This is a genomic window from Amycolatopsis sp. NPDC051045 (genome assembly GCF_040682955.1).
GTDB lineage: Bacteria > Actinomycetota > Actinomycetes > Mycobacteriales > Pseudonocardiaceae > Amycolatopsis.
Genome location: NZ_JBFBCC010000016.1, coordinates 1 through 110,577, shown reverse-complemented (window position 1 = coordinate 110,577; position 110,577 = coordinate 1). Strand labels below are relative to the sequence as shown.

107 protein-coding genes and 1 pseudogene (1 of these 108 only partly in view) are annotated in these 110,577 nt (G+C 71.8%); 50 read left to right on the top strand and 58 right to left on the bottom strand.

Annotated features, from left to right (window positions below):
• Both AB0M80_RS32000 and AB0M80_RS31995 read right to left on the bottom strand, forming a co-directional pair.
• Positions 1 to 817, bottom strand: partial view of an aldo/keto reductase gene (locus AB0M80_RS32000; RefSeq protein WP_364572391.1) — the 5' portion only. 182 nt of this gene lie to the left of the window's left edge; the window shows 817 of its 999 coding nt (coding positions 1–817); the start codon lies at positions 815 to 817; the stop codon falls past the left edge of the window.
• Positions 818 to 849: 32 nt separating this feature from the next.
• The gene (locus AB0M80_RS31995) at positions 850 to 2,043 is read right to left on the bottom strand and encodes an AGE family epimerase/isomerase (protein ID WP_364572389.1); all 1,194 of its coding nucleotides are present in this window, start codon (positions 2,041 to 2,043) and stop codon (positions 850 to 852) included.
• 168 nt (positions 2,044 to 2,211) lie between these two features.
• Between AB0M80_RS31995 and AB0M80_RS31990 the strand changes: the two genes are divergently transcribed.
• Positions 2,212 to 3,330, top strand: coding sequence for a lytic polysaccharide monooxygenase (locus tag AB0M80_RS31990; RefSeq protein WP_364572387.1), 1,119 nt, complete (start codon positions 2,212 to 2,214; stop codon positions 3,328 to 3,330).
• 89 nt (positions 3,331 to 3,419) lie between these two features.
• Here AB0M80_RS31990 and AB0M80_RS31985 read toward each other — a convergent pair whose 3' ends face one another.
• On the bottom strand, positions 3,420 to 4,370 hold the full coding sequence (locus AB0M80_RS31985; protein WP_364572385.1) for a LacI family DNA-binding transcriptional regulator: 951 nt from the start codon (positions 4,368 to 4,370) through the stop codon (positions 3,420 to 3,422).
• 167 nt (positions 4,371 to 4,537) lie between these two features.
• Here AB0M80_RS31985 and AB0M80_RS31980 point away from each other — a divergent pair, with 167 nt between their 5' ends.
• On the top strand, positions 4,538 to 5,809 hold the full coding sequence (locus AB0M80_RS31980) for an ABC transporter substrate-binding protein (protein WP_364572383.1): 1,272 nt from the start codon (positions 4,538 to 4,540) through the stop codon (positions 5,807 to 5,809).
• A gap of 48 nt (positions 5,810 to 5,857) precedes the next feature.
• Complete coding sequence (locus AB0M80_RS31975; RefSeq protein ID WP_364572381.1) at positions 5,858 to 6,394, top strand: GNAT family N-acetyltransferase; 537 nt, start codon at positions 5,858 to 5,860, stop codon at positions 6,392 to 6,394.
• Positions 6,395 to 6,563: 169 nt separating this feature from the next.
• On the opposite strand, the gene AB0M80_RS31970 is transcribed toward AB0M80_RS31975, so the two are convergent.
• The 4 genes from AB0M80_RS31970 to AB0M80_RS31955 all read right to left on the bottom strand — a co-directional run bounded on the left by AB0M80_RS31970 (position 6,564) and on the right by AB0M80_RS31955 (position 14,312).
• Complete coding sequence (locus AB0M80_RS31970; RefSeq protein WP_364572379.1) at positions 6,564 to 8,387, bottom strand: glycoside hydrolase family 6 protein; 1,824 nt, start codon at positions 8,385 to 8,387, stop codon at positions 6,564 to 6,566.
• Between the two features lie 47 nt (positions 8,388 to 8,434).
• Positions 8,435 to 9,964, bottom strand: coding sequence for a cellulase family glycosylhydrolase (locus AB0M80_RS31965; RefSeq protein WP_364572377.1), 1,530 nt, complete (start codon positions 9,962 to 9,964; stop codon positions 8,435 to 8,437).
• 10 nt (positions 9,965 to 9,974) lie between these two features.
• Positions 9,975 to 12,893, bottom strand: coding sequence for a glycoside hydrolase family 48 protein (locus AB0M80_RS31960; protein WP_364572375.1), 2,919 nt, complete (start codon positions 12,891 to 12,893; stop codon positions 9,975 to 9,977).
• 423 nt (positions 12,894 to 13,316) lie between these two features.
• Positions 13,317 to 14,312 carry a LacI family DNA-binding transcriptional regulator gene (locus AB0M80_RS31955; RefSeq protein ID WP_364572612.1) on the bottom strand — a complete coding sequence of 332 codons (996 nt, stop codon included), beginning with the start codon at positions 14,310 to 14,312 and terminating at the stop codon, positions 13,317 to 13,319.
• 250 nt (positions 14,313 to 14,562) lie between these two features.
• On the opposite strand from AB0M80_RS31955, the gene AB0M80_RS31950 reads away from it, so the two are divergent.
• The 6 genes from AB0M80_RS31950 (at position 14,563) to AB0M80_RS31925 (ending at position 21,422) form a co-directional block, all read left to right on the top strand.
• Complete coding sequence (locus AB0M80_RS31950; RefSeq protein WP_364572373.1) at positions 14,563 to 15,867, top strand: extracellular solute-binding protein; 1,305 nt, start codon at positions 14,563 to 14,565, stop codon at positions 15,865 to 15,867.
• 4 nt (positions 15,868 to 15,871) lie between these two features.
• Positions 15,872 to 16,861, top strand: coding sequence for a sugar ABC transporter permease (locus AB0M80_RS31945; protein WP_364572371.1), 990 nt, complete (start codon positions 15,872 to 15,874; stop codon positions 16,859 to 16,861).
• Positions 16,858 to 17,715: a carbohydrate ABC transporter permease gene (locus tag AB0M80_RS31940; protein ID WP_364572369.1), complete on the top strand. Its 858-nt coding sequence runs from the start codon at positions 16,858 to 16,860 to the stop codon at positions 17,713 to 17,715. Before AB0M80_RS31945 ends, AB0M80_RS31940 begins: the two co-directional genes overlap by 4 nt.
• Positions 17,716 to 17,759: 44 nt before the next feature.
• On the top strand, positions 17,760 to 19,124 hold the full coding sequence (locus tag AB0M80_RS31935; protein ID WP_364572367.1) for a GH1 family beta-glucosidase: 1,365 nt from the start codon (positions 17,760 to 17,762) through the stop codon (positions 19,122 to 19,124).
• Between the two features lie 159 nt (positions 19,125 to 19,283).
• Complete coding sequence (locus AB0M80_RS31930) at positions 19,284 to 21,050, top strand: IlvD/Edd family dehydratase (protein ID WP_364572365.1); 1,767 nt, start codon at positions 19,284 to 19,286, stop codon at positions 21,048 to 21,050.
• A 63-nt stretch (positions 21,051 to 21,113) separates the two neighbouring features.
• Positions 21,114 to 21,422 (top strand): DUF3040 domain-containing protein, encoded by a 309-nt coding sequence (locus tag AB0M80_RS31925; RefSeq protein ID WP_364572363.1) that lies wholly within the window; start codon positions 21,114 to 21,116, stop codon positions 21,420 to 21,422.
• Between the two features lie 98 nt (positions 21,423 to 21,520).
• Here the strand turns inward: AB0M80_RS31925 and AB0M80_RS31920 are convergent, their stop codons facing one another.
• On the bottom strand, positions 21,521 to 21,937 hold the full coding sequence (locus AB0M80_RS31920) for a CBS domain-containing protein (protein WP_364572361.1): 417 nt from the start codon (positions 21,935 to 21,937) through the stop codon (positions 21,521 to 21,523).
• Between the two features lie 90 nt (positions 21,938 to 22,027).
• On the opposite strand from AB0M80_RS31920, the gene AB0M80_RS31915 reads away from it, so the two are divergent.
• A complete protein-coding gene (locus tag AB0M80_RS31915) occupies positions 22,028 to 22,660 on the top strand; it encodes a UdgX family uracil-DNA binding protein (protein WP_364572359.1) in 633 nt (210 codons plus the stop codon).
• Here AB0M80_RS31915 and ligD read toward each other — a convergent pair.
• The 4 genes and pseudogenes from ligD to AB0M80_RS31895 form a co-directional block, all read right to left on the bottom strand.
• Positions 22,653 to 23,522, bottom strand: a complete 870-nt coding sequence (gene ligD / locus AB0M80_RS31910) for a non-homologous end-joining DNA ligase (RefSeq protein ID WP_364572357.1) — start codon at positions 23,520 to 23,522, stop codon at positions 22,653 to 22,655. The two genes, AB0M80_RS31915 and ligD, sit on opposite strands and share 8 nt — an antisense overlap.
• A pseudogene (locus tag AB0M80_RS31905) lies at positions 23,519 to 24,291 on the bottom strand (ATP-dependent DNA ligase). The gene ligD and the pseudogene AB0M80_RS31905 overlap by 4 nt, the downstream one beginning before the upstream one ends.
• Entirely contained in the window at positions 24,288 to 25,232 is a 945-nt protein-coding gene (locus tag AB0M80_RS31900) for a Ku protein (RefSeq protein ID WP_364572356.1), read from the bottom strand. Before AB0M80_RS31900 ends, AB0M80_RS31905 begins: the two are co-directional and overlap by 4 nt.
• 19 nt (positions 25,233 to 25,251) lie before the next feature.
• On the bottom strand, positions 25,252 to 25,449 hold the full coding sequence (locus tag AB0M80_RS31895; protein WP_364572354.1) for a hypothetical protein: 198 nt from the start codon (positions 25,447 to 25,449) through the stop codon (positions 25,252 to 25,254).
• 188 nt (positions 25,450 to 25,637) lie between these two features.
• On the opposite strand from AB0M80_RS31895, the gene AB0M80_RS31890 reads away from it, so the two are divergent.
• Positions 25,638 to 25,850: a hypothetical protein gene (locus AB0M80_RS31890; RefSeq protein ID WP_364572352.1), complete on the top strand. Its 213-nt coding sequence runs from the start codon at positions 25,638 to 25,640 to the stop codon at positions 25,848 to 25,850.
• Between the two features lie 13 nt (positions 25,851 to 25,863).
• On the opposite strand, the gene AB0M80_RS31885 is transcribed toward AB0M80_RS31890, so the two are convergent.
• The gene (locus tag AB0M80_RS31885) at positions 25,864 to 26,595 is read right to left on the bottom strand and encodes a GAF and ANTAR domain-containing protein (RefSeq protein WP_364572350.1); all 732 of its coding nucleotides are present in this window, start codon (positions 26,593 to 26,595) and stop codon (positions 25,864 to 25,866) included.
• A 289-nt stretch (positions 26,596 to 26,884) separates the two neighbouring features.
• Here AB0M80_RS31885 and AB0M80_RS31880 point away from each other — a divergent pair, with 289 nt between their 5' ends.
• The gene (locus AB0M80_RS31880) at positions 26,885 to 27,250 is read left to right on the top strand and encodes an STAS domain-containing protein (RefSeq protein WP_364572348.1); all 366 of its coding nucleotides are present in this window, start codon (positions 26,885 to 26,887) and stop codon (positions 27,248 to 27,250) included.
• A 16-nt stretch (positions 27,251 to 27,266) separates the two neighbouring features.
• Here the strand turns inward: AB0M80_RS31880 and AB0M80_RS31875 are convergent, their stop codons facing one another.
• Complete coding sequence (locus AB0M80_RS31875; protein WP_364572346.1) at positions 27,267 to 28,229, bottom strand: LLM class F420-dependent oxidoreductase; 963 nt, start codon at positions 28,227 to 28,229, stop codon at positions 27,267 to 27,269.
• Positions 28,230 to 28,349: 120 nt separating this feature from the next.
• Between AB0M80_RS31875 and AB0M80_RS31870 the strand changes: the two genes are divergently transcribed.
• From AB0M80_RS31870 to AB0M80_RS31860, 3 genes are all read left to right on the top strand, one after another.
• Positions 28,350 to 28,679 (top strand): plasmid stabilization protein, encoded by a 330-nt coding sequence (locus AB0M80_RS31870; protein ID WP_364572344.1) that lies wholly within the window; start codon positions 28,350 to 28,352, stop codon positions 28,677 to 28,679.
• A gap of 62 nt (positions 28,680 to 28,741) precedes the next feature.
• Entirely contained in the window at positions 28,742 to 29,191 is a 450-nt protein-coding gene (locus tag AB0M80_RS31865; RefSeq protein WP_364572342.1) for an anti-sigma factor, read from the top strand.
• Entirely contained in the window at positions 29,188 to 29,979 is a 792-nt protein-coding gene (locus tag AB0M80_RS31860; RefSeq protein WP_364572340.1) for a SigB/SigF/SigG family RNA polymerase sigma factor, read from the top strand. Before AB0M80_RS31865 ends, AB0M80_RS31860 begins: the two co-directional genes overlap by 4 nt.
• Before the next feature lie 47 nt (positions 29,980 to 30,026).
• On the opposite strand, the gene AB0M80_RS31855 is transcribed toward AB0M80_RS31860, so the two are convergent.
• Positions 30,027 to 31,544, bottom strand: a complete 1,518-nt coding sequence (locus AB0M80_RS31855; protein WP_364572338.1) for a CYTH and CHAD domain-containing protein — start codon at positions 31,542 to 31,544, stop codon at positions 30,027 to 30,029.
• A gap of 125 nt (positions 31,545 to 31,669) precedes the next feature.
• On the opposite strand from AB0M80_RS31855, the gene AB0M80_RS31850 reads away from it, so the two are divergent.
• Both AB0M80_RS31850 and AB0M80_RS31845 read left to right on the top strand, forming a co-directional pair.
• The gene (locus AB0M80_RS31850; RefSeq protein ID WP_364572336.1) at positions 31,670 to 32,185 is read left to right on the top strand and encodes a hemerythrin domain-containing protein; all 516 of its coding nucleotides are present in this window, start codon (positions 31,670 to 31,672) and stop codon (positions 32,183 to 32,185) included.
• 39 nt (positions 32,186 to 32,224) lie between these two features.
• Entirely contained in the window at positions 32,225 to 33,028 is an 804-nt protein-coding gene (locus AB0M80_RS31845) for a GAF and ANTAR domain-containing protein (RefSeq protein ID WP_364572335.1), read from the top strand.
• 82 nt (positions 33,029 to 33,110) lie between these two features.
• Here the strand turns inward: AB0M80_RS31845 and AB0M80_RS31840 are convergent, their stop codons facing one another.
• From AB0M80_RS31840 to AB0M80_RS31830, 3 genes are all read right to left on the bottom strand, one after another.
• A complete protein-coding gene (locus AB0M80_RS31840; protein ID WP_364572333.1) occupies positions 33,111 to 33,578 on the bottom strand; it encodes a hypothetical protein in 468 nt (155 codons plus the stop codon).
• 69 nt (positions 33,579 to 33,647) lie between these two features.
• Complete coding sequence (locus tag AB0M80_RS31835) at positions 33,648 to 34,487, bottom strand: aldo/keto reductase (protein ID WP_364572332.1); 840 nt, start codon at positions 34,485 to 34,487, stop codon at positions 33,648 to 33,650.
• Positions 34,488 to 34,585: 98 nt separating this feature from the next.
• Positions 34,586 to 35,047, bottom strand: coding sequence for an SRPBCC family protein (locus AB0M80_RS31830; protein ID WP_364572330.1), 462 nt, complete (start codon positions 35,045 to 35,047; stop codon positions 34,586 to 34,588).
• A 119-nt stretch (positions 35,048 to 35,166) separates the two neighbouring features.
• On the opposite strand from AB0M80_RS31830, the gene AB0M80_RS31825 reads away from it, so the two are divergent.
• Genes AB0M80_RS31825 through AB0M80_RS31815 form a run of 3 tightly spaced genes read left to right on the top strand, consistent with a single transcriptional unit; the run spans position 35,167 to position 36,145 of the window.
• A complete protein-coding gene (locus tag AB0M80_RS31825) occupies positions 35,167 to 35,580 on the top strand; it encodes a phage holin family protein (protein ID WP_364572328.1) in 414 nt (137 codons plus the stop codon).
• Complete coding sequence (locus AB0M80_RS31820; protein ID WP_364572326.1) at positions 35,577 to 35,882, top strand: DUF3618 domain-containing protein; 306 nt, start codon at positions 35,577 to 35,579, stop codon at positions 35,880 to 35,882. Before AB0M80_RS31825 ends, AB0M80_RS31820 begins: the two co-directional genes overlap by 4 nt.
• Positions 35,879 to 36,145 carry a DUF4235 domain-containing protein gene (locus AB0M80_RS31815; protein ID WP_364572324.1) on the top strand — a complete coding sequence of 89 codons (267 nt, stop codon included), beginning with the start codon at positions 35,879 to 35,881 and terminating at the stop codon, positions 36,143 to 36,145. Before AB0M80_RS31820 ends, AB0M80_RS31815 begins: the two co-directional genes overlap by 4 nt.
• 58 nt (positions 36,146 to 36,203) lie before the next feature.
• Here AB0M80_RS31815 and AB0M80_RS31810 read toward each other — a convergent pair whose 3' ends face one another.
• A complete protein-coding gene (locus AB0M80_RS31810; RefSeq protein WP_364572322.1) occupies positions 36,204 to 36,596 on the bottom strand; it encodes an STAS domain-containing protein in 393 nt (130 codons plus the stop codon).
• Between the two features lie 170 nt (positions 36,597 to 36,766).
• On the opposite strand from AB0M80_RS31810, the gene AB0M80_RS31805 reads away from it, so the two are divergent.
• Together AB0M80_RS31805 and AB0M80_RS31800 are read left to right on the top strand one after the other, a co-directional pair.
• Positions 36,767 to 38,056 carry an NAD(P)/FAD-dependent oxidoreductase gene (locus AB0M80_RS31805; protein ID WP_364572320.1) on the top strand — a complete coding sequence of 430 codons (1,290 nt, stop codon included), beginning with the start codon at positions 36,767 to 36,769 and terminating at the stop codon, positions 38,054 to 38,056.
• An 11-nt stretch (positions 38,057 to 38,067) separates the two neighbouring features.
• Positions 38,068 to 38,619, top strand: a complete 552-nt coding sequence (locus tag AB0M80_RS31800) for a hypothetical protein (RefSeq protein ID WP_364572319.1) — start codon at positions 38,068 to 38,070, stop codon at positions 38,617 to 38,619.
• Here AB0M80_RS31800 and AB0M80_RS31795 read toward each other — a convergent pair.
• Complete coding sequence (locus tag AB0M80_RS31795) at positions 38,616 to 39,503, bottom strand: LysR family transcriptional regulator (protein WP_364572317.1); 888 nt, start codon at positions 39,501 to 39,503, stop codon at positions 38,616 to 38,618. The two genes, AB0M80_RS31800 and AB0M80_RS31795, sit on opposite strands and share 4 nt — an antisense overlap.
• An 81-nt stretch (positions 39,504 to 39,584) precedes the next feature.
• Between AB0M80_RS31795 and AB0M80_RS31790 the strand changes: the two genes are divergently transcribed.
• From AB0M80_RS31790 to AB0M80_RS31780, 3 genes are read left to right on the top strand one after another with little or no spacing between them, the layout of a single operon-like run.
• Positions 39,585 to 40,913 (top strand): diaminopimelate decarboxylase, encoded by a 1,329-nt coding sequence (locus AB0M80_RS31790; RefSeq protein WP_364572315.1) that lies wholly within the window; start codon positions 39,585 to 39,587, stop codon positions 40,911 to 40,913.
• A 41-nt stretch (positions 40,914 to 40,954) separates the two neighbouring features.
• Positions 40,955 to 42,448 carry a glycosyltransferase family 39 protein gene (locus tag AB0M80_RS31785; RefSeq protein WP_364572313.1) on the top strand — a complete coding sequence of 498 codons (1,494 nt, stop codon included), beginning with the start codon at positions 40,955 to 40,957 and terminating at the stop codon, positions 42,446 to 42,448.
• Between the two features lie 32 nt (positions 42,449 to 42,480).
• The gene (locus AB0M80_RS31780) at positions 42,481 to 43,665 is read left to right on the top strand and encodes a 4-hydroxybenzoate 3-monooxygenase (protein ID WP_364572311.1); all 1,185 of its coding nucleotides are present in this window, start codon (positions 42,481 to 42,483) and stop codon (positions 43,663 to 43,665) included.
• A gap of 23 nt (positions 43,666 to 43,688) precedes the next feature.
• On the opposite strand, the gene AB0M80_RS31775 is transcribed toward AB0M80_RS31780, so the two are convergent.
• Positions 43,689 to 46,040: an alpha-L-fucosidase gene (locus AB0M80_RS31775; protein WP_364572309.1), complete on the bottom strand. Its 2,352-nt coding sequence runs from the start codon at positions 46,038 to 46,040 to the stop codon at positions 43,689 to 43,691.
• A 235-nt stretch (positions 46,041 to 46,275) separates the two neighbouring features.
• Between AB0M80_RS31775 and AB0M80_RS31770 the strand changes: the two genes are divergently transcribed.
• Together AB0M80_RS31770 and AB0M80_RS31765 are read left to right on the top strand one after the other, a co-directional pair.
• Positions 46,276 to 46,539 (top strand): hypothetical protein, encoded by a 264-nt coding sequence (locus tag AB0M80_RS31770; RefSeq protein WP_364572307.1) that lies wholly within the window; start codon positions 46,276 to 46,278, stop codon positions 46,537 to 46,539.
• 480 nt (positions 46,540 to 47,019) lie between these two features.
• Complete coding sequence (locus tag AB0M80_RS31765) at positions 47,020 to 48,255, top strand: SGNH/GDSL hydrolase family protein (protein ID WP_364572306.1); 1,236 nt, start codon at positions 47,020 to 47,022, stop codon at positions 48,253 to 48,255.
• Positions 48,256 to 48,271: 16 nt separating this feature from the next.
• Here AB0M80_RS31765 and AB0M80_RS31760 read toward each other — a convergent pair whose 3' ends face one another.
• The 10 genes from AB0M80_RS31760 to AB0M80_RS31715 form a co-directional block, all read right to left on the bottom strand.
• The gene (locus AB0M80_RS31760; RefSeq protein WP_364572304.1) at positions 48,272 to 48,820 is read right to left on the bottom strand and encodes a GNAT family N-acetyltransferase; all 549 of its coding nucleotides are present in this window, start codon (positions 48,818 to 48,820) and stop codon (positions 48,272 to 48,274) included.
• 53 nt (positions 48,821 to 48,873) lie between these two features.
• Complete coding sequence (locus AB0M80_RS31755) at positions 48,874 to 49,350, bottom strand: hypothetical protein (protein WP_364572302.1); 477 nt, start codon at positions 49,348 to 49,350, stop codon at positions 48,874 to 48,876.
• Between the two features lie 3 nt (positions 49,351 to 49,353).
• Positions 49,354 to 54,180, bottom strand: a complete 4,827-nt coding sequence (locus tag AB0M80_RS31750) for an RHS repeat-associated core domain-containing protein (RefSeq protein ID WP_364572300.1) — start codon at positions 54,178 to 54,180, stop codon at positions 49,354 to 49,356.
• The gene (locus tag AB0M80_RS31745; protein WP_364572299.1) at positions 54,174 to 54,722 is read right to left on the bottom strand and encodes a YbaB/EbfC family nucleoid-associated protein; all 549 of its coding nucleotides are present in this window, start codon (positions 54,720 to 54,722) and stop codon (positions 54,174 to 54,176) included. Before AB0M80_RS31745 ends, AB0M80_RS31750 begins: the two co-directional genes overlap by 7 nt.
• A complete protein-coding gene (locus AB0M80_RS31740) occupies positions 54,719 to 55,063 on the bottom strand; it encodes a type VII secretion target (protein ID WP_364572297.1) in 345 nt (114 codons plus the stop codon). Before AB0M80_RS31740 ends, AB0M80_RS31745 begins: the two co-directional genes overlap by 4 nt.
• Positions 55,064 to 55,067: 4 nt before the next feature.
• On the bottom strand, positions 55,068 to 57,053 hold the full coding sequence (locus AB0M80_RS31735; protein WP_364572295.1) for a hypothetical protein: 1,986 nt from the start codon (positions 57,051 to 57,053) through the stop codon (positions 55,068 to 55,070).
• Between the two features lie 8 nt (positions 57,054 to 57,061).
• On the bottom strand, positions 57,062 to 57,532 hold the full coding sequence (locus tag AB0M80_RS31730) for a hypothetical protein (protein WP_364572293.1): 471 nt from the start codon (positions 57,530 to 57,532) through the stop codon (positions 57,062 to 57,064).
• A gap of 19 nt (positions 57,533 to 57,551) precedes the next feature.
• Positions 57,552 to 58,394, bottom strand: a complete 843-nt coding sequence (locus AB0M80_RS31725) for an ESX secretion-associated protein EspG (RefSeq protein WP_364572291.1) — start codon at positions 58,392 to 58,394, stop codon at positions 57,552 to 57,554.
• 685 nt (positions 58,395 to 59,079) lie between these two features.
• Complete coding sequence (locus AB0M80_RS31720) at positions 59,080 to 60,309, bottom strand: DUF222 domain-containing protein (RefSeq protein ID WP_364572289.1); 1,230 nt, start codon at positions 60,307 to 60,309, stop codon at positions 59,080 to 59,082.
• A gap of 98 nt (positions 60,310 to 60,407) precedes the next feature.
• Positions 60,408 to 61,343, bottom strand: a complete 936-nt coding sequence (locus tag AB0M80_RS31715) for a WYL domain-containing protein (RefSeq protein ID WP_364572287.1) — start codon at positions 61,341 to 61,343, stop codon at positions 60,408 to 60,410.
• A gap of 62 nt (positions 61,344 to 61,405) precedes the next feature.
• Between AB0M80_RS31715 and AB0M80_RS31710 the strand changes: the two genes are divergently transcribed.
• Positions 61,406 to 62,536: an epoxide hydrolase family protein gene (locus tag AB0M80_RS31710; protein ID WP_364572286.1), complete on the top strand. Its 1,131-nt coding sequence runs from the start codon at positions 61,406 to 61,408 to the stop codon at positions 62,534 to 62,536.
• On the opposite strand, the gene AB0M80_RS31705 is transcribed toward AB0M80_RS31710, so the two are convergent.
• Both AB0M80_RS31705 and AB0M80_RS31700 read right to left on the bottom strand, forming a co-directional pair.
• Positions 62,533 to 63,054, bottom strand: a complete 522-nt coding sequence (locus tag AB0M80_RS31705) for a TetR family transcriptional regulator C-terminal domain-containing protein (protein WP_364572284.1) — start codon at positions 63,052 to 63,054, stop codon at positions 62,533 to 62,535. The genes AB0M80_RS31710 and AB0M80_RS31705 overlap by 4 nt on opposite strands.
• Positions 62,996 to 63,643: a GNAT family N-acetyltransferase gene (locus AB0M80_RS31700; RefSeq protein ID WP_364572282.1), complete on the bottom strand. Its 648-nt coding sequence runs from the start codon at positions 63,641 to 63,643 to the stop codon at positions 62,996 to 62,998. The genes AB0M80_RS31705 and AB0M80_RS31700 overlap by 59 nt, the downstream gene beginning before the upstream one ends.
• Before the next feature lie 137 nt (positions 63,644 to 63,780).
• Here AB0M80_RS31700 and AB0M80_RS31695 point away from each other — a divergent pair, with 137 nt between their 5' ends.
• Positions 63,781 to 64,380, top strand: a complete 600-nt coding sequence (locus AB0M80_RS31695; RefSeq protein WP_364572281.1) for a hypothetical protein — start codon at positions 63,781 to 63,783, stop codon at positions 64,378 to 64,380.
• Between the two features lie 70 nt (positions 64,381 to 64,450).
• Here the strand turns inward: AB0M80_RS31695 and groL are convergent, their stop codons facing one another.
• The 9 genes from groL to AB0M80_RS31650 form a co-directional block, all read right to left on the bottom strand.
• Entirely contained in the window at positions 64,451 to 66,142 is a 1,692-nt protein-coding gene (groL, locus tag AB0M80_RS31690; RefSeq protein WP_364572279.1) for a chaperonin GroEL, read from the bottom strand.
• Positions 66,143 to 66,153: 11 nt separating this feature from the next.
• On the bottom strand, positions 66,154 to 67,179 hold the full coding sequence (locus AB0M80_RS31685) for an NAD(P)-dependent alcohol dehydrogenase (protein WP_364572278.1): 1,026 nt from the start codon (positions 67,177 to 67,179) through the stop codon (positions 66,154 to 66,156).
• Positions 67,176 to 67,874, bottom strand: coding sequence for an iron-sulfur cluster assembly protein (locus AB0M80_RS31680; protein ID WP_364572276.1), 699 nt, complete (start codon positions 67,872 to 67,874; stop codon positions 67,176 to 67,178). The genes AB0M80_RS31685 and AB0M80_RS31680 overlap by 4 nt, the downstream gene beginning before the upstream one ends.
• On the bottom strand, positions 67,871 to 68,908 hold the full coding sequence (locus tag AB0M80_RS31675) for an amidohydrolase family protein (protein ID WP_364572274.1): 1,038 nt from the start codon (positions 68,906 to 68,908) through the stop codon (positions 67,871 to 67,873). Before AB0M80_RS31675 ends, AB0M80_RS31680 begins: the two co-directional genes overlap by 4 nt.
• A gap of 93 nt (positions 68,909 to 69,001) precedes the next feature.
• The gene (gene mimD / locus AB0M80_RS31670) at positions 69,002 to 69,373 is read right to left on the bottom strand and encodes a propane 2-monooxygenase effector subunit MimD (RefSeq protein ID WP_364572272.1); all 372 of its coding nucleotides are present in this window, start codon (positions 69,371 to 69,373) and stop codon (positions 69,002 to 69,004) included.
• Positions 69,370 to 70,539 (bottom strand): toluene hydroxylase, encoded by a 1,170-nt coding sequence (locus AB0M80_RS31665; protein WP_364572270.1) that lies wholly within the window; start codon positions 70,537 to 70,539, stop codon positions 69,370 to 69,372. The genes mimD and AB0M80_RS31665 overlap by 4 nt, the downstream gene beginning before the upstream one ends.
• A gap of 7 nt (positions 70,540 to 70,546) precedes the next feature.
• A complete protein-coding gene (locus AB0M80_RS31660; protein ID WP_364572268.1) occupies positions 70,547 to 71,614 on the bottom strand; it encodes a 2Fe-2S iron-sulfur cluster binding domain-containing protein in 1,068 nt (355 codons plus the stop codon).
• Positions 71,615 to 71,633: 19 nt separating this feature from the next.
• Complete coding sequence (locus AB0M80_RS31655; protein ID WP_364572267.1) at positions 71,634 to 73,283, bottom strand: methane monooxygenase; 1,650 nt, start codon at positions 73,281 to 73,283, stop codon at positions 71,634 to 71,636.
• Between the two features lie 100 nt (positions 73,284 to 73,383).
• A complete protein-coding gene (locus tag AB0M80_RS31650; protein WP_364572265.1) occupies positions 73,384 to 73,623 on the bottom strand; it encodes a hypothetical protein in 240 nt (79 codons plus the stop codon).
• Between the two features lie 137 nt (positions 73,624 to 73,760).
• Here AB0M80_RS31650 and AB0M80_RS31645 point away from each other — a divergent pair, with 137 nt between their 5' ends.
• Complete coding sequence (locus AB0M80_RS31645) at positions 73,761 to 75,554, top strand: helix-turn-helix domain-containing protein (protein ID WP_364572263.1); 1,794 nt, start codon at positions 73,761 to 73,763, stop codon at positions 75,552 to 75,554.
• A gap of 7 nt (positions 75,555 to 75,561) precedes the next feature.
• Here AB0M80_RS31645 and AB0M80_RS31640 read toward each other — a convergent pair whose 3' ends face one another.
• Positions 75,562 to 76,278 carry a DUF4142 domain-containing protein gene (locus tag AB0M80_RS31640; RefSeq protein ID WP_364572262.1) on the bottom strand — a complete coding sequence of 239 codons (717 nt, stop codon included), beginning with the start codon at positions 76,276 to 76,278 and terminating at the stop codon, positions 75,562 to 75,564.
• Between the two features lie 222 nt (positions 76,279 to 76,500).
• Between AB0M80_RS31640 and AB0M80_RS31635 the strand changes: the two genes are divergently transcribed.
• Positions 76,501 to 76,977 carry a MarR family transcriptional regulator gene (locus AB0M80_RS31635; protein WP_364572260.1) on the top strand — a complete coding sequence of 159 codons (477 nt, stop codon included), beginning with the start codon at positions 76,501 to 76,503 and terminating at the stop codon, positions 76,975 to 76,977.
• A gap of 98 nt (positions 76,978 to 77,075) precedes the next feature.
• Positions 77,076 to 77,510 carry a DUF5655 domain-containing protein gene (locus tag AB0M80_RS31630; RefSeq protein WP_364572258.1) on the top strand — a complete coding sequence of 145 codons (435 nt, stop codon included), beginning with the start codon at positions 77,076 to 77,078 and terminating at the stop codon, positions 77,508 to 77,510.
• Positions 77,511 to 77,522: 12 nt separating this feature from the next.
• Here AB0M80_RS31630 and AB0M80_RS31625 read toward each other — a convergent pair whose 3' ends face one another.
• Positions 77,523 to 78,788 (bottom strand): YncE family protein, encoded by a 1,266-nt coding sequence (locus tag AB0M80_RS31625; RefSeq protein WP_364572256.1) that lies wholly within the window; start codon positions 78,786 to 78,788, stop codon positions 77,523 to 77,525.
• 185 nt (positions 78,789 to 78,973) lie between these two features.
• Between AB0M80_RS31625 and AB0M80_RS31620 the strand changes: the two genes are divergently transcribed.
• Both AB0M80_RS31620 and AB0M80_RS31615 read left to right on the top strand, forming a co-directional pair.
• Positions 78,974 to 80,092: a helix-turn-helix domain-containing protein gene (locus tag AB0M80_RS31620; RefSeq protein ID WP_364572254.1), complete on the top strand. Its 1,119-nt coding sequence runs from the start codon at positions 78,974 to 78,976 to the stop codon at positions 80,090 to 80,092.
• Between the two features lie 10 nt (positions 80,093 to 80,102).
• Complete coding sequence (locus AB0M80_RS31615; protein WP_364572252.1) at positions 80,103 to 80,552, top strand: HIT family protein; 450 nt, start codon at positions 80,103 to 80,105, stop codon at positions 80,550 to 80,552.
• 31 nt (positions 80,553 to 80,583) lie between these two features.
• Here the strand turns inward: AB0M80_RS31615 and AB0M80_RS31610 are convergent, their stop codons facing one another.
• The 3 genes from AB0M80_RS31610 to AB0M80_RS31600 all read right to left on the bottom strand — a co-directional run bounded on the left by AB0M80_RS31610 (position 80,584) and on the right by AB0M80_RS31600 (position 86,102).
• Positions 80,584 to 81,798: an FAD-dependent monooxygenase gene (locus AB0M80_RS31610; RefSeq protein WP_364572250.1), complete on the bottom strand. Its 1,215-nt coding sequence runs from the start codon at positions 81,796 to 81,798 to the stop codon at positions 80,584 to 80,586.
• A gap of 31 nt (positions 81,799 to 81,829) precedes the next feature.
• Positions 81,830 to 84,835, bottom strand: coding sequence for a BTAD domain-containing putative transcriptional regulator (locus AB0M80_RS31605; RefSeq protein ID WP_364572248.1), 3,006 nt, complete (start codon positions 84,833 to 84,835; stop codon positions 81,830 to 81,832).
• 127 nt (positions 84,836 to 84,962) lie between these two features.
• Positions 84,963 to 86,102 (bottom strand): epoxide hydrolase family protein, encoded by a 1,140-nt coding sequence (locus AB0M80_RS31600; protein WP_364572610.1) that lies wholly within the window; start codon positions 86,100 to 86,102, stop codon positions 84,963 to 84,965.
• 53 nt (positions 86,103 to 86,155) lie between these two features.
• Here AB0M80_RS31600 and AB0M80_RS31595 point away from each other — a divergent pair, with 53 nt between their 5' ends.
• From AB0M80_RS31595 to AB0M80_RS31565, 7 genes are all read left to right on the top strand, one after another.
• Complete coding sequence (locus tag AB0M80_RS31595; RefSeq protein ID WP_364572246.1) at positions 86,156 to 87,118, top strand: YafY family protein; 963 nt, start codon at positions 86,156 to 86,158, stop codon at positions 87,116 to 87,118.
• 87 nt (positions 87,119 to 87,205) lie between these two features.
• A complete protein-coding gene (locus AB0M80_RS31590) occupies positions 87,206 to 88,423 on the top strand; it encodes an ROK family transcriptional regulator (RefSeq protein WP_364572244.1) in 1,218 nt (405 codons plus the stop codon).
• A gap of 130 nt (positions 88,424 to 88,553) precedes the next feature.
• Positions 88,554 to 89,573, top strand: coding sequence for an ABC transporter substrate-binding protein (locus AB0M80_RS31585; protein WP_364572242.1), 1,020 nt, complete (start codon positions 88,554 to 88,556; stop codon positions 89,571 to 89,573).
• Positions 89,570 to 90,343: an ABC transporter ATP-binding protein gene (locus tag AB0M80_RS31580; RefSeq protein WP_364572240.1), complete on the top strand. Its 774-nt coding sequence runs from the start codon at positions 89,570 to 89,572 to the stop codon at positions 90,341 to 90,343. Before AB0M80_RS31585 ends, AB0M80_RS31580 begins: the two co-directional genes overlap by 4 nt.
• Complete coding sequence (locus tag AB0M80_RS31575; RefSeq protein ID WP_364572238.1) at positions 90,340 to 91,188, top strand: ABC transporter permease; 849 nt, start codon at positions 90,340 to 90,342, stop codon at positions 91,186 to 91,188. Before AB0M80_RS31580 ends, AB0M80_RS31575 begins: the two co-directional genes overlap by 4 nt.
• Positions 91,185 to 92,498: an LLM class flavin-dependent oxidoreductase gene (locus AB0M80_RS31570; protein ID WP_364572236.1), complete on the top strand. Its 1,314-nt coding sequence runs from the start codon at positions 91,185 to 91,187 to the stop codon at positions 92,496 to 92,498. The genes AB0M80_RS31575 and AB0M80_RS31570 overlap by 4 nt, the downstream gene beginning before the upstream one ends.
• The gene (locus AB0M80_RS31565; RefSeq protein ID WP_364572234.1) at positions 92,495 to 93,391 is read left to right on the top strand and encodes a TauD/TfdA family dioxygenase; all 897 of its coding nucleotides are present in this window, start codon (positions 92,495 to 92,497) and stop codon (positions 93,389 to 93,391) included. The genes AB0M80_RS31570 and AB0M80_RS31565 overlap by 4 nt, the downstream gene beginning before the upstream one ends.
• 59 nt (positions 93,392 to 93,450) lie before the next feature.
• Here the strand turns inward: AB0M80_RS31565 and AB0M80_RS31560 are convergent, their stop codons facing one another.
• Positions 93,451 to 94,638, bottom strand: a complete 1,188-nt coding sequence (locus tag AB0M80_RS31560; RefSeq protein WP_364572232.1) for an amidohydrolase — start codon at positions 94,636 to 94,638, stop codon at positions 93,451 to 93,453.
• An 80-nt stretch (positions 94,639 to 94,718) separates the two neighbouring features.
• Between AB0M80_RS31560 and AB0M80_RS31555 the strand changes: the two genes are divergently transcribed.
• Positions 94,719 to 96,179, top strand: coding sequence for an ornithine decarboxylase (locus AB0M80_RS31555; protein ID WP_364572230.1), 1,461 nt, complete (start codon positions 94,719 to 94,721; stop codon positions 96,177 to 96,179).
• A 48-nt stretch (positions 96,180 to 96,227) separates the two neighbouring features.
• On the opposite strand, the gene AB0M80_RS31550 is transcribed toward AB0M80_RS31555, so the two are convergent.
• Both AB0M80_RS31550 and AB0M80_RS31545 read right to left on the bottom strand, forming a co-directional pair.
• Positions 96,228 to 96,707, bottom strand: coding sequence for a hemerythrin domain-containing protein (locus tag AB0M80_RS31550; RefSeq protein WP_364572228.1), 480 nt, complete (start codon positions 96,705 to 96,707; stop codon positions 96,228 to 96,230).
• An 8-nt stretch (positions 96,708 to 96,715) separates the two neighbouring features.
• Positions 96,716 to 97,081: a hypothetical protein gene (locus AB0M80_RS31545; RefSeq protein ID WP_364572226.1), complete on the bottom strand. Its 366-nt coding sequence runs from the start codon at positions 97,079 to 97,081 to the stop codon at positions 96,716 to 96,718.
• A gap of 96 nt (positions 97,082 to 97,177) precedes the next feature.
• Here AB0M80_RS31545 and AB0M80_RS31540 point away from each other — a divergent pair, with 96 nt between their 5' ends.
• Positions 97,178 to 98,272 (top strand): glutamate--cysteine ligase, encoded by a 1,095-nt coding sequence (locus AB0M80_RS31540; protein ID WP_364572224.1) that lies wholly within the window; start codon positions 97,178 to 97,180, stop codon positions 98,270 to 98,272.
• Here the strand turns inward: AB0M80_RS31540 and AB0M80_RS31535 are convergent.
• Positions 98,269 to 98,673 (bottom strand): STAS domain-containing protein, encoded by a 405-nt coding sequence (locus tag AB0M80_RS31535; protein ID WP_364572223.1) that lies wholly within the window; start codon positions 98,671 to 98,673, stop codon positions 98,269 to 98,271. The two genes, AB0M80_RS31540 and AB0M80_RS31535, sit on opposite strands and share 4 nt — an antisense overlap.
• 112 nt (positions 98,674 to 98,785) lie before the next feature.
• Here AB0M80_RS31535 and AB0M80_RS31530 point away from each other — a divergent pair, with 112 nt between their 5' ends.
• Positions 98,786 to 99,919 carry a glutamate--cysteine ligase gene (locus AB0M80_RS31530; RefSeq protein ID WP_364572221.1) on the top strand — a complete coding sequence of 378 codons (1,134 nt, stop codon included), beginning with the start codon at positions 98,786 to 98,788 and terminating at the stop codon, positions 99,917 to 99,919.
• An 8-nt stretch (positions 99,920 to 99,927) separates the two neighbouring features.
• Positions 99,928 to 100,923, top strand: a complete 996-nt coding sequence (locus AB0M80_RS31525; RefSeq protein WP_364572219.1) for an iron-containing redox enzyme family protein — start codon at positions 99,928 to 99,930, stop codon at positions 100,921 to 100,923.
• A gap of 57 nt (positions 100,924 to 100,980) precedes the next feature.
• Here the strand turns inward: AB0M80_RS31525 and AB0M80_RS31520 are convergent, their stop codons facing one another.
• Both AB0M80_RS31520 and AB0M80_RS31515 read right to left on the bottom strand, forming a co-directional pair.
• The gene (locus AB0M80_RS31520) at positions 100,981 to 101,199 is read right to left on the bottom strand and encodes a CDGSH iron-sulfur domain-containing protein (RefSeq protein ID WP_364572217.1); all 219 of its coding nucleotides are present in this window, start codon (positions 101,197 to 101,199) and stop codon (positions 100,981 to 100,983) included.
• Positions 101,186 to 101,905, bottom strand: coding sequence for a methyltransferase (locus AB0M80_RS31515; protein ID WP_364572215.1), 720 nt, complete (start codon positions 101,903 to 101,905; stop codon positions 101,186 to 101,188). The genes AB0M80_RS31520 and AB0M80_RS31515 overlap by 14 nt, the downstream gene beginning before the upstream one ends.
• 166 nt (positions 101,906 to 102,071) lie before the next feature.
• Between AB0M80_RS31515 and AB0M80_RS31510 the strand changes: the two genes are divergently transcribed.
• Positions 102,072 to 102,236, top strand: a complete 165-nt coding sequence (locus AB0M80_RS31510) for a hypothetical protein (protein WP_364572213.1) — start codon at positions 102,072 to 102,074, stop codon at positions 102,234 to 102,236.
• Between the two features lie 81 nt (positions 102,237 to 102,317).
• Here the strand turns inward: AB0M80_RS31510 and AB0M80_RS31505 are convergent, their stop codons facing one another.
• Complete coding sequence (locus AB0M80_RS31505; protein ID WP_364572211.1) at positions 102,318 to 103,592, bottom strand: ATP-grasp domain-containing protein; 1,275 nt, start codon at positions 103,590 to 103,592, stop codon at positions 102,318 to 102,320.
• Between the two features lie 83 nt (positions 103,593 to 103,675).
• Between AB0M80_RS31505 and AB0M80_RS31500 the strand changes: the two genes are divergently transcribed.
• Positions 103,676 to 105,178 (top strand): FAD-dependent oxidoreductase, encoded by a 1,503-nt coding sequence (locus tag AB0M80_RS31500; RefSeq protein ID WP_364572209.1) that lies wholly within the window; start codon positions 103,676 to 103,678, stop codon positions 105,176 to 105,178.
• 57 nt (positions 105,179 to 105,235) lie between these two features.
• Here the strand turns inward: AB0M80_RS31500 and AB0M80_RS31495 are convergent, their stop codons facing one another.
• Positions 105,236 to 105,760, bottom strand: a complete 525-nt coding sequence (locus AB0M80_RS31495; protein WP_364572207.1) for a DUF1360 domain-containing protein — start codon at positions 105,758 to 105,760, stop codon at positions 105,236 to 105,238.
• Positions 105,757 to 106,548 carry an SDR family NAD(P)-dependent oxidoreductase gene (locus AB0M80_RS31490; protein ID WP_364572205.1) on the bottom strand — a complete coding sequence of 264 codons (792 nt, stop codon included), beginning with the start codon at positions 106,546 to 106,548 and terminating at the stop codon, positions 105,757 to 105,759. Before AB0M80_RS31490 ends, AB0M80_RS31495 begins: the two co-directional genes overlap by 4 nt.
• A gap of 92 nt (positions 106,549 to 106,640) precedes the next feature.
• Here AB0M80_RS31490 and AB0M80_RS31485 point away from each other — a divergent pair, with 92 nt between their 5' ends.
• Positions 106,641 to 107,654, top strand: a complete 1,014-nt coding sequence (locus AB0M80_RS31485) for a DNA topoisomerase IB (RefSeq protein ID WP_364572203.1) — start codon at positions 106,641 to 106,643, stop codon at positions 107,652 to 107,654.
• 138 nt (positions 107,655 to 107,792) lie between these two features.
• The gene (locus AB0M80_RS31480; protein WP_364572201.1) at positions 107,793 to 108,131 is read left to right on the top strand and encodes a hypothetical protein; all 339 of its coding nucleotides are present in this window, start codon (positions 107,793 to 107,795) and stop codon (positions 108,129 to 108,131) included.
• Positions 108,132 to 108,513: 382 nt separating this feature from the next.
• Here the strand turns inward: AB0M80_RS31480 and AB0M80_RS31475 are convergent, their stop codons facing one another.
• Complete coding sequence (locus AB0M80_RS31475) at positions 108,514 to 108,894, bottom strand: VOC family protein (RefSeq protein ID WP_364572199.1); 381 nt, start codon at positions 108,892 to 108,894, stop codon at positions 108,514 to 108,516.
• Positions 108,895 to 108,898: 4 nt separating this feature from the next.
• The gene (locus AB0M80_RS31470; RefSeq protein ID WP_364572197.1) at positions 108,899 to 109,882 is read right to left on the bottom strand and encodes a YihY/virulence factor BrkB family protein; all 984 of its coding nucleotides are present in this window, start codon (positions 109,880 to 109,882) and stop codon (positions 108,899 to 108,901) included.
• Positions 109,883 to 109,964: 82 nt separating this feature from the next.
• Here AB0M80_RS31470 and AB0M80_RS31465 point away from each other — a divergent pair, with 82 nt between their 5' ends.
• Positions 109,965 to 110,432, top strand: coding sequence for an SRPBCC family protein (locus AB0M80_RS31465; protein WP_364572195.1), 468 nt, complete (start codon positions 109,965 to 109,967; stop codon positions 110,430 to 110,432).
• Positions 110,433 to 110,577 lie beyond the last annotated feature (145 nt).

Here is a 110,577-nt window from a genome sequence, read left to right as displayed (position 1 = left end):
GCTCGGCGACGTCGTTCAGCGCCCGGATGGTCGCCAGGGTTTCTTCGGTGAGCCGGTCGCCGGTGAGGAACGGGCTGGCACCGGCCGCGCGGGAGTCGGCCGGGATGCCGTCGAGGTAGCGGTCGGTCAGCAGGCCCTGGCTCAGCGGCGAGTACGCGATCGAGCCGACGCCGTGCGCGTCCAGGGTGTCCAGCAGGCCGTCTTCGACCCAGCGGTCCAGCATCGAGTACCGCGGCTGGTGGAGCAGCAGCGGCGTGCCCAGCTCCTTCGCCGCGGCGAGCGCGGCCTCGGTCTGCTCGGGCGAGTAGTTGGAGATGCCCGCGTACAGCGCCTTCCCCGAGCGGACGGCGGTGTCGAGTGCCCCCATCGTCTCCTCGATCGGGGTCTCGGGGTCCGGGCGGTGCGAGTAGAAGACGTCGAAGTGGTCCAGCCCGGTGCGCGCGAGGCTCTGGTCGAGGCTGGCCAGCAGGTTCTTGCGGGAACCCCACTCGCCGTACGGGCCGTCCCACATCAGGTAGCCCGCCTTGGACGACACCAGGATCTCGTCGCGGTACGGGCGGAAGTCGGCGGCGAAGTGCCGTCCGAAGTTCGCCTCGGCCGCGCCCGGCGGCGGGCCGTAGTTGTTGGCCAGGTCGAAGTGCGTCACCCCGAGGTCGAACGCCCGGCGCAGCACGGCGCGCTGGACGTCGAGGGCCTTGTCGTCCCCGAAGTTGTGCCACAGGCCGAGCGACACGGCGGGCAGCTTCAGCCCGCTGTGCCCGGCCCGCCGGTACGGCATGCCGGCGTACCGGTCTTCGGCCGCGACGAAAGGCGACATGGTTCTCCTTGTCGGAAGGGGGAAGCCGCAGTCTAACGGCGCCGCAGGAGCGCGCCGGCGAACGACGCCGCGGGCGGCAGCGCGGGCAGCAGCGTCGCCTGGTACGCGTGGTAGACGTCCGGTTTGCCGGCCCACACCGTCGCGGCGGGACGGTTGTCCGGGTCGAGTTCGTGGTGCCACGAGCCGTGTTCGCGGTCGACGAAACAGGCTTCGGCGTGCTCGCACCATTCCCCGAAGCGGGCGAGGTAGGCGGGGTCGCCGGTTTCCTGGTGCAACGTCCACGCGGCGGCGATCGCCTCGGTCACCACCCAGTGCAGCCGGGTGCGCACCACCGGCGTCCCGGCGAAGTCGGTGGTGTAGACGAAGCCCGGCCGCCCGTCGGCGGACCAGCCGTGCCGGACCGCGGTCTCGAACAGCGCGACCGCGTCGGGCACCAGCCACGGCGGCGCGGCGTCGCCGAGCGCCCGTCCGAGGTGGACGGCCAGCCGCGCCCACTCGAAGAGGTGCCCGACGGTCGCGCCGAACGGGCGGAAGGGGTGGGCGGGTTCGTCGCGGTTGTACTCCGGCCGCACGTGCCAGTCCGCGTCGAAGTGCTCCGGCAGCAGCCAGCCGTGCACGCGGGCTTCGCCGTGCACCAGACGCTCCACTATGGACAGTGCGCGGGTCGCCCACACCGGGTCACCGGTGACGTCGGCGGCGGCCAGGAACGCCTCGACGGTGTGCATGTTGGCGTTGGCGCCGCGGTAGTCCTCCAGGCGCGTCCAGCCGCGGTCCCAGACGTCGGCGACGAGGCCGGGCCCCGGTTCCCAGAACCGCCGCTCGACGACCTCCAGCGCCTCGGCCAGCAGCGGTTCCGCGCCTGCGGCACCGGCGGCGGTCGCGCTCGCGGCGGCCAGCACGACGAACGCGTGCTCGTAGGCCCGCTTGCCGGTCAGGACCGTCGAGGCGTACCAGCCGCCGTGCTCCGGGTCCCGCAACGGGCCGGTCAGCGCCGCGACGCCGTGGGCGACCTGCTCCCCCGCGTCCGCTCCCTGCAGGGCCGCCAGCGCGAAGACGTGCGTCATCCGGCAGGTGATCCAGGTCTCGACGGGCCGGTCGAGCACCGGCCGCCCGGCGTCGTCGAGCCAGGCGAACCCACCGCCCGGGTGCGCGGCGCGGCCGGCGAAACCGAGCAGCCGGGCGGGTTCGGCAGCCACCCAGGCGGGAACCGGAAACGGACTGTCCACTCTCTGCCTTTCTCCACGGGCCGGCCCGGTTCGACGGGCCCCCGCCAAGGTAGGCCAAGGCACCCGCGCCGGTCATCGCGGGCTGTTCCGGAAGTGACCGCCGCCGCGTATCCTGACCTTGAGAGCGCTCCCAGTCTTCGACGCACGCTACCCGACGAAGGGACTGACGTGACCAGGAGACGAAGTACGATCCTCGCCGCCGTCACTGTGCTGCTGGCGAGCCTGACCGCCATCCTGCTGAACACCGGCACGGCCGAGGCGCACGGCGCCATGATGAAACCGGGCAGCCGGACCTTCCTGTGCTGGCAGGACGGGCTCAGCTCGACCGGCGAAATCAAACCCCAGAACCCGGCCTGCGCGGCCGCGGTGGGCGTCAGCGGCGCCAACTCGCTGTACAACTGGTTCGGCGTCCTGCGCTCCGACGGCGCCGGGCGCACGCGCGGGTTCATCCCCGACGGGAAGCTGTGCTCGGGCGGGAACCCGAACTACGCGGGCTTCGACGGGGTCGGCTCGTGGCCGCTGACCCACCTCACCGCCGGAGCTCAGTTCGACTTCTCGTACAACGCCTGGGCCGCGCACCCGGGCTGGTTCTACACGTACGTGACGAAGGACGGCTGGAACCCGAACCAGCCGCTGACCTGGGACTCGCTGGAGGACCAGCCGTTCCTCACGGTGGACCACCCGCCGGTGACCGGCTCGGTGGGCACGGTGGAGGGCCAGTACAAGTGGAGCGGCGCACTGCCGACCAACAAGTCCGGTCGGCACATCATCTACTCGGTGTGGAAGCGCTCGGACAGCGCCGAGACGTTCTACGGCTGCTCGGACGTCACCTTCGACGGCGGGCACGGGGAAGTCACCGGCGTGAAGGATCCGGGCACCAACCCCACGACGCCGACCACGCCGACCACCCCCACGACGCCCACCACCCCGACCACCCCCACCACCCCGACGACGCCCACGACACCGACCACCCCCACGCCGCCGGGCTCGTGCATGGCGATGTACGCGATCACCAACACCTGGAGCGGCGGCTACCAGGCCACGGTGACGGTGATGAACCACGGCACGACGGCCTACACGAGCTGGCAGGCGGGGTGGACGCTGCCCGCGGGCCAGACCGTCGCCAGCGTGTGGAACGGCACGCTGAACCAGTCCGGCTCGACGGTCACGGTGCGCAACGCCGACTGGAACGGCCGGGTCGCCGCCGACGGCACGACCACCTTCGGGCTGGTCGTCAACTCGACAGGAGGCAATGCGGCGCCCTCGCCGACCTGCCAGGGCAGCTGAGACAGCGCCCGAGACAGCGCCTGAGCCGTCCCGAGTGGACAGTTCGGGAAGGCCACCTCGAGGGCCGTTGGCGTCCCTCGAGGTGGCCTTCACGCGTTCGCCGGGCCGGTACTGCCGCGGGTGATCAGCCGCGGCCGGGAGGCGCACACGTCGCCGGCGCTCCGCCCGGCCAGCACGTCGTGCAGGAGGGACGCCGCGAGCGAGCCGAGTTCGGCCAGCGGGCGCCGGATCGCCGTGAGCGCGGGGCGGACCAGCCGGCAGAGCGGGGTGTCGTCCCACGACACCACCGAGAGGTCCCGGGGCACCGCGAGGCCCAGTTCGCGCGCGGCGGCGAGCGCGGCGACCGCGAGGTCGTCGGTGTCGCACAACAGCGCGGTCGGCCGGGGGTGCGCGGCCAGCACCCGCCGGACGGCGTCGGCCGAGGGTTCGGGGTGGATCGTGCCCGGGTACGGGAGGCCGGTCGCCGCCGTGGTGAACGCCCGCTTCCGCGCCGCGGGGTCGGCGAACGCCGCCGCGCCCGCGATGCGGACCACCCGCCGGTGTCCCAGCGCGGCGAGGTACGCCAGCGCCTCGGCGGCTCCGGTGACGTCGTCCACCAGCACCGACGGGACGCCCGGCACCCCGCCCGGCCCGCCGAGCACCACCGCCGGCAGGCCGATCCGCACCAGCTCCGCCGCCCACGCCGGCTCGGTGAGCAGGACGCCGTCGACCTTGCGTTCGGCCCGCCAGCGGCGGTAGATCGCCAGCGCGGCGTCGTGGCCGGGAGCGACCTGCAGCAGCAGCTCGCCCTCGAACCCGTCGAGCAGGGCCGGCACGAACACCTCGAGCGACCGGTCGACCACCAGGCCGACCGCCCCGGTCCGGCCACCGGACAGCGCCCGCGCGGTGCTGCTGGGGGCCCACCCGAGCTCCCGGGCGATCTCGGTGATCCGCTGCCGGGTGGCTTCGGAGACGCCGGGGCGGCCGTTGAGGGCGTAGGAGACCGCACCCTTGGAGACGCCGGCCTCCTTCGCGATGTCGGTGATCGTCGGACGCTTCATCGCACCCCTTCGTTGCACCACGGGGACCGCAACCCGCGGTCCGTGTTCGCCCGGACACCCGCTGTCGCGCACCTTGACACCTGCCACACCGGGAAACAAGACTCGCGGTGGGAGCGCTCCCAGCCGCTGTGGTCCGGGAGCGGGTCGCGAACGGGGAGTGCGCGCACATGAGGCAGATCCGAAGACGGCTGGCCTTCGCCGTCAGCGTTGTCCTGCTCGTCCTGACCGGCGGGTGCGGACCCGGCACGCCGGAGGCCATCACGCTCACCGTGGCCACGTTCGGCGAGTTCGGCTACGAGGACCTCATCCCCGGCTACGAGTTCACCCACCCCGGGCTCACCATCCGCCAGGTCCGGACCGAACAGGGCGGGCCGTACCACCAGGAGCTGCTGACCAAGCTGCAGAACGGCCAGGGCCTCGCCGACGTCCAGGCCGTCGAGGAAGGTCACCTCGCCGACGTGCTCGCGCAGTCGGCGAAGTTCGCCGATCTGGCCGAGGTCGGGCCCCCCGACGTGAAACCCGGCCGGTGGCTGGAGTGGAAGTACGAAGCGGGCCGCAGCAAGGACGGCAAGCTCGTCGGCTACGGCACGGACATCGGCCCGCTGGCCATGTGCTACCGCAAGGACCTGCTGGAGGCGGCCGGGCTGCCCACCGATCCCGGTTCGGTGAAAACGATGTTCGCCACCTGGGACAGTTTCTTCCAGGCGGGCGAAAAGTACGTCAGACGCTCCCACGGCAAGGCGTGGTTCGACTCCGCGGCGCAGATCTTCAACGCCATGGTCAACCAGCTCCCGGTCGGCTACCTGGACCGCGAGGACCACTCGACGCTGGAGACGAACACCGGGCTGAAGGACGCCTGGGACCAGGTCGCCGGCGCGGTCGGGCAAGGGCAGTCGGCCGGCCTGACCGCGTTCGCCGACGACGGCAACAACGGGCTGCGCACCGGCGCGTTCGCGACGAAGGTCTGTCCGGCGTGGATGCTCGGCGTCATCGAACAACAGGCCGGGATCGGCAACGCCGGCAAGTGGGCGCTCACCGACGCCTTCCCGAACGGCGGCGGCAACTGGGGCGGTTCCTTCCTCACCGTCCCGGCCGCCAGCGGGCACCAGAAGGAGGCCGCGGCGCTCGCCGCCTGGCTGACCGCGCCGGAGCAGCAGCTGCACGCGTTCCGGGTGAGCGGGAACTTCCCGAGCCAGGTCGACGCCTTCACCTCCCCGGACCTGCTCAGCGAGATGAACGGCTACTTCGGCGGGGCGCTGAGCGGTCAGGTCTTCGTCGCCCAGGCCCGCAAGGTCGGGAAGCCGCAGTACAAGGGGCCGGGGGACGGCAAGATCCAGGAGACGGTGATCGCCCCCGCGCTCAAGTCGGTCGAACAGGGCGCCGACCCCGCCGCCGTCTGGGAGCAAGTGCTGATCGGGGTGCACCAGCTCGTCCGCTGACCGGAAATCCGCTCGTCGGAGCCCGCGAAACCGGGCAGGGTGGCGGGCATGCTCACTCCCCTGCCCCACCCGTGGCGGCACCACACGATCCGGCACCCGGGCCCCGCCGACCACCTCGCCGTGCTCGCCGTCCTCGACCGCTGGTGGGGTGGACTCGGCGGCGAGGCGGGCTCCCGCCAACGGGCGCTGCTGCTGCCGAAGCTGATGTTCCAGCACTTCACCGACAGCAGCTTCCTGGTCACCGCCGACGACCGGATCGTCGCGTTCCTGATCGGGTTCCTCTCGCCCTCGCGGCCGGCGGAGAGCTACATCCACTTCGTCGGGGTCGATCCCGCCGAACGCGGCCGCGGGCTGGGCGCGGCGCTGTACGAGCGCTTCTTCGCCTACAGCCGGGCACACGGGCGCTCGGTGGTACGGGCGATCACTTCGCCGGAGAACAAGGATTCGCACGCGTTCCACACCCGGATGGGGTTCGTCACCGAACCAGGGCCGAAGGAGTTCGAGGGGGTGCCGGTCCAGCCCGACTACGACGGGCCGGGTCTGGACCGGCTCAGCTTCCGCAAGGACCTCGGCCGGGCACGCTGAAGGTGCGCACGCCCGGCCGCGGCGGCGGGAGGAGGACTGCGGGCCACCCGGGCTTCGTTCGAAGCCCGCGTGGCCCGCAGCCGGGTTCTGCACGGCAGCGCTTTCCCTCGACGGGGAATGGAGCCCGGGCCGGGCGGCGGCTGCGCGGCACCGCCCGGCCCGGGGTCTGTCACTGCACCGGCGGGTAGGCGTTCTGGACCAGCTGCTCGAACTGGGCCTCGAACCACTTGCCGGACAGCGGGGCGTTCGGCAGGGCGCCGGTCAGGTTGCCGCCGTTGGCCTGCTCGGTGCCGTGGAAGGTCGGGTCGCACATCGGGTCCGCGCCCTTGCCTTCGTCGTTCGGGATCTGCTGGCTCGCACCGTCGGACTCACCCGGCGGCTTGACCCAGACGTAGGCGTCGAAGTGCGCCGCCGGGGCCGCCGTCGGCCGGACGCCCAGACCCGCACCGCTCTGGTTGCACCAGTTGCCGCGGTGCAGCCGCCGGTCGATCCGGCCCGAGTTCACGTAGGCGTCCACAGTGGACCCCGACGCGCCGCTGGGCCGGGCGGAGCCGCCCCAGCCGTTCCGCGAGGTGTCGACCAGCATGCCGATGCTGCTCGGCAGGCCCGCCGCCACGAACGCGTTGTACATCGCAGTGGCGAACGGAACCTCGGCGAAGTACGGGTTCCACTGGTAGAACGTCGCCGACTTCAGCTGCTGCCCGCCGACCGTCAGGTTCGGGTCGGGCAGGTTCGGCTCGGTGAGCGGGGTGTAGTTCGCCGTCGAGCTGATGAAGCCGTCGACGCTGTTCACCCCGGCCGTGGTGCCCTGCACCGTCTGCTTGACCAGGTTGACGAACGGACCGAAGTTGCTGTCCCAGCCCAGCCACGCCGAGTGCGCGATGTCCAGGTAGTTGTAGACGTTGGAAATCGCGTGCAGCTTGTTCAGCGCGTACTGGATGCCCTGCACGTACGCCCCGCTCGACTGCGCCTCCGCGCACGTGGCCATCGAGGTGTTCGTGATGAGGTTCGGCAGCGAGTCCGGTTCGACGACCGCCACGATCCGCAGCGGCGCGTACTTCGCGTCGGACAGGATCGAGGCGATCGGGTCGATGTACTCCGCCTTGTACCGGGCCAGCCCGTTCTGGGCGACCTTCAGCTCACCGTTGGACGCCAGCGCCGCGCAGTCGCGGTTGGGCAGGTCGTAGACGACGATCTGGATCGTCACCGGCGTGCCGCCGCTAGCCTGGGCCAGCGCCGCGTCGAGGTGCCCGCGCAGGCCGCGCGCGCTCGACGTGCCGGCGATCGCCGCGATCCGGTCCAGCCAGACCGCGGTCGAGGTGTTCGCCACCTTGGCCATCTGGGCGCCGAGCGTGCCGCCCTTGGCCGCGGCGGCCGCGCTCACCTGGCCCGACCAGTCCGGGTTCACGTACCCCTTCGACCCGACGTACGGGTTGTCCACGTGGGTCCCCGGCTGGGGCGTCGTGGTGACAGTGGTCGGGGTGGTGGGCGTGGTCGGTGTCGTCGGGGTGGTCGGCGTCGTGGTGACCGTCGTCGGCCCCGTCGGTGTCGTGGTCGTGGGCGTGCCGTCGCAGTGGGCACCGTTGAGCGAGAACGACGTCGGGATGTCGTTCGTGCCCGAGTACGAGCCGTTGAAGCCGAAGCCGACCGAGGCGTTCGAGCCGAGCGTCCCGCCCCACGACGGGTTCTTCGCGCTCACGTGCTTGCCGCTCTGGCTGAACGTGGCGCTCCACCCCTGCTGGACCTGCTGGTTGCCGCCGAAGTCCCATTCGACGTTCCAGGACGAAACGGCGTCACCCAGGTTGGTCACGGCGACGTTGGCGGTGAAGCCGGTGTCCCATTGGTTGACCGTGTAGGTGACCTTGCAGCCGGTGGCGGCGCCCGCCGGGCTGCCCCCGGCCACCAGCAGTCCCGCCGTGACCGCTGCCGCGGTCACCGAGGACGCCACGGCGAACCGTGACTTCCTCTTCGCGGACCAGAATTCACTCCTCATCGAGTGCGCTCCTCTGTCTTGAATAAATGGGGTGTTCCGTGGGTGGGTCAGGTGGTGCAGGCGGTCGCGCCGACGGCGAAGCCGCTCGGTGCGCCGGTCGAGGCGCCGGTCGCCTGGATGCCGATCGACACCGAAGCGCCGCCGGCCAGGTCGGGCGCCCAGGTGGGCGCCTTCGCGGTCGCCTGTTGCCCGGTCTGCGTGACCGTCGCGTTCCAGCCGCCGGTGATCTGCGTGCCGGTGGGCACGTTCCAGCCGAGCGCCCAGTTCTTCATCGCCGCCGTCGCTGTGTTCTTCAACGTCACGGTGGCGGTGAAGCCGCCTTGCCAGGTGTTGTCGACGTGGTAGGTGACCGCGCAGCCCGCCGGGGGCGGCGGGTCGGTCGTGCCGCCGCCGGAGCCCACCGGGGGGATCAGGTACGGCTGCAGGATCGCCTGCTTGGTCTGGTTGACCGTGGTCCAGTCGTCGTTGAGGATGCCGCCGGTGTCCCCGGAGTTCGGGTTCCACGACCAGTAGGTGAAGCTCATCCCGGACGTCCCGGTACCCGCGTACTTCATCAGCTCCTGCAGCCAGACCTTGTCGCGCGGGTCGGCGAGCGTGGAACCGAACTCGCCGAGCAGCACCGGCGCGATGTTCTGCTTGTGCAGGTAGCCGAAGAAGTGGTCCCACAGCGCGGGCAGGTTCGCCGGGAACGCCGGGTCGGAGAACCACTTCTGCGCGAACACCGACGTCGCGTATTCGTGCGCCGAGTACACCAGCTTGTCCGGCTTGGACAGCCGCACCGGGAACTGCTTCGCGCCGGAGAGGTTGCCGCCCCACCAGCCGCACTCCGGGGCGCCGGTGCCGCTGACGCAGTCGACGCCCTCGACGACGATCAGCCAGTCCGGGTTCGCCGCGAGCACGGCGTTGCCGGCCCGTTCGGCGGCGAGCCGCCAGTCGGTCGCGGTGTCACCGCAGCCCCAGCAGGCCCCGCCGCCACCCTGGATCGCGTGCGGCTCGTTGTGCAGGTCCGCGCCGATCACCGTGGTGTTGCCCTTGTAGTGCTGGGCCAGCATCGTCCAGTCGGAGATCCAGCGGCTCTCCGGGTACGCGCTGGTGTACCAGAGCGGGGACTGCGCCCCGGAGTCCGGCCGGTGCCGGTCCAGGAGCACGCGCATGCCCTTGGTGCCGGCGTACGCGACGATCTTGTCGAGCACCTGCAGGCCGGTCAGGCCCTGCAGGTCCGGGTTCTGCACGGCGTCGATGCTGACCGGCTTGGACCCGGCGTCGAACAGCTGGTTCGAGTACGGCAGCCGCAGCGTGTTGTACCCGAGGCCGGCCATCTGGTCGAGCATGTCCCGGTAGCTGCGGCTCCACAGCCCGTGCGGCGAGTAGTTGCCCGTCTCGGCGCCGAACCAGTTGATCCCGGTCATCCGCACCGGCGCACCGGCCGCGTCGACCAGCTGGGCACCGGCGGCGTGCCAGAACCCGGTGCCGGTACCGGCCGCCGCGGTGGTCTCCGGGGCCGCGGCGGCCGGGGACGCCGTGAGAACGGCGCCCCCGACCAGTGCGGCGACCACCAGTGAGAGCAGTCGCTTCATCGAGTGCCTCTCAGCCGAACAGGGCGACGTGGGCGGCGAACGCGGTGGCGATCTCCGACTGTGCCCAGAACCGGTGGTAGGTGAACGTCGGCGCGGCGCCGCCGTCCAGGTAGGCCTGGACCTTCGGCCACTGCGGGTCGCTCTTGTAGAACGAGCGGATCGACAGGAACGTGGAGTTCGCGTTGATCGGGTCGCCGTTCGGCATCGTGCCCGTCCAGCCCGAGGGCACGTACAGCCCCTGGTCCGTGGAGGCGTTGTACTTGTCGTCGAACCGGTCGTAGTCCGACCGGGTCTCCGGCACCGCGATGCCCTTGGCGTCCGTGTTCGCCGAAAGCGCGTTCAGCAGCTGTTCCCCGACCGTCTTGGCCTGGGCGTTGCTCGACCCCGACGCGTAGTACAGCAGCGTCTTGGCGAGCGAGGCCGCGACCCCGACGTCCTGGCTGTAGTTCTTCACCGAGACGTGCAGGCCGGTGTTCGAGCCGGGGCTGGTGGCGCTCCAGGTGTCCGGCGCGCCGCTCCAGGTCAGGTCGGACGGGATCTGGAAGCTCCCGCCGGCGCCGACCGTGGTGTTCGCGATCGCCCAGGGCACCCACTTGTCGAGGATCTTCTTCGCCCGGGGATCGTTGGTCGCCTGGTAGTACTCGGCGATCCGCTCCATGCCCCAGGTCTGGAAGCCGAACCACTGGTTGCTCGGCGGGTCGTGCCAGACCGGCTGCCAGTCGTAGTACATCCCGTAGAAGGTCGGCGTTCCCGCGGGCGGGGTGCCGTACTGGCCGTCCCAGCTGTTGGTCGCGCCGCCGGCGAGGCCGCCTTCGGACGACTGCAGCCACTGCAGGAACTCCATCTGCCGGCCGAGGCTGGTCGCCCAGTCACTCGCCCCGGTCGCCGAAGTGACCTTCAGCCCCGGATCGGCCGACAACGCATACGCGGCCAGGGGGTTCTGGTAACCCTGGTGCGCCGCGCCGTCACCGATCCGCCACGCCCAGGCGCTGGACGAATCCATCGAGCCGCCCCAGGCGTAGTACCACGAGATCAGGTAGTGCTCGCTGTCCTTGCCGGTGCCGGCCGGGCAGCTCGACGGGCCGACGCAGTTGCCGACCTTCTTGAAGTACTTGTCGAACAGCGAGTACCGCAGGTAGTCGCCCATCTTCGAGGCCTTCTTCAGCACGGCCGCGACGTCGGAGCTCTTGCCCTGCGCCTGGGCCCACTTCTCGGCCTGGAAGGCCACCTGCACGACCCGGGCGTCCGCGTCCGGCGCGTCGGTGTACTTCCACTGCTTCGCGTAGGACGAGTCGCCGGTGAACAGGTCGAGGTACCCGTTCTTGCCGCCGAACTTCAGGATGTCGCAGCTCGGCTGGGTGACCGTCTCCCAGACCGATTCCTGCGAGCCGCGCTGGAAGGTGTTGATGAACGCCGGCGCGGTGTTGGTGCCGTCCTCGCAGTGGCCGAACTTGTAGATGTTGTCCACGTCGAGCAGCCAGTGCATGCCGTAGACGTCCGGCGAGCCGTAGGCCGCCTTCAGCTCGGCCGCGATCGGGTCGGCGCCCACCGGGACACCGCTTTGCAGGGGCGACGGGTAGGACTTCGGGCTCGGGTACTCCGCCGCGTACGTCGCCGGCTTGCTCGCGTTGTACCCGGAGTTGCCCGGCTGGTCCGCCGCCGACGGGATCGCGTACGTCTCGATCGACGTCCACGCCTGGTTGAACGGGGCCCAGTCACCGGTCACCCGGCCGTAGGACGCTTCCAGCCACAGGTAGTAGCTGAACGCCTCCGACGTCGTCTCGTGCCCGTGGTCGGGCGCCTCGACGATCAGCGTCTCGATCGAGTGGTAGGGCACCAGGATGTTCCCGAACTTGCGGAAGTAGCCGTTGTTCGGGTCCTTGATCTTGTTGTACTGCGTGAGGAACGCGAGCTGGTAGTCCGAAGTGGACGAGGAGATCTCGTTGACCGCCACCGTGGCCGCGGTGTAACCACTGCTGCTCGCGGTGAAGGTCGCGCTGCCCAGCGCTCCCCCGTTGTCGGCACTGGCGACCGTCACGTTCTGCGGGACGTTCCAGTTCGCCGCCGTGAACGTGAGGCTCGCCGGAGTCGCCGTGAGATCGGTGCTCCCGGCCGTCCGCGCGACGGCGACGGTGACCGAGGCCGTCGGGGCGCCGGCCAGGGAGACCGCGAACGTCGTCGAGCCGCCCTGCTTGACCTGCGCGGTCGCCGGGGTGGCGACGATCGTCGGCCCGGAGAGGACCTTCACGCTGACCGGGCTGGACGTCGTGCTCGCGCCCTTGTTGTCGAACGCCTTGGCGCTGATCGAGTACGTCCCGGCCGGGACGTTGCCCCAGTTGCCCTCGAAGGGCGCGGCCGTGTCGGTGGCCAGCAGCGTGTCACCGGCGTAGAACTCGACCTTGCTGACGGTGCCGTCGCTGTCGGCGGCCGTCGCGGCTAGAGGGATCGTCGCCGGGGCGTAGTACGTGCCGGTCGACGTCGGGGAGGTGAGGCTGACCGTGGGCGCCTTGTTGGCGCCGGTGCACGAGCTGCCGTTGACGGAGAAGTCGGTGGGCGGCCGGTTGGCCGATCCCTTCGAGCCGTTGAACCCGAACGACGTGCTGGCCCCGGTGCCGAGGTGGCCGTTGTAGGACAGGTTCGTCGCGGTGACCGCGGCGCCGGACTGGGCGAACGTGGCGCCCCAGCCCTGCTGGACCTTCTGGCCGTCGAGGAACGTCCAGCCGACCTTCCAGCTGTCGAGCGCGGGCCCGTCGTTGCGCAGCGAGACGTTGGCGGTGAACCCGGAGTCCCAGTCGTTGGTGGTGTAGGTGACGGAACAGGCGATGTCGGCGCCGAGCGCCGGAGGTGGGGCGACCACCGCGCCCGTGACCGCCAGCACGGCCGAAGCCAGTGCCAGCGCACGTGCGCGCTTTCGGGGAGAGGAACGCATGGCTTCGGAACTCCTTTGTCCGTAGGGAGCCAGCGATCTGGGAGCGCTTCCAGACGCAGACGGTAGCCAGCCTGAAACGTGGATGTAAAGAATCGAGTCAGAAGGACACCGCGGCCCCGCACGTCACACCTGCGCGTCCGGCGAACAACGCCTCACTGAACACTCCTGAACGGCTCGCACCTAAAGTGGCACGTTCACTCGTTCAGCCCAATGAACCGGTGACGTTGAGTGCTCAGAAAACGCTGTTTAGCGCCGAAAGCGTGCATCTCGGACCGGAACGTTCCCACCCATCGAGTCACGGACGCCGTGTCGTCCGTTCCGGTACGCGTGTCGTCCACACAGGTACGCGTGTCGTCCGTGCAGGTACGCCGGCCGTCAGGACAGCGCCGGACGACACGCGTACGCAGACGGACGACACGGCGGTCAGCTCGAGGCGCGGACCGCCAGGGAGACCGGGAGGATGTGCTGGCGCGGTTTGAGGTTCTGGTCGTCGAGCAGCCGCATCAGGGTCTCGACCATCGCGTGGACCTGCTCGCGCGGGTCCTGGTGCACCGACGTCAAGGGCGGGTCCATGGCCGGGGCCAGTGTCGCGTTGTCGTCGAAGCTGACCACCGCGATGTCTTCCGGGATGCGGCGGCCCGCCGCGTCGAGGGTGCGCAGCGCGCCCACCGCCATCATGTCGCTGGCGACGAACACGGCGTCGAGGTCCGCGTGCCTGGCCAGCAGCGCCGACATCGCGTTCGCCCCGCCGGACAGCGTGAAGTCGGCCTCTTCGGCCAGGTCGGCGGGGTCGAGCCCGGCGTCGAGGAGGGTCTTGCGCCAGCCGGCGAGACGGTCTATCGGGGCGCTCTGGTCCTGCGGGCCGGCGATCGTGGCGATCCGCCGCCGCCCGGCCGCGACCAGGTGCTCGACCGCCAGCCGGGCACCGCCCTCGTTGTCGAAGTCGACGACGTGCACCCCGCGCCGGATGCCGGCCGCCTGCCCGCCGAACACGACCGGGATCCGCAGCAGCCGCAGCGCCTTGGGCAGCGGGTCGGCCCGGTGCGGTGCGAACACCAGCGCGCCGTCGACGTGGCCGCCTTCGAGGAACCGGACCGTCCGGCTCAGGTCCTCGCGGGTGTCGCTGAAGATGAGCACCATCTGGCGGCCGACGTCGGCGAGTTCCCGGTAGCCGGCCCGCATGACGGCGGTGCGGTACGGGTCGTCGAGCAGCCGGGCCTCCGGCTCCGACAGCACGACCGCGATCGCGCCGGTGCGGCGCGTGACCAGCGACCGCGCCGCCTGGTTCGGGGAATAGCCCAGGTCGCGGGCCGCGGCGAGCACCTTCTCGCGCGCCGCCGCGCTGACGTACGCGTCGTCGTTCAACGCGCGTGACGCCGTCGACCGCGACACGCCGGCGAACGCCGCGACGTCCTCCAGTGTCGGCCGTTCTTCATCCCCTGCTCGAGGCCCCACGGCACCGCCCTCGCTCACCCACAACCACCTGGACCGCCTCAGCTTAACGTTCACGCAAGCCGACGTCCGGGAGCGCTCCTCGCAGGAAACACTCCGGTTACGACCTCTTGACACCGGTGAAGGGCCCCAGCAGACTCTGCCACACCTGGGAGCGCTCCCAGATCGGCTCCCAGCAGTGAGAGCGCTCATTCCCGTCAACAAGGTGGTTGGACACGTGAGAACGATCCGGAACGGCCTGGTCCTGGCACTGGGCATCACGATGACGGCGCTCGGCGCCACGGCTTGCAGCGGAGGCGGTGAGAACAACCCTCCGGCCGCGGCGGCCCCGAACGAACACGTCGACCTGACGCTGGCGACGTTCACCGAGTTCGGCTACGAGGCTCTCATCCCGGAATACGAGCGGCTGCACCCCAACATCAAGATCACCCACCGCAAGACCGGCCAGGGCGGTCCGTACCACGAGGACCTCGTCACCAAGCTCGCCGCCGGCTCGGGTCTCGCCGACGTGACGGCGCTCGAAGAGGGTCACCTGTCCGACTTCATGGACAAGGGCTCGAAGTTCAACGACCTGAGCAAGATCGGGCCGGCCGACGCCTCCCCCGATCGCTGGCTGAACTGGAAGTACGAAGCCGCCAAGACCAAGGACGGCAAGGTCATCGGCTACGGCACCGACATCGGCCCGCTGGCCATGTGCTACCGCAAGGACATGTTCAAGGCCGCCGGTCTGCCGGACGACCCCGAAGCGGTCAAGCCGCTGTTCGCCACCTGGGACAGCTACTTCGCCGCCGGCGCGGACTTCGTGAAGAAGTCCGGCGGCAAGGCCTGGTTCGACTCGGCCGCGCAGAACTTCAACTCCATGGTCAACCAGCTCCCCCAGGGCTACATCGGCAGCGACGACAAGCTGGCCGTCGAGAACAACCAGGGCATCAAGGACGCGTGGGCCAAGGTCACCGACGCGGTCGCCAAGGGCGAGTCGGCCAAGCTGACCGCGTTCAGCAACGAGTGGAACACCGGCTTCGCCCAGGGCGCCTTCGCCACGAAGGTGTGCCCGGCCTGGATGCTCGGTGTGATCAAGGAGCACGCGGGCCCGGCGAACGCCGGCAAGTGGGCGGTCACCGCGGCGTTCCCCGGCGGCGGCGGCAACTGGGGCGGCTCGTACCTGACCGTGCCGACGCAGTCGAAGCACCCGAAGGAGGCCGCCGAGCTCGCGGCCTGGCTGACCGCTCCGGAGCAGCAGATCAAGGCGTTCCAGGCCAAGGGCACCTTCCCGAGCCAGGTCAAGGCCCTCACCGACCCGGCGCTGCTGAGCAAGACCGACGACTACTTCGGCGGCACGAAGGTCGGCGAACTGTTCGCCGAGCAGGCCAAGAAGGTCCAGAAGCCGCAGTACAAGGGTCCGGGCGACGGCCAGATCCAGGAGAACGCGTCCAGCCCGGCCCTGCAGGCGGTCGAACAGGGCAAGCCGGCGGCGGAAGCCTGGCAGCAGATGGTCGACGCCGCGAAGAAGATCACGCGCTGAGCCGATGACCGTCCTCGACAAGGTCGCGCCAGAAGGGAGTAAGGCCGGGGAGCGGGTGTCTCCCCGGCCCACCTTCCGTCACCGGTTGAGCCGGTGGGACGTCAAGGTCTCGCCGTACCTCTACATCGCGCCGTTCTTCATCCTCTTCGGGATCGTCGGCCTGTTCCCGCTGCTCTACACCGCGTACGTCTCGCTGTTCAAGTGGAAGGCCGGAAGTGACGCCCCGGACTTCATCGGCATCGACAACTACAAGGATCTGTTCGCCGACACCCAGTTCTGGAACGCGCTGACCAACACGATCAGCATCTTCCTGCTCTCCAGCGTCCCGCAGCTCATCATCGCGGTGCTCCTGGCGGCCCTGCTCGGCGCCCGGCTGCGCGGCGCGACCGGCTGGCGCGTCGGCATCCTGCTCCCGTACGCGGCCAGCCTGGTCGCGATCGGGATCATCTTCGCGAACCTGTTCGGCCCCAAGTACGGGCTGATCAACGGCGTGCTGCAGACCATCGGGCTGGACCCGGTCGACTGGCAGGCCAGCCGGTTCGGCAGCCACGTCGCGATCGCGATCATGGTGAACTGGCGCTGGACGGGCTACAACGCCCTGATCGTGCTGGCCGCCATGCAGGCCATCCCGAAGGAGCTGCACGAGGCGGCGCTGATCGACGGCGCGGGCACGTGGCGCCGGTTCTTCAACGTCACCCTGCCGCTGCTCAAGCCGACGCTGATCTTCGTCACCATCACCTCGACGATCGGCGGCCTGCAGATCTTCACCGAGCCGAAGCTGTTCGACGCCATGCCGGGGTCGAACAACGGCGGCTCGACGAACCAGTTCCAGACGGTGACGCTGTACCTCTACCAAACGGCGTTCCAGAACGCGAGTCTCGGCTACGCCTCGGCGATCGCCTGGGTGCTGTTCGTGATCATCCTGATCATCGCGCTGGTGAACTTCTTCCTCACCGGCCGGATCGCCCGTACCCCGGCGGTGAAGAAGAAATGACGACACTTCCCCGTGGCCTGAACAAGCGCGTCGCCGCGCTCGGCAAGCCGCGCAAGGCGACCTACGTCGTCCTGGCGATCTTCGTGCTCGGTTCGCTGTTCCCGTTCTACTGGTCGTTCCTGGTGGCCAGCCGCGACAACGCGATGCTCAGCGAGCGCATCCCGTCGTTCGTGCCCGGCGGGAACTTCTTCGCCAACGCCGCCCGGGTGTTCGACACGGTCCCGTTCTGGAAGGCGCTGGCCAACAGCGTCATCGTGTCCGGCACGGTGACCCTGACGACGGTGCTGTTCTCCTCGCTGGCCGGGTTCGCCTTCGCGAAACTGCGCTTCCGGGGGCGCAACAAGCTGTTCGTGTTCATCGTCGTCACGCTGGCGGTGCCCACCCAGCTGGGCATCATCCCGCTGTTCATCGCGATGTCGGAACTGGGCTGGGCCGGGCACCTGACGGCGGTGATCGTGCCCAACCTGGTCACCGCGTTCGGCGTGTTCTGGATGCGCCAGTACACCATCGACGCGCTGCCGTACGAACTCATCGAAGCCGCGCGGGTCGACGGCTGCAGCATGATCCGGATCTTCTGGAACATCTGCATGCCGGCGGTGCGCCCGGCCGCGGCGATCCTCGCGATGTTCACGTTCATGATGTCGTGGAACGACTTCCTGTGGCCGCTCGTCGTGCTGGACGCCGGCAACCCCACCGTCCAGGTGGCCCTGGAAAAGCTGCAGAGCGGCTACTACGTCGATTATTCGCTCGTCCTGGCCGGCACGACCCTGGCCACCATTCCCATCCTCATCGTCTTCGTCCTCCTCGGCCGCCAGATCGTGGCCGGGATCATGCAAGGTGCCGTGAAAGGGTGACCATGTCCGTACATCCCGACAGCGTTCGGGCGGAGACCGCGTTGATGTTCCCGCCTGGCTTCGTCTGGGGCGCCGCGACCGCGGCGTTCCAGGTGGAAGGAGCCACGACAGCCGACGGGCGCACCGATTCGGTCTGGGACGTCTTCGCCCGCCGCCCGGGTGCGGTCCGGGGCGGCGACAACGGCGAACCGGCGGCCGACCACTACCGCCGGTACTCCGAGGACGTCGGCCTGATGCGCCGGCTCAACCTCGGCGCCTACCGCTTCTCGCTGGCCTGGCCGCGGGTGCGGCCGGACGGCGGCGAAGCGAACACCGCCGGGCTCGCCTTCTACGACCGGCTGGTCGACTGCCTGCTCGAGTCCGGGATCCAGCCGTGGGCGACGCTCTACCACTGGGACCTGCCGCAGGCGCTCGAGGAGCAGGGCGGCTGGACGAACCGGGACACGGCCTACCGGTTCGCCGAGTACGCCGAGACCGTGCTGGAGCGGCTGGGCGACCGGGTCGCCAGCTGGTCGACGCTCAACGAGCCGTGGTGCGCGGCGATGCTCGGCTACGCCGGCGGGATCCACGCGCCCGGCCGCAACGACCACCCGGCGGCCGTCGCGGCCACGCACCACCTGCTGCTCGGCCACGGCCTGGCGATGGACATCATCCGGCGGCACGCCCCGGGCACCCAGGCCGGCATCACGCTGAACCTGTACCCGGTCGCCCCGCACGACCCGGCGAACGTCGCCGACGTCGCCGCGGCCCGCCGGATCGACGGCCTGCAGAACCGGCTGTTCCTCGACCCGGTGCTGCGGGGCGGCTACCCGGACGACCTGGTCGCCGACCTCGAGCCGTTCGGTCTCGGCTCGGTCGTGCGCGACGATGACGCCGCGGTCATCGCCGCGCACGTCGACTGGCTGGGCGTGAACTACTACCGCGACTACCGCGTCGCGGGCCGCCCGGTGCCCGGCAGCGAACCGGCGGGCCCGGAGTGGGTCGGCGCCGCCGACGTGCACTTCGTCCCGGACCCGGCGGCGCCCCGCACCGACTCCGGCTGGGAGGTCCAGCCGGCCGGGCTCACCGAGTCGCTGCTGCAGGTGCACCGCGGCTACCGCCAGGTGCCGCTGTACATCACCGAGAACGGCGCGGCCTACCCCGACGTCCTCTCCGACGGCGGCGACGTCGTCGACACCGACCGCGTCGCGTTCCTCGACTCCCACCTGCGGGCGGCGCACGAAGCCATCCAGGCGGGCGTCGACCTGCGCGGGTACTTCTACTGGTCGCTGCTGGACAACTTCGAGTGGGCCGAGGGCTACGCGAAGCGGTTCGGCCTGGTCCACGTCGACTACGAGACGCAGCGGCGCACGCCGAAGCAGAGCGCGCTCTGGTACTCCCGGGTGATCGGCCTGAACGGCCTCGGCTGAGCCGGGAGCGGTGGCGGCCACCGGCGCGGGTGGCCGCCACCGCCCGGCGAACCATCGCGGATGCCTCATCCGGGACCTCGAAGGGTCCCGGATGAGGCATTTGCGGCCTCGCCGCCCGGCCACGTGCATTCCGGGACCACCGTTGCCAGACTGGCCGGTATGGGACTGCGCAGCGAAGCCTGGTTCAACAACCCCGCCGACCCCGGGATGACCGCGCTCTACCTCGAGCGGTACATGAACTGGGGCCTGACCCGGGAGGAGCTGCAGTCCGGCAAGCCGATCATCGGGATCGCGCAGACCGGCTCCGACCTCACTCCCTGCAACCGCCACCACCTCCAGCTGGCCGACCGGACCCGGGAAGGCGTCCGCGAGGCGGGCGGGATCGCGATCGAATTCCCGGTGCACCCGATCCAGGAGACCGGCAAGCGCCCGACCGCGGCGCTGGACCGCAATCTCGCCTACCTCGGCCTGGTGGAAACGCTCTACGGCTATCCGATCGACGGCGTCGTGCTCACCACCGGCTGCGACAAGACGACCCCCGCGTGCCTGATGGCCGCCGCGACCGTCGACCTCCCGGCGATCGTGCTCTCCGGCGGACCGATGCTCAACGGGTGGTTCGGCGGCGAGCGCACCGGATCCGGCACCGTCATCTGGAAGGCGCGGGAGCTGCTCGCCGCCGGCGAGATCGACGACGCCGGGTTCATGGAGCTCGTCGCGTCGTCCGCGCCGTCGCCGGGGCACTGCAACACCATGGGCACCGCGTCCACGATGAACGCGCTCGCCGAAGCCCTCGGGATGAGCCTGCCCGGCTGCGCGGCCATCCCGGCACCGCACCGCGACCGGGCCCGGATGGCCTACCGCACCGGGCTGCGGATCGTCGAGATGGTCCGCGAGGACCTCAAGCCGTCGGACATCCTGACGCGCGAAGCCTTCGAGAACGCCATCGTGGTGAGCTCCGCGATCGGCGGTTCGACCAACGCCCCCATCCACATCGGCGCGATCGCCCGGCACGCCGGCGTCGACCTCCCCTTGGCCGACTGGCAGCGGATCGGGTACGCCGTGCCGCTGCTGGTCGACCTCCAGCCGGCGGGCAAGTACCTCGGCGAGGAGTTCCACCGCGCGGGCGGTGTCCCGGCCGTGGTGCACGAGCTGATGCGGCACGGGCTGGTCCACGAGGACGCGCCGACGGTCAACGGCCGCACGCTCGGCGACAACTGCCGCGACGCCGAGCCCGGCGACCGGGACGTCATCCGCACCTTCGGCACCGCGCTCGTGCCCGACGCCGGGTTCCTCGTGCTCAAGGGCAACCTCTTCGACGCGGCGATCATGAAGTCCAGCGTGATCTCGCCGGAGTTCCGGCGGCGGTACCTGGGTGGCGGGGTGTTCGAGGGCACCGCGGTCGTGTTCGACGGCCCGGAGGATTACCACGCCCGCATCGACGACCCGGACCTCGGCGTCGACGAGCACTCGCTGCTGGTGATGCGCGGCACCGGCCCGCTGGGCTACCCGGGTTCGGCCGAAGTGGTCAACATGCGTCCGCCCGCGGAGCTGATCAAGCGCGGGGTGCACGAGCTGCCCTGCCTGGGCGACGGCCGCCAGTCGGGCACGTCCGGATCGCCGTCGATCCTCAACGCCTCCCCCGAGGCCGCGGCGGGCGGCGGGCTCGCCGTGCTGCGGACCGGCGACCGCGTCCGGATCGACCTGGGCGCCGGCACGGCGGACGTGCTCGTCTCCGACGAAGAACTGGCGCGACGCCACCGGGAACTGGCCGAGGCGGGCGGCTACCCGGTCCCCGCCTCGCAGACGCCGTGGCAGGAGATCCAGCGGTCGATGGTCGACCAGCTGTGCGACGGCATGGTGCTGCGCCCGGCCGTGGCGTACCAGCGCATCGCCGCGACGAAGGGAATCCCCCGCAACAACCACTGATTCCGTGCTTCGGCGGGACGGAAAGCGGGTATCCCCTGCGATAGCCGAGTCGAGGAGGCCACCATGCTCCCGGATCGAGAGCGCCACGCCCTGCGCGAGATCGAGGCCGAGCTGCAAGCGAGCGATCCCGCCTTCGCCGCCGCCTTCAGCGGACCCAAGCTGCGCGCACCCCGGCGCTGGAGCCTGTTGCTGCTGCTTTGCGACGTCACGGCGGTGGTGATGCTGCTCGTGGGCCTGTTCGCCCGCGACGCCGCGCTCGTGCTCTGGGGCACGGTGAGCGCGGGCGCACTGGTGGCCTGGCACATCGCCCGCGCCGAAACGATCCGCGAGTCCACTGAGGACGGTGCCACCTCAGCCACCGACGCGCCCTGAATCGCAAACCCCGAATCGCAAACCCCGACGCATAAACGCAATACGGCCGCCCCCGGTACTCGGACGGGGGCGGCCGTATTGCGTTGCGCGGGATTCACTCAGTCGTAGGACAGCGCCTCGACCAGCTCGCCGGCGCTCGGGTTCGACAGCGCCTTGGCCACGTCGGCCTGGGCGACGATCCCGACGAGGTCGTGCCCGTCGATCACCGGCAGCCGGCGGACGCGGTGCTCGGACATGGTGCGCAGGATCTCCTGGGCGTCGTCGTCCGCGCCGATCGTCACAACCTCACCCTGGGCGAGCTCGCCGACGTGGACCGCTCGCGGATCCTTGCCCTCGGCCAGGACCTTCACCACGATGTCGCGGTCGGTGATCATGCCCTTGAGGCGGTTGTCCTCGCCGCAGATCGGCAGGGCGCCGACGCCCTTCTGCGCCATGGTGACCGCGGCGTCGTGCACGGTGTCCGACTCCCGGGCGCAGGTCGCGTCCGACGTCATGATGTCGCGTGCGGTGGTCATCGTGAACTCCTTTCGTCCTTGAGCCGTTGTTCTCCGGCTACCCGGGTCCGGCAGGTTTACCCCTCCCCCGTGCGGGGAATTTCCGGGCACATGCCGAATTCCCGCGGTGCCGAGCCGCCGGACACCACCGACCTCGATCGCCTGCGGTCGGCGGCGTCCGGCTGCCACGGCTGCCCGCTGTACCAGGACGCCACGCAGACCGTCTTCGGCGAAGGATCAGCCGGGGCGAAGGTGCTCGTCGTCGGCGAGCAGCCGGGCGACAAGGAGGACCTGGCGGGCGAGCCGTTCGTCGGGCCCGCCGGCAAGCTGCTGGACCGCGCCTTCGAAGAGGCCGGGTTCGACCGGCGGTCCTTGTACGTCACCAACGCGGTCAAGCACTTCAAGTTCAAGCGCGACGAACGCGGGAAGCGCCGGATCCACCAGAAGCCGGGTCGCACCGAGGTGGTCGCGTGCCGTCCGTGGCTGCTGGCGGAACTGCGCGCGGTGCGCCCGGAGCTGGTGCTGCTGCTGGGCGCGACGGCCGCGCAATCGTTGCTGGGCCCGAAGTTCCGGCTCACCGCCCACCGCGGCGAGCCGGTGGACGCGCCGGCGGACGTCGCCGACCTGGTGCCTTCGGCGGTGGCGACGGTCCACCCGTCGGCGGTGCTGCGCGCCCCCGACCGGGACGACGCCTACGCGGCCTTCGTCGCCGATCTGAAGGCCGCGGCGAAGCTGCTCAAGTGAGCTGCCCGAGCGCCGCTTCGGCCGAGGCGGCGTGCTCGTCCAGGTTCCGCCAGGGATCTTCCTTGCGCGCGAGCCGCCGCTTCTCCTTCCCCAGGGCCCAGCCGTCCGGATCGGCGGTGCCCAGTTCCCGCCAGTCCAGGGGCGTCGCGGCGGCCGCACCCGGGCGCGCGCGCAGCGAGCAGGGCGCGACGAACGTCTGCGCGTAGCCGTTGCGGTTGGCGTCCAGGAAGATCCGGTCGCCGCGCTTCTCCTTGCGCTGGGCCGTCGTCAGGCGGCTGGGGTCGTCCGCGGCCACGCGGTCGGCCAGCGCGCGGGAGAGCTCGAGCACCACGTCCGTGCCGGACTTCGCGTCCAGCGGCGCGAGCACGTGGAAGCCGCGGCCGCCGGTGGCCTGGACGAACGCGGTCAGACCCACCCGCTCGTAGTGGTCGCGGATGCGCCGCGCGACCGCGCGCAGTTCGGCGACCGGCGTGCCGTCCGGTGGGTCGAGGTCCAGCACCAGCCGGTCGGGCCGCTCCGGCGCGTCCACGGTGGACAGCCAGACGTGGAACTCCAGCGTCCCCTGGCGCGCCAGGTAGTCCAGCGTCCCGGCGTCCTCGCAGACCACGTACTCGTCCGTACCCCCGCCGCGGCGGGGGACGCGCTCGACGCGGATCGAATCCGGGAAGTGCTCCCCCGGGTGCTTCTGGAACCAGCCCGGCTTCCCGATGCCGTCGGGGTACCGCCGCAGCGTCAGCGGGCGGCCGCGCAGGTGCGGCACCATGACGTCGGCGACCGCGCGGTAGTACTCGACGACGTCACCCTTCGTCAGCCCGTCGGCCGGGTAGAACACCTTGTCGGCGTGGGAAATCTCCTCGGTCACCCTTGCTCCCGCACCACGTCCGCCGCCTTCTTGTCCTCGCGCAGCCCGGCGAACCGCGGGTGCCGCAGCCGCCCGTCGCGCGTCCACTCGGAGAAGCCGATCTGCGCCACCAGCTCCGGCCGCACCCAGTGCGCGCCGCCTTCCCGCACCGGCCCGGCGAAGGGTGACCGCGCCGTCTCCCGCTCCTGCAGCCGCGCGTGCAGCGACGTCAGCAGCCGCTCGTCGAACCCGGTGCCGACCTTGCCCGCGTACCGCAGCGCGCCGTCTTCGTGGTAGCCGAGCAGGAGTGCGCCGAAGCCTTGGCGGGCACCCTGAGGGTCGGTGTAGCCGCCGATGACCAGCTCCTGCCCTTGCGCACACTTGAATTTCAGCCAGTCGAGTGACCGCCCGTGGTGTCCTGGTCGTCGAAGTACAGCAGGTCGAACAGGTAGAAGTAGACCCGTACGCCGGTCGCACGGGCCCGATCCGGGTCGCTGACGTGGATCCGCGGCTGCAGGGCGGCGAAGCTCGTGTTCGCCCCGTCGAACGCGACGATCTCGCCGTCCGCGACGAACCGCGGGCCACCCTGGGCCGCCAGCGCCTCGACGAGCTCGGGGTAGGCGTTGTCCATCACCTTGTGGTTGCGCGAGTACAGCGTCGGGGGGCCGGAATCGCGCACGCAGAGCGCCCGCACGCCGTCCAGCTTGCGCTCGAAGATCCAGCCGTCGCCGGAGAAGCGGCGGTCGGTGAGCGTGGCCAGGGTCGGCTCGCGCCAGCCGGGGCCGCTCACGACGCTTTCAGCACCTTTTCCAGCTCGGCGCGCGTCATCTTCGACCGCCCCTTCACGCCCTGCTCGCGGGCCAGCTTGTCCAGATCGGCCTTCGACAGGCCGGTCAGTTCGCGCCGCGGTTCCTTCTTTTTCGCTGCCTTCTTCGCGGGCGCCTTGCCGCCGCTCTTGCGGTTCTTCACACTGCGCGACAGCGCCTCGAACAGGTCGACGACGTCGGCGGAGGGCTCCGGCTCCTCCTCGTGGGCGATTTCCTGGCCGGCCTCCTTGGCCTTGATCAGCTCTTCGACGCGCTTCGAGTACTCGTCGCGGTAGTCCTCCGGGCGCCACGGCGCGGTCATCTCGTCGACCAGCGAGAGCGCCATGTCGAGCTCCTTGGGCCGCGGTCGCGGCAGCTCCGGCAGCTTGCCCATGACGTCCTTCGGCTTCCGCAGGTCCGCGACGAAGTGCAGGGTGTTGAGCACCATGACGTCTTCACCGGCGCGTACCGCCGCGAGGTATTCCTTGCCGCGCAGGACGAACTTCGCGACACCGGCCTTCTCGCTGCGGTCCATCGCCTGCAGCAGCAGGCCGTACGCCTTGGCGAAGTCCTCCTTCGCCGGCTTGAGCCAGTACGTCTTGTCGAAGAACCACGGGTCGATCTCGTCGAGTTCGACGAACTGCTCGATGTCGATCCGGCGGGACCGCTCGGGCGCGATCTCGTCCAGCTCGTCCGGTTCGACGAGCACGTGGTCGCCGCCGCCGAGGTCGTAGCCCTTGACGATCTCGTCCTGGGCGACCTCGTCCCCGGTCCGCTCGTTGACCCGCCGGTTGCGGATCCGGTCCGACGTCCCGCGTTCGAACTGGTGGAAGTGGATCGTGTGGTCCGCCACCGCCGGGTACAGCTCCACCGGCACGGTGACCAGCCCCAGGCTCAGCGCGCCGCTCCACACCGGTCGGGCCATGTCGTCCTCCCTGCCCGCTTCAGGCGACGTCGCTGGCGCGGCTGTCGCTCCGGTGCAGCCCCAGCATGTCCAGCAGCCGAGCGCAGTCCTCGGGATCCTTCGCCCGCGCCGCCACGGCCAGCGCCGCCTTGCGCCGCGTGCGCGCCCGGTCCGGCGAATCCACGTCATCGACGAGGAGGTCCGCCACCGGCCGCAGATCGTTGCGCTTGTCTCGCATCTTCGCTCCCCTCCGGCAATGCCCGGTGAACCGTTCGCGGGCGGATTACCCAGGATCACCCCCCGCGACACAGGGGTTACCGAAGGAGGCACCGAAGATCCTCCCCACTAGGCCGAACGAGTGAATTCGGCCGGTTCCTGCTCCGGACGCGGCAAGGTGGTGAGACTGACGTCACAGCAGGAGGCCGGATGGGCACCCAGCTCCGCATCAGCCGCGAGGACGCGTCGCTGCCCTGCGAGGTCTGCGGCTTCCCGACGATGCACGTGGCCCAGGTGGTCGCCGACGACGGAACGGTGCCCGGCCGCACCCTGGTGTGCACGACGTGCCAGCGCAGCAAGCACCGCTCCGAACCGGCCGCCCTCGAATCCGACGCTCCCCCGGACGAGGTGCCCGCCGGCTGAGGGGCCGGCCGGCTCACGCCTTCGTCGTCGCCACCGCCGCGACGAACTCCGCCGCCACCTCGTGGAGCTTCCGGTTGCCGTCCTGGGAACGCTTCACCAGCCGCTGGAAGGCTTCCTCCGCGGTGATCCGGTGCGCGGCCATGAGGATCCCCTTGGCCTGGTCGATCACCGCCCGCGTCTCCAGCGCCCGGTTGAGCTGGTCGACCAGTTCGCGGGCCGCGAAGTACCGCCGCGCGCTGCGCAGGCCGATCACCACGGTCGCGGTGTACAGCTCGAGGATCTTGGTGCCCAGCTCGCTGAACCCGTGCTCGCCGAACCCGAACAGGTTCACCGCGCCGGACATGTCCTCGTCCACCGTCAGCGGCGCGGCGAGGAAACTGGCCACGCCCAGCTGTGCGGCCGACGACACGAACTGCGGCCACAGATCCCCGACCGCGCCGACGCCGACGCGGACCGGCTGTCCCGTCTCGGCGGCGCGCAGGCACGGTCCGTCCCCGATCCGGTACTGCTCGCGGTCGAAGTTCACCGCCCGCTGGTCGGTGCTCGCGACCGTCTCCGGCACCCCCTCGCGGACCAGGGTGATGCTGGCCATGTCGGCCCCCGGCACCACCTGCACGGCGTGGTCGCACACCGCCTGCAGCATCTGGCCGAGATCGAGCTCGCCGTCCAGCATCGCGGTCAGCGACTCCATCGCGAGCATGACTTCGTCCAGCCGCGCGGTGAGCTGCTCGTCGCCGCCCGTCATCCTGGTGACGCCCCTTCTTCATTCTTCAGGGCGCTCTGTACCAGGAAGGACCCGGGCGCGCGCCACTAGTGGGCCGCTAGCGCTTTAACGGGTCCAGCACAAGATTACTGCATCCCGCCGGGCCCGGGCACGAGCGGTCACCGCCGCGGCGGTCCGCGCGCCCGTTCGGAGCAACGACGGTTGCGGGCCGTGAGCACCGGGTTAGGCTCGGTGCACGGTTCAACCAGCAGCCGCCTCGAACTCCCCCGGAGTGCGTCCCAGCGCCGCAACAGGACGGTGGCGAACCGACATGAACCTTCCCCGGCCCCGGTACCCGGGCCTGCGGCTGCGCACGGCGTGGCCCGCTCCGCACGCGGTCCTGGTGACCGCGCGCGGCGACCTCGACAGCGTGACGGCACCCGACCTGGCCACCCTGCTCTCCGACCGCCTGTGGGCGACACCGGAGCGGCTGGTGGTCGACCTGTCCGAAGTGGACTTCCTCGGCGTGGCGGGTGTCGGGGCGCTGCTGCACGCGGCGCTGCAGGCCGAGCAGGGCGGCACCGAGCTGCTCGTGGTCACCGGGGCGAACCCGACGGTCCGCCGGGCCCTGCACGTGACCGGGGCGGACCGGCGGCTCGCTCTGTCCGATCGCCGGCCCGCCCCCGCGCCGGCCTGACACCGGCCGTGTGGTCCTACCCGCGCAACGCCGGGAGCAGCTCCTTCTCGGCGAAGTCGAGGAAGCCGTCCTGCTGGTCACCGCCGATCTGGACCAGCGCGACGTCGGTGAAGCCCGCCTTCTCGAACTCCTGCACCGCCTCGGCGATCGGCTCGACGTCCGGGCCGCACGGGATCGAGCCGGCGACGTCCTCCTCGCGGACGAACTGCGTCGCCCCGGCGAACCCGGCCGGGCCCGGGAGCTCGGCGTTGACCTTCCAGCCGCCGGCGAACCACCGGAACTGCTCGTGCGCGCGCTTGACCGCCCCGTCGCGGTCGGTGCCCCACGACACCGGCAGCTGCCCGACCTTCCGGGTCGGCGAGCCGGGTTTGGTCGCATCCCACTCCCGGGACAGCTCCGCCTTCGGCTCGACGGCGATCATCACGTCGGCGACGGGGGCGAACCGCTGGACCGACTGCGAACCGGACACCGCGACGCCGATCGGCGTCCGCCTTTCCGGCAGGTCCCACAGCTTCGCCGAGTCGACGCGGAAATGCTTGCCCTCGTAGTTGAAGTAGCCGCCGTCGAACAGGCCGCCGATGATCTGCACGGCCTCGGCGAGCATTTCGTGCCGGACGTTGGCCGGCGGCCAGCCGCGGCCGACGACGTGCTCGTTGAGGTTCTCGCCCGCGCCGAGGCCGAGGGTGAACCGCCCGCCCGAGAGGGCCTGCACGGTCGCCGCCTTCTGGGCCACCACCGCCGGGTGGTAGCGCATGGTCGGGCAGGTCACGTAGGTCATCAGTTCGGCGCGCTCGGTCACCTGCGTGACCGCGCCCAGGACGCTCCACGCGTACGGCGCGTGGCCCTGCTCGTCCAGCCAGGGCGAGTAGTGGTCGCTCATGACCTCGAAGTCGAAGCCGGCCCGTTCCGCACCGGCGGCGAACCGGACCAGGTCGTTCGGGCCCGCCTGCTCGGTCATCAAGGTGTAGCCGATCCGCATCGGCGCCTCCTCTCCATCGGCTCTTCGCGTACCCCACCGGCTCGCCGGGTAACCCGCACGACCGTGAGGTTTACTCCATGATCAAGCGGGTACTCGTCGCGCGAGACGAAGGGAGCGGGCATGCCTCAGTCGTGGAGCGGCAAGCGCGAACGCCAGTACGAGCACATCAAGGACTCGGCCGAGGACCGCGGTGCGAGCGCCAAGCGGGCCAAGGAGATCGCGGCCCGGACGGTCAACAAGAACCGCGCGCAGTCGGGTGAGTCCCGGCAGGCCAGCAGGACGTCGGTGCAGGACAAGTCGCCGCAGCAGCGCGGGGGCGAGCGGTCGGGCAACCGCAAGGGTCCGGGTGGCCCGACGAAGGACCAGCTCTACAACGAAGCGAAGAAACGGAACATCAACGGCCGCTCGACGATGACCAAGAAGGAACTCGAACGGGCGCTGAGCCGGTGACCACACCCGAAATCCCCGACCACGAAGTGTCGGCATTCGCCCAGATGGGTAGTACCTCCCGTATGGAAGAAACTCGAAGCAGCAGCTCGTTCGGCGGCAAGCCGACCGTCGACGAGCTGCTGGACGAACTCGTCGAGCTGCGGCTCCCCGCGATGGCGGAGCAGATCCCGCTGGTCCGGATGCTCACGCACGGCGTGGTCTCGCGCGCGGACTTCGGGCTGGACGCCATCGCCGACGCCAAGATGGCGGTCGACGAGGCGTGCGCGCAGCTCGTCCAGCTGGCCGAGCTCGGCTCGCAGCTGCAGTGCCGCTTCCGGCTGGCCCCCGACGGCCTGCGCGTCATCGTCTCGACCCGCTCGGCCGATCCGCGGCCGCCGAGCGATCGCACGTTCGGCTGGCACGTCCTGACCACCCTCAGCCGGTCGGTGACCGCGCACTGCGACGTCCTTCCGGGTGGAGGCGCGGGCATCGTCACGATCGAGCTGGTGCTGAACCCGGGACCCAACGCGTGAGCAACGAGCGGAAAACCGTCCTCCACCGCCCGGACGAATACGCCCACTGCGAACCGCTGTTCGAGGAGCTGGGCGAGCTCGACGCCGACGATCCGCGGCGCGAGGTGGTCCGGAGCAAGCTGGTGACCGAACTGCTCCCGCTGGCCGAGCACATCGCGACCCGGTTCTCCGGCCGCGGCGAGCCCCGGGAGGACCTGGTCCAGGTGGCGCGGATCGGCCTGATCAACGCCGTCGACCGGTTCGACCCCGCCCGGGGCCACGACTTCCTGTCCTTCGCCGTGCCGACGATCATGGGCGAGGTCCGGCGGCACTTCCGGGACACCGGCTGGTCCGTGCGGGTCCCGCGGCGGCTCAAGGAGCTGCACCTTTCGCTGAGCCAGGGCTCGGCGGTGCTCTCCCAGCGCCTGGGCCGCGCCCCGACGCCGACCGAGCTGGCGGAGCACCTCAGCCTGGACGTCGACGAGGTCCGCGAAGGTCTCCTCGCGGGCAATGCCTACCAGGCGCTGTCGGTCGACAAGCCGGTGCACGACGACGCCGAGGCGTTGTCGCTGGCCGACACCATGGGGGAACCGGACCACGAGATGGCCATGGTCGAGAACCACGAGGCCCTCCAGCCGCTGCTGCAGGAACTGCCGAAGCGGGAGCGCGCCATCCTGGTCATGCGGTTCTTCGGCGGGCTGACGCAGACCCAGATCGCCGACCGGGTCGGCATTTCCCAGATGCACGTCTCCCGGCTGCTGTCGCAGACCCTGGAGCAGCTGCGCGGGAAGCTGACCGGCGAAGGCTAGGAGGCGGCCGGAGCCCGGCCGCCTCCCCCGCACGGTCCCTTCGCGGCTCAGCTCAGCCAGCCGGGGCGGCCGCCCTTCCGCAGCCGCCGCCACTGCTGGGCGAACGTTTCGCGCAGCCGCTCCGCCCGGCCGGCGTCCTGGGCGTAGAGCATCCCGAAGGTGAAGGTGTGCTGCCCCTCGCCGTGGCCGGCGATGGTGAGGTGGTGCAGGACGTCCCGGCCGACCACGGTGTCCTGGTGCTCGCCCAGCGTGCTCTGGACGGCCTTGACGTTCTTGCGCCACTCCCGCAGCTTCCGGCCGTACACCGGCTTCACGGTGTCGGCGGCGTAGCGGGCCCGCTTCGCCTTCTTGCGGACGTCGTGCAAGGCATTCCCGAGCTCGTCGCCCGCCAGGCCGCGAGCCGCCGCTTCGGCGCGGCTCAGCTTCCTGGCCGCCTTCCGGAGCGGCTTGCGCAGGCCGGTCTTCGCGGGTTTGCGCGCCTGCGCGGTCAGCGGCGGTTCCTCCAGCACGGTGTCCAGCGCGCGCAGCAGCCTCAGGTAGCGCTTGCCGGTCAGCGCCGCCATCGCGCGGGTCCGCCCCTCCTCGGCTTCGCGGGCGAAGTAGCGGGTGAGGAACTGGCGCAGCGGCCCGAACACCAGCTCCGAAGGCACGTCGCCGAGCTGCTCGTGCAGCCGCTCCTCGGTGACCTCGGCGTCCCTGGCCGGCGACAGCTGACGGCCCAGCCACTGCAGCTCGGCCGCGACCGGCGCGGTCTCCTTCTGGTCGATGACCGAACCAAAGGTGCGAAGCGTGCTCCGCAGCTTCCGGATCGCGACGCGCAGCTGGTGCACGGAGTCGTCGGCCCCGAGCCGCACCCCGACGTCCGCGCGGCGCAACCGGCCGTAGTGCTCGTGCAGCGAAGCCAGCACGACCTCGCCCGCCGACGGCTTCTTGCCGCGGCGGGGCGGCGCCGCGGCGCGGTCGCCGATGAGGCGGCGCAGCTTCGACGGCCACGGGGCCGCCGAAGCCCCGGCCTCGGTCAGCGCGCGGTCGAACTCTTCGAGCCGCCGGGGCTCGGTGCCGGGGTCCAGTTCCAGTTCCAGTTCGCGCCACTGGTCGAGGCGCGCGGTCGCGCCGCCGGCTTCGCCGGTCACGTGGTCGTCGGTGAGGATCGCGATGGTGCGGCCACGGGCGTCGGCCAGCCGGTGGGCGAACCGGTCGGTGCGCAGGTGCGCGACCGGCACCAGCTTCTCCCCCAGCGTGTAGGCCTGCACCAGGCGCCGGAGCCGGCCGGGCACCTTGTGGGTGTCGCCGCCCAGCGGGAGCTGGAGTTCCTGCCGCTCGTCGGCCGACACCGGGAGCTTCAGGTGCCAGCCGGCGTCGGGCCCGCCGACGCGCCGCCGCAGGGTGATGCCGCTGCGGGCCAGCCGGAACGTCTCGGTGTCGTAGTAGGACGCGTCGAGGATGTGCTCCACCGGGTCGTCCTGGGTCTCGACGCCGCCGACGCCGATCAGGCGGGGCACGCCGCTGCCCGCGGCGATCTCGTACTTGCGTTCGCGCTCGGTCACCGGTGACGGCGCTGCCATGGTCGTCCTCCCTGGGGGCGGGTTCGGGTGGTGGGTACCCGGGCGGCCCGGGGCCGACACGGGATTCGGCACGCGAGCAGCGGGTATCCGGTGCCGGCGAACCCGAGCCCGGACCAGGAGAGTGCATGAACGGCAGCCAGCCCGCAACCGACCTGACGACCGTCCTCGACGGCGACCACCGCGAACTCGACCGGCTCTGCACCGAGCTCGAACTCGGCCAGGGCAGCCCGGAGAACCGCAGGGACCTCGCCGATCACCTGATCGCGGAGGTGGTCCGGCACTCCGTCGCCGAAGAGCCCTACCTCGACGGCGACGGTGATCTCGCCGAAGCGGACCGCCTGATGCGCCAGCTCGAAGGCGCGGGGCCGCAGGAGCCGCGGTTCGAGCGCTTGCTGGGCGGGCTGATCCGGGCCGTCCGGCGACACGTCCGCGACGAGGGACCCGCGGCCGTGCGGGAAATCGGGCGCACCTGCTCCCCGGACCGGCAGGCCGAACTGGGCCGGGAGGTCCTGGAAATCCGGGACGCCGCGGCGACCCTCCCGCACCCGGACCTCGCCGACCGGATGCCGCAGTCCGACCAGCTGTGGCCGGGCCCGGGGTTCGTCGACCGGGCCCGGGCCGCCCTGCGGGCATCGGGTTGAATGGGGAGTCCGCCCCCGGATCGTAGACAGCGAGGACCCATGAGCGTCGGCGAAGAGGAGTGGGCCCGGGAACGGGCCTGGATCGGGCCGGCCGGTGACGAACCGGTGCCGGGTCCGCTGGTGCGGCAGTTCGCCGACCTCACGCGGACCCTGCTCGACGTGACGCCGACCGTCGGCGGGGTGCTCAAGCTCGTCGTCGGGGCCGCGATCGCGCTCGTGCCGGACGCCGACCTGGTCAGCGTCACCCTGCGCGACGCCGACGGCACGTTCCACACCCCGGTCGAGACGGACCCGGTCGCCGCGCGGCTCGACCAGGTCCAATACGACCACGGGGAAGGCCCGTGCGTGGAGTCGGCCCGCCCGGACGGCCCGGCCGTCGGCTGGTCGCAGGACCTGGGCAGCGACCCGCGCTGGCCGGCGTTCGGCCCGGCCGCGGCGCGGCACGGCTACCACTCCGTGCTGGCGACCGCCCTGCTCCCGGACGCCCGGCCGCCCCGGCTTTCCGGCGCGCTGAACATCTACTCGCGCTCGCCGGGCGCGTTCGACGCCCGGGCGATCGACATCGCCCTGCTGCTGGCGACGCACGCGTCCCTCGCGCTGGCCCACACCGAAGCCGTGGCCGCCGCCGAACTGGAGGCGGCGCACCTGCGGCGGGCGGTCGACAGCCGCGACGTCATCGGGCAGGCGAAGGGCATCCTGATGCAGCGCCGCGGCATCAGCGCCGACGAGGCCTTCGACGTGCTGCGCCGCGCGTCCCAGGACCTCAACGTCAAGCTCGCCGATCTGGCGAAGGCCCTCGCCTCGCGGCACACCGAGGTGGATCTGCCGGCCTCCGAAGCCTGAGCCGGCCTGAGCCGCCCCGACTCCGCAGACGCCGAGAGCGGCACTTTCACGGAAAGTGCCGCTCTCGGTCGCCTTGCCGCTGTTACGGCGCGGAGTACGGGGACCGGTTCTCCAGCGACGGGCCGGCGGACGGGTACCGGCCGTCCTGGCCCGGCACCGGGGTGACCGTCGGGCCCTGCTGCTCCGCGTCCACCCGCGGCCGGGGGCCGCGCTGGACGACCGCCTCCACCTCCTGCTCACCGCGGATGCGGGCCAGGATGCCGAGGGTGATCGCGTGGGCGAGGGCGAGGATCAGCAGCAGCACACCGAGCCGCCCCACCACGCCGGGCAGATCGCTGCCGCCCATGTTGACCGTCGAGATCAGCGCCAGCACCCCCAGCGTCGCGAGGTGGAACAGCACCGTGACCAGGCGGGTCATCGAAGCGCCCGCCGCCGGGTCACCGTAGGAGTTCTCCAGGTACCGGCGGCCGCTGCGGTAGATGATCTGCCCGTCTATCAGGACCAGCGCAACGCCGATCGCGAGGAACGACAGGTACGCGTTCGTGGTCATGCCGGACGCTCCTTCCTGGGGGACCTTGCCGGAGGAATACCCGGCAGGTCGCGCAGGGAAACGCCGCGGTCACCCGGTGAAGGTGTCCGGGTCCGGCCCGGTGCGGCGGCCTTCGTCGAGCCTGCCGATCCCGGCCATGTCCTCCTCGTCGAGCTCGAAGCCGAACACGTCGATGTTCTGGCGCATCCGCTCGGGCGAGACGGACTTCGGGAACACGATGTTCCCGAGCTGGACGTGCCAGCGCAGCACGATCTGCGCGGCCGTCCGCCCGTGCTTCTCCGCCAGGCCGGCGAGCACCGGGTCGCCGAGGACGTCGGCCCCCGCGAGGGGGCTCCACGCCTGGGTGGCGATGCCGTGCGCCCGGTGGTACTCGCGCAGCTCGGCCTGCTGCAACGCCGGGTGCAGCTCGATCTGGTTGACCGCGGGCACCGTGGACGTCTCCTCGGCGAGCCGGTCGAGGTGGGCGGGCTGGAAGTTCGACACGCCGACGGCGCGGGCCTTGCCCGCCCGCAGGAGGTCTTCGAAGCCCTGCCACGTCCGGACGTAGTTGTCCTTGCCCGGCAACGGCCAGTGGATCAGGTAGAGGTCGACGTAGTCGAAGCCGAACCGGCGCAGGCTGCCTTCGAGCGCGGTGATCGCGTTGTCGTGTCCGTGTGCGTCGTTCGCCAGTTTCGTCGTGACGAACACGTCTTCGCGGGCCAAGCCGGACTCCGCGATCCCGGCTCCGACCCCGGCCTCGTTGCCGTACAGCTGTGCGGTGTCGATGTGGCGATATCCCGCTTCCAGGGCGGTGCGCACGGCCTGGGCGGTCTCTTCGGGCGGGATCTGGAACACGCCGAGTCCGAATTGCGGGATCCGCACACCGTTGTTCAATTCCCGAGCGGGAACGTCGGCAGTGGTGATCGTCATGCGTACGTCCTACCCGGACCCCCCGACGCGAAACGCGGCGGAGCGGGATCACCCCGCTCCGCCGCGACGACTCACCCCGAACGGGTGACCGGCGGGCGCTACCGGCCCGGGCGGTCGACGTCACCGCGCCAGCCGCCGGTTTCCCGGCCGCGCTGCTCGATGAACTCCTTGAACCGCTTGAGATCGCCCTTCACCCGGCGGTCGAGGACGCCGAGCTTGTCGGCGACGTTCTCGGCGAAGCCCTCCGGGTCGATGTCCATCTGCGCGGTGACCCGGGTGTGCGAGTCGTCGAGCCGGTGGAAGGTGATGACGCCGGCGTGGTCCGGACCGGAGTCCGACGTCCAGGCGACCCGCTCGTCGGGGTGCTGCTCGGTGATCGTCGCGTCGAATTCGCGCGTCACGCCACCGAACCGCGTCACCCAGTGGGTGTGGGTGGCGTCCACCTGGCGGATCTCTTCGACGCCCTCCATGAACCGCGGGAATTCCTCGAACTGCGTCCACTGGTTGTACGCGGTGGAAACGGGGACTTCCACGTCCACGATTTCGGTGATCGTGCTCATGCACTCCTCCTCGTCGTCGGTCGGCGCAAATCGGCTACCCGGTGCACCGGGGGTCAAACCCGGCGCGATTGACCCCCGGCGGGTCCGGGTACCCGGCGACCAGGCGAAGGAGGTGTTCGGTGATCGAAGAAGCAAACAAGACGCCGGCGGCCGACCGCTCGGTCGGCGAGCTGGTGACGGACCTGACCGACGAGGTCAAACGGCTCGTCCGGGACGAGATGCGGCTCGCGGTCTTCGAACTGCAGCGCAAGGGCAAGAAGATGGGCCTCGGGGCCGGGTTGTTCGGCGCGGCGGGCCTATTCGCGTTCCTCGGGGCCGGCACGCTGGTCGCGGCCGCCGTGCTGGCGCTCGCGCTGGTCGTGCCCGGCTGGCTGGCGGCGGTGATCGTCGCGGTCGCGCTGTTCGTGGTCGCCGGGATCGCGGCCCTGGTCGGCAAGAAGGAAGTGACCCAAGGGGTGCCGCCGGTGCCCGAAGAGGCCATCAGCGGCGTCCGGAAAGACGTGGACACCGTCAAGCAGGGAGTGCGGACATGAGCGGGGACTTCCCGAAGAACGCCGAGGAGGCGCGGCTCGACCGGGACGCCACCCGGGAAGAGCTCACCGAGACCCTGGAGGCGCTCGGGCAGAAGCTCGACGTGAAGACCAGGGTCAAGGAAAACGTCGACGAAAAGCTCGACCAGGCGACCGCGAAGGTCGCCGACGTGACGAACGAGCCGACCGCGGCCAAGTTCCGCCAGGGCGCCGACGCCGTCCGCGCCAACCCGCTGCCGGTCTTCGCCGGCGTGCTGGGACTGCTGATCCTGATCCGCCTGATCCTGCGACGGAGGAATTCGTGAACAAAGCGCTGTACAAGCCGCTGAGCTGGGTGGTCGGTGCCCTGGGTGGCATCCTCGCCGGGCAGGTCTTCAAACAGGTCTGGAGCCGGGTGGCCGGCGAAGAGGACGCCCCCGACGCCACCGACCGCGACTACACCTGGCGGCAGGTGATCATCGCGGCGGCGGTGCAGGGGGCGATCTTCGGCGCGGTCAAGGCCGCCACCGAGCGGGCCGGTGCCGTCGGTTACCGCAAGGCCACCGGCGACTGGCCCGGCGACGACTGACGACCACGACCGACCACAGTGGACGAATTGGACGGCGGGAGGCGGGACCGCCGGGCGGTCACGCCTCCCGGCCGGGCTCGAGGGCCAAGCCGTCGCCGGGCTCGAGGGTCAAGCCCGCGAGGGCGGCCCCGACGCGGGGGTGGATCTTCAGCAGCGCGTCGGCACCGGTGGCTTCGAGCGAACGGGTGACCGCGTGGCCGCCGAGCACGACGACGAGTTCGGTGCGGGCGTTCGCCTCCAGCAGTGACCGGACGCCGGCACAGCTCAGGAAGGCCACCCGGCTCAGGTCCACGACCAGCCGGTCACCGGTGGCGAGGGCCTCGTCGAGCGTGCCGACCGTGGCGGCGTCGATGTCGCCCACCAGGGTCAGGACGCGGATTCCGCCCGGTCGCTCGATCGTGGTGACGGTCAGGCCGGACGGTTCGTAGATCGTGCGGAAGAGGTCGTTCATGGCGCTCCCTTTTTCAGCGGCGCAGGGGGGCGCTGACCGGAGCACGTGTCTGAACAACAGCCAACACCCCTGACCGTACGCCACTGGGCCGAGAGGTCAACCCCGCGGGTTTCCCCGCCCGGACCTCGGGTAGTCCGTTCGGGACGGATATCCGGCCCGGAAGGAGATCCATGCGTGTCGTGATCGTCGGCGGCGGCTTCGCCGGCTACCACGCGGCGAAAAGCCTGCGGAAGGAAGCCGGCGACGACGTCGAAGTCACCTTGCTGAACCCAACGGATTACTTCCTCTACCTGCCGCTGCTGCCGGAAGTGGCGGCCGGGATCCTCGACCCGCGGCGGGTCGCCGTCTCGATCCCCGAGACGCTGCGCGGGGTCCGCCTCGTGCTCGGCGTGGCCACCGGGGTGGACTTCGAGAACCGCACCGTCTCCTACACCGATCCCGAGGACAACGAGCACCGGATCGGGTACGACCGGCTGGTGCTGGCCGCGGGCAGCGTCAACAAACTGCTGCCGATCCCGGGCGTGCCGGAGTACGCGCACGGGTTCCGCGGCGTCCCGGAGGCGCTGTACCTGCGCGACCACATCACGCGGCAGATCGAACTGGCCGCCGCGGCCGAAGACCCGGCCGAGCGCGACGCCCGCTGCACGTTCGTGGTGGTCGGCGCCGGCTACACCGGCACCGAGGTGGCCGCGCAGGGTCCGGCGTTCACCTCGGCGCTCGCCGCGCGCCACCCTGAATTGGCCGGGCAGAAGATCCGCTGGCTGCTGCTCGACGTCGCCGAACGGGTGCTGCCGGAGCTCGGCAAGCGGCTCGGCCGGACCGCCGACGAGGTCCTCCGCTCGCGCGGGGTGGAAGTGCGAATGAAGACTTCGGTGGACCACGCCGACGGCAAGGGCGTCACGCTGACGAATGGGGACGCCGTACCGGCCCGCACCCTCGTGTGGTGCGTCGGCGTGCGGCCGGACCCGCTGGTGGCCGAGCTCGGGCTCGAGACGGCCAAGGGCAGGCTCGTGGTCACCGAGCAGCTGAACGTGCCGGGCCGCGACGACGTGTTCGCCTGCGGCGACGCGGCAGCGGTGCCCGACTCCACCCGCCCCGGCCAGTACACCGCGATGACCGCGCAGCACGCGCAGCGGCAGGGGAAGCTCGCCGGGCGCAACGTCGCGGCCTCGCTCGGGTACGGCCGCCCCGGCACCTACCGGCACCACGACCTCGGCTTCGTCGTCGACCTCGGCGCCGGTGCCGCCGCGGCCAACCCGTTGCACCTGCCCCTGTCGGGTCGCCCGGCGAAGGCGGTGACGCGCGGCTACCACCTGATGGCGATGCCGGGCAACCGCGTGCGCACGGTCGCCGACTGGGTGCTGGAGGCGCTGATCGGCCGCCAGACCGTCCAATTGGGACTCGTCCGCTCCGGTGCCGTGCCGCTCGACACGGACTCGCCGGAACTCCCCCGTCGCTGAAAGGAACGCGCATGCCCGCCGAATCCGAACCCGTCCGCTCCGAAGGCCCGTCCGTCGTGACCGCCGGTGACCCGTCGGGTCCCAAGGTGATCGTCCTGGACCCGGCGGGTGCCGGAAAGCACGACGAGCTGCCCGCGACCTGGCGGTCGCTGGCGGAGGAGCGAGCCGTCTTCTGGTGCCGGGTGCCCGCCGGCGGCGCCCTCAGTGAAGCCGACGACCTCCTCGGTGACGCCGGCCCGGGCGACCCCGAGATCGCCGTCGTGGCGAGTGGCCCCTTCGCGGCGGAAGCCCTTCAGCTCGTCGAGCGGCACCCGGGCGCGGCCACGCACCTGCTCCTGGTCGATCCGGCTTCGGACCCGTTCCTCGCGTCCGGCGACGCCGCGCAGGCCAACGACGCCTGGCTGGCCGAACACGACGACGTCGTCTCGAAGCTGCGCGAGGCGGGTACGGACGTGCGGGTGGTCGCGTCGAGCACCGAGAGCCCGGAAGACCGCGTGCCGCCACCGCTGCCGCTCGGCCACCCGGAGGTCGTCACGGCGGTCCGGTCGGCGCTCGGCGCCTAGGCTTCGGCGCGGCCGGAAGCGAGCTCCACGAAGGCCCGCACCACCGGGGACGCCGAGCCGGCCCGCCAGGCCAGGCCCAGGTCGATCCGCGGGGGCGGGTCTTCGAGCTTCCGCAGCACCACGCCGCGGCGCCGCAGCGCCCGCGCCCGGTGTTCCGGGATCGCGGCGATCCCCGCGCCCTCGGCGACCGCCCGCATCAGCTGTTCGTCCTCGGGTTCCTCACGGACGATGGGCGGCAGGCCGCCCGGCCAGACCTGGCCGCTGATCGCGTCGTACTGACCGGGGCCGTTCTCCCGCGGCCAGAACACGACCGGCTCGGCGGCGATCCACGCCCGCCGCACCCGGCCGCGGCGGCGGGCGAGCGGGTGGCCCGAAGGCAGCGCCAGCAGAACCTCCTCCGAGCCGACCACCGCGACCTCGATCCCCGTAGCGGTGACCGGCGGGCGCACGAAGCCGACGTCGATCTCCCCCGCCGCCAGCCGGGCCACGTTCAGGCTCGTCCAGCCCGTCTCCAGGGCGAGTTCGACGTCCGGGTGCCGTTCGCGGTACGCCGCGACCAGATCACCGGCCAGCGGGCCCGGCGCCGAGCGCGTGTAGGCGATCCGCAGCCGCCCGGCGTCGCCCCGGCCGGCGGCGGTGACGGCGCCCCGGGCCCGCTCCAGCCGGTCGAGCAGTTCGCGCGCCTCGGCGGCCGCCACACGGCCGGCCCCCGTCAGCGCGAAACGGGGACCCGTGCGGTCGAGCAGCGCGACACCGAGGTCGGCCTCGAAGGCGCGGATCTGCTGGCTCAGCGACGGCTGGGAGACGAACAGGCGAGCGGCCGCCTTCGTGAAGTGCATCTCTTCGGCGAGTACGGCGAAGTAGTGCCATCGGCGCAGGTCCACGCAGGCACTATAGGACGCTCCTATGATTTGATCGGGACGAAGTCTTGGACCGGCCGCCCGGTCCGCTGCTGTCCTTGGGCCATGACCACGACCCGCGCACCCCTGACCCGCACCGACCGCAGGCTGCTCGCCCTGACCGCCGCGGCGGACCGGCGGCTCGTCGACCCGATGGCCGGGTTCGTCGACCTCGCCGGCGTCCGGGAAGCCGTCGACGACCTGACGAAGGCGTTCGCACCGCTCGGGCGCGTTCAGCACACGGTCGCCGCCAAGGCGTGCGGCCTCGCGCCCCTCCTGCGGTTCCTCGGCGACCTCGGGGTCGACGCCGAGGTCGCGAGCCCAGGCGAGACGGCGGTCGCGGAGGCCGCCGGCCTCCGCGGCCCGCGGCTGGTGCTCGACTCCCCCGCCAAGACGACCGCCGAGCTCGCGCACGCGCTGGCCGAGGGCACGGCGGTCAACGCCGACAACTTCCAGGAGCTCGCCCGGCTGGACCGGCTGGTCGGCGCGACACCCCCGCGGTCGGTGCTGGGCCTGCGGGTCAACCCGCAGGTCGGGGCCGGCCGGATCGGCGACACCAGCACCGCCACCGCGGCGTCGAAGTTCGGCATCCCGTTGCGGGACAACGGAAACCGGGCACTGCTGCTCGAATCCTTCGCGCACCGGCCGTGGCTGACGCGGCTGCACGTCCACGTCGGCTCGCAGGGCTGCCCGCCGGAGCTGATGGCCGAGGGCGTCGCGGCGGTCCACGGACTCGCCGAGGAAATCAACGCCGAAGCCGGGTACCGGCAAGTCACCAGCATCGACCTCGGCGGCGGGCTCCCGGTGGACTTCGCCTCCGACGACCCCGGCCCGACCTACGGCGACTACGTCGCGACGCTGCTCGCGCGGGTACCGGCGCTCGCCGACGGCCGGTACTCCTACGTCACCGAGTTCGGCCGGTCCCTGCTGGCGAAGAGCGGTTTCCTCGTCAGCACCGTCGAATACACGAAGGTCGCGGGCGGCAGGCACATCGCCGTGACGCACGCGGGCGCCCAGGTCGCCGCCCGCACGGTGCTCCAGCCGGAGCACTGGCCGCTGCGGCTGAGCGCGCTCGACGCGTCGGGCACGCCGAAAACCGGACCCGCCGTCCCGCAGGACATCGCCGGACCCCTGTGTTTCGCGGGCGACCTCCTCGCCCGGCAACGGCCGCTGCCGCTGCTGGAACCCGGTGACTTCGTCGTCGCCCACGACACCGGCGCGTACTACTTCGGCGCGCACTACGCGTACAACACGCTGCCGCGCCCGGCGGTGCACGGCTTCACCGTGTCCTCGCGCGGTGACGTCGAGTTCACGCCGATCCGCCGCGCGCAGACCCTGGCCGAGCTGGTCGCCGACGCCGGCGGCGAATTCCTCGGAGCGCTCCCGGCTGCGTGATCACCGGCGTACGATCCTCCGCACGCCGAGGGGAGACTGCGATGGGGGCCAGTGGGAAATTGCCGCGGTTCGCCGCGCTGCCGGTGGGGATCGTCGTTGCGGTACAGGCCGTCGTGTTGACGGCGCTGTCCGGCCGCTACGGCTTTCACCGCGACGAGCTGTACTTCGTCGCCGCCGGCCGCCGGCCGGACTGGGGTTACGTCGACCAGCCGCCGATCACGCCGTGGCTGGCGCGCGCGTCGACGGCGTTGTTCGGGGAAACGCCGGCGGGTTTGCGCGTGGCCGCGACCTTGCTGGGGATGGCGACCGTCCTGGTCGTCGCGCTGATCGCCCGGGAGTTCGGCGGGGACCGCGGCGGCCAGCTGTTCACCGCGATCGCGACGGCGTTGTCGTCCTACGTGCTGGTCGTGTCGCACATGCTGGCGACCAACTCCGCGGACGTGCTGCTGTGGTCGCTGATCGCGCTGTCCGGCCTGCGGCTGCTGCGCACCGGCGACGGCCGGTGGTGGCTCGCCGTCGGCGCCGCCGCCGGGCTCGGCCTGGCGAACAAGTGGCTCGTCCTGCTCCTGCTGTCCGGGCTCGGCGTCGGCGTGGTCGTCGCCGGGCCGCGCCGGGTCCTGCGGACCTGGTGGCTCGCGGCCGGTGCCGGGATCGCCGTCGTCCTGGCGGCGCCGGTGGTGCTCTGGCAGGCGTCGCACGGCTGGCCGCTGCTCACCGTGGCCGGCGGGATCAGCGAGGACGACGGCGCCGAGAACCGGGTGCTGTTCGTGCCGATGCAGCTGGTCCTCCTCTCGCCGGTCCTGGTGCCGGTGTGGATCGCCGGGCTCGTGCGGCCGTGGCGCGAGCCCGGTCTGCGCTGGGCTCGCCCGCTGGCGATCGCCTACCCCGTGGTCTGCGCCGAACTCCTGGTCGTCGGCGGGAAGCCGTACTACTCGGTGCCGTTGCTGCTGCCGCTGGTGGCCCTCGGTGCCGAGCCGGTGCTGCGGTGGCTGGGCCGGGGCGGGGCGGGGCGGCGGGTGTTCACCGGCGCGGCCGCCGCGGTGGGCGTGGCCGTGTCCGTCCTCATCGGACTCCCGGTGGTGCCGGCGGCGGCGCTGAACGGCCCGCTGCTGGCGATGAACAAGGAGCCGGGCGAGCAGGTCGGCTGGCCGGAGTTCGCCCGGACCGTCGCCGGAGCGTGGGCGCGGATCCCGGACATCGAGCGCGACACCGCGGTGATCCTCGCCGGCAACTACGGCGAGGCCGGCGCGCTCGAGCGGTACGGACCCGAGCACGGGCTGCCCCCGGCGTATTCGCCGCACATGTCCTTCGCGGACTGGGGGCCGCCGCCGGACCGGCTGGTCGGCCCGGTGCTGCTGGTCGGGCGGATCGAGCGGGGCTCGCCCGCGGCCCGCCTGATCACCGGGTGCCGCCCGGTCGCCAAGCACCACAACGCCGAAGGCGTCGACAACGACGAGGAAGGCGTGGTGCTTTCGCTGTGCACGCTGACCCGTCCGTGGTCGCAGGCGTGGCCCGAGCTGCGGCATTTCTCCTGAGCGATATGCCCGGTTCGGCTACCCTCGGGCGCATGGTGGCGACGCGCACGGCGGTGGCCGTGGTGGGAGCGGGCCCGGCCGGGTTGACGGTGGCGAACCTCCTGCGGCGCGCGGAAATCCCCTGTGTGCTGCTGGAGGCGCAGAGCCGGGCGTTCATCGAGCAGCGGCCGCGGGCCGGGTTCATCGAGGAGTGGGCGGTCCGCGGGCTCGAACGACGGGGCCTCGGCGAGCAGCTCGTCGCGAAAGCGCCGCGGCACGAAAAGTTCGAGTTCCGGTTCGCCGGGCAGCGGCACGTCTTCCGCTACGGCGACGTCACCGGGCAGCGGCACTTCGTGTACCCGCAACAGCTTCTGGTGACCGACCTGGTCGCGCAGTACACCGGCGCCGGCGGCGAAGCGGTCTTCGAAGTCTCGGACGTCCAGCTGCACGACCCGACGTCGGACTCCCCCGCCGTCACGTTCCGGACCGCCGAGGGCGAGCACCGGATCGACTGCGACTTCATCGCCGGCTGCGACGGCGCCCGCGGTGTCTGCCAAGACTATTTGCCCGCGGAATCCACGATCCGGGCCCACCACGACTACGGAATCGGCTGGCTGGCCCTGCTCGCTCAGGCGCCGCCGTCCGCCGACGGCGTGCTGTTCGGCATCCACCCGCGCGGGTTCGCCGCGCACATGGCACGCACGCCGACGGTGACGCGGTTCTACCTGCAGACCGCGCCGGGCGAAACCGAGGCGGACTGGCCCGACGAGCGCGTGTGGCAGGAGCTGCACGCGCGGCTCACCGTGCCCGGCGGCGACATCGTCGAGGGCAAGCTGTTCGAGAAGCGCATCCTCGACATGCACAACTACGTCCTGGAGCCGATGTCCCACGGCCGGCTGCACCTCGCGGGCGAGTCGGCGCACCTGGTCGCGCCGATCGCGGCGAAGGGCATGAACCTCGCCCTGCACGACGCGTTCCTGCTCGCCGAGGCCTTCCAGGCGTACTACGCGGGCGACCCGGCGCCGCTGGCCGGCTACTCCGCCGCGTGCCTGCCGCTGGTGTGGCAGTACCAGGAGTTTTCGCTGTGGTTGTCGGACATCTTCCACCACACCACGGCCGCGGGCGAGAACCCGTTCGCGGCGCGCATCGCGGAGGCCCGGATGCGTCGCCTGCTCGGTTCGCCCGCGGCCGCGGCGGCGTTCGCGGAGCTGTACATCGGCAAGAACGCCGGTCTTTAGGAGACCCGGAGGGAAGGCACAGCTCAGCTCCAGGCGATCTTGAACACCCAGGTGAACCGGCCGGACTGCCGGGCCGCGGCGGGGACGTCGATCACCAGCGAGCCGTTCTCCACGGCCCAGTGCAGGTTCCCGCGGTACCCGAGCAGCGTCACGCGGTCGCCGGCGCGGATCGGGACCGGGGCGTCGACGACCAGCCTGCTGCCCGGTGCCGTCAGCGAGTGCACGTAGAACGCCTCGTTCTGCTTGACCGTGAACCGCAGATCGCCCAGCTGGGCCATCCGCGACCAGTACGTCGTGCCGTAGATCGCCTCGCCGTTGACCTTCAGCCACGCGCCCGCGTCGCGCAGGTGCTTCTGCATGACGTCCGGGATCGTGCCGTCGAAGTCCGGGCCGATGTCGAGCAGGAAGTTGCCGTTCTTCGAAACGATGTCGACGAGCGTCCGGACGACCTCCTCCGCCGTCATGTACCGGTTGTCGGGGGTCGCGCGGTTGTAGCCGTAGGAGAAGGGGTCGAGGCCGCGGCTCGCTTCCCACTTCGCCACCACAGTGTTCGGGTACGTCGTGTACTCCGGCGTCGTGAAGTCGTGGTCGGGGATGCCGCCGCGGTCGTTGTAGGTGACGTCCTTGGGGCGCTTGCGGTTCTTCGCGCGGTTGAAGTACTCGGTGAGCACCGCCCGGCTGTCGTTGACGCCGCCGATGTCGAACCACAGGACGTCGGGGTCGAATTCCGAGATCAGCTCGAGGACCTGCGGTGCCTGGTAGTCGCGGACGAAGTCCTTCCCCGCGGTGTAGCCGGTGTAGGGCACCGGCGCGCCGGTGTACGGGTTGCGCGGCGCGTGGCCCATCCACGGGTTGTCCGGGTTGAACCACTCCGGCAGGGAGAAGTACAGGCCGTTGCGCAGCTGGGGGGTGTACTTCCGGGAGGCGGTGAACAGCTCCGCGATGATGTTCCGCTTCGGCCCGAGCTTCACGGAGTTGCGGTCGCTGACCTTCGTGTCCCACAGTGCGAAGCCGTCGTGGTGCTTGGACGTCAGGACGTAGTACTCCGCGCCCGCGTCCGCGATCAGGTTCAGCCAGGTGCGGGGGTTGAACCTGGCCGCGGTGAACATCGGGATGAAGTCGTCGTACGCGAAGTTCTCGCCGTAGGTCTTGGCGTGGTAGGCGTAGGTCGCGCCGTTCGGGTCCTGCTGGTTCTGCCAGTACCACTCCGCGTACTGCTGCCCCACCGGCGCCCACGCGGGCACGGCGTAGACGCCCCAGTGGATGAAGATGCCGAACTTCGCGTCGTTGAACCAGTAGGGCGCGCGGTGCGTCGAGAGCGACGCGTCGGTCGGCCGGAAGTCCGGGACGCCGAGGGTGATCGGCACCTGCTGGGTGGCGAGCGTGCCCCGGCCGGCGGTGACGCGGATCTGGCCGTGGGTGGTGGTGCCGGGCGGCACGGACGCGTTCGGCGCGAGCCCGAGCCGCACGGTCGCCTGCTCCCCCGGGGCCAGCGCGCGCAGCGTCGCGGGCACGGTCGTCCGCCCGCCGGGGACGTCGACGGTGACGGTGACCCGGTCGCGCGCGCCGAGCCACACGGTCCCGGCGTTCACCACGGTCGCCTCGGCGGCCTGCGGCCCGCCGTCGGTGAGCAGGTTGGCCGTCGAGCGGCCGTCGAGGATCAGGGCGGAGCGCCCCACGGCCACCGGCTGGAGGGTGACGGCGAAGACGTGCAGGCTGGAGACGTTCGGTGCCGGGTTCGCCGTCGTGGGCAGGGTCAGCGCGACGGCTTCGCGAGCAGGGTCGATCCAGACCTGCCCGGTGGCCACGGACACCGGGTTGTTGTCGACGACCCCGCCGGGTGCGTAGCGGAACGGCGAGACGAGGGCGCCGGTGCCGGTGTACCAGTCGGGGCCGGCCAGGGAACCGGTGCTCGTGGTGCCGTCGGCGTAGTGCACGGTCGCCGTGCCGCCGGTGGTGCCGTAGCTGGCGGCGACCAGGAAGTACGCGACGAAGTACCGGCCCTTCGGCAGGTCGATCCGCTGCCCGGTGGCGGCGATGTTGTTCTTGGCGCCGGCGGCCGCGGACCCGAGCTTGAACGGGACGCCGCCGGCGGTGACGGTCTGCCCGGCCGGCAGGTGCTCGGCCGGGAAGGTGTAGCCGGACCCGTCGAAGTCGCCACCGGTGGCCGACGCGCTGTCGATGCCGTCGTTGGTGAACCAGCTGTCGAGCGCGACCGGGACGGGGGGCGGGGGCGGAACGATCGGCGTGTCGGGGGTGTCGGGAGCGGCGTCGACGGGCAGGGCCGCGGCGGCGGGTGTAAGGCCGGCCGCGCTGAGCGCCACGGCACCACCCAAGGCGATGCCGAGGGCTTGACGGCGAGGGAAGGTCGGCACTGAACCTCCAAGGATCGGATGACTACGGCGGAATGACGACAAAGTTCGCCCTCAGGAGACTCACTGGTCGTGGGTGGAGCTGATTCATCCGATGAATGACCCTGCTGGTTGGCCCGCGCCGTGTCAAGAGGCCGGACGGAGCGATCGGAATGAACCGGGTTCCCGTCCCCCGCGTACTCCTAGGTAACGAGCTGCAGCACTCGCCGTCAGAACCGCAGACCGAGAGGCCAGACCGATGTCCACCCTTCCGAACGCGCTGAGCCGCCGCGCGATCGCCATGCTCAAGGCGGTCGGCGAGGGCCGCGCCGAGCTCCGCTGCAGCTGTGAACCCGACCTCCGCGTCGACGGCCTGTCGTGCTGCGACCAGAACACCGCCCACGACCTCGCCCGCGCCGGGCTGATCCGCGCGGTCGGCGTCACCGCCCCCGGCCGGTGGGCGCCCGCCGAACTGACCGACGCCGGGCACCGCGCCCTCAGCGGAGTTGCCGCCGCAGCTTGAGCCTCCCGCTCGAAGCCGTGCCGGCCACCTCGACGAACACCGAGGTGGCCGGCACGGCTTTTCGGCGCGGTACCGCCGATGCAGGCGAACGAGAAACCTCGAAACTGCGCTGAACCACCCGGCACCGCCGGCCGTGCTTGGGGTGAGGGCGTCTCGCACACGCCCTCCGGGGTCACCACGACGCAACGATCCGGGCCAGCCTCCGCCCGATCGGGACCGGGTACCCCGGCGAGCGGCCGTCGCGGCAACGGCCACCTCGCGCGGGCCCGTCCGGAATCCCCAGAATCCCGGACGGGCCCGCTCCGCCATTGTCCTGATCCTGCGCGTCCGGATCCTGCACTGTCCTCAATCTCGCACTGTCCGGATCCTGCACTGTCCGGATCCTGCCCTGTCCTCAATCTCGCACTGTCCCGGATCTTGTCCGGCGCCTCACCTGATCAGCGGTCGCTGAACCCGCGGGCCACACGCAACGGTGGGGGTATGCGACGTTTCGTGGCCGTGAGCGCGGCCGTCCTGGCGGGATTCGGCCTCCTCACCACGTCCGGCAGCGCCACTTCGGAAAGCGCGAATCCGGAAAGCGCTCTCCCAGTTCTCGCGCAGCACGCCGTCGGCGGCTGGACCGGCACCTGGGCCGCGGCGCCCGCGGCCGCGGTGCCGAACACCCCGGACGGCTACCCGAACTACTCGATCCGCAACGTCGTGCACACCAGCGCCGGGGGTGGCCGCGCCCGGGTCCACCTGTCCAACGCCTTCGGGGCCGCTCCCCTGACCTTCGGGCACGTCACCGTCGCGGTCCAGGGCACCGGGCCGGACGCCGTCCCGGGCACCCTGCGCTCGCTGACCTTCGGGGGCTCGCCGTCCGTCGTCGTGCCGGCGGGCGCCGAAGCGCTGAGCGATCCGGTGAACCTGCGGGTGCCCGCCGACACCAACCTGCTCGTGACGACCTACGTGCCGGCGAAGTCCGGGCCGGTGACGTTCCACCCGGCCGCGGCGCAGACGTCGTACTTCACGCGGGACGGCGACTTCGCCGCCAGTGAATCCGGCGCCCCGTACACCGAGCAGACGTCCGTGTGGCACTACGTCTCCGGCGTCGACGTCCAGGGCGGCGCCGAAGCCTCGATCGTGACGCTGGGTGATTCGATCACCGACGGCGTCGGCTCGGCCACCGGGGCCAACCACCGCTGGCCGGACTACCTGGCGGACCGGCTGCACGGCCGCTTCGGCGTGCTCAACGCCGGGATCAGCGCCAACCGGCTGCTGCTCGACGTGCCCGGGTCCGGCGCGGGCCAGAACGCCCTCTCCCGCTTCGACCGGGACGTGCTGAGCGTCGGCGGCGTGCGGACGCTGATCGTGCTGGAGGGCATCAACGACATCCAGCAGACCCCGCACCAGACCGACCCGGCCGCGATCACGTCGGCGTACCGCCAGCTGGTGGCGCAGGCGCACGCGCGCGGCATCCGGGTCCTCGGTGGCACGCTCACGCCGTTCAAGGGCTGGCGGGTCTACGACGAAACCCTCGAAGCCACCCGGCAGGCGGTGAACGATTTCCTCCGCACGAGCGGGGTGTTCGACGGGGTGATCGACTTCGACGCGGCGGTCCGCGACCCGGCCGACCCGCTCCGGATGCTGCCGGCCTACGACTCCGGCGACCACCTCCACCCGGGCGACGCGGGCTACGAGCGCATGGCGCAGGCGATCCGCCTCGACCGCCTCTGAGCGGGGAACCGCCGGGTCAGGAACCGCTGAGCACGCCCTCGGCCGCCGGGACCAGGTCGTCCACCAGCAGATCCATCAGCAGGCCGTCGTGCCAGCTGCCGTCCGGGCCACGCTCGTAGGAGAGCATCGTGCCGACCGGCCGGAAGCCGAGCGACTCGTACAGCCGGATCGCGGTCTCGTTGCCGGCCGCGGGGTCGATCACCAGCCGGTGGTGCCCGCGCACCGTGAACAGGTGTTCGGCCAGCGCCCGGATGGCGTCCGAACCGAGGCCGCGGCCCTGGAAGTCCGGGTGCACCGCGATGTCGATGCCCGCGTGGCGGTACTGGGGATCGGCCTCCTCGAAGGCGAGCTCGATCCCGACGACGACGCCGTCGTGCTCGATGGCGTAGGTCGTGGTGCCTTCGTCGGGGTCCAGCAGGTAGGACACCTGGGCGGCCACCGGCTCCTCGGCGTCGGCCCACCAGCGGGCGACTTCGGGGTGCGACAGGATTTCCTCGAACCGGGCGGCGTCCGGGGCGGCGGCAGGCCGCAGCCGGACACGGCTTCCGGTGATCAGGCCGGTCATCGGCCCAGTGTCACCGCCGGGGCGTCCGCTGTCGAGTCCCCGAAAGGGCCGCCTCAGGCGTACACGGTGACGACGTCCTGCCCCGCATCGGCCACCGCCCGCAGGGCGGCGAGCACGGCGTCGACCACCTCGGCGTCGTCTTCGTCCAGGTCGTCGGGACGGCCGTCCCCCGCCTTCGCGAGCGCTTCGGCGAGCTCGTCGGCGAGCACGAAACCGACCATCGGGTAGTCGTTCCAGACGATGCCTTCGAGGGGGCGCGAGAGCAGGTGGTCGGCCACGTCGGCACCCAGCAGATCGGCGAGCACGCCGTCGAACAGCTCCTCGCGGAACCAGTCACCGCCCGAGGACGCGTGTCCGGTGCGCCCGGCCTCCTCGCCCATCGCCAGCGCCGTACGCGCGACCGCGTCCGCCACCTCCGGCGTCGGTTCACCGCCGCCCGCGTCGCGGAAGGCCGCCACCACCGGGTCGGCGGCCACCCGCGCCCGGAACTCCCCGGCCGACATCGCGCGGAAGACCAGCGCGTAGCTCATGTCCTACTCCCCGTACCCCGGCGTCACCTTGACGACCGCCTTGCCGTCCGGCCCGATCGTCGTGTTGACCGGAACGTACTTCACCGGCGGAGTCCCGTTGTGGAGTGCCTTCCACATCGACTCCCCGACCTCGCCGCGGCCGTCGAAGGTCCGGTTCTCCGGCTTGCTGTTCCACATGTTCGCGGCCACGTCCTTGAGGTAGTCCTTGTCGCCCTGGTCGAGCCGGACCTCGTTGGGCCGGTTCACGGGCGGCACCGGGGCACCGGTGTCCGGGTCGAACTTCTGCACGCGGCCGTGCATCAGGCCGCCGGTCAGCGTCGACCCGTTGCCCTTCGCCTCGACGACGTGCAGGGTCTTGCCGTCCCAGTAGCTGACGTCGGCGACGTTGTTGCCGTTGAAGGCGACCGCGTTCGGCCACGGCTCGCCCGGTTTGGTGCCGTACTTGCCCGCCGGCAGCGGGTCGGTCTTCGACGGCGTGATCATCTCCAGGTCGTCCCGGCCGGTGACCTTCTTCAGGTAGTCGTGCGCACCGGCCTCGCCGACGTCCTCCGACCGCTTGGTCTTGGTCTTGCCGCCGTCGTCCTTGTACCCGCGCCCCTCCCCCTTCGGGAAGTCCTTGTACTTGTCGACCGCCGGGTGCTTGAGGTCGTCGTTGACGATGTCGCCCGGCTTGTAGTCCTTGCCCGTGTTCGGTTTCTTGTTGGAGCCGGAGCCGGACGCGTTCGTCGAGTCGTCCTCCGAGCGCTTGCGCTTCGGGGCCCGGTCGTCGCTGACCTTCCCGCACGGGGACACCGTCGGCGCGAGCCCCAGCGGGTCGGCCGCGACGAGCGGGTTCGCCACGTACGCGACCGGGTTCGGCGCCGGTTCGAGACCCAGCGGGTCCGGGCTGAGGTAACGCGCGGTCGCCGGGTCGTAGTAGCGGTAGACGTTGTAGTGCAGCCCCGTCTCGGCGTCGCGGTACTGGCCGGGGAACCGCAGCGGCGTGCCACTGGGGCCGTCCGGCGTGACCGGCGCCCCCCACAGGTCCGCCTGCCCGCGCCACAGCAGCGCCCCCGCCGCATCGACCAGTTCGATCGGCGCGCCCACCTGGTCGGTGACGACCGTGGCCAGCCGTCCGGCCGCCAGCTGGGCCAGCGGCTTGCCGTCGTCCGGGTGGTACTCCCAGGTGGTGACCCGCGGGCCGGCCTGTTCCTCGACGAGGGTGGTGCCGTCCCAGGTGAACAGCACCTGCTCGGCCACCACCGGGGCCCCGCCCGGGCCGCCCGCGACGATCCGCTGCTTCGCGGTGCGGCGGCCGAGCGGGTCGTACCGGTAGCGCCAGTGGCTGCCGTCCGGCGTGACGACGCCGGTGAGCCTGCCGAGCGCGCTCCACGTGTACTGCCACCCAGCGCCCGAGACGTCGCGCCGGGCCACGAGCCTGCCGTGGGCGTCGTACTCGTAGGCGGCGGTCTCCGACGTCGTCAGCCGCGTGCCCGTGTAGAACCGGCGCTCGCGGGCCGTGCCGGTGACGTTGCCGGCGCCGTCGTAGCGGTACTGCTCGGCGCGGTTCGGGCCGGTGACCGCGGTGACCCGGCCGGCCGGGTCGAGCTGGTAGCGCACCGGGCCGGTCGCGTCGTCGTCGATCCCGGCGAGCTCGCCGTCGGGCCGGTAGTCGTACCCGCGGGAGTGCACCCGCCGCCCGGCGACCGTGACGGTCTGGCCGGTGAGGCGGTCACCCGCGTACGCCTGTTCGAGCACGACGTCGCCGAAGACGCGCCGGGTCTCGGCGCCGCCGTCGTGCCCGAGGCGGATCGACTGACCCGCGGTCTCCAGTGCCACCGGGACGCCGTCCGGGTCGAAGCGCCACACACTGGCCACCCCGGCCGGGGTGCGGCGGTGCACGAGGTGGTTCTCGTCGTCGTAGCCGAACGAGATGGTCCGGCCGTCGACGGTGTGCGCCAGGACGCGGCCCTGGTCGTCGCGCTCGATGTCCACCCGGGACTCGGCGTTCGCCGCGCCGGCGAGCCGGCCGACCGGGTCGTGGGTGAACGTCGTGAGCTCGTCGGCCGCGCGGCGGGAGACGACGTTGCCGAGCACGTCGTAGCCGTACTCCACGACCAGGCCGCCGGACTCCGAGCGCACCAGCCGCCCCGCGGCGTCGTGGGTGTACCGGGTCACCCGGCCGTCGAAGTCGGACTCGGCGGCGAGGCGCCCGGCCGGGTCGTAGGTGTAGTGCCAGGTCAGCCCGGCCGGGTTGGTCACCGCGACCAGGCGGAGCTCGGTGTCGTAGGTGTAGGCCGTCCGCGCGCCGGTCGGGTCGGTCACCGCGGTCAGCAGGTCGAACGAGCCGTACTCGCGGGCTTCGGCCTGGCCGAGCAGGCCGGTGTGGCCGAGCTCGTTGCCCTGCCGGTCGTAGCGCCACGCCTCCTGCGCGCCGGACGGCGTGGTCCGGGCCAGTAGCTTGCCTTCGACGCTCCAGCGCAGCGCGGACCGCGCGCCCGCGGCGTCGGTGACGGACTTCGGGCGACCGAACAGATCGGTGCCGGATCCGCGTTCACGCACCCGGGCGGCGGCCGCCGCCGCGGTGCCGGGCTCGGCGGGTTCCTCGCCGCCGGGTGCCCCTTCGGCGGAACCGTCGGCGATGCCGGGAAGCGTGGTGTACGGGTCGGGCGCGCCGCCGGCCGGGTAGTGGCGCCGCCAGACGCGGCCACCGGCCTCGACCGCGATGTCGAGGGCGCCGTCGAGGTGCCGGGTGACGGCGACGCGGCTGCCGTCCGGCCGGACGACCGCCTGCAGCTCGCCGGCTTCGCCGTGCTCGAACCGCGTCGTGTGGCCGAGCGGGTCGGTCCGGCTCCGCATCCGGTCGTAGCGGTCCCAGGTGTACGCGGTGACCGCGCCGAGCGGATCGGTCTCGCGGACGAGCTGGCCCAGTTCGTTGAACCGGTATTCGCTGGTGTGGCCGAGGGAGTCGGTGAACCTCGTGACGCGCTGCGCCGGGTCGTAGGCGAACCGGCCGTCGAGGAAACCGCCGTCCCCGACGGTCACCACGCACCGCCCGCCGGCGTCGTAGACGTAGCGGTACCAGGCGCCGTTGCGGTCGTGCCAGCCGGTGATCCGGCCGGCGTCGTCGTACTCGAACCGGACCGGGGTCTCCGACGAGTCGGACACCCCGACCAGGCGCCCGCGCGGGTCGTAGTCGTAGCGGGTGGTGCGGACGCGGTAGCCGGTGTCGCCGTCGACGACGTCCACCGCGACCACGCGGCCACCGGAGGTGGTCAGCGCCACCTCGTAGCCGGCCGAGTGCGTCAGGCGCGACGGCTCGCCGGAAGGCGTGTAGGCCACGGAAATGACGGCGCCGCCGACGTCTTCGACCCGGTGCAGCGGCTGCAGCGCGTCGCCGCGGCCGGGCAGCGGCGCGAAGGTGAGCGTGCGCCGGGCCAGGGGGTCGTGCAGCGTGTAGCCGGTCGCCGTGCGGGTCAGCGGCCGGCGCGGTCCTTCCAGCGGCAGCACCGGGACGCCGGGTCCGGCGTGCGGGTACACCAGCACGAGGCCGTCGGCGGAGAAGTAGCAGACGTGCTCGTCGTCGAGCTCGAGCCGTTGGTCCACAGTGGACGTCCACGTGGGACCGAACCACAGCCCGGCCCGGTAGGACGAGATGTGCGTGCGGTCGAGCACGAGCGGGAGGGGGTCCGGCAGTTCGAGGTCGCGCTGCTCCAGCACGACGTCGCCGTTCGCGACGTCCACCGGGTCGGACTTGCAGACGCGGTCGTCCGGGCCGACGCCTCGGTCGCGCGGGTTGTCCGGTTTGTTCGACGAGCCCTTGCCGCCGTCGCCCTTGCCCGCGCCCGAAGGGGTGGTCGAGCCCCCGCCGGGGGCCGGGTCCGGGCTCTTCGGGGGGTCGTCGGGCCCCTTCGACGCCGGGGGCGGATCGGCCTTCGGCGGGTTGTCGCCGCCCTTCGCGCCGGACGTCGTGGTGCCGTCGCCCTTCGCGCCGGAGGGCGAGGTGTTCCCGTCCGGCGAACCGTTGCCCTTGGGGCCGCCGATGTCCTTGGGATTGCCGTTGATGTCGGCGTGCTTCGGCGGCGGCGCGGACTTGCCCGGCTTGATCTTCCGCAGCGCCTTCGCCGCGTCCGAAAACAGATCACCCGCCCGCTTCAGCAACGGCACCAGCGCCTTGAGCGCGGTGACCAGCCGCTTCACCAGATCCGCGATCTTCGACGCCGTCTTCGCGACCGCGTTGATCACCTGCGGGACGACCCAGGTCATCCCGATCCCCAGGGTGAACACCACCTGCAACGCCCAGCTGATCAGGTGCCCGATCAGCTCCGCGATGATGTCCCGCACCAACGCCCGCACCGCCGCGACGACCTCACCCGCGGTCTTCACGCCACTGGAAGCGCCCTCACAGCCCTTCTGCGCCGTCTCGAGCAGCGTCACGGTGTCCTGCGCCCGCTGCCGGTAGGTGTCGGCGGCGTTGCCGGTCCAGGACGCGGTATCCGCCTTGACCATGCCGGTCAGGTCCTCGCCGATGCTACCGAGCTCGGTGGCGATGTTCTTCCACGTCTCCGACTGCGCCGCGATCTCGTCGGCGTTGCCGGTGAGCCCGTTGAGAGCCTCCTTCAACGGCCCCACGTGCTCGATCAGCCACCCCACCCCGGCGGCCAGGATCGCCCCGAACGGATCCATCGCCATCGACAACGCGTCCAGCGCCGTCCCCACCGAACCGAGCGCCACCGACGCCCAGTCACCACTCTCGATGGCCGACTTCAGATCGTTCGCCGACTCCAGCAGCGAAATACCCGAATACGCCGTCGTGGAATCCTTGGTTTCCGCGACCAGCGGGTTCACCACGGATTGTTGTCCTCATCGTCGGAGGGGGCAGGCCGCCGCGGCGGCGTGGCCTGCGGGGCCGCGGGGGTGGGCGGGACCGCCGCGCCACCCGCCGGGGACGGCGGCACCGGCCCGGGCGCGGCGGGCGGCTGCTCGTCCGGTTCGTCCGGGTCGGGGAACCGGCCGCGCAGGGAGTCGAGCAGCGCGCCGCGGGTCTCGCGGTCCTCGTCGCCCAGCTGCTCGGCCATCACCCCGGCGACGCGGTCGGCGATGCCCGACTGCGCCCGGCGCATCGTCGTCAGGATCTGCCGCGACAGCTCGTCCAGCGGGAACGACTTGACCTTGTTCGAGAACGTCAGGTCGGTGACGGTGCCGTCCGCGCCGACGGTGACGCTGACCGCGCCGTCGGAGCTGGTCGCGGTCAGGCGCAGCCGTTCGGTCTGCTCCTGCGCCGCCTGGTACCGCTGGGCCTTGGCCGCGAAGCCGGCCGCCCAGTCGTCCATCCGGCGGATCGTCTCGTCCGGGTCCCGGATCAGGTCGCCCAGCCCGTTCGGGCCCGTCATGCCTTCGTCCTCGCTTCCACCGCGCGCGGCGAGGCCGCGAGCTGGCGCTCGAACGGCTGCGCGTTGCCCTCTTCACCGTCGCGATAGGACTGCGCGGCCGTCTTGACGTTGTCCGCCAGCCCGCGCACGCCTTCGACCGACGCCATCAGCGCGTCCTTCGCCTGCTCCCCCGTCGGGCGGATGATCGGCGGGAGGAACGCGCACAGCAGCCCGTAGGCGTGGTCCGACATCGCCGTGTCCGCCGCCGAGCCGGCCGTGTTGAGCCGGTCGACCAGGCTCTCGACGTGACTCGCGTGCGCGACCAAGTCGTCGGGTTCGACCTCGAAGCCGGCGGCCGTCATGCGCTCACTTCCAATCCTGGTTCTTCCAGTCACCGATCACCGGTGGCGCGACCACCTGCTCACCGGCGAAGAAGTTCGGGTCGTCGCTTTCGAGGTAGTCGGCCGCCTTGTGTTCCTTGTCGTCTTCCTTCTTGCCACCGCGTGCTCCGGCGCCCATGCCGCCCATGCCCGGCGTCCCCGCCGCGCCGGCCGCCCCGCGGCCCGACATCGCGTTGCGCGCCGCCGCCGCTTCGGCTTCCGCGGCCGCGCCGCCGCTCAGGTTGCCCGCGCCGCGCATGCCCGCGCCGCCGGCACCGGCACCCCCGGCACCGGCACCACCGGCACCGCCGCCGCCGATCCCGCCGAGGGAACCGCCGCCACCACCGCCGCCGCCCAGGGCGCCGAGCCGGCTGGCGATGCTTTCGCCGTTGATCCCGCCGCCGCGGCCGATGGTCGGCATCTTGGCGCCGCCGGGGCTGTTGAGCCCGCCGGTGCCGGTGGGCAGCCCGGTGATCGGGTCGATGCCGGGCGGGGTGAACCCGGGAATCGGGCTGCCACCGCGGCCGCCGCCCCCGCTGTTCGGGATGTCCGGAAGGGGAATGTTCGGCGGCGTGTAGCCGCTGCCGCCGGTGCCCCCGCCGCTCGGGATGCCGGACGGCGAGAAGCCGGACGAGGTCGTCGAGTCGTCGAAGTGCGGCAGCGACGAGCCGGGGATGCCGGCCCCGCTGAAGTTGCCGCCGGTGGGCGTGTCGGGAACGTCGAAGTTCGGCGGCGTGAAGCCCGCACCGCCGCTGCCACCCACGCCGCTGCCACTGCCTGAGATGCCACTGCCGGAGAAGCCGGAACCCTCGCCCCCCGGAATGCCGCTGCCGGAAAAGCCGGAGCCGCCGGCGCCCGAGCCGCCGCCGGGAATCCCGGGGATGCCCGCGCCACTGCCCCCTGCACCACTGCCCCCCGCGCCGGATCCTCCCGCACCACTGCCTCCTGCACCACTGCCTCCCGCGCCGGAGCCGTCCAGGGCCGCGGCGTTGAGGTCGGCCGGGGTCCGCGCGGTCGTGGCCTGGTCCATCGCGGTCCGGGCCATCAGCGGCTGCTGCGCGCCGCCCGCCCCGGCGCCACCCGCCACGGCCGTCTCGAACGGGCGCGCCGTCGCGGTCGGCAGCTTCGGCGGGGCCGGGAACCGCGGGGTGGCGACCGCGCTGCCGATGGTCTCGTCGTACTGCGTCATGATCTGCGCGGCGTGCTCCCGCGCGGCCTGCTGCGCCCGGTAGGTCTGCATGGCTTCGCCCGCGGCCGCCGCGTACTGCACCGGGTCGGTCATCGACATCAGGCGCTGGTTGGTCGACTGCAGGTCGAACTGGACCGGCGGGTTCGCGGCCATCTGCCGCTGGGTCTCGTTGAGCGCCTGGGAGTGGATCTCCTGTTGCCGCCCGGCGAGCGTCGCGCCCTGCGCGGTGGCGCCGAGCCACTTGCCGACCCCGGCGAGGTGCTCGCGCACGGCGTCACCGGCGCCACCCTGCCAGTTGCCGGTGCTCGCGCTGATCGCGCCGGCGACGGCCTTCTGGTGCGTGCCCAGCTCGTTGCCGACGCGCACCCACTCTTCCGAAGTTTCCGCGACGGTCGCCGAGTCGGCGTCCTGCGTGATGGCTTCGTTCATCTGCTCGTGGCTGGCGTTGGTCCACAGCGTGCGCGGCGGCCCACCGGTCTCGCGCATGGCCAGGCCCTCGTCGAGGCCGTGCTTGGCGTCGGCGAGGTGCTGCTCGTAGAGGTCCTGGATCTTGCGGTCGCGCAGCACCGGATCGACGGCCGGGCCGAGCCAGCCGCGCCGGATCTCGTCGTCGACCTGCCGGGTGGCCATCTCCCGGATCTGGTCGCCCGAGGGCGACTTGTCCGTGGTCAGCGGCCCGACGTAGTACTTCGACGACGAATCGGCGGTGATGTCGTAGAGCGGGTTGCGCGGGTCGTAGTCCGGGGACGAGGGGTCCGACACGGACTGGGCGGTGGGTGCCACGGTCTCCCTCAGCTGTGGTCGGCGGGCGGGATCGCCGCGAGCGTGGCCCGCGTGTCGTCTTCCCGGGACTTGTAGTTCTTCTTCGCCAGCTTGATGGCCTCGATGTAGGTCGGGAACTCCTGCCGCGCGGCCTGCAGCTGCGTGAGCAGGCCCTGGTCGTCGGCGGCGGTGCTGACCATGTGCGCCGAGACCCACTGACCGGTCGCGGTCCGGCTCATCGCCGGCGCGTCGTGCAGCCGCTGCAGCGTGGCCCACCGCGCTTCGAGCGACTCGAGCACGCCCTCGAGCGCCTCGATCAGCTGGTTGCCCGTGGTGTCGTCGACCGCGAAGCCGCCGCTCTGGGCGAGCCGCTTCAGCTGGGCCCCGGCGAGGCCGACGCGAACCGCGGCCATCGCCTTCGCCTCGGGCGCCGCGGCCGAGTCCATCTGCTTGGTGGCCTGGAGAGCCTGCTGGACTACCCCCGCGGTCTCTTCGGTCATCAGGACTGTTCCTCCCCGCTCAGTAGACGGCCGCGATGGCGTCGCGGATGGCGCGCGCGAGGTCGGCCCGCCCGGCCGGCACGTACTCCGCCGTCAGTTCACCGGCCTCGCCGGTCCTGGTGTGCACCAGGTAGCGGCCGTCGGCGGTGTCGAGCCAGCTCAGCGGTTCCCCGGCGAGCCGTTCACCCCGCCGCCCCTGCGCGCTGACGGCGATGTGCCCACCACCCAGCCGAGGTTCGGCAAGCACCCGTTCGAGCACGGCGACATCCGACGGCTTCGGCGCCGGAGGCCGCCGTCCCGGCCGCACGACGGCCTTGACCTCGATCATCCCGAAGGCATCGGTCTCTTCTTCGTCGAATTCGGCCTCGGCGATCCGCTTCGCGGTCATCGCCGAGACCTCCCGCTCGGCGGCCCGGTGCACGACGTGCCGGCCGGTGGTCGCGGCCGGCGCCGGAGGCAGCACCCCGGTGACGACCTCGACGAGGTCCTCGTCCGCGAACAGCGAGAACAGCAGGTCATCGGTGTCCGGAGCCTGCGTGATGCCGAGTGCCTGGGCCCCATCGGTGACGACGAGAACGGCAACATCGGCCCCCAGACCATCGATCCCGCTGACGGCGACCGAAACGCGCGATCCGGCGAGCAGCTCGAACGCCGTCCGCACGCCGGGGTGCAGCTCACCGGAGACCGAAAGCCGCCGTTCCTCGAGCGCGTCGTAGACCTGCCGCGCAACCCGCACGAACCGCACGGGATCGGCGGGCAGGTTCCCGGCCCGCAATGGGTACCGCCGGACACCGCCCCCGGTCGCCCGGCCGACGACGAGCGCTTCGACGACCTCGAGGACGAACTCGAACCGCTCCGCCATTTCCCCTCGCCGAGTCCTTTTCGTCAAACCTTCAAGCAAGATCCTTGACGAAGATTAGCAGTGCCGGAAGAGGCGGCGTCGGCACCGCCACCCGGATGCCCGAAAGACCACGATCCCCTGCACTGAGCGGGCAAAGCCGGGCTGGCGGGGGTCTATCGCCCGAACGCGTGGCCGCTGGACCGGGTCGGCAACGGGCCGGAGTGCGGAGACGGCGGTCGGGCACGGTCTGTTGCGCCGGATTCCGCCGCGGTGGTGGTGGCGGTCGCACGGATGGTGGCGGGTGGTGGTGGCGGCGGTCGCACGGATGGTGGCCGCAGCCTTCGGTGGAGTGGTGGCGGCGGCGATCGCAGCAGCGGCATCGATGGTGGTGGCAGACTTCGGTCGTGACTGCGGCAGTGGCCTTCGGTCGCGGCGGTGGCGGTGGCGTGGCGGTGGCGTGGCGGTGGCGGTGGCGGTGGCGGTGGCGGTGGCGGTGGCGGTGGCGGTGGCGGTGGCGGCGATCGCACACCAAATGCAGCGCCCGCCGAGGTCAGGGTGTCTCCTGTCGGTCATTGAGCGGATGTCGTGGTCCGTTCTGACGCGATCGCCCTTCACTGCGCGCCCCAGTTGCCGTCGTCGGTATCTGAGTCAAGGAGCCGCGCGTGGGTGTGGCCCGTAACCGGGTGGCTGCGGGCCTTCCCCCTCCTCAAGCCGCGAACGGCAGCGGTTCGTGGAGGTTGTTACGCCTGGGTTTTCGGCGTTTGTCCAAAAACACCGGTGGCAGGAACTCCGGGAGACCGTCGACGGCGATGCGAACCTCCCACCCGGAGCGGTGCAACAACCGGTGGTGGTGAGCACACATCAACACCAGGTTGTTCAGATCGGTGGGGCCGCCGTCAGCCCAGTGACGGATGTGGTGACCCTGACAATGCCGTGGCGGGCGATGGCAGCCGGGGAACGCGCACCCACGATCCCGCAGGAACAACGCCCGACGCAGACCCGCCGAGATCAACCGACGCAAACGCCCCAGGTTCAGCGGTTCACTCTTCTCGCCCAGCACCGCCGGGATCACCATGCTGTCACACGCCTGCACCCGAGCTTCCGCCGCAGACATCGCCCCGGTATCGCCCAGCGTGGCCCGACCGACCCCGGACTTCAGGTCCTCCAACGACACCGCGACCATCACGTGCGCCCGCTCACCGGCCTGCATCGGCAGATCCGGAGAATTCAGCGCAAGGTCGACCGCATCAGAGAACGCGTCACCGTACCGTTCCTGCGGAGAACGGAAGTCCGGCCCCTCATCACCGGTGCGACGCTCAGCCAGAGCGTCCAGCAGAGCGCTGGCGCGGGTACCGGTCTCATCATCGAACCTGCCGTTCAACTCCCACACCCCAGTCCGCTTCCGGCGCAGGAACAACTCGCGGGAAGGGGCGGCCGGTTCGGTGGCGTCGGGCTCCCGCCCATCAGGATCCAGGTGAGCAAGGATCCGGGCACCGAGGGCGGCGACCTGCCTATGCCCCGCCTCACCGGCAAAAGCCAACAAATCCCGCTCAACACCAGCACAATGTTCAGGCGCAACCTGAGACAGAACACCGGTAATCACATCGATCATCGAGTTACTCAGCCGCCCAGACCGCGCAGCGACACCCGTAGCCGGAGCCACCGCAGGAACCGGACTGCCATCAAGGTTGCAACCAGGGTTGAGAGCCCGAGCACGTTTCACTAAACGCTCAGCAGCCTGCCGCGGAACATCACCAAGATGCTCCAACAACCGCGCAACCGACCGATAACCGAACAGCCCCACCACACCCCGCCGCTCAATCTCCACCAACACAGCACCCAGCTCAGCCTCAGCCGACCGCATCACCGCCAGCAACGAACCGACACGGTCGGCCAAAGCCACCGCATCAGCTCCCTGCACCACGTCACCGGACATACCCCCAACCTACCGACGATCGAACACAAGTTCATCACACGATCGGGGGTGACTGTTTCAAGTTATTTCGACAGTTGTTGGCAGCCAGGGGTTTACACTCACCGAGAAGCATCGGCATAACGAGCCGAGAGCACCCGCAGCCGTTCCACCAGTTCCGGAGGAGACTCCACCTCGAACGGAACATCCAGCATCCCCACCACAAAAGCCACGATGTCGAAAGAATCCGAAGCCAGCTCGACCAGGCAGGTACGCGCATCGATCGGGGTGACCACGCCGTCCACGCGCCCGCTGAGCGAGGAAGCCGGCGCGTGGACCTTCACCCGGCACTGATAGGGCCACATCTCGCGCCCCATCGTCCGGGTCAGGTACGCCGTGAGGTCACCGTCCGGTGGCGCGCGGTGGGTGAACCGCGGCCCGTTCGGGGTCCGCAACGTCAGCCGGTCCATCCGGAACGTCCGCCAGTCCGCGCGCCCGGTGTCCCAGCCGACCAGGTACCACCGCCGGCCCCAGGAAACGAGCCGGTGTGGCTCGACCGCGCGGCGGGACGAGCTGCCGTCGTGGCTCACGTAGTCGAAACGCACTGTCTCGGCGAAGCGGATCGCCGATGACACCGCCGTCAGGACCTCTGCCGAAACGATCGGGCCTCGTACCGGTAGCGCCAGCATGCTCGACTCCAATGCGGCGACGCGGTGGCGCAGCCGCGACGGCAGCACCTGCTCGACCTTCGTCAACGCCCGCAGCGACGCCTCCTCCAACCCGGAGATGCCCCCGGCGTGCAGGCCGACCACCACCGCGACCGCTTCGTCGTCGTCGAGCAGCAACGGGGGGAGCTCGGCGCCGGCGCCCAAGCGGTAGCCGCCGACCGGGCCCATCACCGCGTGCACCGGGTAGCCCAGCTCACGCAGGCGCCCGATGTCGCGGCGGACCGTCCGCGTCGTCACGCCCAAGCGCGAGGCCAGCTCCGTGCCGGACCAGTCGCGGTGCATCTGCAGCAGCGACAGCAACCGGAGCAGCCGGCCGGAGGTTTCGGACATGATGCGACCATGCCACACGTATAGGACCGCTCCTGTCCTACACGCGCGCCAAGCTCCCCGGCATGGATTCCTTCCGCATCGACGTCCCCCAAGCCGACCTCGACGAGCTGCACCACCGGCTCGCCCGCACCCGCTGGCCGGGCGAGCTGCCCGGCGCCGGCTGGGACTACGGGGTCAGCCAGACCTACCTCGCCGAGCTCGTCGACTACTGGCAGCACGGCTTCGACTGGCGGGCGCAGGAGGCCCGGCTCAACGCGTTCCCGCAGTTCACGACCACGATCGACGGCCAGCGCGTGCACTTCCTGCACGTCCGCTCCCCCGAACCCGGCGCCACGCCGCTGATCATGACCCACGGCTGGCCGAGCACGGTCGCCGACTTCCTCGACGTCCTCGGCCCGCTCACCGACCCGCGGGCTCACAGCGCTGACCCGGCGGACGCGTTCCACGTCGTCGCGCCGTCCGTGCCCGGCTTCGCCTTCTCCGGCCCGACCGCCGAGCGGGGCTGGAACACGCACCGGACCGCCGAGGCGTGGGCCGAGCTGATGCGCCGGCTGGGCTACGAGCGCTACGGCGCCCAGGGTGGCGACTTCGGCAGCATCGTCTCCCCCGAACTCGGCCGGGTCGCCCCGGAGGCGGTGCTCGGCGTGCACGTCAACGCCGTCGCCAACGCCGGGGTGCCGACCGCGCCCGGCGACCTCGAGCGGTTGTCCGAAGAGGACCGCAAGCGGGCGCAGGAGAACGAAGTGTGGTGGTACGGGCACTCCGGTTACGCGACGCAGATGGCCACCCGGCCGCAGACGCTGGCCTACGCGCTCAACGACTCCCCCGCCGGGCAGCTGGCGTGGAACCTCGAGTGGTTCGTGGACTGGGACCCCACGACCACCGGCCAGACCCCGGTGAGCCGGGACGCGATCCTGACGAACGCGACGATCTTCTGGCTCACCGGCACCGCCGGCTCGGCCGCGCGCCTCTACCTGGAGGCGGGCCAGGACGGCTGGGGGGAGCGGCCGGCGCCGTCCGGCGTCCCGACCGCGGTGGTGAACTTCCTCGGCGACCACGCGATCCGCGGCCTGGCGGAGTTGTCGAACACGGTCACGCGCTGGTCGGAGTACGACACCGGCGGGCACTTCGCGTCGCTGCAGGCGCCCGACGTGCTGGTCCACGACATCCGGGCGTCCTTCCGCGACCTTTAGTCCACAGTGGAGGCTCGACGGCGGCGTTTGCCGACGGCGCCGTCGAGCAGCGGCCGCAGCTCCTCGACCACGGTGTCCAGCGGCGCGACGTCCCGGTGCGCCCGCGCCAGGACGATCGCGCCCTCGAGCGCGCTGAGCATCAGCACGGCCAGGGACGCGCTGCGGGCCGGGGGCACCCCCAGCTGCTCGAGGGTGGCGGCGACCGGACGCTGCCACCCCTCGAACGCCTTGCCGACCGCTTCACGCAGGCTGTCGCTGGTGGCGGCGGTGTCGGCCACCGTCGCGACCAGGGGGCAGCCGCCGTCGAAACCCGACGTCGTGAACTCGGCGCGCCACTGGCCGGCCATGGCCGCGAAGAGCTTCCCGGGTGTCGGGTCCTCGATCTCGGCCGCGACGCGCGCCACGCGCCGGGCGGCGTAATCGCCGGCCCAGGCGACGGCTTCGGCGATCAGCTGGTCCTTACCGCCGGGGAAGTAGTGCTGCAGGGATCCCCGCGGCGCTTCGGCGTGGGCGACCACGTCCCGCAGGCCGGTCGCCCCGACACCGTGGATCCGCACCAGCTGCGCGGCGCTGAGCACCATCCGCTCGCGCGGCGTCCTGGTCATCGGCTGCCTCCTTCATGACGTCCGTCATGGTAGCCCAGTCCGGCACGACCAGCGCGAAGTCGCGTTCGCCGCGCTCGTAGGCCGGCACCGGCCGGAACCCCTGCCGCAGCAGCAGCGCCTCGGCGCCGGCGTTCCCCGCCTGGACGGTGGCCCGGACGGTCCAGCCCGGCCAGCGGCCGGACGCCCACAGCCACCGGCTCAACGCGCTGCCGATCCCCTGCCGCTGCCACGCGTCGGCGACGAGGATCCCCGCTTCCGCCTCCCCCGGCGTCTCCGAGGTGAAGTTGAGCAGGCCCACCGGCGCACCGCCGCGGCAGGCCAGCAGCGCAACGCCGTCCGGTGGCCCGGCCAGCAAATACCGGTGGTAGCGCCGGAAGACGTCGGCCGGTTCGGCGGCCCCGCCCATCATGAAGCGACGCCGGAGGGTATCGGGCGAGCAGGCCGCGACCAGGACGGCGACGGACTCGCGGTCGGCGTCGCGGACCTCTATGACGGTGGTCATAGTCCCATGAGAGCACAGTGGGCCCGGCGCCACACTATGACAGCTGTCATAGATCGATCCGGACCGCCGGATTCGGCCGGGAGGGACGCGGGTACGTTGCCGTGGCCGCGCTCCCCCACCGCGAAAGGCGTCCGACGATGCAGCTCTACGCCGAACGGCCGATCCGCCGCACCGCCCAGCTCGTCAGCGATCTCCTCGCCGTGCTGTTCGTCGTCCTCGCGGTGTGGCTGGCGACCTCGGTCTACGACGAAGTGATGAAGCTGCGGGCGCCCGGGGACGGGCTCGTCGACGCCGGCACCGGCCTGCGCGGCACCTTCGACTCCGCGGCGGATTCCGCCGACGGGATCCCGCTCATCGGCGACGCGCTCGCGAAGGCCCTGCACGGCGGTTCGGCCGTCGGGACCAAGTTCGCGGACGCGGGGCGGTGGCAGATCGAAGCGGTGGAGAACCTGGCGTGGTGGATGGCGGCGATCATCATCGCCCTGCCCGTCCTGACCCTCGTGGTCACGTGGTTGCCGCTGCGCTGGCACTTCACGCGCCGGGCCACGGCGGCCGCGCAGCTGCGAGCCCTCGGCGACGAAGGGCTGGACCTGCTGGCGCTGCGGGCCCTGGCGACGCAGCCGTTGCACCGCCTGGCTTCCGCGGGCGAGGTCGCGACCGGCTGGCGGCAGCGCGACCGGGACGTCATCGAGAAGCTGGCCGGGCACGAACTGGCCCGGCACGGCCTCGTTCCCTGAGCCGGAGGTCTCCCCGCCGGGGCTCAGGACACCGACGGGGAGACCCTCCGCACTCCGCGGGCCGGAGAGCTCAGCCGACGGAGGGGCCCATCCCGAGGGACTGCGGCGTGCTGGCGTCCGGCGAGGGCTGGTGCAGGCCTTCGTCCAGCGGGCCGAATTCGGTCATCAGCGCCCGGCTGCCGCCCCACGGGGTCTGCTCCTCGGCGATCAGCGAGTTCGTCGTGAGCAGCAGGCCCGCGACCGAAGCGCCGTTCTGCACCGCCGAGCGGCACACCCGCAACGGGTCGACGACGCCCATCGAGACCATGTCGCCGTAGCGGTCGTGGAGCGCGTCGAAGCCCTCGTCGTCGCCGAGCTCGCGGGTGCGTGCGACGATCTCGTGGGCCGGGTGCCCGGCGTTGTGCGCGATGAGGAACGCCGGTTCGGCCAACGCACGCCGCACGATCTCGACGCCGATCGCCTGGTCTCCTGCCAGCCCCAGGCCTTCCAGTGCCTTCTCGGCGTGCAGGAGTGCCGCTCCCCCGCCCGCCACGATGCCCTCGGCCATCGCCGCCCGGGTCGCCGACAGGGCGTCTTCGACCCGGTGCTGCAGCTCCTTGAGCTCGGCCGGCGTGGCCGCGCCGACGCGGACGACCGCGACCTTGCCGGTCAGGGCACCGATCCGCTCGGTCAGGACGTCCTCGTCGACGCCGAACCGGGCGCGTTCCAGTTCCGCGCGCAACTGCCCGACCCGGAACTCGACGGCCTCCGCGGAGCCCGCGCCACCGACGATCGTGGTGCGGTTCTCGGTCACCCGGACCTGCTTGGCCCGGCCGAGGTGCTCCGGCGTCATCGTCTCCATCGTGAACCCGGACTGGCGCGAGAGCACCGCGCCACCGACGATGGCGGCCAGGTCCTCCAGCTTGTGGAGCCGCCGGTCGCCGAACCCGGGCGCGCGGACCGCCACCGACTGGAAGGTGCCGTTCACGTGGTTGTGCACCAGCATGGACAGCGCCGTGCCTTCGACCGTCTCGCCGATCACGACCAGCGGCCGGGGGGCCCGCATCACCTTGTCCAGCACCGGCATCAGCTGCTGGACCTTGGTGATCTTTTCCGCGCACATGAGGATGTACGGGTCGTCGAGCACCGCCTCCAGCCGGCCGGGGTCGGTGACCAGGTACGGCGAGAGGTAGCCGTTGTCGAACTCGAACCCTTCGACGAACTCGACGTCCATCCCGATGGACGGCGACTCCTCGACCGTCACCACCCCGCCCTCGCCGACGGTGTGCAGGGCCTTGGCGATCACCGCGCCGACGGCGTCGTCGTCGTTGGCCGAGATCGCCGCCACCCGGGCGTAGTCCTGTTCGGACACCACCGGGTGCGCCTGCTTCTCCAGGTGCGCCACCAGCAGGCCGACGGCGTGGTCGATGCCGCGCTTGACCAGCACCGGGTTGCCGCCGTCCGCGATCGCCCGCATGCCTTCGTGGACGATCGCCTGGGCGAGCACGGTGGCGGTGGTGGTGCCGTCGCCGACGACGTCGTTGGTCTTGATCGCCGCTTCCTTGACCAGCTGCGCGCCCATGTTTTCGAACTGGTTCTTCAGGTGGATCTCGCGGGCGATCGTGACGCCGTCGTTGGTGACCACCGGCGAACCGGTGATCTTCTCGATGATCACGTTGCGGCCCTTGGGGCCGAGGGTGGACTTGACCGCTTCGGCCAGCTTGTCGACGCCCGCCAGCAGCAGGTCGCGGGCGTCCGGGCCGAACCGCAGTTCCTTCGCCATGTGCGGTGCTCCTAGGGGGTGAGGATGGCCCGGCCGCGCACGCGTCCGGCGTCGAGGTCGGCCAGGGCGTCGAGCGCCGCGTCCAGGGGGTACTTCTTCGTGTGGAGGGTGACCTTCCCGGCCTGGGCGAGCACCATCAGCTCGGCCAGGTCGTTGTAGGTGCCCACGAGGTTGCCGATGACGTTGCGCTCGGTGGAGATGATGTCGATCGTCGGGATCTCGATGTTCGACCCGTAGCCGATCACGAAGTGCGACCCGGCACGCCGGGTCATCGCGAACGCGTCCTGCTGGGCACCCTGTTCGGCGACGAAGTCGAGCACGACCTCGGCACCGTTGCCGCCGGTCAGGTCGAGCACCGCTTCGACCTGCTTGCCTTCGGCCAGCACGGTTTCGTCGGCCCCCAGGGTCGACGCCAGCTCCAGGGCGTCGGCGTTGCGGTCCACGACGATCACGCGGGCGGCGGTCAGGGCCTTCAGCGACTGGATGCCGATGTGCCCGAGCCCGCCGGCGCCGTTGACGACGCAGGTCGTGCCCGGGTACAGCCGGGGGACGGCCTTGCGCACCGCGTGGTAGGCGGTGATGCCCGCGTCGGCCAGCGCGGCGACGTCGGACGGCTGGGTCGACGAGTCCAGCTTGATGCACGCCCGCGCCGACGTCAGCAGGTACTCCGCCATGCCGCCGTCGGAGTCGATGCCCGGAAAGCTCCCGTTCGGACAGTGCATGTCGTCGCCCGCGCGGCAGGCGTGGCACAGCCCGCACGTCGGCGTCGGGTGCAGGATCACCGTGTCGCCGACCTCGACGTTCGTCACCGCCGGGCCGACCTCGTGCACCCAGCCGGCGTTCTCGTGCCCGATCGTGTAAGGCAGCTGGACGCCGGACTTCTCGGCCCACTGCTCCTCGATGATGTGCAGGTCGGTGCGGCACACGCCGGCCCCGCCGATCTTGACCACGACGTCGAAGGGACCGGTGGCGCGCGGCTCCGGGACGTCCTCGAGCACCGGGTGCTGGTGGTATTTCTGCAGCCGCACGGCCTTCATCCCGTGCCCTCCTCTTCACCGGTGAGGGCGTACCGCGCGCGCAGCATGCCGCGGCACACCCCGGAATTGGCCTCCATGCTCGTGCGGGTCAGCCGGGCGAAAGCGAGGTGCCGCTTCGCGCCGTCCGCCGGTACCGCCGCACCCGTCGCCGGGTCGAGCAGCAGCGGGTCGCCGTCCTCGGCGGGCAGGCCGAGCTCGCGGCGGCGGGCCCGCAGGCGGTCGAGGTCCGGCCCCGGCGGAACGTCGCCGAGGGTCAGCGACGCCGGGTCGAGCCCGGCGACCGACCGGCAGACCCGGTCGGTGCCCGCCAGGACCGCCTTGCGGACGAAGTCGTGGCGCAGGGTGTCGAGCTCGTCGACGGCCTCGCCCTCGAACGACGCCACGAACCCCTGCCGCGCCGCCACCCCGCGGTTGATGACATCGGCCGCGAAGTGGTCGTCCAGCTTGAGGTCGAGCCCGGTCAGGCCCGGCACCCCGGCGACGGCGTCGTAGGCGTCCGCGACCATCAGGAACGCGAAGTTGGGCGCGCAGAAGTACGTCGGCAGCCGCAGCCGGACGACGGCGTGGCCCGCGTCGCTCACCTCGCAGCGCGCCACGAACCCGAGGTCGGTGAGGGGTTCGTCCAGTTCGGGATCGCGGACGGTGCCCAGCGCCGCCCACACGGCGGCGCGGGCCCCGGTCACCAGCGTGGTCATGAGTTCGGCACGCCGACGGGCTCGACGTTCTTCGGGTCCGCGAGCCGCAGCTCCTCCGGCACGTCGATGCCGTAGAGGCGGGCGGCGTTCAGCCCGAGGATCTTCTTCTTCTGGTCGACCGTCAGCGGCGCGAAGTCCGACAGCTCGTCGTCACCCGGCATGTTCCAGTCGACGAAGCCCTCGACCTGCCACTTCGGTTCCCAGATGGCGTAGTCCGCGCCGAAGATCAGCTTGTCTTCGCCGAGCCAGAACATCAGCTCGCCCATCACCTTGGCGAAGAACTTCGGGCGGGCGTGCATCAGGCCGCCGACGACGACGGCGAGCCCGGCGTAGACGTTCCGCTCCTGGGTGGCCATGAAGCAGAAGTCTTCGATGCGCGGCAGGCCGACGTGCTCGACGATGAAGTTGAGACCCTGGAAGCTCGTAGCCGCTTGGTCCACATCGGACACGTCGAAGGCGTCCTTGTCCAGGGGCCAGATCGTCGGGCCCTTGTGGATGTGGACGTTCTTGACACCGAGTTCCTCACACTTCTCGAGATAGCGCGCGGCTTCCGGGTCCTTGAGGCTCCAGCCCCGGGAGTCCCCGCGCCACTCGGCCGTGTAGAGCTTGACGCCCTTGCAGCCGTAGCGTTTGACACGGTCCTCGAACGCCCTCAGGCCCTCGTCGCCCTCACGCGGGTCGAAGGTCGTGTTGACGAGGAACTTGCCGGGGTGCTTCTCGGCCAGCGCCGCGTCGGCCTCGGTCGTGTTGAACCCGTTCTTGTACCACTGCCGCAGGTTGGTCGGCTGGAAGATGGCCGTGTCGACGTGCCCGGCCTCGAACAGGTCGTGCATCATCAGTTCCTCGGAGTACTTCTGGAACCGGTCGATCGGCCAGTGCGTCTCCTTCGGGCCGAGCCCCTGGTAGGCGTGGAAGCACTCGATCCAGCCCTTGGCGTATTCCTCCTGGCCTTCGATCCAGTTCTCCGGGCTCGCGTCCCAGAAGTGGGTGTGGGCGTCCACCACGAAGTATTTTTCGCCGTCTTTCTCGTACATCGTTGATCCTCCTGAGCGGGATCGAGTGCTCTGTTGTTCCGAGGCTTCGCCCCGGGCCGGGGGCTCCGCCACCCGGAGTCCCCGAAAAGCGGTTCAGCGAAGGGGCTTGAGATCGAAGTCGAGGTATTCGGCCGCGTCCTCGGGGTTGGCGAACATGATCGTGCGGTCGTCTTCGTGGATCATCCGCCCGTAGTGGGTCGACATGCTCTCCTCGAACTCGGCGGCGTTGAACCAGCCCTCTTCCTCGCCGGCGGCCTCGTCGACCTCGGCGTAGACCAGGTCCGTCCGGCCCTTGGCGTCGACGCGGATCATCGAGGGAAGCGGCGTCACGGTCACGTTCTCCTTGGTCGCCATGACCTCGGCGATGATCGCGCCGACCTGGTTGTTCATCAGGGTGAAGCCGCACATGCCGGACGCGGTGCTGTCCGCCTTGAACGGGCTTTCCGCGGTCTTGAAGACAGTCACTGGCCCAGCTCCTCGGGTGCCTTGAGACCCAGTTCGGACAGGATTCCGGCGAACCGGCTCTTCGCCCGGTCGAGACCGTCCTCGAACCGGATGGGCTTGGCGTCGGGCTGCGACCACAGCGGCTGCAGCGCCCGGGCGGCGGCGATGCACTTCGGCACCCAGTCCTGGAGCCACTTCTGCAGCAGCGCCTGGTTGTGCCCGGCGAACTCCTGGTCGTTGATCAGCAGGTGGCACATCGCCTTCGTGTAGCGGAGGTCGCGCTCGGAGAAGTCGAACTCCTCGGCACCGACCAGCGTCGGGGTGACGAAGTCGCCGTTCGCGGGCGCGGCCTGCTGGACCAGGTTGCTGCGGAACAGCTCGCCGACGAGGGGTTCGAAGACGACGTTCGCGGCGAAGATCGCTTCGCCCCAGTCCCAGATCCCGGTCAGCTGCTCGGCGGTCTCCCGCACGCCCTGCCAGGCCGGGTCCTCGTTCCAGGTGGCCAGGTGGGCGGCGCCGTCGAAGCCCTCGACCTCCTCGGTGAGCGTCAGGTTGTACAGCGCCAGGTCCTGCGCCGCGCGGATCCGGTGCATGCTGTTCACCGAGATCGCGTTGTTGTGCATGTTCGTCGGTGCGCGGCGGTTGGCGTTGGCGAACAGGTACAGGCCGAGGCCGTGGTCGACGTGCATCCAGGCGCCGACGTGCTTGGCGACGAAGTCGATCCAGTTGCGGTTCCACTGTTCGAACGCCTTGGCCTGCCGCGCGGCGTCGATGTTCTGGTTCAGCTGGCGCACGACGTTCGCGTTGTAGCGGTAGAGGGTAAGCTCCCACTCCTCGTTGGGGTCGCGGAACTCGTGCCAGCCGTGGGCCGGCCAGTCGTACCCCTTCCCGCCGGAGCCCGGGCCGCGCTCGGGCAGCGGCCGGTCGGAGCCCCACGCCTTGAGCGCGGTCCACTCCAGCGGGTACCCGGCCTTGCCGTCGGCGAAGGCGTAGAGCCAGCCCTGGGACAGGTAGTGCCGCGGGTCGGGCTGGACTTCGACGGTGACGTCCTCGTAGTGGCTCTGCTTGCGCTTGGCGGCGGTGAAGTAGTTGAACCGCCGGGCATCCGAGTCCGGGAAGACCTTCGCGCCCGCCTCGGCGTCGGTGAACGCCGGCTTGGGCACGCTGCGTTCGTGGGTGGCTGTCATGGGGTTCCTACCCTTCGCCCGTGGTGGTGAACTTGTCGTAGAAGACGCGCTTGCCGGCGACGCCGAGCGCGGGCAGCAGTTCCAGCGCGGCCTCCACCATCGGCGGCGGCCCGCAGACGTAGGCGTCGGCGCCGGTCAGGTCGAGGCCGGCCCGGCGCAGGACGTCGGTGATCAGGCCGGTCTCGCCGTCCCAGCCGTCGTCACCCGGTTCGGAAAGCGCGGGGACGTACCGGAAGCCGGGCAGTTTCGCTTCCAGCTCGCGCAGTTCCGCCTCGAAGCAGAGGTCGCGGCGGCGGCGGGCGCCGTAGTAGAAGGTCGCCTTCCGGTCGAGGCCGCGCTCGGCCATGGACCGCAGCAGCGCCAGGATCGGCGCCATCCCGGCCCCGCCGCCGACGAAGACCAGGTCCGCACCCGGGTTGTCCCGGAGGGTGAACACCCCGAACGGGCCGGTCACCCGGAGCCGGTCGCCGACCGCGACTTCGGCGGCGAGGAACCGGGAGAACAGCCCGTCGGGGTAGATCTTGACGACGAACTCCAGGAACCCGTCGCGGGCCGAGGTGCTGGCCATGGAGAACGACCGCGTTTCCTCGGTGCCGGGGATCGCGAAGTCCAGGTACTGGCCGGGGAAGAACTTCAGTTCTTCGTCCAGCCGCACCACCAGGTGCCGCAGGTCGTGCGTGACGGGGTCGTTGGCCACGACCTCGACGGTCGCCTCCTGGATCGGCAGCCCGGCCTGGATCATCTCCTCGTCGTAGTTGAGCAGCTCGATGGTGAGGTCCTCGTAGGCGTGGGCCCGGCACAGCAGCGTGAAGCCTTCCTCCTTCTCGTAGTCGGGGAGCGCGAAGGTCGAGTACCGGTCGTGGTCGACGTCTTCGCCGTCGAGGATGAACGACTTGCAGGACGCGCACTGCCCTTCCTTGCAGCCGTGCATGAGCATCACGCCCTGCTCGGCGGCGGCCCGCAGGATCGTGGTGTCCTCGTCGACGTCGATTTCGATCCCGACCGGCTCGAACCGGACGCGGTGCTGTGTCGATGCGCTCTCAGCGGGAGAGAGTGCTTCGAGCTTGTCTCCCATGCCAGGGCCTTCCGCCTCGTCAGGCCTGTGGCGCCGGGCGCCCGGCCGGGCCCTGGCGGTTGTAGTCGGCCACGAAGGCGGCCCGCTGCTCGTCGGTCATCCGGTTGAGGAGCACGTTCGGCGACTGCACCTCGGGCATCCGGCGCAGGTGGTCGAGGGTCCACATCTTCTTCGGGTCGAGGTTCAGGTGCGGCTGCGCGACCATCGTCTTGCCGTCGTCGCGGACGAAGCCCATGTCGGAGACGACGTCGGCCCAGTTCCAGCCGTGGTAGAGCGTCTCCCACTCCCGGGCCCCGACCAGCTGGCCCATGTTCGGGGTGCTGCGGCCCTGGTAGGTGGGCCGGAACGCCTCGGCGTCGGTCCAGCGGCAGGTCTCCGAGCAGTAGGTGCGCCACTGGCCGTCGACCTTGTCGGTGACCATGTCCTCGCGGATCAGGCACGGCACCATGCAGGTCCAGCACCGGTGCGGGTACACGTAGTCCACGTCCTCGGCGACGATCGGGTGGTGCCCGTTCGGCGTCGAAAGGCGGTTGTAGTTCTCCCACCACTTGCCGTACTTGTCGTACCAGCCCGGGTACTTGTACTCGAACCACTCGAAGTCTTCGTCGGTCATCGGGTCGATGCGCCAGTAGTTGGCGAGCCAGCCGGTGGCGAAGAACTGCGCGACCTCGTGCACGTAACCCTTGTTCCAGATCCGGTTCCACGCCTCTTCGATGAGGTCGTGCGGGATGACGAGGCCGTACTTCTCGAGCGGGACGAGGTAGCTGCGGTAGTAGTCGTCGTAGATCCAGCGGCGCCACATCTCCGCGTAGCTTTCGCGGTCCTTGCGGCGGTCCTTGGTGCCGTATTCGATGAACGTGCCGATCGCGGCGTCGACGACGGCGTGGTTGTTCCACCACGCGTAGCGGAGGTCGCGTTCGAGCAGCTGGTGGTTGCTCTCGTCCGACAGCGCCATCAGCAGCGTCGCGTAGCCGTTGCTGATGTGGCGGGATTCGTCGGACTGCACCGAGTGGAACACCGTGGGCAGCAGGTAGTCGCCGTTCGCGGCGGCTTCGGCGGGCATGGCGACGAACAGCGTGTTCGTGAACGCCGTTTCCGCCACGATGGTCAGGTAGACGCTCGCCGCGGTGATGGCGTCGCCGGTGATGAAGCCTTCCGCGAACTGGCGGCCGATCGTGCCGCAGTAGTCGTTCTGGAAGTTGCGCAGGCTCGAGTTGAAGCCGGCCGGGTCGATGTAGTTCTGCATGTACAGGCGCTTGAGGTTCTGCTGGATCGTCGAGTGCCGGACCTCGTCGATCATCTGGATCGCCTGGCCGTTGTGCAGTTCCGGGTTGGGCACCGTGCGGAACAGCAGCGGCATCGCCCGCGCGGCCGAGATCTCCGGCAGCGGGATGATCGACAGGAACAGCTTCTGCCACTCCAGCCAGCGTTCCTGGACCTGGCGGAACATGTTGCCGCGGATCGCGCCGTCCTCGGCGCCGTAGACCCGGTGGTCCTTTTCCTCCTGCATCGGGAAGTACGAGCGGAGGACCTGCTTCAACGGGTCCTTCTTCTTGGCCTTGCGGAAGGTGTAGTCGGTGCCGTAGTGCGAAACCGGGGTGTGGTACGCCGGTTCCCACGACAGTTCCTGGATCTTCTGGTGGGCTTTCGCCACACTTTGGCGACTCATGAATCACTCCTTGTCTCCTGAGCTCGCCGCCCGGGGGTCGTTGACCATTGAACGGGCGCGCTCGCGCGGCGCGGGTCTCAATCTGAGACAGAGCCGCTGCTCAGGGCGCTTCGCCGGGGTCGAGCATCCGGGCGCGCAGCCCGGCGAGCTCCTCGTGGATCCCGGCCTGCACGCGCGCGTCGCCCTCGATGGTGGGAACGATCCCGAAGGCGCGCAGCAGGGCGGCGGCGGGCTCGCCGGGGTGGCGCCGGTCGCCGAGCTCCGGGTGCAGGCCCTGCTCGGCCAAGTGTGTGAAGACCAGGTTGACGATCGTCCAGGGGTTGTACGTCTCGGCGGCCATGACCCCATCGCACCGCCGCCGCGCGGCCGGGAGCGTCTCAATTTGAGACACCGGGACCGGCGGCACGCGCTTACGCTGGACGGGCGGCACAACGGGTGTGCCCGCACCCACGTGGGCCGCGGGGAACTGGAGGTCACGTGGACGAGATGGCGCCCGGCACCCTGCTCGCCGACGACGAGCTCGCCCGCACCCGGGTGCGTTTCCTGACCGCCGAACCCGTACCGGCGGGCGCGGTCCGGCAGACGATCCTCGCCTCGTGGCGGCGGTCGCGGGAGTTCCGGGTCGAAGCCGACCGCATCGATCCGCTCTACCTCGGCGACCAGCACCCCGACAGCCCGCTGGTCCGCGGGGCCGAACCGGTGCTGCACAAGCTGGGCGAGCAGTTCGAGGGCCAGCCGATCAGCCTGATCCTCACCGACGCGAGCGGCGTCGTGCTCACCCAGCAGACCGGTGACGCCGATCTGGCCCGGCACCTCGAACGCGTCGAGCTGGTGCCCGGGTTCAGCTACGGCGAGCAGTCCGTCGGGACGAACGGCATCGGGACCGCGCTCGAGGACGGCCGCCCGACGACGGTGTTCGGCCACGAGCACTACGCCGAGCACCTGGAGAACCTGGCGTGCGCCGGCGTGCCGATCCACCACCCGATTTCGGGCAAGAAGGTCGGCGCCGTCGACCTCACCTGCTGGTACAAGGACGCGGGCGGCCTGCTCGTTGCGCTGGCCCGCTCGACGGCCGAGCAGATCCGCCAGGCCCTGCTGCGGCACAGCGACCTGCGGGAGATGATCCTCTTCCAGGCCTACCTGCAGACCTGCCGCCGGTGGACGGGCATCGTGCTGGCGTTCAACGACGACATCGTGATGATGAACGACCGGGCCCGGCAGCTGCTCGACCCGGCCGACCAGTCGGTGCTGCTCGGCCACGCCACCGAAGCGCTCGCCGGGGACCGCCGGACGCCGGCGACGCTGGCGCTGTCCAGCGGGCTGCGGGTCCGCGTGCTGTGCCGCCGCGTCGCGGGCCGGCGGGAATCGGAGACCGCGGGCGGCGTGCTGACGGTGAAGCTGATCGAGGCCGAGGAACCTCTCGCCGTGCCGACCCCGATGCTGCCCATGTACCTGCCCGGCGTCGTCGGGTCGGCGCCGCTGTGGCTGCGCTGCGGGCACGACCTCGACACCGGCCACCGGCACGGCGAATGGGTCGCGCTGGAGGGCGAGCCCGGCACCGGCAAGCTGACCTTGGCCAAGGGCCTCCACCAGCGTCACCACCCGGCGGCCCGGCTGCTGACCGTCGACGCGGCGCTCGGGCCGGACTGGGCCGCGCTGCTGCGCGAACACGCCGAAGCGCCGATCCGCACGCTGGTGATCCGGCACGCCGACGGGCTGGCGGCCCCCGCGGCCACCGCGCTGGCGGCGGTCCTGCGGACGCTGCGCGAGGACGCGCAGGCACCCTGGGTGGTGGTTACGCTCGTCCCGGAGGCCGAGACCGAGCCGGCGCTGGCCGAGCTGCTGAAGTTCTTCCCCCGGACGGTGCGGGTGCCGCCGCTGCGCCACCACGTCGAAGACCTCGCGGAGCTGGTCCCGCTGGTGCTGAGCAAGCTCGGCTACGGCGGCAGGCTGACGTGTTCGGCGGCCGCGCTGCACCTGCTGATGCGGGCGGAGTGGCCGGGCAACACCGGCCAGCTCCACCAGGTCCTCCGCACGGTGGCCCAGCGCCGCCGCGCGGGCACCATCCGCCCCGGCGACCTCCCGGCGGAGTTCCACGCGGTGACCCGGCGGCCGCTGAACCGCTTCGAGTCGATCGAGCGGGACGCCATCGTGCGGTGCCTGGAAGACGCGGACGGCAACAAAGTCAGGGCGGCGAAGCTGCTGGGCATCTCACGGGCGACGATCTACCGCAAGATCCACGAATACGGCATCGTGCCCCCGGCCCGGTAGCACCTCGTCACTTCGCCGGCGGGTTCACCGCCGCGGCGACGTCGGCGATCGTCTTCGCGTCGACCAGCCCGGTGTCCTCCAGGACCGTCATGTGGTCGAGGACGGTCTGGTTCGCCTGCGTCGCGTGCCGCCGGATGACGTCGTTCTGCGTGCCGGCCCGGACCTCGGCGATGGTCGCGAAGATCTTGCCGTGCGACGCGCGGAGCAGGTTGGCGAACAGCTTGTCGAACTCCAGCCCCTGGGCGTCGGTCAGCTGGCGGACCCAGCCCTGCTGCTCGGCGCTGGCCTGGTCCGGCAGCGTCACGCCGAGCATCTTCGCGTCCTCGCGGACGAGCTGGTCGAGGTGTGCGTGCCCGTCCAGCAGGTGCAGCCCGGCGCGCTTCACCGCTTCGCTGCTGGCGTGGGTCTGCGCCAGGTCGCCCGCGGGGATCTCCCAGAGCCCGGCCTGGCGGACCTTGACCAGGAACGTCTGGTCGAGCTCGGTGACCGGCCCGGCGCCGGCCACGTCGTTCGCGGCCCCGGCTTGGGCGGCCGAGCCCATCTGCATGCCGGCCATACTGCCCGCGCCGTGTGCGGGGACCTGCGCCTGCGTCGAACCGGGCGCGGTCTGGGCACTGGCGTTCAGGACCATGACCGAGCCCACGCCGACCACGGCGAGCGTGGCCACGACGACCAGCGCGGTCCGGGCCTTGGCGCGGCCCGTCATGCCACGGTGATCCGGCATCGTTCCTCCTTCTGACGGCAGTTCGGTACGGGGTACACGGCCGCCGTCACGCGGAGGTTCAGCGAAATCCGGAGAATTTTTCCTACACACCAACGGAATCAGCGCATTGACGCGTCTCTGGCAGAGGAAATCGAAGATGCGGCCGAGCCGGCCGGACACCGGCGGCGTGCGCCGGGAGTGTCCATCTTGACCGATGCTCTTGCGGTTGGCAAGTATTGCGTCATGCAAACCCTCGAAGACGCGGCCCCGGGCGCCGACCCGGACGTGGCCGCCCTCGACGGCCTCACCCTGGTGCTGGTCGGGATCGCGTGGGAATGCGCGCACGCGGCGCCGCCCGAGGTGTCCTTCCCGCAGACGCGGCTGCTGCTCATCCTCGACCGCCTCGGCCGGGTCCCGAGCTCGCAGCTGGCGGCGGCGATGGGCGTGAACGCGTCGTCGGTGACGCGGCTGGCCGACCGCCTGGAAGCCCTCGGTTACCTGGCCCGCGGCCGCAGCCCCGGCAACCGCAGCGTCGTCACGCTGGAGGTGACCGAGACCGGGCGTGCACTGGTGGCGCGGATCCTCGACCGGCGCCACGCCGCGCTGGGCGCGCTGCTGGACCGGCTGCCGCCGTCGCAGCGGAAGGCCGCGGGCACGGCGGCCCGGCGGCTGGTGCACGCGGCCGCCACGATCCCGGCGCTCGGCCCGGCCCCGCTGTGAGAATCCGGCCAAAAGGAGGCCGACCCCCACGCGGCACGTAACCGTTGCCACGAAGTCATTCGGCCGTGGCTGTGGTCGGATCGGCACTGATCGGCACTGTGAGTGCCATCCTGGACGGCATGCCGACCCGGTGGACGTGCCCGCGCTGCGACCGCGAGTTCGCGCGCGCCGGCCAGGGGCACACCTGCGTCCCCGGCTGCACGGTCGACGAGACGTTCGCCGGCCGGGCGCCGTGGCAGCGCGCGGTCTACGACGCCGTCCTCGGGCACCTGCGCACCCTCGGCGACGTCCACGAAGACGCCGTCAAGGTCGGCGTGTTCCTGAAGCGGGACCGCAAGCTGGCCGAACTGCGCCCCCGCTCCCGCGACGTGCTGGTGTACCTGTGGCTGCCCCGGCCGGTCGAAACGGCCCGCATCGCCCCGGCGAGCTGGGCGAGCGGGCCGCGGGTCGGGCACAAGCTGAGCCTGCGTGCGGTGTCCGATGTGGACGACGAAGTCCGCGGCTGGCTGACCGCGGCCTTCGCCGTCTCCTGAAAGCCGGGCGCGTCAGGAGGTGGCCGGGCCGGTCCAGCCCTCGGGCACGTGGCCGAGACGGACCCGCTGCGGGTGGTCGCCGACCGGGACCGAGACGAGCTTCCGCCCGGTCGCGAAGTCGATCGCGGTGACCTGGTCGGCGCCGGCCTCGGAGATCACGCAGGCGCTGCCGTCGCCGCTCACCGTCGCCCAGTACGGCTTCACCGCGGGCACCAGCGTTCCCTGCTGCAGGGTCGCGCGGTCGACGACCGTGGCGTAGTCGTCCATGGTCCCGGCGACGCAGAGCTTGGTCCCGGCCGGGTTCATCGACATGCCGTGGTGGCGCGAGTCGTTGACGAAGGTCTTGCGGTCGTCGCTGGTCGCCGGGTTCTTCGGCAGCTCCTTGACGCGCGTGATCTTGTCGGTCGCGACGTCGTACTCGGCGAAGCCGTTGAAGAACGACACCTGGAAGTACAGCTTCGACCCGTCCGGGGTGAAGGCGACCGGCCGCACGGCGTCCGAAAGGTCACTGCGCCCGAAGGCGTCGAGCCGCTGGCGCATGTCGATCACCTTGACCTGGCGGAACGTGGCGGCGTCGACCACGGTGATGCGCCGGTCCCCCTTGGTGAAGTCCCAGCCCGGGTCGTCGAGGTCGGTGTTGACCTCGCCGATCGACATGTTCCACAGGTACCGGCCGCCATCGGTGAAGACGTTCTCGTGCGGCTTGTCACCGGTGGCGAAGGAGCCCACCTGCTGCCCGGTGACGATGTCCAGCACGTGCACGGTGTTGGACGTCGAGGCGGACACGGCGACGCGGCGGCCGTCCGGCGAGACCGCCATGTGGTCGGCGCGGAAGCCCGACACCGGGAACCGCCAGTTGATCCCGCCGGTCGTCAGGTTGATCGAGACGACGTCGGCGAAGCTCGGCCGCGACGCCACCACCGAAGCGCCGTCCGGCGTGGTGTACATGTCGTCGACGAACTGGTCGTGCCCTTCGCCGGGCCCGTTGCGGATGCCGAGGAAGAACGCCAGCTTGACGGGGTTGAGGTAGATCTCCGCGAGGCGTGCATCCTTGTCCGGGATGATGTTGACGCGCCCGATGCGGGCGAAGGAGCCCCGGGACTGGATGACGTCCGCCGTGCCTTCCCAGTTGTTGCCGACGAACATCACCTCCCGCAGGGCCGCCGCGGCACCGGGGGCCGGCACCGCGGCGCCGGTCGCCAGCAGGGCGGCGCCGGCGGTGAAGCAGGCCAGCCGCGAGAGGTACGACCGCTTTCGACGAACCGGGGAAGTGCGCACGAGGAGACACCTTTCGGCACTGAAGAGGTGTGGTGACCTCCGCGAACCTGTCCGTGGATTTCGCGAAGGAACGGGGTTACTGTCCGGTATTGTCACGATAACCGGCCACCGGAGCCGCTCCGGTAGGGCCGCTCGCCCAACATCGCGACCGCGGTGTTGTGGCCCCGCCACAACGGGAGGGTGCCGTGCCGGCCTCGCCGCTGCTCCGGCAGGTGCTCGACGCGATGGCCGCCGATGACACCGTCGTCAACGAGCTGGTGAAGGCCGCGCGGACCCAGTCACCCGAGGTCGCGCGGCTGCCGGAGGCCGAAAACCGGCGGCACGTCCAGTTCCTGCTCTCCGCCGCCCTGCGCGCCACGACGAGCCCCGACGCCGCCGACTACACCACCGCCGAGGCGCTGGGCGCCGACCGCGCCGAGCAGGGCGTCCCGCTCACCGACCTGCTGCGCGGGGTGCAGGCCGGCCGCACTCTCGCCGCACGGGTCGCCGTCGACCGCGCGCGGGCCGCGGGCGTGCCCGACGACGTCATCCTCGAAACCGTCCTCGACGCCGAGCGCTACACCGGCGCGCTGGAACGGCACATCGTCAAGGGCTACCACGCCGCCGAGCTCCAGCGGTCGCGCACGGTGCGCGACGCGCGGACCCAGCTGCTGCGCACCCTGCTGCTCGCCGGGGACCCGCCCACGCCGGAGGAGGTGCGGCAGGCGGGGCTGCGTCCCGAAGGCCGCTACTCCTGCGTGGTGTCCGACGTCAGCGACCCGGCGCGGGCACGCACGCTCGAACAGGCGCTCCTGGAGTTCGGCGGGGTGTACGGGCTGGTGGAGGGCAGGCTCACCGGCTTGGCGGCGCGCCCGCCCGCCGGGGTCGCGCTCGCCGGCGGGGTCCTGGTGGTCGTCGCACCCCCGGCCGCCCTGCCCGAGCTGCGGGAGGTTCACCGGCTCTGCACGGCGGCGGCGCGGATCGCCGGGCCCGGCTACCACGACCTCACCGAGCTGGCGGGCGAAATCGCGCTGACCGCCCAGCCGCTGCTCGGCGCCCTGCTGACGACCGGCCTGCTCGGCGCCCTCGATCCGGGCAACGCGTTCCACCACGAGCTGGCGGCGACGGCGCTGGCCTACCTCGACCACGGCCAGCGCCTGCGGTCCACGGCCGAGGCGCTGCACCTGCACCCCAACACGGTCCGCTACCGCCTCGACCGGCTGGCCGAGCTCACTCCGGTGGCGCTGGCGGAAAACAGCGGCGGCCGCGTGCTGGACGCCGTGCGGTGGTGGTGGGCGCTGCACCACTGGCTCGACGACCGATAGAGTCAGCCGCATGGCTGAACTTCGCCGCATGCCCGCGACCACGTCCAGCGGAGAATGCGTTTTCTGCGCGATCGGCACGGGCCGCGCCCCGGCGGCCTTCGTGCACGAGGACGACGAGTTCGTCGCGATCGTCGACCTGCGCCCGGTGACCACCGGCCACCTGCTGGTGCTCCCCCGCGCGCACCACGCGGACCTGGCCGGACTCCCGCCCGAAACGGGCGCGCGGATGTTCACGATCGCCCAGCAGCTGGCGGCGGCCCTGCGGCGCACGGACCTGCGGTGCGACGCGATCAACCTGTTCCTCGCCGACGGCAAGGCGGCGGGGCAGGAGATCCCCCACGTCCACCTGCACGTGATCCCCCGCCACCCGGACGACGGATTCGTGCTGGACGCCGATTGGCGGGTGCGGTCGCGGGAGGAGCTGATCGAGGTCGCCGAGAAGGTCCGGGCGGCGCTCTAGGCCTTGTGCGGCACCGAGTGCCCGTCCTGAGTCACGTGGCCCGGGAATCGGCATAGTCCTTCAGCACCAAGGCGTTCGCCGCTTCGCGGATCGGGCGGGCCATCTGCTCCAGGACGCGGTTGCGGCCCGGGAGGTAGGGCATCAGCCGGATCATCCGGGTGTTGAACCACGCGAACGCGCGGGACTGCGGGATGATCCCGCGCAACGCCGTCTTCGCCAGGGCCTGGTTCTTCTCGATGAACGGCCGCATCTGCGCTTCGTACCGGGACAGCGCCGCCGCGAAGTCGTCCGAAGCGGCCAGTTCGCCCGCCAGGACGTACGCGCCCGCCAAGGCGAGGCTCGTGCCCTGGCCCGAGGCCGGTGACGGGCAGTACCCCGCGTCGCCGAGCAGGGTCACCCGGCCGGCTGACAGGTGGTCCATGCTGATCTGGCACACCGGGTCGAAGTAGAAGTCGCCCGCCTCGCGCATCGCCTTCAGCAACGCGGGGATTTCCCAGCCCAGGCCGGCGAACCGGTCGGCCACCAGGTCCTTCTGGGCCTCGACGTCCCGCCGGTCGTAGGTCAGCGGCGGTGCGGTGAACCAGAACGCCGCCTTCGCGTCGTCCGCACGTGCGGTGCTGTAGACGTTGACCATCCGGCCCGGCGCGGCCGAGTGCAGCAGCTCCCAGCGGTCCAGCTGCTGTGTGTTGGGCACCGTCGAGATCGAGATGTAGGCGTCGAACCGGCGCAGGAAGTCCTCCTCCGGGCCGAACGCGAGCGCGCGGACGCCGGAGTGCAGGCCGTCGGCGCCGATGACCAGGTCGAAGCGGCGCGGGGCGCCGTGGGCGAACGTCACCTCGACGCCGTCGGATCGCTGGTCGAGCCCGGTGATCCAGTCGCCGAAGACGTACTCGGTGTGCGAGCGGGTGGCGTCGTGGAGGATCTTCGCCAGGTCGCCCCGCAGGATCTCGGTGTCGTCGCCGTGGCGGAAGCCGAACGTGTCCGCGTCGAGGGTGGCGACCTGCTTGCCGCGCTTGTCCACGAACGCCGCGCCCCGCATGTCGGTGCTCGCCGCGTGCACCTGCTCCAGCAGGCCCATCCGGCGGACGACCTCGACGGCGACCCCGCGGATGTCGACCTTGTAGCCGCCCTCGCGCAGGCTCGGGGCGCGCTCGACGACGGTGGCGTGGAAGCCGTGGTGGTGCAGCCACCAGGCGAGGGCGGGGCCGGCGATGCTCGCGCCGGAGATCAGGATGTTCTTCGTCATGCCCCGAAGCATCGGCGCGGCCGCTGACCGCTCACGAACCGAGCGCGAACCGCCGCTGACCGGCCTCCTCGACGGCCTGCTCGGGCGGCGTTTCCCGGCCACGGCCGAACGCCCCGGCGTAGGCCTCGGCGCCGATGCGCGCCCGGACGCGGTCCGCCACCCCGGCGACGTCGGCGTCGCCGGCCACAGGCGCTCCACGCAGCCCGACCGCCACGCCGAGCAGGAACGCGGCCCGCTCGTCCTCTTCCCGCCCGGCGAGGACGCCGGCCAGTCCTTCGATCGCCTGGGCCGCGCCGGGCAGGTTCGCGTATTCCAGGGCGGTGGCGAGCGCTTCCTGGTGCAGCTCGGTCGCTTCGTCGAGGTGGCCCTCGGCGGCCGCCGTCCAGCCGAAGCCGGTGTGGAGCCGGATCCGCGTCTCGCCGCCGGTCACAGGACCCGCGGCCAGGCCCAGCGCCGAGGAGTACCAGCGCCGCGCCGCGGCCAGGTCGCCCGCGCGCCGGGCGATCTCCCCCAGCCCGCCGCGGGCCCGGGCGAGCGTCAGCGGCGTGCCCGCGGCGCGGGCTCGCTCGGCGGCGGCTTCGTAGTCGGCTTTCGCGGCTTCGGCGTCCCCCGCCCGCAGCACGCCGTCGGCGCGGCGGCACAGCAGGTCGGCCGCGTCCTCGACGGCGCCGAGCTCACCGGCCAGCCGCACGGACTCGTCCATCAGCGCGCGGAACCGCGCGTGGTCGCCGCGCCAGTCCGCGAACTCCGCGAGCTTCTCCAGCGCGCTCGCCGCACCCCAGCGGTCGCCGAGGGCCCGGAAGGCGGCCAGCGACGCCGAAAAGTGCGCTTCGGCTTCGGCGATCCGCCCGCGGTACTGGGCACCGAGGCCGTCGCCGATCCGCGCGAACGCCCGGGACCACGCGTCCTCGCCGATCAACGCGGCCAGCCGTTCGCCGTCATCGGCCTTGGTGTGCGGGGAAAACGCCCACAGCAGGAAGAGGTACGGGTACTCGAGCGGCCCGCCGAGCCGCCGCAGGATCGGCTCGATTTCGCCGTCGGTAGCCGACGCCTGGAGCACGCACAGGACGTACTCCTCGGCCAGCCCCGGCGGCGGCTCGGGGCCCACGGCGGCGAGCACGGCGTCCGCGATCGGCGTCGCCTCGCTCCGCAGGCCACGCAGCCACCAGTACCAGGACAAGGCCGCGATGAGCCGCAGCGCGGTTTCCGGCTCTTCGGTGGCGCTCCAGCGCAGCGCCGCGTGCAGATCGGCGTGTTCGGCAGTCAGCTCGGCCAGGGCCGTCAGCTGGTCCGCGCCGCGCAGCTTCGGCTCGGCGGCCGAGGCGAAGCCGAGGAAGTACGCGGCGTGCGCCGCGCGCCGGTCGTCGCCCTGCTCGGCGCAGAACGCGCGGATGGTCTCCAGCATCCGGTACCGGCCGCCGTCGAACTCGACGAGGGACTTTTCGACCAGGCCGGTCAGCACGGCTTCGGCGTCGGGGACGGCGCAGACGCGCTCGACGGCGGCCGGCCGCGCGCCGCCGGCGAACACCGCGAACCGGCGGGCCAGCAGCTGTTCCTCCGGTTCGAGGAGGTCCCAGCTCCACTCCACGACGCCACGCAGGGTCCGGTGCCGCGGCTCGGCGGTCCGGTCCCCGCGCGAGAGCAGCCCGAACCGGTCCCCGAGCCGCTCGGCGACGTCGTCCGCCGACAGCGACCGCAGCCGGGCGGCGGCGAGTTCGATCGCCAGCGGGAGACCGTCGAGCGCGGCACAGATGCGCGTGACCGCGCCCGGAGCCGGTGTCCCGCCGGGCGCCACCGCCGCGGCCCGGTCGGTGAACAGCCGCGCCGCGGCGCCGGCGGGCAGCGCGCCGACCGGCACCAGCCGCTCGCCGGTCAGGCCCAGTGCCTCCCGGCTGGTGGTCAGGACACGCAGGCCGGCGCACTCGCCCAGCAGGCGCCGAACCAGCCGCGCGGCGCCGATGACGACGTGTTCGCAGTTGTCGAGGACCAGCAGCAGCGGCCGGTCGGCGAGCCCGGCGGCCAGGCGGTCGGCCGGGTCCGCGGGCGCGCCCGGCGTCAGCACGCCCTGTTCACGCAGGCCCAGCGCGGCGAGGACCGCGCGCGGGACGTCGGTCGTCGTCGCGAGTTCGACGAAACACACCTCGCCGGCCGCCCCGGCCGCGGCTTCGACGGCGAGCCGGGTCTTGCCCGCGCCACCCGGTCCGGCGAGGGTGACGAGCCGGGCGTCGCGCAGCGCCGCGGTGAGCCGGTCGAGCTCGGCGCGGCCGACGAACGCGGTGAGCGGCACCGGCACCCGGCGGGCCGGCGCGGGCGCGGCGGCCCGCAGCACCGCGGCGTGGGCGTCGGTGAGCTCGGGCGACGGGTCGGCGCCGAGTTCGTCGGCGAGGCGGGCCCGGATCTCGGCGAACACCGACAGGGCCTCGGCGGGCCGGCCGCTGCCGTGCAGCGCCCGGACCAGCTGGGCGGTGAGGCGTTCGCGCAGCGGGTGCTCGCGGGCCAGTTCCCGCAGCTCGGCGACGAGCCGGTCGTGCCGGCCGAGGGCGAGCCCGGCTTCGACGCGGTCCTCCGTCGCGGCCAGCCGCAGCTCCGCCAGCCGGGCCGCGCGCGGCGGGTCGGCGAGCCCGTCGAGCGCCGGGCCCCGCCACAGCGCGAGTGCTTCGGTGAACAGCTCGAGTTTCCCGGCGGGATCGGGTGTCTCACGGGCCTGGGCGGTGAGCCGTTCGAACCGGTGGACGTCGACCGCTTCGGGCTCGACGGCCAGCCGGTACCCGGCGGGCGTGAACTCGACGAGGCCGTCGGGCGCGCCGCCGTCGCGCAGCCGCCGCCGGAGCCGCGAGACCTGGGACTGCAGAGCCTCGGCGGCGCCCTCGGGCGGGTGCTCGCCGTGCAGGCCGTCGATCAGCCGCTCGGCTCCGACGACGCGCCCGGCGTCGAGGGCGAGCAACGCGAGCAGCCCGCGCAGCTGCGGGCCGCCGAGGGCGACCGGGGTCCCGTCGGGACGGCGGGCTTCGACCGGCCCGAGGATGGCGAACTGCACGGGGACGATTCTGGCCCAGTGCGACGCTCCGGCGGTCAGGTTTCCGCGAACCGGACCGGCCGGTCCTCCGCGTCGAGGAACTTCAGCAACTGCTCCGCCAGCAAGGTCCGGTTGAGCGCGCGGACGTTCACGCCCGGAGCCCGCGGAAGAACGCGCGGACGTCGGCCACGAGCAGCCCGGGCTCCTCCATCGCCGCGAAGTGACCGCCCTGGGCGAACTCCGACCAGTGCGCGATCTTCTCCTCGGGGTCCATGATCCGCCGGACCACCGGCGAGGTGTTGAACACCGCCCAGCCCGCCGGGACGTCCGACGGCGCCAGCCAGCCGTGGGCGGAATGGGCGGCCTCGTAGAGGAACCGGGCCGCGGTCGCGCCGCTGCGGGTGAACCAGTAGAGGCTGACGTTCGTCAGCAGCCGGTCACGGCCGACGCCGCCCTCCGGGTTCGTCCACGCCTGGAACTTCTCCGCGATCCAGGCCAGCTGCGCCACCGGCGAGTCGGTCAGCCCGGCCGCGATCGTCTCGGGCTGGTGCGACTGAAGATCCAGATAGCCGCGTCCCGCCCGCCACGCTTCGCGGGCGGCGTCCAGTTCGGACTGTTCCGCTTCGGACAGGTTCTCCGGCATCGGCAGCTGCTCGCCCGCCAGCGCGATCGTGCCGCGGTCGCTGTTGACGTGCGTGCCGATGACCCGCTCCGGGTACAGCGCGGCGAGCCGTCCGGTGACGCCCGCGCCGATGTCGCCACCCTGCGCGGCGAACCGGTCGTAGCCGAGCCGGGTCATCAGCTCGGCGAAGGCCTCGGTCGTCCGGGCGAGTTCCCAGCCGGGGCCGCTCAACGGCGTCGAGAACCCGAAGCCGGGCAGCGAGGGGACGACGACGTGGAACGCGTCCGCGCCCGGCTCGGTCAGCGGGCCGAGCACGTCGAGGAATTCGGCGATCGAGCTCGGGTAGCCGTGGGTGAGCAGCAACGGCATCGCGTCGGCCTGCGGCGACCGGAGGTGCAGGAAGTGGATCTTCTGGCCGTCGAGCACGGTCGTGAACTGCGGGAACGCGTTGAGCGCCGCCTCGTGGGCCCGCCAGTCGTAGCCGTCGCGCCAGTACTCGGCCAGCTCCCGGACGGCGCCGGCGGGCATGCCGCGGGACCAGTCCGGCTCGTCTCCGGGCACGGGGTCGGCGAACCGGGCCCCGGCGAGGCGCCGGTGGAGGTCGTCCAGCTCGGCCTGCGGGACTTCGATGCGGAAGGGGCGGATTTCGGTGGTCATGAGGAGCACGGTAGGAGCCATTGCGGAAGACTTCCTTCCGCAATTCGTGCGAAGCTCGGAGCATGTTGCCGACCTCCGCCCGCCTGCTACGCCTGCTGTCCCTGCTCGAAACGCGGCGCGACTGGACCGGCGCCGAACTCGCCGAGCGGCTGGGCGTCACCGCGCGCACCATCCGCAATGACATGGGCAAGCTGCGGGAGCTCGGCTATCCGGTCGACGCCTCCCCCGGCGTCCAGGGCGGCTACCGGCTGGGCGCGGGTGCGCAGCTGCCGCCGTTGCTGCTGGACGACGACGAAGCGGTGGCCGTCGCGGTCGGGCTGCGCACGGCCACGGGCGTCGTCGGCATCGGCGAGACGTCGGTGCGTGCCCTGGCCAAGCTGGAGCAGGTGCTGCCGTCGCGGCTGCGGCACCGGGTGCGGGCGCTGCAGGCCGCGACGGTCACGGTGCCCGGCACCGGCCCCGCCGTCGACCCGGACGTGCTGACCGCGATCGCGGCGGCGATCCGGGCGAGCGAGCGGCTGCGCTTCGACTACACGAGCCACCACCGCACGCCGAGCCGCCGCGACGTCGAGCCGCACCGGCTGGTCGGCTGGGGACGGCGCTGGTACCTCGTCGCCTGGGACACCGCCCGGGACGACTGGCGCACCTTCCGCGTCGACCGGATGACGCCGAAGACCCCGAACGGCCCGCGCTTCACCCCGCGCGAGCCCCCGGAGGGTGACGTCGCCCAGTTCGTCCAGCGCAGCGTGGGCGCGGCGACGTGGCGGTTCCACGCCCGCGTGCGGCTGCACGCACCGGCGGAGCACGTGCGGGCCCGGCTGCCGATCGCGGTCGACGTGACGCCCGAGGGCCCGGACCGGTGCGTCGCGGAGGTCGGATCCGACCACGCGCAGATGCTGGGGCTGTACCTCGGGCTGCTCGAAGTGGACTTCGAAGTGCTCGACGCGCCGGAGCTCGCCGCGGAACTGGCGAAGACCGGCGAGCGGTTCCTGCGGGCCGCCGGCGCGGGGAGGGGCCGCGAATGACTTGTCCGTGACCTCCGCGCCGAGTGTCCCGCCACCCACATCCTGGGCACGCTGGGCTCGTGCCGCCGCGTCTGCCACGATCGGGCCATGACCACCCGGGCCGATGGTCCACAGAGGACGGACGCGCGCGGGGTCCGGCGCAGCGCCAGCGCGAGCGCGGTCCTGCGGGCGGTGCTCGACGGCGGGCCGATCGCGCGCAGCACCATCGCGCGGCGGACGGGGCTGTCCGCCGCCGCGGTCACCGGGCACACCGCCGAGCTGGCTCGTCTCGGGCTGTTGCGCGAGCTCTCGGGGGCTGAACCCCGCCGGAGCGTCGGACGACCGCACGTGCCGGTCGACCTCGACACCGGGCGGCACGTCGCCGGTGCGCTGCACCTGGCCGTGCACCACGCCACCGTCGCCCTGCTCGACGTGCGCGGCAATGTGCTCGTCCAGCACGAAGAACCGCACGACGGCCTGGCCGCGGAAGACCTGCTCGCGCGCGCCGCCGAGATCCTGGACGACCTCCTGCTCGGGCACGCCCCGGACCGCGAGCCGCTCGGCCTCGGCGTGGCCACCGGCGGCTGGGTCGACCGGGCGTCCGGCACCGTGGTCGAGCACCCGCTGCTGGGCTGGCGGAACGTGCCGGTCCGCGACCTGCTGGCCGCCGGCACCGGGCTGGCCGTGGAGGTGGACGGGCACGCGCGGGCCCTGGTCCACGCCGAACGGCTCTTCGGGGACCCGCGGGCCAGGGACAGCGTCGCGCAGCTGTTCACGGGCAACGTCGTCGACGCCGCCTTCGCCACCGGCACCGGCGTGCACCACGGGCCGCGCTCGGCCGCGGGCGCCGTCGCGCACCTGCCGGTCGACGGCAGCACCGAGCCGTGCCGCTGCGGGCGCACCGGCTGCCTCGAAGCCGCCGTTTCGGAAGCAACGCTCGCCCGCAAAGCCGCGGAAAGCGGACTGATCGAGCGCCCGGACTTCCCGGAATTGCTCGCGCTCGCCGTTTCCGGCCATTCCGCGGCGGTGCGGTTGTTCCACGAACGCGCGCGGCTGATCGGCCAGGCGGCGGCCCTTCTGCTCGACGTGCTCAACCCGGCCGTGCTCGTGGTGGTCGACCGCAGTGTAGCCCGGGTGCCCGGCTGCCTTCCCACCATCCGGGACGAGGTCCGCCACCGGTCACGCTGCCCCGGTCCGGCGGAAACCGTTGTGGGCACGAGCTTCCCGGGCACGGAGCTGGCGACGGCCGGGGGCGCGGTGCTCTTGGACGTGCTCTACGACGACCCGCTCGGTCCACTCCTGACCGGGTTGCCGCGCGCTTCGTGAATCGGCACGCTTGAACCGGCACGTCTTGAACCGACGGAGTTATTTCACGAACTCGCAAAATTGACCGTCCGGCCGGCGACCGCGAAGAATTGCGGAATCCCCGCCGACTCCCGGAACGGACGAAACCACCGTGAAGAAAACCCTGCCCCTGTTCGCCGCCGCCGCGGTGCTGCTGGCCGGCTGCGCTTCGGCGACGGCCACCGGTGCGCCCGGGCAACCCGAGAAGCCGGAACTGCGCTACCAGGGCAGCGCGAACGCCGTGACCCTGCCCGAACTCGCCGAGGACCTGGGCTACTTCGGCCCGGTCAAGCTGAAGTGGGTCGGCAACACGATCAGCGGCCCGCAGGACATCCAGTCGGCGGCCACCGACCAGACCGACTTCGGCGGCGCCTTCACCGGCGCGGTCGTCAAGCTCGTCGAAGCCGGGGCGCCGGTCAAGGCGGTCGTCAACTACTACGGCTCCGATGACCAGGCCTTCATCGGCTTCTACACCAGGGCGGACAGCCCGGTCCGGACCGCCCGCGACCTGATCGGCAAGAAGGTCGGCGTCAACACCGCCGGCGCCAACCTCGAGGCCGCGCTCGACACCTGGCTCGAGGGACAGGGCCTCTCCGACGACGAGATCAAGCAGGTGCAGCTCGTCGTCATCCCGCCGGTGAACGCCGAACAGGCGCTGCGCAACGGCCAGCTCGACGTCGCCGCACTCCAGGGGATCCTGCAGGACCACGCCCTCGCGGCCGGCGGGGTGCGCCCGCTGTTCACCGACGTCGGCGCGTTCGGGCCCTACAACGGCGGCCCGTACGTGCTGCGCACCGACTTCATCAAGAAGTACCCGGAGACCGCGAAGATCTTCGTCTCCGCCGTGGCGCGGGCGATCGAGTGGGAGCGCACGACACCGCGCGACGAAGTGATCGCCCGCTTCACGAAGATCATCAAAGCCCGCGGCCGCAACGAAAGCACCGACACGCTGAAGTACTGGAAGAGCGTCGGCATCACCCGCGGCGGCCTGATCTCCGACCAGGACTACACGCGGTGGGAGCCGTGGCTGAAGCAGGAGGGCTACCTCAAGCACGACAAGATCGACACCTCGAAGCTCTATACCAACGAGTTCAACCCGTATCGCGACGGCGCTCCGGCGGTGACGAAGTGATCAGCATCCGCTCGGTGACCAAGACCTTCGGTGCGCTGACCGCGCTCGACGACGTCTCCCTCGACATCGCCGACGGCACGTTCCTGTCCCTGGTCGGCCCCAGCGGCTCGGGCAAGTCGACGCTGCTCGACCTGCTGGGCGGGCTCGCCACCCCGACCTCGGGCGAGGTGCTCATCGACGGCGAGCCGGTGCGCGGTCCCGGGCTCGACCGCGGGGTCGTCTTCCAGCAGTACGCGCTGTTCCCGTGGCGCACCGCGCGGGCCAACGTCGAGTTCGGCCTCGAAGGCGGGACGCTCGGGAAGCGGCAGCGGGCCGAGCGGGCGCGCGAGTACCTCGCCCTGGTCGGGCTGTCCGGCTTCGAGGACCGGTACCCCCACGAGCTGTCCGGCGGGATGAAGCAGCGCGTCGCGATCGCCCGCAGCCTCGCCTACGACCCCGCCGTGCTGCTGATGGACGAGCCGTTCGCCGCGCTCGACGCCCAGACCCGCGAGCAGCTGCAGGAGGAGCTGCTGCGGATCTGGCGCCGCACCGGCAAGACGATCGTGTTCATCACCCACGGCATCGACGAAGCCGTCTACCTGGGACAACAGGTCGCGGTGCTGACGTCGCGGCCCGGTCGGCTCAAGGCCGTGGTCGACGTCGACCTCGGCGACCGCACCGGGGACGTGCGCTCCGGCGCGGCGTTCGGGCGGCAGCGCCACCAGCTGTGGGAACTGCTGCACGACGAGGTCCGCAAGGCGGCCGAACACGAACGGAGCGCGGCCCGATGACGACCACCCTCGAGGCACCGGCCGTCCACACCGGACCGGACGCGAAGCCGCGGACCGGCAAGCCGAAGTGGTGGCGGACGAGATTCACCCGGGCGGTGCACGCGTCCGCCGCGGTCGTGCTGTTCGTGGCGCTCTGGGAGCTCGTCCCCCGGTTCGTGCTCGACGAGGGCACGCGGACGTTCCTGCCGCCGCTGTCGGAGGACCTGCAGGCACTGGGGGAGCTCGCGCTCGACGGCGAACTCGCCGACCACCTGCTGGCCAGCGTCGGGCGATCCGCCGCCGGGTTTGCCATCGCCGTCGCGATAGCGGTGCCGCTCGGGCTGCTGATCGGCTGGTACCGGCCGGTGGCGCGGTTCCTGCAGCCGCTGCTGGAGCTCGCCCGCAACACCGCCGCGCTGGCGTTGCTGCCGGTGTTCACGCTGCTGCTGGGCATCGGCGAGCTGTCGAAGGTCAGCCTCGTGGTGTACGCCTGCGTGTGGCCGGTGCTGCTCAACACGATCGCCGGGGTCAACACGGTCGACCCGCTGCTGGTCAAGGCGGCCCGCTCGCTGGGGCTGTCGAGCCCGCGGCTGTTCCGGAAGGTGATCCTGCCCTCGGCGGTGCCCACGGTGTTCACCGGCATCCGGATGGCGGCGTCCTATTCGATCCTGGTGCTGGTGGCCGCGGAGATGGTCGGCGCGAAGGCCGGGCTCGGCTACCTGATCAACACCAGCCAGGTGAACTTCCAGATCCAGCAGATGTACGCCGGGATCATCGCGGTCTCGCTGCTCGGCGTGCTCGTCAACTCCGGCTTCGTCGTCCTCGAACGGCGATTTTCCACCTGGCGTCCGAAGGAGACCCCATGATGCACCTCAACGCGTTCGTGATGCCGAACGGCCACCACGAAGCCGCGTGGCGGCACCCCTCGACCGACCCGCACCGGGCCCGGACGCTGCAGCACTACGCCGACATCGCCCGCACCGCCGAGCGCGGCAAGCTCGACTCGCTCTTCCTCGCCGACGGCGTCGCCCTGTGGGGCAACGTGAAGCACAACTCCCACAGCCACTTCGAACCGCTGACGCTGCTTTCGGCGCTGGCCGCATCCACGGTCCACATCGGACTGATCGCGACCGCGTCGACGACCTACAACGAGCCCTACCACCTGGCCCGCAAGTTCGCCTCGCTCGACCACCTCTCCGGCGGCCGCGCGGGCTGGAACATCGTCACCTCGGCGGGCATCGACGAGGCCCGCAACTTCAACCTGGCCAAGCGCCCGTCGCACGACGCGCGGTACGCCCGGGCCGAGGAGTTCGTCGAGGTCGTCAAGAAGCTGTGGGACAGCTGGGACGACGACGCCGCGGTCGTCGACCGGGCGCGCGGCGTCTACGCCGACACCGGCCGCATCCGCGCGATCTCCCACGACGGGCCGCACTTCCAGGTGCAGGGACCCCTCAACATCGAGCGGCCGGTGCAGGGACACCCGCTGCTCGTGCAGGCCGGGTCGTCGGAGACCGGCAAGGAGTACGCGGCCCGCCACGCCGAAGCCGTCTTCACGGCGCAGCAGACTTATCCCGAAGGCAAGGCGTTCTACGACGACGTCAAGGGCCGGCTCGCGAAGTACGGCCGGACACCGGACGAAATCAAGATCCTCCCCGGCATCTCGCCGATCCTCGGCCGCACCGAAGCCGAAGCCCGGGCACGCGAAGCCGAGCTGAACGCGCTGATCATCCCGGACTACGGGCTGCGGCAGCTGTCGAAGATGCTCGACCACGACCTCACGGGTCAGCCGCTCGACGGCCCGCTGCCCGACGTCGGCAGCTTCACCGAAGGCGGCCAGAGCCGCTTCGACCTCGTCGTGGGCCTGGCCCGGCGCGAGGACCTCACCATCCGGCAGCTGCTCGAACGGCTGGCCGGCGGGCGCGGGCACCGCGTCTTCGCCGGCACCCCGGTCCAGGTCGCCGACGAGCTGGAGGCCTGGTTCCGCGGCGGCGCCGCGGACGGCTTCAACGTCATGCCGCCGACCCTGCCGGGCGGGCTCGACGACTTCGTCGACCTCGTCGTCCCGGAGCTGCAGCGGCGCGGCCTCTTCCGCACCGAGTACGCCGGCACCACCTTGCGCGAGCACTACGGCCTCGCGCGGCCCGTCAACCGCAACCGAGTGAAGGAGCCCGCATGACCACCATCGGCACCGACGTCCGCAAGCTCACCGGGAGGATCGGCGCCGAGATCGTCGGCTTCGACCCGGCCGGCGACCTCGACGCCACGCAGGTGGCCTTCCTGACCGACGCGCTGCACGAGCACAAGGCGCTGGTGTTCCGGAACGTCCGGCTCGACGACGAGGGTCAGCAGCGGTTCGCCGCCCGCTTCGGCGAGCTGACCAAGGCCCACCCGACGGTGCCCGCCGCCGAGGGCGCGCCGACGATCCTGCCGGTCGACAGCGAGCAGGGCAGCGCCAACCACTGGCACACCGACGTCACCTTCGTGCTCAACCCGCCGAAGGCGAGCACCCTGCGCAGCCTGGTGGTGCCGCCGTACGGCGGGGAGACGCTGATCGCGAACGCCGCGGCGGCCTACCGCGACCTCCCGGAACCGCTGCGCGCGTTCGCCGACACGCTGCGGGCGGTGCACACCAACGACTACGACTACGTCCGGCCGCCGGAAACCGTGGACGAGAAGGAGCGGGCGCGGCGGGCCCGGTTCGTCTCGCGCAAGTACCGGACCGTCCACCCGGTGGTGCGCGTGCACCCGGTGACCGGCGAGCGCGGCCTGTTCATCGGCGGGTTCGCGCAGCGGATCGAAGGCCTGCCGGTGGCCGAGTCGCGGGATCTGCTGCGGCTGCTGCAGTCCTACGTCACCCGGCCGGAGAACGTCGTGCGCGTGACGTGGGAACCGGACCAGCTGGTGCTGTTCGACAACCGGATCACCCAGCACTACGCGATCGGCAACTACGACGGCCTGCCGCGCCGGCTGAACCGCGTCACGGTGGCCGGCGACGTCCCGGCCGGCATCGACGGGCGGTCCAGCGAGTCGCTCGAAGGCGACGCTTCGCACTACACCTCCGTCGCCTAGCCAGGGCCCGTCCGCACCCGGGCAACCGGGTGCGGACGGGAAGGGAGTGGGCGGCCCGGTCACCGCCCGTTCCGGGCCAAGTCCCGGAAGGAGTCCCACGCCCGGCTGACCAGCGCCGGGTGCGTCCGCAGGTCGATCGCCGTGCGCGCCAGGGCCGCCGCCGAAGCCAGCATCGCCGCCCGGCCCCGCGGGCTCGCCGCCGCCTCCGCGAACTCCGGGGTGTGATCCGACTGCTCTTCCGCCGTGATCGCGACGAACGGGTGGATCGCCGGGACGCGGACGCTGACGTCGCCGATGTCCGACGACCCGAGGTAGACCCCCGGTGCCGGCGGGGTCGCGTGGATCCCGCACGCCGCCAGGTGCTCGGTGAACCGCTCCGAGAGCACCGGGTTGTCGCGGAAGTGCGCGTACCCGCGCCCGAGGCGTTCGACGTCGGCCTTCGCCCCGGTCGCCAGCGCGGCCCCTTGGGCGCAGGTCGCGACGTCCTCGACCAGGCGGTCCAGCGCTTCGGTCGTCAGCGCGCGGAGCCCGAACCGGCCTTCGGCGCGCTCGGGGACGATGTTCGTCGCCTCGCCGCCGTGGGTGATGATCCCCTGCACGTGGGACCCGTGGGGCAGCCGCTGGCGCAGGGCGGAAATCGCCCCGAACGCCTGGATCAGCGCGGCGAGGGCGTCGATGCCGTGCTCCGGGTCGCCGGTCGGGTGAGCTGCCCGGCCGTGGAAGGTCACCTTCAGCTCCACCTGCGCGGTCAGCGGCGCCCACGACCACGAGTGGACCCCGGGGTGGACCATCAGGGCCGCGTCGACGTCGTCGAAGACGCCCGCCGCGGCCATGGCGACCTTGCCGCCGCCGCGCTCCTCGGCCGGGGTGCCCACCGCGAGCAGGGAGCCCGGGCTGTCCCCCAGGACCTCCTTGGCGGCCAGCGCGGCCCCCAGGCCGGCCGCGGCGATCAGGTTGTGCCCGCAGGCGTGGCCCAGGCCGGGCAGGGCGTCGTATTCGAGCAGCAGCGCGACGCACGGCCGTCCGTGGCCGGCGCGGGCGACGAACGCCGTGGGGAGCCCCGCGACCCCCGTCTCCACCTCGAAGCCGTCCGCGGCCAGCTCGCGCGTGAGCCGGTCCGCGGCCGCGTGCTCCTCATAGGACAGTTCCGGCCGCTCGTGCAACGCGGTCGCCACGGCCCACAGCCGCTCGTCCAGGTGCTCGATCCGCTCGTCGGCCCGCTCGTGCAGCTCCTCGTGCCATTCCATGCCCTCCGGGATACCCGCACCACGCTCGGTCACACAACCGGGCGTGTTTCGGGCGGGCCGGCTCCGGCTACTCCGGCGCAATGGACCACAGCAAGGCACCGGTGCTCGAAGCGCTGCGCGACTACCACAGCGCCGGCTACGTTCCGTTCAACGCGCCCGGCCACAAGCAGGGCCGGGGCATCGACCCGCGGGTGCTGGAGGTCGTCGGCGCCGACGTGTTCCGCTCCGACGTCATCGCGCTCAACGGCCTCGACGACCGCCTGATGCGCCACGGCGTGCTCGCCGAGGCCCAGGAACTGATGGCCGACGCGGTCGGCGCGGACCACACCTTCTTCTCGACCTGCGGCAGCTCGCTTTCGGTGAAGAGCGCGATGCTCGCCGTCGCGGGCCCGCACGAAAAGCTGCTGGTGCCCCGGCACGTGCACAAATCGGTGATCTCCGGGCTGATCGTCAGCGGCGTCCAGCCGGTGTGGGTGCGCCCGCACTGGGACGCGGAGCGGCACCTGAGCCACCCGCCGGGCGTGCGGGAATTCGCGGAGGCGTACGAAAGCGACCCCGACGTCAAGGGTGCCTTGGTGGTGACCCCGACCGACTACGGCACGGGCGGCGACCTCCGCGCGATCGCGGACTGGTGCCACGACCACGGGCTCCCGCTGATCGTCGACGAGGCGTGGGGCGCGCACCTGCCGTTCCACGACGGCCTGCCGCCGTGGGGCATGGACGCGGGCGCCGACGTGTGCGTCACCAGCGTGCACAAGATGGGCGCCGCGGTGGAGCAGAGTTCGGTGTTCCACCTGCAGGGCGACCGCGTCGACCCGAACGTGCTGAAGGCACGTGAAGACCTGCTGGGCACGACCAGCGCGAGTTCCCTGGTCTACGCCGCGCTCGACGGCTGGCGGCGGCAGATGGCCGAACAGGGCAAAGAGCTGCTGGACGGTGCGCTGACGCTCGTGGAGTCGGTGCGCGGCCGGCTGGGCGAGCTCGGCCTGACCGTGCTGCACGACGAATTCCTCGGCCCGGATCTCGCCCACTCGGTCGATCCCCTGAAGGTCGTGCTCGACCTCGATCCGCTGGGCATCAGCGGCTACCAGGCCGCCGACTGGCTGCGCGAGCACCAGCGCGTCACCGTCGGCCTCTCCGACCACCGCCGGATCGTGGCCCAGTTCAACCATTCGGACGACGAGAAGACGGCGGGCACGCTGGTCGACGCGCTCGACGCTTTGGTGAAGGCCGCTCCTTCGTTCGAGACGCCGCCGAAGGTGGACCTGCCGTCGCCGCGGGAGATGGAGCTGGAGACGGCGATGCTGCCGCGCGACGCCTTCTTCGGCCCGGCCGAGCAGGTGTCCGTGGCGGACGCGCCGGGCCGGATCGCCGCGGAGATGATCACGCCTTATCCGCCCGGGGCGCCCGGCGTCCTGCCCGGCGAGGTGATCACCAAGCCGATGCTCGACTACCTGCGCAGTGGGCTCAAAGCGGGCATGCAACTGCCCGACCCCGCGGATTCGGAGCTCGAGTCGATCCGGGTGGTCGCGAAGCAGTGACGAAAGTGCCCGGCGGGTGTAGCACCCGCCGGGCATTCCGGAAAGCGATCAGGCCTTGGCGCTCTTGAGTTCGAGAGGGTTCTTCGGCGCCTTCGGGCGGGCGTCGATCATCCGCTGCCCCAGTTCCTGCAGCTGCTTGCGGCCCATCGCCGAGCGGACCTCGGGGAACCACTCGTCCTCTTCTTCTTCGACGTGGTGGCGGACGTTCTCGGTGAGCACGGTGACCTTCGCGTCGAAGGTCTCGTCCTTCGGGTCCATGCCGATCAGCTCGGACAGCATCCACACCACGACGTGGTGCTCCTCCACGCTTTCCAGGACGTGGTCCTTCGTCTCCGGCACGGCTTCCCGCGCGGCCGGGTAGAAGATCTCTTCCTCGATGTAGGCGTGGACGGTCAGCTCCTCGATGATCGAGTCGGCGATCCGGCGCTTCTCGTCGTACGCGTCTTCCCCCGCCTTTTCGAATTGCTTGAACAGCTTCTCCACGGTCTTGTGGTCGTTCTTGAGCAGCACGATCGCGTCGGTCGACATCAATGTCCTCACGGTGTGGCCAGGTCCCGCAGGGCGACCTGGGAGTTCTCCAGTTCCTTCGTCATCAGCAGAGCCACGGTCCCGGCGTGCGCCAGTGCCCGGCCGGCCTCCCCCACCGTGGCCCACGTCGCGGCGACCGCGTCGGTGCCGGGGCGGACCACCCGGCCGGCCAGCAGACCGTCCTCCAGCCGCTCCTGCAGGGCGGGCAGCAGGTGGGTGAGGTCGTCGGCCAGCAGCCGCAGGGCGCCGAGCACCCGGTACATCTCGGCCGGGGAGTCGAGCTCGCCGTCGCCGACGCAGCGCGACAGGCGACGCACGGTGGCTCCGGCGTCGGCGGCCAGCAGCGACGGCGAAGAGGCGGCGCTCGGGTTCATGAGCGCCCGGATACCCGCTCCCGGCCGAAGGAAACGCCGTTTGCCCGATCCCCCGTCCGGGTATTCAGGCGGTCCCCGACCTCCAGGAGAACATCGGTGAACGACCAGACCGGCGACGTGCTGACGTTCGGCATCGAAGAGGAGTTCTTCGTCGTCGACCGCCGTGGCCACCTGTCCCAGGCCGGCGACGACGTCGTCGACGCCGCCGAGGCCGCCGGCGACGAGCAAGGCGAGCTGCAGCACGAGCTCACCCGGGCACAAGCCGAGGCCGCCACCGACGTCTGCCGCACCCACGCCGAAGCCCTGCGCCAGCTGCGCGGCCTGCGCGGCGACCTGGGCGGCGCCGCGCGACGCCGCGGATACCGGCTGCTGCCCGCCGCGGCCGCGCCGCTGTTCGAAGCGGACCCGCCCGTCATCACGCCGAACCCGCGCTACGAGCGGATGGCCGAGCACTTCGGCGCCACCGCGCGGACCTCGCACACGTGCGGCTGCCACGTGCACGTGGCGATCCCGGACAAGGAGACCGGCGTCGGGGTCCTGAACCGGATCCGGCCGTGGCTGCCCGCCCTGCTCACCGTGACCGCGAACTCCGCGATCTCCGACGGCTACGACACCGGCTACTGCAGCTGGCGCTACCAGCAGTGGAGCCGGTGGCCGTCGGCGGGCCCGCCGCCGCGGTTCGCGTCGCTGGACGAGTACGAAAGCATCGTCGACGGCTGGCTGCGCGCGGGCTCGATCCTCGACCGCGGGATGATCTACTGGGACGTCCGGCTGTCGGACAAACAGCCGACGCTGGAATTCCGCATCGGCGACGTCGCCGCGACCCCGGAAGACGCGGTGCTGCTGGGCGTGCTGGCCCGCGGCCTGGTCGCCACCGCGCTGGCCGACGACGCTCCCCCGCCCCACCTGCCCAACGAGGTGCTGCGAGCCCAGCTTTGGCGAGCCTCGCGGGAAGGCGTCACCGGCTGCTGCCCGCACCCGAAGAGCGGGGACCTCGAACCGACCAAGGCGGTGCTCGACGACCTCGTCGAGCTGACGGCTCCGGCGCTCGAAGCGGCCGGGGACCTCGACTTCGCCCGCGAAGGAACGGCCCGGCTGGCCGCCGAAGGCGGCGGCGCCGACCGGCAACGGCGCCGGTTCGCGGAGCGGGGCCGCGCCGAGGACGTCGTCGACCTGCTGGCGGGTGACTAGCGCACCGGCAGGCCCGGTCCCCGGAGGCGGTCGAGCAGCTCGAGCGCCCGGATCGCGGCTCGCGAGCCCCCGGGGTCGACGACCAGGTGGACGCCGGCGGCTTCGGCTCGCCCCTGGGCCCGCAGCAGCACGCGGATGCCCGCGGCCCCCAGGAACCAGACCTTCCCGAGGTCGACCCGCAGGACGCCGGGACGCGCCCGGACGTGTTCGTCCAGCAGGGCCGCCAGCCGGGCCGCCGTGCACAGGTCGACTTCGCCCGTGACCTCCACGACGACCGCGTCGGGGCTCTTCCACCGGATCCGGCTCTCCAGACCGCCGTCGGACGGGGTGCGCGGTGCAGGCAGCCGGTGCGTCGGCGGGGGATCCACCCCGGCCGCGCGCAGCTGGTCGTGAGTCGTCATGGGTGCGAAGTACCCCTGGCGAGCTCGCCGCGAAACAAGCTCGGCGTCCCGGTGCATTTCCGCCACCGGAACGGGTACCCCGGCCGGACGCCCGTCCGGAAGGAGCCCGCCCATGCCCGACGGCCCGCCCACGATGGGTGTCGAAGAGGAGTTCCTCCTCGTGAATCCGCGCACGGGGCACGCGTCGCCGTGCGCGGAACCGGTGCTGGCCCGCCACCGCCACCACGGCCCGCTGCCCGACGGTGTCCGGGTGCACCGCGAACTGCGGCTCACCCAGCTCGAAGCCGCCAGCGGCGTCTGCACCACGGCGGAGGAGCTCCGCGACCAGCTGACCGCCGCGCGTCGCGTGCTGGCCGGCGCCGCGGCCGCCGAGGACTGCGCGCTCCTGGCCACCGGCACGCCGGTGGGACCCGGACCGGCCACGCCGCCGCCCGCGAGCACCGGCCGCTACGCCGAGATCGACGCCGTCTACGGGGCCGTCGTCACCGACTACGAAGCCTGCGGGTGCCACGTCCACGTCGGGGTGCCCGATCCCGACACCGCGGTCGCCGTCGTCAACCACCTCGGCCGGTGGCTGCCCACGCTGCTCGCCCTGTCGGCCAATTCGCCGTTCGACCACGGGCGCGACACCGGCTACGACAGCTGGCGGATGGTCCTGCAGTCCCGCTTCCCCGGCTCCGGCGTCGCGCCGCACCTGCGCGGGCACGCCGAATACCGACGGGCGGTGGAGACGCTGGTCGACTGCGGCGCACTCGTCGACCCGGACCAGACGTTCTGGCTGGCCCGCCCGTCCGGCCGGTTCCCGACGGTCGAGTTCCGGGTCGCCGACACCGCGCTGACCGTCGACCACGCCGTGCTCCAGGCCCTGCTCAGCCGGGCGCTGGTGCAGCGGGCGCTGAGCGACCTCGCCGAAGGCCGCGAAGCCGCGCCGCTGTCCCCGCAGGTGGCCGCGGCCGCCGTGTGGGCCGCGGCGCGCCACGGCCTCGCCGGGCAGCTCGTGGACGCCGCCGACGAGACGCGGCGGCCGGCGTGGACGCTCGTCGAAGAGCTCGTGACGCACGTCCGGGCCTCGCTGGAGGACAGCGGTGACCTGGCCGAGGTCCGGAAGCTGGTCGATGCGGTGCGCGCCGAGGGAACCGGGGCGGCGCGGCAGCGCGCGCTCGCCGATCGCGGCACGGCGGCCGCGGTGCGGTGGCTCACCGCGGCGACCGTGCCGGTGAGGCATGGATCGCTGCTCACGGGGTAGCCGGGATCATGACGACTTCCACCACCGCCTGGGCGGCCACCCTGCCGGTCGCCCGGGGCCCGCTTTCGGAGTCCGTACTGGGGATTCTCCTGCGTGAGCACCCGCGGGCGGATCTGGACTTCGACGGTCTCGCGGACGCCGACCCGCTCGGCGACGACCTCCAGCTGGCCCTGCACCTGTGCTACGAACTGCACTACCAGGGCCTGCCGGGCGTGTCCCCCGACTGGGAGTGGGACCCGGAGCTGCTGCGCCTGCGCGGCGCGCTGGAGGCGCGGTTCCTCGCCGCGCTGCGCGAAAACGTGGCGGGCGGGGACGACGTGGCGGGCGAACTCGACGCCCTGCTGGTCGAGCCGATCGACGTCGAAGGCGTTTCGCACTACTTGCGCGACCACGGCGACTGGGCGCAGGTGCGGGAGTTCTTCACGCACCGCTCGATCTACCACCACAAGGAAGCCGACCCGCACGCGTGGGTGATCCCGCGGCTGCGCGGCCGGGCGAAGGCCGCCCTGGTGGCGGTGGAGTTCGACGAGTTCGGCGGCGGCCGCGCGGAGTTCGCGCACGCGCGCCTCTACGCCGACCTCCTGCGCGCGGCCGGCCTGCCCGACGGGTACCTGGAGCTCATCGACCAGGTGCCCGGCGCGATGCTGGCGGTGGTCAACATGATGTCGCTGTTCGGCCTGCACCGGTCGCTGCGGGGCGCGCTGTGCGGGCACTTCGCGGCGGCGGAGATCACGACCGCACCCTCCGCGCAGCGGATGGACCAGGCACTGCGGCGCCTGGACGCGCCGGAGGCGTGCCGGTTCTTCTACACCGAGCACATCGAAGCGGACGCGGTCCACGAGCAGGTCATGCGCCACGACGTGCTCGGCGACCTGCTCGAGCAGGAGCCCGAGCTGGCCGCCGACGTCGTGTTCGGCATCCAGGCGACCGAGTTCCTGGAGGGCCGCTTCGGTGAGCAGGTGCTGAGCCGCTGGAAGGCCGGGAAATCCTCGCTGCGGGACTGACGGCTGCGGGACTGACGCGAAGATGGCCTCCCGTTCCGCCGGGAGGCCATCCGAGAGTCAGCTGCCGTCGTCCGCCTGCGTACGAACCCGCTTGCGGTGACTGGTGTCGCAGAAGGGAAACCGCTTGCTCCGCCGGCACGCGCACACGGCGACCAGGAACCGGTCCGACCGCACGAGCTCGCCCTCGGGAGTGCACAGCTCGACCGGCCCCTCCACGAGGACGGGGCCGCCCGGGACGACGGTCACGCGGCGGGGACCGCGCTCACCGGTCGGCACGGAGCACCACCAGCTCTTCCGCCCGCTGACCGGGCTCGATCAGCCCGGTCGCCTCGAGGAACTCCGTCCGTCCGGAAAGGACCGGGCCGAACGGGATCCAGGCGCGCCGGGCGATCGAAGTCCGCAAGCCCTGCGCGGCCAGCAGTTCCCGCGACTTGTCCACATCGGACAGCGCCGACTGCACCAGCAGCATCGTCCCGCCCGGGCGCAGGAGCGTGCCCGCGGCGGCGCACAGCGGGTCCAGCAGCGCCCGGCCGTCCGGGCCCGCGTCCCAGCCCCGGGTGGCCCGGACCGTCGGCGCCGGGGACGGCACGTACGGCGGGTTCGCGGCGACGACGTCGAACGGTCCTTCCCGCAGTGCTCTGGCGAGGCCTCCCCGGCACGGGCGCACGGCGAGCTGCCGGACCAGCGCGTTGAGCCGCGCCGACGCCAGCGCGCGGCGCGAAAGGTCGACGGCCAGCACGGTTCCCGCGCCGCGGCGGGCCAGGGTGATCGCCTGCGCGCCGGTGCCGGTGCACAGGTCGAGGGCCCGCGCGCCGTCCGGGATCGCCAGCTCGGCGATCGCCGAGGCGAGCAGGGCGGTGTCTTCCTGCGGGCGGTACACGCCGGGCAGCCGCAGCATCCGCGGGGCGGGCGGCACGGGCCGGGGGATGACGGACCGGGCGGCCAAGGGGCCCGGGCGGACGGGTTCCGCCGACGTGGTCATCTGGGTCTCCTTCACTCGCCGCAGTCCCGGCGCGATCGCCGGTGGACAACCGCGTCGGCCCCCGGCTACCCGGCGATGATCGCGGCAAACGGAACGTCGCCCCGTGGGTTGAGCGGGGCCGGGTGGGGTATCCGGTCCGGAAAGGACCATGAAGGAGGGCCCCGAAATGACGTCCGAGGACCGCACGCAGCACCCGACCGAGCCCGCCGAAGGCCCCCGTGGTGACGACCCGCACGGCAACTCGCCCGAGGCGCAGCGCGAGACGCTCCGCGGCGAGCAGGGCACGTCCGGCGGGGACGAGCACGACGACAGCGACCCGCAGTCGGGCTGAGACAGTCAGGCTGAAAAGCCGAAGCAAAGCGGGGGTCGCGGCCGGACAGTCCGGCCGCGGCCCCCGCTTTTCGTTCCCGGCTCAGTCTTCGGCGAATTCGAACGGCAGCGCGTCCACGCACGCCTGGTACTTCTGCACCATCTCGTGTTCGGTGTGCCCAGCGACGAACAGGTGCGCCAGCTCGAAGCTGTAGCTGTCCTGCTCCGGCAGGTCGGACAGCCGCTGACCCACCTCCGGCACGATCTCGATCTGCGTGCCGTCGATGCGTTCCTGCACCGCCGCGATCTCCTCCGGGGTCGGCACGCGCGTCACCACGCCGTCTTCGAAGCGGCGCAGGTACCACTTGCCGGCGATCTGGTAGGTGCCCTTGCGGGGACGACGGCCGGGGTCCTGGCCCAGGCCGAGGCGGACCATGATCTCGTGGTTGGCGACGCCGTCGACGAACTCGAACAGCTCCGCGTGCGACTGCGAGTGCCGCGGGTTGATCTCCAGCAGCGCCACCTGGCCGGACTCCGGGTCGCAGAAGAACTCGATGCTGAAGGTGCCGTTGTCGAAGCCGATCTGCTTCATCACCCGCTCGGCGACGTCGCGCATCCGCTGGACCGGCTCCTCCCCCAGCTGCGACGGGTACTGGTGGCGCAGGAACGACGAGCTGTCCGGGTAGTTGATCGAATCGAGGGCACCGTAGACGACGACCTCGCCGCGGTACACGTAGCCCTCCACGGCCGCCTGGACGCCCTGCAGGGCTTCTTCGGCCAGGCACGCGGCGCCGCCGACCCGGGCGATCTCCGGGGGAAGGTCGACCTGCTCGAGCACGTAGCCGAACGGCTCCCCCACACGCCCGACGCCGGCCCGGATCTCGGCCACGGCGTCGGCGAATTCGGCGTCGTTCTCCGCCTTGAAGGCGAGCTCGGAGGAGAACGACTTGACCGGCTTGAGCCACATCGGGTAGCCGACGCCCTCCGGCGGGGTGGGTGTCCCGGCGTCGAGGTCGACGATGCCGAAGTTCGGCAGCTCGTCGATCACCTTGCTCTGCTCGAGCCGGCTCCAGTACTTGTGCTCGCACTTCAGCACCGCCTCCAGCGACACGCTGGGAAGGCCGAGGCGGGCGCACAGGATGGGCACGAGCGACGCGGCCGGGAAGTCCCAGTAGCTGACGATCGCGCCGACGTCACCGTCGAACGCGTCGAGTTCGTGCTGCGCCGTCTTCAGGAGCGCTTCGAAGTCGATTTCGCCGTGTTGCAGCTCTTCGGGGGTCAGCAGGCCGTGGAACCGGTAGCTCCCGGCCCACGGCAGGCGGTCCAGAACGCGCTGGTTCTCCTCGTCCAGGCCGATCACGAAGATGTCGGTACTCATGCGGAGGGGCTACCCGACGTGCCGAGCGGCTGAAACGGGCCGGATGGCCGGTTTGATCGGGCCCTCAGCGGGCATCCGCTGGCATGACAGCCCTGCCCGAGCCGCTTTCGCTGTGGGTCGAGACCGCCCCCGCCCCGGATCGCACCGGCGTGCCGGTGCCCGAATCCGCCGACGTCGCGGTACTGGGCGCGGGCATCGCCGGGCTCACGACCGCGTTGCTGCTCGCCCGCGCCGGCCGGTCGGTCGTCGTGCTGGAGGCCGAGCGGGTCGCGGCCGGGGTGTCCGGCCACACCACCGCGAAGGTCAGCGCCCAGCACGGCGCGAAGTACGCGGACCTGACGTCCCGCCACGGCGCCGGAGCCGCGCGGGCCTACGCCGGAACCCAGGCGGCGGCGTGCGAGTGGATCGCCGCCACCGCGGCCGAACTCGGCATCGACTGCGGTTTCACCCGCGCGGACAGCTACGTCTACACGACGCGGGAAAGCACCGTGGATGCCCTGAAGCGGGAGGCGGACGCGGCCGCCGCGGCGGGCCTGCCCGCGTCCTTCACCGAGGACGTCGCGCTCGACGTGCCCGCGCTCGGCGCCGTGCGGACCACCGGACAGGCGCACTTCCACCCGCGCCGGTGGCTCCTCGGCCTGGCCGCCGAAATCGAACGGGCTGGCGGCACCATCGTCGAGCACGCCCGGGCGACCGCCCTCAACGGGCAGACCGTCCGCACCTCGCGAGGCGACGTCGTGGCGGGCGATGTCGTCGTCGCGACCCACTACCCCGTGCTCGACCGCGGGCTGTACTTCGCCCGGCTCGACCCGGTGCGCGATCTCGTCGTCGCGGGCCCGGCGGCCGGGAACACCGCACCGGAGGGCATGTTCCTCGACGCCGACACGCACCACTCCGTGCGCGGGTACACCGAGCAGGGCACGCCGATGGTGATCGCCGGCGGCGAGCACTACCGCGTGGGCGCGCACGTCAACGTCGAACGCCGGTACCGGCGGCTCGCGGACTGGGCGGACGCGCACGCCGGCCTGCACCGCGTGACCCACCGCTGGTCCGCGCACGACATGTCCACGCCCGACCTGCTGCCCTACATCGGCCGCTACCTGCCCGGGACCGGGAACCTGTGGGTGGCCACCGGGTTCGGCCAGTGGGGCATGACCGGCGGCACGGCCGCGGGCCACGTGCTGGCGGCGCGGATCCTCGGCGAGCCGCACCCGGCCGCGGACCTGTTCGACCCCAACCGCTTCGACGCCCGGTCCGTGCTCGGGGTGGCCCAGGACAACCTGACCGTCGCGAAGTACCTCGTCGGCGACCACGTCGCCGCGCTGTGGCGGTCCGAGAAGCTCGACGACCTGCGGCCCGGGGACGCCGAGGTCGTCCGCGTCGGCGGCGAGCTCGTCGCCGCCCACCGCGACGAGGCCGGGAAGCTGCACACCGTCGGCGCCCATTGCACCCACCTGGGGTGCCTGGTTTCGTTCAACGACGCGGAGAAGACCTGGGACTGCCCGTGCCACGGCTCGCGGTTCGGCGTGGACGGCGAAGTGGTGCAGGGCCCGGCGGTCCGTCCGCTGCGCCGCGGCCCGGAATGAGCCGGAGGGGACGTTCCTCCCTCTGCTGCGAGGAACGTCCCCTCCGGGCTCGGGCTGCTAACCGGCCGCGAGCTTCTTGCCCGCGTCGTAGAGCAGGTGCAACGCGTCGGCCACACCCACGGCGGTCAGCACCGTGGCCGCCAGCCGGGTCGGCCGCGGGGCCAGCACCAGGCCCGCGGCCAGCCCGGTGCCGATCCAGACGTTCAGGCAGAACGGGCACGACAGCAGCTCGCCCGCCGCGTGCTCGACGTGGCCCTGGCCGGGCACGGACTCGTTCAGCTCGGTGGCGCCCGCCGCCTCCTCGTACCGGGTGAACGGGGCTCGCAGCGGGCTCGTGACCGCCGCCTTCGCCAGCATGCGGCTGGCCTTGAACGTCGCCGTGCCGAGCAGCACCGTGTCCCCGGCGCCGAACCGGCGGGGCAGCCCGGCGCCGAGGAGGCGCCCCAGCACGGTCAGCCCGCCGACGAAGGCGGCGTAGGCCCCCATCGCGCCGACGTAGCCGGCCAGCGGCCGGTCGGCCTCCCCGGCGTAGTCGCGCTGAACCTGTTTCGCCTTCTCGGCGACTTCCTTGACCACGCTCATGCGTCCGCCGATCCGGGCTCGGTCATCTTGGCTTGCTGCTTCGCCTTGGCCTCGTCCGGCAGCACCCGCGAAGCGGCCGCCTGGAGCTTGTTCTTCGCACCGGCGACGACCTTGTCCTCCCCGGCCATCAGGGCTTCGAACCCGGCTTCCGCGACTTCGGCCGCCGGTTCCTTGGGGCCGGCGCCGAGCTTGGTGTCCTCCATGTCCGCGCGCTCGAAGAACTCGGTGTCCGTCGGGCCGGGCAGCAACGCCGTCACGGTCACGCCCTTGTCCTTCACCTCGCCGCGCAGGCCCTCGGAGAACGACGTCAGGAACGCTTTCGAAGCGGCGTAAACGGCCTGGTACGGCCCGGGCGACGTGCCGGCGATCGACGAGGTGAACAGCACCCGGCCGTGGCCGCGGCCGACCATGCCGGGCACGACCAGCTTGGTCAGGTGCACCGCCGAGCGCACGTTCAGGTCGACGACCGTCAGCTGGTCCTCCAGCCGCGTGTCCCCGGCGAACTCGCCGTTGACGCCGACGCCGGCGTTCACGGCCAGTGCGTCCACCGGGCGGTCCGCGAGGTGCCGGACCAGCTCTTCCACTCCGTCCGGGGCGGCGAGGTCGGTGCGAACCGCTTCGACCCGCGCCCCGCAGGCGCGGACCTCGTCCGCGGCCGCGGTGAGCTCGGCGTCCTCGGCGGCCAGCACGAGGTCGAAGTCGTGCCGGGCGAACTGCTTCGCCAGCTCGAGCCCGATCCCGCTGGACGCGCCGGTGACGACGGCCAGCGGCCTGGTTGCGGTGGTCATCCGTGCTCCTTCCGGTGCTTTTCGGGCTGGCTACCCACCGCGGCGGGGCGCAACCATGGTTTCCCGGTACGCCGGGCGGGTATTTCGCGGCGGTGGGACGCACCAGACTCCGGCGCAGTGACCTGCGCGGCCCCGGCATCAAGCGGATCCGTCGCGGCCGCGGGTTCTCCTATGCCATGCCCGACGGCTCGCCGGTGACCGACCCCGAGCTCCTCGAGCGGATCAAGGGGCTGGTCATCCCGCCCGCGTGGCGGAACGTGTGGATCTGCCCGTACCCGAACGGGCACGTCCAGGCGGTCGGCACCGACGACGCCGGGCGGCGCCAGTACCTCTACCACGAGCAGTGGCGGCGGGACCGCGACGAGGAGAAGCACGACCGCGTGCTGCAGATGGCCCGCCGGCTGCCCCAGTGGCGCGCCCAGGTCGAGGCCGATCTGGCCGGCAGCGGCCTGACCCGCGAGCGGGTGCTCGCGGCGGCGCTGCGGATGCTCGACCGGGGCATCTTCCGCACCGGCGGCGAGGAGTACGCGGAGGAGAACGGCACCCACGGCGCCGCGACGCTGCTGCGGGAGCACGCCGCGGTCCGTGGCGACGAGTGCCGCTTCTGCTACGTCGCCAAAGGCGGCCTGAACCGCGAGGTGGCGATCTGCGACGCGGAGCTGGCTTCGGTGCTGAAGGCGCTGCTGCGCAGCCGGTCGGGCAGCGACCGGCTGCTCGTCTACCGCGCAGGCGGCACCTGGCACGAAGTGCACGCCGCCGACATCAACGAGCGGTTCAAGGAACTGGCCGGCGAGGACTGCACGGCCAAGGACATGCGGACCTGGAACGCGACGGTGCTGGCCGCGGCCGCGTTCGCCGCGGCGGACCCACCGACGTCGGAGACCGCCCGCAAGCGCGCGGAGGCGAACGTGATGAAGGAGGTCTCGAAGGCGCTCGGCAACACCCCGGCGGTCTGCCGCTCGTCCTATGTGGACCCCCGGCTGGTCGAGGCCTACCGCGAGCAGCGGACCATCGCCCCGGCCCTGAAGCGCGCGGCCCGGCTCGACGGCGACGAGGCACGGGCGGTGCTGGAGCGGGCCTGCGCCCGGCTGCTCAACGCGTCTTGACGATTGGAGATCACCCGGGCGGGGAAGTCACCCGGGGAGGCAGCGGACCCGCGAGCGGCAGGGGGCACGGTGAGTGAACGTCAATCCATCCGAACGTGTACTGGCCCGCGACCACGCTCATCCGGGAACCTGGGGACGATGACCACCGAAGCCTCCCCCGTGCGCTGGCGCGCGTCGATCGGCCTCGCCGTCGGCGGCGACGGCCCGGTCTCGAGCATCGTCGAGTCCGACCACGGCAGCGAAGGCTCCGCGCGCGAGTGGATCGAGCGGAAACTCCCCCGCACGCGCTTCCCGGCCTGGATCCCGCCCGCCCGCCGAAGCGACGGCGTCGAGCTGTTCGGCCGGGTGGCGCGGGGAAGGATCGTGACGGGCCGCCTGGTGCCGACGTGGGAGTCGGACGCGAGCACCGCGGTCTGGCACGCCGACCGGGCGGGAGACCACGTGTCGTGGCGCCGCTGCCCGGCGGGCGAACGCTGAAAACTGCTGGCGCCTACCCGCACCGCTGACACCGGCTCGGCCCGCGCGAGCGACCAACGCGGGTTCCGCGACCCAGCGCACCGCGCCGCGGGCCCAGCCGAGCACGCCGCGCCGCGAGCGCAACCCCAGCACACCGCACCGCGAGCCCAGCCCCAGCCACCGCACCGCACCGCACCGCACCGCACCGCGAGCCCAGCACGCCGCGCCGCGCCGCGCCGCGGGCCCAGCCCCAGCACACCGCACCGCACCGCGGGTCGTCTGGCGCCGCCGCCGAACGCTGGGGCTTGGCCGAGACCACGAACACCGGCCGCCTGCGTCACTCTCCCCACACGAATGGGCTCTTTCCTGGCGTCCGTCGCCGGGAAAGAGCCCATTCCTGTCGTCAGGCCGCGCCCACGTCCTCGCGCAGCAGGCAGAACTCGTTGCCCTCCGGGTCCTGCAGCACCACCCACGACTCTTCGCCGGTCTGGCCCACGTCGGCCGGGCGGGCGCCGAGGGCCGTCAGGCGGGCCAGTTCCGTCTGCTGGTCGCCGCCTGCCGGGCTCACGTCCAGGTGCAGCGGGAGCTTGCCGCGGCGCGGGTCGTCCGTGCGGGCCAGGATCAGCGTCGGCGGGCCCTGGCCGAACCGGGCGCCGGCCGGGCCCAGTGCCAGGCCGTCCGGCTCGTGGCCGATCACCTCGTAGCCGAGGACCGCGCACCAGAACTCCGCCAGCCGGTCGGGGTCGTGGCAGTCCAGCACCAGTTCGGTGATCCGGCAGGCCATCCGCTCACTTCCGTTCCGACTCCGCCACCGCCGCGGCTTCATCGTCGTCCATCGCCTTCGTGTCCCGCGGCGGCAGGAACGGCTCCTCCTGGTCCTCCTCGCGCCCCGCCTCGATCGTGCGGCCGCGAGCCAGCTCCGCGTCCAGCTCGGCCCCCAGCAGGATCGCGAGGTTGGAGATCCACAACCATACAAGGAACACGATCACCCCGGCCAGCGAACCGTAGGTCTTGTTGTAGGAACCGAAATTCGCGACGTACAGCGCGAACCCCGCCGACGCCAGCACCCACAGCACCACGGCCAGCAGCCCGCCCGGCGTCAGCCACCGGAACGACGGCTGCCGGACGTTCGGCCCCACCCAGTACAGCAGCGCGAACGCCACGCTGACCAGCGCGGCGATCACCGGCCACTTCGCGATCTCCCACACCAGGATCCCGGTCGACCCGAGCCCGATCAGATCACCGATGCGGCGCGCGACCGAGCCCGTCGCGACCACGCCCAGCGCGCACATAGCCAGCAGCGCCACGATGCCGACCGTCAACGCCACCCGCAGCGGGATGACCTTCCAGATCGGGCGGCCTTCCGGCATGCCGTAGATCGCGTTCGACGCCCGCATGAACGCGCCGATGTACCCCGACGCCGTCCACAGCGCGCCGAGCAGGCCCAGGATCGCCACCGGGCCGGCCAGGCTCCGCGAGCCCGTCAGCTCCTTGATCGCGCCGACGATGATGTCCTTGCCCTGGCCGGGCACGACCTGGTTGACGTTGTCGATCACGGTCTGGATCTTGTCCGGGCCGAGCAGGCCGAGGATCGCGGTCAGCACGATGATGCCCGGGAACAGCGACAGGACACCGTAGTAGGTGAGCGCCGCGGCCCAGTCGGTCAGGTTGTCCCGGTTGAACTGCTTGAAGGTCCGCTTGAGGACCGCGCCCCACGACCGCTTCGACAGCTTGCCCGGTCCTTCGGGTCCTTCTTCTCGTCTGGCCACCATCGCCACCTCCTGCTCCGTCCCGCGGGCATACCCGGTCGGGGAGTGGGTATGCCTGTTTCGTCACCGAAAGCAGGAGGAAGCCGTGCCCGAGGTCAGCCGCGTGATCGACGTACCGCCCGACGCCGTGTTCGCCGTGCTCGCGGACGGCTGGCTCTACGCCGGCTGGGTGGTCGGCAGCTCGCACATCCGCGACGTCGACGACGACTGGCCCGCGGTGGGCTCGCGGATCCACCACAGCGTGGGCCCGTGGCCCGTGCACATCCAGGACGTCACCGTGGTCCGGGCGGTCGAGCCGGGCCTGTCGCTGTCGTTGGAGGCCCGCGGCTGGCCGCTGGGCGCGGCCGCGGTCGGCCTGACGCTGGTTCCCCACGGCGACGGGCAGACCCTGGTCCGGATGACCGAGCACATCGTCCGCGGCCCCGGCAAGGTGCTCCCGGCGGCCGTGCAGGCGCTCATCGCGAAGCCGCGCAACACCGAGTCCCTGGCCCGGCTCGCCGACCTCGCCACGGGCAAGCACGCCCGCGCGAAGAACGGGCACCCCCGCCCCTGACCATCCCCGCGCAGTCCGTGAAGGCCACATCAACGGACGTAGAGTCCGTGAAGGTGGCTCGGAGTCATGGGGTTGTTGCAACACCGCTTGGAGGAAGGGGTGGTTGTGATGGCTCGGGTGCGGAAGTTCCGTTGGTTGCCGCGGT

Bases quoted from the DNA above. Each gene is read 5' to 3' on its own strand.
- AB0M80_RS31985 (WP_364572385.1), bottom strand. From the start codon at position 4,370: ATGAAGCGTCCGACGATCACCGACATCGCGAAGGAGGCCGGCGTCTCC.
- AB0M80_RS31980 (WP_364572383.1), top strand. From the start codon at position 4,538: ATGAGGCAGATCCGAAGACGGCTGGCCTTCGCCGTCAGCGTTGTCCTG.
- AB0M80_RS31975 (WP_364572381.1), top strand. From the start codon at position 5,858: ATGCTCACTCCCCTGCCCCACCCGTGGCGGCACCACACGATCCGGCAC.
- AB0M80_RS31970 (WP_364572379.1), bottom strand. From the start codon at position 8,387: ATGAGGAGTGAATTCTGGTCCGCGAAGAGGAAGTCACGGTTCGCCGTG.
- AB0M80_RS31965 (WP_364572377.1), bottom strand. From the start codon at position 9,964: ATGAAGCGACTGCTCTCACTGGTGGTCGCCGCACTGGTCGGGGGCGCC.
- AB0M80_RS31960 (WP_364572375.1), bottom strand. From the start codon at position 12,893: ATGCGTTCCTCTCCCCGAAAGCGCGCACGTGCGCTGGCACTGGCTTCG.
- AB0M80_RS31945 (WP_364572371.1), top strand. From the start codon at position 15,872: ATGACCGTCCTCGACAAGGTCGCGCCAGAAGGGAGTAAGGCCGGGGAG.
- AB0M80_RS31940 (WP_364572369.1), top strand. From the start codon at position 16,858: ATGACGACACTTCCCCGTGGCCTGAACAAGCGCGTCGCCGCGCTCGGC.
- AB0M80_RS31935 (WP_364572367.1), top strand. From the start codon at position 17,760: ATGTTCCCGCCTGGCTTCGTCTGGGGCGCCGCGACCGCGGCGTTCCAG.
- AB0M80_RS31930 (WP_364572365.1), top strand. From the start codon at position 19,284: ATGGGACTGCGCAGCGAAGCCTGGTTCAACAACCCCGCCGACCCCGGG.
- AB0M80_RS31925 (WP_364572363.1), top strand. From the start codon at position 21,114: ATGCTCCCGGATCGAGAGCGCCACGCCCTGCGCGAGATCGAGGCCGAG.
- AB0M80_RS31920 (WP_364572361.1), bottom strand. From the start codon at position 21,937: ATGACCACCGCACGCGACATCATGACGTCGGACGCGACCTGCGCCCGG.
- AB0M80_RS31915 (WP_364572359.1), top strand. From the start codon at position 22,028: ATGCCGAATTCCCGCGGTGCCGAGCCGCCGGACACCACCGACCTCGAT.
- AB0M80_RS31900 (WP_364572356.1), bottom strand. From the start codon at position 25,232: ATGGCCCGACCGGTGTGGAGCGGCGCGCTGAGCCTGGGGCTGGTCACC.
- AB0M80_RS31895 (WP_364572354.1), bottom strand. From the start codon at position 25,449: ATGCGAGACAAGCGCAACGATCTGCGGCCGGTGGCGGACCTCCTCGTC.
- AB0M80_RS31890 (WP_364572352.1), top strand. From the start codon at position 25,638: ATGGGCACCCAGCTCCGCATCAGCCGCGAGGACGCGTCGCTGCCCTGC.
- AB0M80_RS31885 (WP_364572350.1), bottom strand. From the start codon at position 26,595: ATGACGGGCGGCGACGAGCAGCTCACCGCGCGGCTGGACGAAGTCATG.
- AB0M80_RS31880 (WP_364572348.1), top strand. From the start codon at position 26,885: ATGAACCTTCCCCGGCCCCGGTACCCGGGCCTGCGGCTGCGCACGGCG.
- AB0M80_RS31875 (WP_364572346.1), bottom strand. From the start codon at position 28,229: ATGCGGATCGGCTACACCTTGATGACCGAGCAGGCGGGCCCGAACGAC.
- AB0M80_RS31870 (WP_364572344.1), top strand. From the start codon at position 28,350: ATGCCTCAGTCGTGGAGCGGCAAGCGCGAACGCCAGTACGAGCACATC.
- AB0M80_RS31865 (WP_364572342.1), top strand. From the start codon at position 28,742: ATGGAAGAAACTCGAAGCAGCAGCTCGTTCGGCGGCAAGCCGACCGTC.
- AB0M80_RS31855 (WP_364572338.1), bottom strand. From the start codon at position 31,544: ATGGCAGCGCCGTCACCGGTGACCGAGCGCGAACGCAAGTACGAGATC.
- AB0M80_RS31850 (WP_364572336.1), top strand. From the start codon at position 31,670: ATGAACGGCAGCCAGCCCGCAACCGACCTGACGACCGTCCTCGACGGC.
- AB0M80_RS31845 (WP_364572335.1), top strand. From the start codon at position 32,225: ATGAGCGTCGGCGAAGAGGAGTGGGCCCGGGAACGGGCCTGGATCGGG.
- AB0M80_RS31840 (WP_364572333.1), bottom strand. From the start codon at position 33,578: ATGACCACGAACGCGTACCTGTCGTTCCTCGCGATCGGCGTTGCGCTG.
- AB0M80_RS31835 (WP_364572332.1), bottom strand. From the start codon at position 34,487: ATGACGATCACCACTGCCGACGTTCCCGCTCGGGAATTGAACAACGGT.
- AB0M80_RS31830 (WP_364572330.1), bottom strand. From the start codon at position 35,047: ATGAGCACGATCACCGAAATCGTGGACGTGGAAGTCCCCGTTTCCACC.
- AB0M80_RS31820 (WP_364572326.1), top strand. From the start codon at position 35,577: ATGAGCGGGGACTTCCCGAAGAACGCCGAGGAGGCGCGGCTCGACCGG.
- AB0M80_RS31810 (WP_364572322.1), bottom strand. From the start codon at position 36,596: ATGAACGACCTCTTCCGCACGATCTACGAACCGTCCGGCCTGACCGTC.
- AB0M80_RS31805 (WP_364572320.1), top strand. From the start codon at position 36,767: ATGCGTGTCGTGATCGTCGGCGGCGGCTTCGCCGGCTACCACGCGGCG.
- AB0M80_RS31800 (WP_364572319.1), top strand. From the start codon at position 38,068: ATGCCCGCCGAATCCGAACCCGTCCGCTCCGAAGGCCCGTCCGTCGTG.
- AB0M80_RS31790 (WP_364572315.1), top strand. From the start codon at position 39,585: ATGACCACGACCCGCGCACCCCTGACCCGCACCGACCGCAGGCTGCTC.
- AB0M80_RS31785 (WP_364572313.1), top strand. From the start codon at position 40,955: ATGGGGGCCAGTGGGAAATTGCCGCGGTTCGCCGCGCTGCCGGTGGGG.
- AB0M80_RS31780 (WP_364572311.1), top strand. From the start codon at position 42,481: ATGGTGGCGACGCGCACGGCGGTGGCCGTGGTGGGAGCGGGCCCGGCC.
- AB0M80_RS31770 (WP_364572307.1), top strand. From the start codon at position 46,276: ATGTCCACCCTTCCGAACGCGCTGAGCCGCCGCGCGATCGCCATGCTC.
- AB0M80_RS31765 (WP_364572306.1), top strand. From the start codon at position 47,020: ATGCGACGTTTCGTGGCCGTGAGCGCGGCCGTCCTGGCGGGATTCGGC.
- AB0M80_RS31760 (WP_364572304.1), bottom strand. From the start codon at position 48,820: ATGACCGGCCTGATCACCGGAAGCCGTGTCCGGCTGCGGCCTGCCGCC.
- AB0M80_RS31755 (WP_364572302.1), bottom strand. From the start codon at position 49,350: ATGAGCTACGCGCTGGTCTTCCGCGCGATGTCGGCCGGGGAGTTCCGG.
- AB0M80_RS31745 (WP_364572299.1), bottom strand. From the start codon at position 54,722: ATGACGGGCCCGAACGGGCTGGGCGACCTGATCCGGGACCCGGACGAG.
- AB0M80_RS31740 (WP_364572297.1), bottom strand. From the start codon at position 55,063: ATGACGGCCGCCGGCTTCGAGGTCGAACCCGACGACTTGGTCGCGCAC.
- AB0M80_RS31730 (WP_364572293.1), bottom strand. From the start codon at position 57,532: ATGACCGAAGAGACCGCGGGGGTAGTCCAGCAGGCTCTCCAGGCCACC.
- AB0M80_RS31725 (WP_364572291.1), bottom strand. From the start codon at position 58,394: ATGGCGGAGCGGTTCGAGTTCGTCCTCGAGGTCGTCGAAGCGCTCGTC.
- AB0M80_RS31720 (WP_364572289.1), bottom strand. From the start codon at position 60,309: ATGTCCGGTGACGTGGTGCAGGGAGCTGATGCGGTGGCTTTGGCCGAC.
- AB0M80_RS31715 (WP_364572287.1), bottom strand. From the start codon at position 61,343: ATGTCCGAAACCTCCGGCCGGCTGCTCCGGTTGCTGTCGCTGCTGCAG.
- AB0M80_RS31710 (WP_364572286.1), top strand. From the start codon at position 61,406: ATGGATTCCTTCCGCATCGACGTCCCCCAAGCCGACCTCGACGAGCTG.
- AB0M80_RS31700 (WP_364572282.1), bottom strand. From the start codon at position 63,643: ATGACCACCGTCATAGAGGTCCGCGACGCCGACCGCGAGTCCGTCGCC.
- AB0M80_RS31695 (WP_364572281.1), top strand. From the start codon at position 63,781: ATGCAGCTCTACGCCGAACGGCCGATCCGCCGCACCGCCCAGCTCGTC.
- groL (WP_364572279.1), bottom strand. From the start codon at position 66,142: ATGGCGAAGGAACTGCGGTTCGGCCCGGACGCCCGCGACCTGCTGCTG.
- AB0M80_RS31685 (WP_364572278.1), bottom strand. From the start codon at position 67,179: ATGAAGGCCGTGCGGCTGCAGAAATACCACCAGCACCCGGTGCTCGAG.
- AB0M80_RS31680 (WP_364572276.1), bottom strand. From the start codon at position 67,874: ATGACCACGCTGGTGACCGGGGCCCGCGCCGCCGTGTGGGCGGCGCTG.
- AB0M80_RS31675 (WP_364572274.1), bottom strand. From the start codon at position 68,908: ATGTACGAGAAAGACGGCGAAAAATACTTCGTGGTGGACGCCCACACC.
- AB0M80_RS31665 (WP_364572270.1), bottom strand. From the start codon at position 70,539: ATGACAGCCACCCACGAACGCAGCGTGCCCAAGCCGGCGTTCACCGAC.
- AB0M80_RS31660 (WP_364572268.1), bottom strand. From the start codon at position 71,614: ATGGGAGACAAGCTCGAAGCACTCTCTCCCGCTGAGAGCGCATCGACA.
- AB0M80_RS31655 (WP_364572267.1), bottom strand. From the start codon at position 73,283: ATGAGTCGCCAAAGTGTGGCGAAAGCCCACCAGAAGATCCAGGAACTG.
- AB0M80_RS31650 (WP_364572265.1), bottom strand. From the start codon at position 73,623: ATGGCCGCCGAGACGTACAACCCCTGGACGATCGTCAACCTGGTCTTC.
- AB0M80_RS31640 (WP_364572262.1), bottom strand. From the start codon at position 76,278: ATGCCGGATCACCGTGGCATGACGGGCCGCGCCAAGGCCCGGACCGCG.
- AB0M80_RS31635 (WP_364572260.1), top strand. From the start codon at position 76,501: ATGCAAACCCTCGAAGACGCGGCCCCGGGCGCCGACCCGGACGTGGCC.
- AB0M80_RS31615 (WP_364572252.1), top strand. From the start codon at position 80,103: ATGGCTGAACTTCGCCGCATGCCCGCGACCACGTCCAGCGGAGAATGC.
- AB0M80_RS31610 (WP_364572250.1), bottom strand. From the start codon at position 81,798: ATGACGAAGAACATCCTGATCTCCGGCGCGAGCATCGCCGGCCCCGCC.
- AB0M80_RS31595 (WP_364572246.1), top strand. From the start codon at position 86,156: ATGTTGCCGACCTCCGCCCGCCTGCTACGCCTGCTGTCCCTGCTCGAA.
- AB0M80_RS31590 (WP_364572244.1), top strand. From the start codon at position 87,206: ATGACCACCCGGGCCGATGGTCCACAGAGGACGGACGCGCGCGGGGTC.
- AB0M80_RS31575 (WP_364572238.1), top strand. From the start codon at position 90,340: ATGACGACCACCCTCGAGGCACCGGCCGTCCACACCGGACCGGACGCG.
- AB0M80_RS31570 (WP_364572236.1), top strand. From the start codon at position 91,185: ATGATGCACCTCAACGCGTTCGTGATGCCGAACGGCCACCACGAAGCC.
- AB0M80_RS31565 (WP_364572234.1), top strand. From the start codon at position 92,495: ATGACCACCATCGGCACCGACGTCCGCAAGCTCACCGGGAGGATCGGC.
- AB0M80_RS31560 (WP_364572232.1), bottom strand. From the start codon at position 94,638: ATGGAATGGCACGAGGAGCTGCACGAGCGGGCCGACGAGCGGATCGAG.
- AB0M80_RS31555 (WP_364572230.1), top strand. From the start codon at position 94,719: ATGGACCACAGCAAGGCACCGGTGCTCGAAGCGCTGCGCGACTACCAC.
- AB0M80_RS31550 (WP_364572228.1), bottom strand. From the start codon at position 96,707: ATGTCGACCGACGCGATCGTGCTGCTCAAGAACGACCACAAGACCGTG.
- AB0M80_RS31545 (WP_364572226.1), bottom strand. From the start codon at position 97,081: ATGAACCCGAGCGCCGCCTCTTCGCCGTCGCTGCTGGCCGCCGACGCC.
- AB0M80_RS31535 (WP_364572223.1), bottom strand. From the start codon at position 98,673: ATGACGACTCACGACCAGCTGCGCGCGGCCGGGGTGGATCCCCCGCCG.
- AB0M80_RS31530 (WP_364572221.1), top strand. From the start codon at position 98,786: ATGCCCGACGGCCCGCCCACGATGGGTGTCGAAGAGGAGTTCCTCCTC.
- AB0M80_RS31525 (WP_364572219.1), top strand. From the start codon at position 99,928: ATGACGACTTCCACCACCGCCTGGGCGGCCACCCTGCCGGTCGCCCGG.
- AB0M80_RS31515 (WP_364572215.1), bottom strand. From the start codon at position 101,905: ATGACCACGTCGGCGGAACCCGTCCGCCCGGGCCCCTTGGCCGCCCGG.
- AB0M80_RS31510 (WP_364572213.1), top strand. From the start codon at position 102,072: ATGACGTCCGAGGACCGCACGCAGCACCCGACCGAGCCCGCCGAAGGC.
- AB0M80_RS31505 (WP_364572211.1), bottom strand. From the start codon at position 103,592: ATGAGTACCGACATCTTCGTGATCGGCCTGGACGAGGAGAACCAGCGC.
- AB0M80_RS31500 (WP_364572209.1), top strand. From the start codon at position 103,676: ATGACAGCCCTGCCCGAGCCGCTTTCGCTGTGGGTCGAGACCGCCCCC.
- AB0M80_RS31495 (WP_364572207.1), bottom strand. From the start codon at position 105,760: ATGAGCGTGGTCAAGGAAGTCGCCGAGAAGGCGAAACAGGTTCAGCGC.
- AB0M80_RS31490 (WP_364572205.1), bottom strand. From the start codon at position 106,548: ATGACCACCGCAACCAGGCCGCTGGCCGTCGTCACCGGCGCGTCCAGC.
- AB0M80_RS31480 (WP_364572201.1), top strand. From the start codon at position 107,793: ATGACCACCGAAGCCTCCCCCGTGCGCTGGCGCGCGTCGATCGGCCTC.
- AB0M80_RS31475 (WP_364572199.1), bottom strand. From the start codon at position 108,894: ATGGCCTGCCGGATCACCGAACTGGTGCTGGACTGCCACGACCCCGAC.
- AB0M80_RS31470 (WP_364572197.1), bottom strand. From the start codon at position 109,882: ATGGTGGCCAGACGAGAAGAAGGACCCGAAGGACCGGGCAAGCTGTCG.